The 114529-nt window shown below is 55.4% G+C and carries 105 protein-coding genes and 2 tRNA genes (1 of these 107 cut by a window edge); 48 read left to right on the top strand and 59 right to left on the bottom strand.

Translation table 11 applies throughout. The features are described from left to right. Positions 1 to 2327 carry the 5' portion of a DEAD/DEAH box helicase gene (locus ACETPC_RS06800; protein ID WP_380179901.1) on the bottom strand. The gene continues 241 nt to the left of window position 1, outside the view, so the window shows 2327 of its 2568 coding nt (coding positions 1–2327); its start codon is at positions 2325 to 2327; its stop codon lies off the left edge, out of view. A 321-nt stretch (positions 2328 to 2648) separates the two neighbouring features. On the opposite strand from ACETPC_RS06800, the gene nrdD reads away from it, so the two are divergent. Together nrdD and nrdG are read left to right on the top strand one after the other, a co-directional pair. After that, positions 2649 to 4784: an anaerobic ribonucleoside-triphosphate reductase gene (gene nrdD / locus ACETPC_RS06795; RefSeq protein WP_380179899.1), complete on the top strand. Its 2136-nt coding sequence runs from the start codon at positions 2649 to 2651 to the stop codon at positions 4782 to 4784. Then, entirely contained in the window at positions 4781 to 5245 is a 465-nt protein-coding gene (nrdG, locus tag ACETPC_RS06790; RefSeq protein ID WP_380179897.1) for an anaerobic ribonucleoside-triphosphate reductase-activating protein, read from the top strand. Before nrdD ends, nrdG begins: the two co-directional genes overlap by 4 nt. On the opposite strand, the gene ACETPC_RS06785 is transcribed toward nrdG, so the two are convergent. Beyond that, on the bottom strand, positions 5226 to 5876 hold the full coding sequence (locus ACETPC_RS06785) for an NAD(P)H-binding protein (RefSeq protein WP_380179895.1): 651 nt from the start codon (positions 5874 to 5876) through the stop codon (positions 5226 to 5228). The genes nrdG and ACETPC_RS06785 overlap by 20 nt on opposite strands. Positions 5877 to 6043: 167 nt before the next feature. Between ACETPC_RS06785 and ACETPC_RS06780 the strand changes: the two genes are divergently transcribed. After that, positions 6044 to 6565, top strand: a complete 522-nt coding sequence (locus ACETPC_RS06780; RefSeq protein WP_380179893.1) for a type 1 glutamine amidotransferase domain-containing protein — start codon at positions 6044 to 6046, stop codon at positions 6563 to 6565. A gap of 103 nt (positions 6566 to 6668) precedes the next feature. Here ACETPC_RS06780 and ACETPC_RS06775 read toward each other — a convergent pair whose 3' ends face one another. Next, on the bottom strand, positions 6669 to 7097 hold the full coding sequence (locus tag ACETPC_RS06775; RefSeq protein ID WP_380179891.1) for a YhbP family protein: 429 nt from the start codon (positions 7095 to 7097) through the stop codon (positions 6669 to 6671). A gap of 91 nt (positions 7098 to 7188) precedes the next feature. Between ACETPC_RS06775 and ACETPC_RS06770 the strand changes: the two genes are divergently transcribed. Then, entirely contained in the window at positions 7189 to 7485 is a 297-nt protein-coding gene (locus ACETPC_RS06770) for a GIY-YIG nuclease family protein (RefSeq protein WP_380179889.1), read from the top strand. On the opposite strand, the gene ACETPC_RS06765 is transcribed toward ACETPC_RS06770, so the two are convergent. Both ACETPC_RS06765 and ACETPC_RS06760 read right to left on the bottom strand, forming a co-directional pair. Next, a complete protein-coding gene (locus ACETPC_RS06765) occupies positions 7472 to 7975 on the bottom strand; it encodes a GNAT family N-acetyltransferase (protein ID WP_380179888.1) in 504 nt (167 codons plus the stop codon). The genes ACETPC_RS06770 and ACETPC_RS06765 overlap by 14 nt on opposite strands. Beyond that, on the bottom strand, positions 7969 to 8496 hold the full coding sequence (locus ACETPC_RS06760) for an SCP2 domain-containing protein (protein ID WP_380179886.1): 528 nt from the start codon (positions 8494 to 8496) through the stop codon (positions 7969 to 7971). Before ACETPC_RS06760 ends, ACETPC_RS06765 begins: the two co-directional genes overlap by 7 nt. Before the next feature lie 200 nt (positions 8497 to 8696). Here ACETPC_RS06760 and ACETPC_RS06755 point away from each other — a divergent pair, with 200 nt between their 5' ends. From ACETPC_RS06755 to ACETPC_RS06745, 3 genes are all read left to right on the top strand, one after another. Continuing rightward, positions 8697 to 9692, top strand: a complete 996-nt coding sequence (locus tag ACETPC_RS06755; protein WP_380179885.1) for a peptidase U32 family protein — start codon at positions 8697 to 8699, stop codon at positions 9690 to 9692. Further along, positions 9683 to 10579 (top strand): U32 family peptidase, encoded by an 897-nt coding sequence (locus ACETPC_RS06750; RefSeq protein WP_380179883.1) that lies wholly within the window; start codon positions 9683 to 9685, stop codon positions 10577 to 10579. The genes ACETPC_RS06755 and ACETPC_RS06750 overlap by 10 nt, the downstream gene beginning before the upstream one ends. Positions 10580 to 10761: 182 nt before the next feature. Further along, the gene (locus tag ACETPC_RS06745; protein ID WP_380179881.1) at positions 10762 to 11769 is read left to right on the top strand and encodes a luciferase-like monooxygenase; all 1008 of its coding nucleotides are present in this window, start codon (positions 10762 to 10764) and stop codon (positions 11767 to 11769) included. A gap of 253 nt (positions 11770 to 12022) precedes the next feature. On the opposite strand, the gene ACETPC_RS06740 is transcribed toward ACETPC_RS06745, so the two are convergent. From ACETPC_RS06740 to rlmE, 17 genes are all read right to left on the bottom strand, one after another. After that, positions 12023 to 13921, bottom strand: coding sequence for a DEAD/DEAH family ATP-dependent RNA helicase (locus ACETPC_RS06740; RefSeq protein ID WP_380179879.1), 1899 nt, complete (start codon positions 13919 to 13921; stop codon positions 12023 to 12025). Between the two features lie 16 nt (positions 13922 to 13937). Next, positions 13938 to 13994, bottom strand: a complete 57-nt coding sequence (yrbN, locus tag ACETPC_RS06735; RefSeq protein ID WP_106382000.1) for a protein YrbN — start codon at positions 13992 to 13994, stop codon at positions 13938 to 13940. A gap of 103 nt (positions 13995 to 14097) precedes the next feature. Beyond that, a complete protein-coding gene (gene nlpI / locus ACETPC_RS06730; protein WP_380179877.1) occupies positions 14098 to 14982 on the bottom strand; it encodes a lipoprotein NlpI in 885 nt (294 codons plus the stop codon). 123 nt (positions 14983 to 15105) lie between these two features. After that, positions 15106 to 17232, bottom strand: a complete 2127-nt coding sequence (gene pnp / locus ACETPC_RS06725; protein WP_380179875.1) for a polyribonucleotide nucleotidyltransferase — start codon at positions 17230 to 17232, stop codon at positions 15106 to 15108. Positions 17233 to 17534: 302 nt separating this feature from the next. Continuing rightward, on the bottom strand, positions 17535 to 17804 hold the full coding sequence (gene rpsO / locus ACETPC_RS06720; protein WP_024966694.1) for a 30S ribosomal protein S15: 270 nt from the start codon (positions 17802 to 17804) through the stop codon (positions 17535 to 17537). A 95-nt stretch (positions 17805 to 17899) separates the two neighbouring features. Further along, the gene (gene truB / locus ACETPC_RS06715) at positions 17900 to 18856 is read right to left on the bottom strand and encodes a tRNA pseudouridine(55) synthase TruB (RefSeq protein WP_380179872.1); all 957 of its coding nucleotides are present in this window, start codon (positions 18854 to 18856) and stop codon (positions 17900 to 17902) included. Beyond that, positions 18856 to 19257, bottom strand: a complete 402-nt coding sequence (gene rbfA, locus ACETPC_RS06710; RefSeq protein ID WP_380179870.1) for a 30S ribosome-binding factor RbfA — start codon at positions 19255 to 19257, stop codon at positions 18856 to 18858. Before rbfA ends, truB begins: the two co-directional genes overlap by 1 nt. A 66-nt stretch (positions 19258 to 19323) precedes the next feature. Then, complete coding sequence (gene infB / locus ACETPC_RS06705) at positions 19324 to 22011, bottom strand: translation initiation factor IF-2 (protein WP_380179868.1); 2688 nt, start codon at positions 22009 to 22011, stop codon at positions 19324 to 19326. 24 nt (positions 22012 to 22035) lie between these two features. Further along, on the bottom strand, positions 22036 to 23523 hold the full coding sequence (gene nusA / locus ACETPC_RS06700) for a transcription termination factor NusA (protein ID WP_380179866.1): 1488 nt from the start codon (positions 23521 to 23523) through the stop codon (positions 22036 to 22038). A gap of 24 nt (positions 23524 to 23547) precedes the next feature. Beyond that, a complete protein-coding gene (gene rimP / locus ACETPC_RS06695; protein WP_380179864.1) occupies positions 23548 to 24000 on the bottom strand; it encodes a ribosome maturation factor RimP in 453 nt (150 codons plus the stop codon). A 212-nt stretch (positions 24001 to 24212) separates the two neighbouring features. Further along, positions 24213 to 24289, bottom strand: a tRNA-Met gene (locus ACETPC_RS06690). Between the two features lie 59 nt (positions 24290 to 24348). Continuing rightward, positions 24349 to 24435 (bottom strand) — tRNA-Leu (locus tag ACETPC_RS06685). A gap of 40 nt (positions 24436 to 24475) precedes the next feature. Then, positions 24476 to 24805 (bottom strand): preprotein translocase subunit SecG, encoded by a 330-nt coding sequence (gene secG / locus ACETPC_RS06680; protein ID WP_246759838.1) that lies wholly within the window; start codon positions 24803 to 24805, stop codon positions 24476 to 24478. A gap of 228 nt (positions 24806 to 25033) precedes the next feature. Then, the gene (gene glmM, locus ACETPC_RS06675) at positions 25034 to 26368 is read right to left on the bottom strand and encodes a phosphoglucosamine mutase (protein WP_380179862.1); all 1335 of its coding nucleotides are present in this window, start codon (positions 26366 to 26368) and stop codon (positions 25034 to 25036) included. Position 26369: 1 nt separating this feature from the next. Next, entirely contained in the window at positions 26370 to 27206 is an 837-nt protein-coding gene (gene folP / locus ACETPC_RS06670; RefSeq protein ID WP_380179860.1) for a dihydropteroate synthase, read from the bottom strand. Positions 27207 to 27289: 83 nt separating this feature from the next. Then, positions 27290 to 29197, bottom strand: coding sequence for an ATP-dependent zinc metalloprotease FtsH (ftsH, locus tag ACETPC_RS06665; RefSeq protein ID WP_380179858.1), 1908 nt, complete (start codon positions 29195 to 29197; stop codon positions 27290 to 27292). A gap of 55 nt (positions 29198 to 29252) precedes the next feature. Beyond that, entirely contained in the window at positions 29253 to 29882 is a 630-nt protein-coding gene (gene rlmE / locus ACETPC_RS06660; protein WP_380179856.1) for a 23S rRNA (uridine(2552)-2'-O)-methyltransferase RlmE, read from the bottom strand. 127 nt (positions 29883 to 30009) lie between these two features. Between rlmE and yhbY the strand changes: the two genes are divergently transcribed. Next, positions 30010 to 30303, top strand: coding sequence for a ribosome assembly RNA-binding protein YhbY (gene yhbY, locus ACETPC_RS06655; RefSeq protein ID WP_125287107.1), 294 nt, complete (start codon positions 30010 to 30012; stop codon positions 30301 to 30303). Positions 30304 to 30423: 120 nt separating this feature from the next. On the opposite strand, the gene greA is transcribed toward yhbY, so the two are convergent. Further along, positions 30424 to 30900: a transcription elongation factor GreA gene (greA, locus tag ACETPC_RS06650; RefSeq protein WP_380179854.1), complete on the bottom strand. Its 477-nt coding sequence runs from the start codon at positions 30898 to 30900 to the stop codon at positions 30424 to 30426. 247 nt (positions 30901 to 31147) lie between these two features. Between greA and dacB the strand changes: the two genes are divergently transcribed. Next, a complete protein-coding gene (gene dacB / locus ACETPC_RS06645) occupies positions 31148 to 32581 on the top strand; it encodes a serine-type D-Ala-D-Ala carboxypeptidase (protein ID WP_380180394.1) in 1434 nt (477 codons plus the stop codon). 79 nt (positions 32582 to 32660) lie between these two features. On the opposite strand, the gene ACETPC_RS06640 is transcribed toward dacB, so the two are convergent. From ACETPC_RS06640 to rplU, 6 genes are all read right to left on the bottom strand, one after another. Next, on the bottom strand, positions 32661 to 33194 hold the full coding sequence (locus ACETPC_RS06640; RefSeq protein WP_380179852.1) for a DUF5625 family protein: 534 nt from the start codon (positions 33192 to 33194) through the stop codon (positions 32661 to 32663). Positions 33195 to 33673: 479 nt separating this feature from the next. Further along, positions 33674 to 35947 carry a TonB-dependent siderophore receptor gene (locus tag ACETPC_RS06635; RefSeq protein WP_380179850.1) on the bottom strand — a complete coding sequence of 758 codons (2274 nt, stop codon included), beginning with the start codon at positions 35945 to 35947 and terminating at the stop codon, positions 33674 to 33676. Between the two features lie 260 nt (positions 35948 to 36207). After that, a complete protein-coding gene (fepB, locus tag ACETPC_RS06630) occupies positions 36208 to 37176 on the bottom strand; it encodes a Fe2+-enterobactin ABC transporter substrate-binding protein (RefSeq protein WP_380179848.1) in 969 nt (322 codons plus the stop codon). A 147-nt stretch (positions 37177 to 37323) separates the two neighbouring features. After that, positions 37324 to 38502, bottom strand: coding sequence for an Obg family GTPase CgtA (gene cgtA, locus ACETPC_RS06625; RefSeq protein ID WP_380179846.1), 1179 nt, complete (start codon positions 38500 to 38502; stop codon positions 37324 to 37326). Positions 38503 to 38768: 266 nt separating this feature from the next. Then, entirely contained in the window at positions 38769 to 39026 is a 258-nt protein-coding gene (gene rpmA, locus ACETPC_RS06620; protein WP_013204035.1) for a 50S ribosomal protein L27, read from the bottom strand. A 15-nt stretch (positions 39027 to 39041) separates the two neighbouring features. Then, complete coding sequence (gene rplU / locus ACETPC_RS06615) at positions 39042 to 39353, bottom strand: 50S ribosomal protein L21 (RefSeq protein ID WP_125287102.1); 312 nt, start codon at positions 39351 to 39353, stop codon at positions 39042 to 39044. A gap of 247 nt (positions 39354 to 39600) precedes the next feature. Between rplU and ispB the strand changes: the two genes are divergently transcribed. After that, complete coding sequence (gene ispB, locus ACETPC_RS06610) at positions 39601 to 40572, top strand: octaprenyl diphosphate synthase (RefSeq protein ID WP_380179843.1); 972 nt, start codon at positions 39601 to 39603, stop codon at positions 40570 to 40572. A 386-nt stretch (positions 40573 to 40958) separates the two neighbouring features. Beyond that, the gene (locus ACETPC_RS06605; protein ID WP_380179841.1) at positions 40959 to 41219 is read left to right on the top strand and encodes a helix-turn-helix domain-containing protein; all 261 of its coding nucleotides are present in this window, start codon (positions 40959 to 40961) and stop codon (positions 41217 to 41219) included. A 226-nt stretch (positions 41220 to 41445) separates the two neighbouring features. Here ACETPC_RS06605 and murA read toward each other — a convergent pair whose 3' ends face one another. From murA to mlaF, 7 genes are all read right to left on the bottom strand, one after another. Further along, positions 41446 to 42708, bottom strand: a complete 1263-nt coding sequence (gene murA, locus ACETPC_RS06600; protein WP_380179839.1) for a UDP-N-acetylglucosamine 1-carboxyvinyltransferase — start codon at positions 42706 to 42708, stop codon at positions 41446 to 41448. A 70-nt stretch (positions 42709 to 42778) separates the two neighbouring features. Further along, positions 42779 to 43033, bottom strand: coding sequence for a BolA family iron metabolism protein IbaG (ibaG, locus tag ACETPC_RS06595; protein WP_380179837.1), 255 nt, complete (start codon positions 43031 to 43033; stop codon positions 42779 to 42781). Between the two features lie 125 nt (positions 43034 to 43158). After that, on the bottom strand, positions 43159 to 43452 hold the full coding sequence (mlaB, locus tag ACETPC_RS06590) for a lipid asymmetry maintenance protein MlaB (RefSeq protein WP_380179835.1): 294 nt from the start codon (positions 43450 to 43452) through the stop codon (positions 43159 to 43161). After that, positions 43452 to 44087: a phospholipid-binding protein MlaC gene (gene mlaC, locus ACETPC_RS06585; RefSeq protein ID WP_380179833.1), complete on the bottom strand. Its 636-nt coding sequence runs from the start codon at positions 44085 to 44087 to the stop codon at positions 43452 to 43454. Before mlaC ends, mlaB begins: the two co-directional genes overlap by 1 nt. Before the next feature lie 11 nt (positions 44088 to 44098). Beyond that, positions 44099 to 44638, bottom strand: a complete 540-nt coding sequence (mlaD, locus tag ACETPC_RS06580) for an outer membrane lipid asymmetry maintenance protein MlaD (protein ID WP_380179831.1) — start codon at positions 44636 to 44638, stop codon at positions 44099 to 44101. Between the two features lie 4 nt (positions 44639 to 44642). Then, positions 44643 to 45425, bottom strand: coding sequence for a lipid asymmetry maintenance ABC transporter permease subunit MlaE (mlaE, locus tag ACETPC_RS06575; protein WP_380179829.1), 783 nt, complete (start codon positions 45423 to 45425; stop codon positions 44643 to 44645). A 4-nt stretch (positions 45426 to 45429) separates the two neighbouring features. Continuing rightward, entirely contained in the window at positions 45430 to 46242 is an 813-nt protein-coding gene (mlaF, locus tag ACETPC_RS06570) for a phospholipid ABC transporter ATP-binding protein MlaF (RefSeq protein ID WP_380179827.1), read from the bottom strand. 230 nt (positions 46243 to 46472) lie between these two features. Here mlaF and ACETPC_RS06565 point away from each other — a divergent pair, with 230 nt between their 5' ends. The 11 genes from ACETPC_RS06565 (at position 46473) to npr (ending at position 54526) form a co-directional block, all read left to right on the top strand. Beyond that, complete coding sequence (locus tag ACETPC_RS06565; RefSeq protein ID WP_380179825.1) at positions 46473 to 47453, top strand: calcium/sodium antiporter; 981 nt, start codon at positions 46473 to 46475, stop codon at positions 47451 to 47453. Between the two features lie 14 nt (positions 47454 to 47467). Continuing rightward, entirely contained in the window at positions 47468 to 48454 is a 987-nt protein-coding gene (gene kdsD, locus ACETPC_RS06560) for an arabinose-5-phosphate isomerase KdsD (protein ID WP_380179823.1), read from the top strand. Positions 48455 to 48467: 13 nt separating this feature from the next. Further along, positions 48468 to 49034, top strand: coding sequence for a 3-deoxy-manno-octulosonate-8-phosphatase KdsC (gene kdsC / locus ACETPC_RS06555; RefSeq protein WP_380179821.1), 567 nt, complete (start codon positions 48468 to 48470; stop codon positions 49032 to 49034). Next, positions 49031 to 49603: an LPS export ABC transporter periplasmic protein LptC gene (gene lptC / locus ACETPC_RS06550; RefSeq protein ID WP_380179819.1), complete on the top strand. Its 573-nt coding sequence runs from the start codon at positions 49031 to 49033 to the stop codon at positions 49601 to 49603. The genes kdsC and lptC overlap by 4 nt, the downstream gene beginning before the upstream one ends. Beyond that, the gene (gene lptA, locus ACETPC_RS06545) at positions 49575 to 50117 is read left to right on the top strand and encodes a lipopolysaccharide ABC transporter substrate-binding protein LptA (protein ID WP_380179817.1); all 543 of its coding nucleotides are present in this window, start codon (positions 49575 to 49577) and stop codon (positions 50115 to 50117) included. Before lptC ends, lptA begins: the two co-directional genes overlap by 29 nt. Positions 50118 to 50120: 3 nt before the next feature. Beyond that, the gene (gene lptB, locus ACETPC_RS06540) at positions 50121 to 50846 is read left to right on the top strand and encodes an LPS export ABC transporter ATP-binding protein (protein WP_380179815.1); all 726 of its coding nucleotides are present in this window, start codon (positions 50121 to 50123) and stop codon (positions 50844 to 50846) included. Between the two features lie 48 nt (positions 50847 to 50894). Next, positions 50895 to 52328: an RNA polymerase factor sigma-54 gene (gene rpoN / locus ACETPC_RS06535; protein ID WP_380179813.1), complete on the top strand. Its 1434-nt coding sequence runs from the start codon at positions 50895 to 50897 to the stop codon at positions 52326 to 52328. Between the two features lie 22 nt (positions 52329 to 52350). Next, the gene (gene hpf / locus ACETPC_RS06530) at positions 52351 to 52638 is read left to right on the top strand and encodes a ribosome hibernation promoting factor (protein WP_336141435.1); all 288 of its coding nucleotides are present in this window, start codon (positions 52351 to 52353) and stop codon (positions 52636 to 52638) included. 193 nt (positions 52639 to 52831) lie between these two features. Continuing rightward, entirely contained in the window at positions 52832 to 53314 is a 483-nt protein-coding gene (gene ptsN / locus ACETPC_RS06525) for a PTS IIA-like nitrogen regulatory protein PtsN (RefSeq protein WP_380180393.1), read from the top strand. Between the two features lie 88 nt (positions 53315 to 53402). Further along, on the top strand, positions 53403 to 54257 hold the full coding sequence (rapZ, locus tag ACETPC_RS06520; protein WP_125287083.1) for an RNase adapter RapZ: 855 nt from the start codon (positions 53403 to 53405) through the stop codon (positions 54255 to 54257). Further along, entirely contained in the window at positions 54254 to 54526 is a 273-nt protein-coding gene (gene npr, locus ACETPC_RS06515; RefSeq protein WP_380179810.1) for a PTS phosphocarrier protein NPr, read from the top strand. Before rapZ ends, npr begins: the two co-directional genes overlap by 4 nt. A gap of 43 nt (positions 54527 to 54569) precedes the next feature. Here the strand turns inward: npr and mtgA are convergent, their stop codons facing one another. Then, the gene (mtgA, locus tag ACETPC_RS06510; protein WP_380179808.1) at positions 54570 to 55289 is read right to left on the bottom strand and encodes a monofunctional biosynthetic peptidoglycan transglycosylase; all 720 of its coding nucleotides are present in this window, start codon (positions 55287 to 55289) and stop codon (positions 54570 to 54572) included. A gap of 874 nt (positions 55290 to 56163) precedes the next feature. Then, on the bottom strand, positions 56164 to 58497 hold the full coding sequence (gene arcB, locus ACETPC_RS06505) for an aerobic respiration two-component sensor histidine kinase ArcB (protein WP_380179806.1): 2334 nt from the start codon (positions 58495 to 58497) through the stop codon (positions 56164 to 56166). 1079 nt (positions 58498 to 59576) lie between these two features. On the opposite strand from arcB, the gene ACETPC_RS06500 reads away from it, so the two are divergent. Together ACETPC_RS06500 and ACETPC_RS06495 are read left to right on the top strand one after the other, a co-directional pair. After that, complete coding sequence (locus ACETPC_RS06500; protein ID WP_380179804.1) at positions 59577 to 65102, top strand: glutamate synthase-related protein; 5526 nt, start codon at positions 59577 to 59579, stop codon at positions 65100 to 65102. 45 nt (positions 65103 to 65147) lie between these two features. Then, complete coding sequence (locus ACETPC_RS06495) at positions 65148 to 66905, top strand: sulfite reductase subunit alpha (protein WP_380179802.1); 1758 nt, start codon at positions 65148 to 65150, stop codon at positions 66903 to 66905. Between the two features lie 37 nt (positions 66906 to 66942). Here ACETPC_RS06495 and ACETPC_RS06490 read toward each other — a convergent pair whose 3' ends face one another. From ACETPC_RS06490 to zapE, 7 genes are all read right to left on the bottom strand, one after another. Continuing rightward, entirely contained in the window at positions 66943 to 67584 is a 642-nt protein-coding gene (locus ACETPC_RS06490; RefSeq protein ID WP_380179800.1) for an acyltransferase, read from the bottom strand. Next, positions 67550 to 68485, bottom strand: coding sequence for a glycosyltransferase (locus ACETPC_RS06485; RefSeq protein ID WP_380179798.1), 936 nt, complete (start codon positions 68483 to 68485; stop codon positions 67550 to 67552). The genes ACETPC_RS06490 and ACETPC_RS06485 overlap by 35 nt, the downstream gene beginning before the upstream one ends. Positions 68486 to 68864: 379 nt before the next feature. After that, on the bottom strand, positions 68865 to 69359 hold the full coding sequence (sspB, locus tag ACETPC_RS06480; RefSeq protein ID WP_380179795.1) for a ClpXP protease specificity-enhancing factor: 495 nt from the start codon (positions 69357 to 69359) through the stop codon (positions 68865 to 68867). A gap of 1 nt (position 69360) precedes the next feature. Then, positions 69361 to 70002 carry a stringent starvation protein SspA gene (gene sspA, locus ACETPC_RS06475; RefSeq protein WP_336141426.1) on the bottom strand — a complete coding sequence of 214 codons (642 nt, stop codon included), beginning with the start codon at positions 70000 to 70002 and terminating at the stop codon, positions 69361 to 69363. A gap of 297 nt (positions 70003 to 70299) precedes the next feature. Further along, positions 70300 to 70692, bottom strand: coding sequence for a 30S ribosomal protein S9 (gene rpsI, locus ACETPC_RS06470; protein ID WP_125287074.1), 393 nt, complete (start codon positions 70690 to 70692; stop codon positions 70300 to 70302). Positions 70693 to 70707: 15 nt separating this feature from the next. Further along, positions 70708 to 71136, bottom strand: a complete 429-nt coding sequence (gene rplM / locus ACETPC_RS06465) for a 50S ribosomal protein L13 (RefSeq protein ID WP_125287073.1) — start codon at positions 71134 to 71136, stop codon at positions 70708 to 70710. A gap of 244 nt (positions 71137 to 71380) precedes the next feature. After that, positions 71381 to 72508, bottom strand: coding sequence for a cell division protein ZapE (zapE, locus tag ACETPC_RS06460; RefSeq protein ID WP_380179792.1), 1128 nt, complete (start codon positions 72506 to 72508; stop codon positions 71381 to 71383). 184 nt (positions 72509 to 72692) lie between these two features. Between zapE and zapG the strand changes: the two genes are divergently transcribed. From zapG to degS, 3 genes are all read left to right on the top strand, one after another. After that, positions 72693 to 73097, top strand: a complete 405-nt coding sequence (gene zapG / locus ACETPC_RS06455; RefSeq protein ID WP_380179790.1) for a Z-ring associated protein ZapG — start codon at positions 72693 to 72695, stop codon at positions 73095 to 73097. Between the two features lie 292 nt (positions 73098 to 73389). Beyond that, positions 73390 to 74748 (top strand): serine endoprotease DegQ, encoded by a 1359-nt coding sequence (gene degQ / locus ACETPC_RS06450; RefSeq protein ID WP_380179788.1) that lies wholly within the window; start codon positions 73390 to 73392, stop codon positions 74746 to 74748. 77 nt (positions 74749 to 74825) lie between these two features. After that, positions 74826 to 75884, top strand: a complete 1059-nt coding sequence (gene degS, locus ACETPC_RS06445) for an outer membrane-stress sensor serine endopeptidase DegS (RefSeq protein WP_380179786.1) — start codon at positions 74826 to 74828, stop codon at positions 75882 to 75884. A gap of 61 nt (positions 75885 to 75945) precedes the next feature. Here degS and mdh read toward each other — a convergent pair whose 3' ends face one another. Continuing rightward, positions 75946 to 76881 (bottom strand): malate dehydrogenase, encoded by a 936-nt coding sequence (gene mdh, locus ACETPC_RS06440; protein ID WP_380179784.1) that lies wholly within the window; start codon positions 76879 to 76881, stop codon positions 75946 to 75948. 418 nt (positions 76882 to 77299) lie between these two features. Here mdh and argR point away from each other — a divergent pair, with 418 nt between their 5' ends. The 3 genes from argR (at position 77300) to yhcN (ACETPC_RS06425) (ending at position 78810) form a co-directional block, all read left to right on the top strand. Next, positions 77300 to 77770, top strand: a complete 471-nt coding sequence (gene argR / locus ACETPC_RS06435) for a transcriptional regulator ArgR (protein ID WP_380179782.1) — start codon at positions 77300 to 77302, stop codon at positions 77768 to 77770. Positions 77771 to 78178: 408 nt separating this feature from the next. Then, positions 78179 to 78442: a peroxide/acid stress response protein YhcN gene (yhcN, locus tag ACETPC_RS06430; protein WP_380179780.1), complete on the top strand. Its 264-nt coding sequence runs from the start codon at positions 78179 to 78181 to the stop codon at positions 78440 to 78442. A 98-nt stretch (positions 78443 to 78540) separates the two neighbouring features. Further along, positions 78541 to 78810, top strand: a complete 270-nt coding sequence (yhcN, locus tag ACETPC_RS06425) for a peroxide/acid stress response protein YhcN (protein ID WP_380179778.1) — start codon at positions 78541 to 78543, stop codon at positions 78808 to 78810. A gap of 71 nt (positions 78811 to 78881) precedes the next feature. Here the strand turns inward: yhcN (ACETPC_RS06425) and ACETPC_RS06420 are convergent, their stop codons facing one another. From ACETPC_RS06420 to aaeX, 5 genes are all read right to left on the bottom strand, one after another. Beyond that, a complete protein-coding gene (locus ACETPC_RS06420) occupies positions 78882 to 79151 on the bottom strand; it encodes a hypothetical protein (protein ID WP_380179776.1) in 270 nt (89 codons plus the stop codon). Between the two features lie 51 nt (positions 79152 to 79202). Next, positions 79203 to 80654: an NAD-dependent succinate-semialdehyde dehydrogenase gene (locus ACETPC_RS06415; RefSeq protein WP_380179774.1), complete on the bottom strand. Its 1452-nt coding sequence runs from the start codon at positions 80652 to 80654 to the stop codon at positions 79203 to 79205. Between the two features lie 75 nt (positions 80655 to 80729). After that, positions 80730 to 82685 (bottom strand): p-hydroxybenzoic acid efflux pump subunit AaeB, encoded by a 1956-nt coding sequence (aaeB, locus tag ACETPC_RS06410; protein ID WP_380179772.1) that lies wholly within the window; start codon positions 82683 to 82685, stop codon positions 80730 to 80732. A 5-nt stretch (positions 82686 to 82690) separates the two neighbouring features. Further along, entirely contained in the window at positions 82691 to 83623 is a 933-nt protein-coding gene (aaeA, locus tag ACETPC_RS06405) for a p-hydroxybenzoic acid efflux pump subunit AaeA (RefSeq protein WP_380179770.1), read from the bottom strand. Positions 83624 to 83630: 7 nt separating this feature from the next. Beyond that, a complete protein-coding gene (aaeX, locus tag ACETPC_RS06400; protein ID WP_034890367.1) occupies positions 83631 to 83834 on the bottom strand; it encodes a p-hydroxybenzoic acid efflux pump operon protein AaeX in 204 nt (67 codons plus the stop codon). 271 nt (positions 83835 to 84105) lie between these two features. On the opposite strand from aaeX, the gene aaeR reads away from it, so the two are divergent. Then, a complete protein-coding gene (gene aaeR, locus ACETPC_RS06395) occupies positions 84106 to 85023 on the top strand; it encodes an HTH-type transcriptional activator AaeR (RefSeq protein ID WP_380179769.1) in 918 nt (305 codons plus the stop codon). Between the two features lie 391 nt (positions 85024 to 85414). Here aaeR and tldD read toward each other — a convergent pair whose 3' ends face one another. The 8 genes from tldD to csrD all read right to left on the bottom strand — a co-directional run bounded on the left by tldD (position 85415) and on the right by csrD (position 97773). Next, on the bottom strand, positions 85415 to 86860 hold the full coding sequence (gene tldD / locus ACETPC_RS06390) for a metalloprotease TldD (RefSeq protein ID WP_380179767.1): 1446 nt from the start codon (positions 86858 to 86860) through the stop codon (positions 85415 to 85417). Positions 86861 to 86944: 84 nt separating this feature from the next. Beyond that, a complete protein-coding gene (gene yhdP, locus ACETPC_RS06385; protein ID WP_380179765.1) occupies positions 86945 to 90733 on the bottom strand; it encodes an AsmA2 domain-containing protein YhdP in 3789 nt (1262 codons plus the stop codon). 94 nt (positions 90734 to 90827) lie between these two features. After that, positions 90828 to 92297, bottom strand: a complete 1470-nt coding sequence (gene rng / locus ACETPC_RS06380; protein ID WP_380179763.1) for a ribonuclease G — start codon at positions 92295 to 92297, stop codon at positions 90828 to 90830. Further along, on the bottom strand, positions 92287 to 92880 hold the full coding sequence (locus ACETPC_RS06375; protein ID WP_380179762.1) for a Maf family protein: 594 nt from the start codon (positions 92878 to 92880) through the stop codon (positions 92287 to 92289). Before ACETPC_RS06375 ends, rng begins: the two co-directional genes overlap by 11 nt. A gap of 8 nt (positions 92881 to 92888) precedes the next feature. Continuing rightward, a complete protein-coding gene (gene mreD, locus ACETPC_RS06370) occupies positions 92889 to 93377 on the bottom strand; it encodes a rod shape-determining protein MreD (protein WP_380179760.1) in 489 nt (162 codons plus the stop codon). Further along, complete coding sequence (mreC, locus tag ACETPC_RS06365; protein ID WP_380179759.1) at positions 93374 to 94402, bottom strand: rod shape-determining protein MreC; 1029 nt, start codon at positions 94400 to 94402, stop codon at positions 93374 to 93376. The genes mreD and mreC overlap by 4 nt, the downstream gene beginning before the upstream one ends. Positions 94403 to 94466: 64 nt before the next feature. Further along, positions 94467 to 95510, bottom strand: a complete 1044-nt coding sequence (gene mreB / locus ACETPC_RS06360; RefSeq protein ID WP_003855260.1) for a rod shape-determining protein MreB — start codon at positions 95508 to 95510, stop codon at positions 94467 to 94469. Positions 95511 to 95823: 313 nt separating this feature from the next. Beyond that, complete coding sequence (csrD, locus tag ACETPC_RS06355; protein ID WP_380179756.1) at positions 95824 to 97773, bottom strand: RNase E specificity factor CsrD; 1950 nt, start codon at positions 97771 to 97773, stop codon at positions 95824 to 95826. 175 nt (positions 97774 to 97948) lie between these two features. Between csrD and ACETPC_RS06350 the strand changes: the two genes are divergently transcribed. From ACETPC_RS06350 to ACETPC_RS06270, 17 genes are all read left to right on the top strand, one after another. Further along, positions 97949 to 98926 (top strand): oxidoreductase, encoded by a 978-nt coding sequence (locus ACETPC_RS06350; protein WP_380179754.1) that lies wholly within the window; start codon positions 97949 to 97951, stop codon positions 98924 to 98926. A gap of 453 nt (positions 98927 to 99379) precedes the next feature. Further along, entirely contained in the window at positions 99380 to 100387 is a 1008-nt protein-coding gene (msrP, locus tag ACETPC_RS06345) for a protein-methionine-sulfoxide reductase catalytic subunit MsrP (protein WP_380179752.1), read from the top strand. After that, positions 100387 to 100986, top strand: a complete 600-nt coding sequence (gene msrQ, locus ACETPC_RS06340) for a protein-methionine-sulfoxide reductase heme-binding subunit MsrQ (protein WP_380179750.1) — start codon at positions 100387 to 100389, stop codon at positions 100984 to 100986. Before msrP ends, msrQ begins: the two co-directional genes overlap by 1 nt. Before the next feature lie 201 nt (positions 100987 to 101187). After that, positions 101188 to 101640 carry a type II 3-dehydroquinate dehydratase gene (gene aroQ / locus ACETPC_RS06335; RefSeq protein WP_380179748.1) on the top strand — a complete coding sequence of 151 codons (453 nt, stop codon included), beginning with the start codon at positions 101188 to 101190 and terminating at the stop codon, positions 101638 to 101640. Between the two features lie 21 nt (positions 101641 to 101661). Continuing rightward, complete coding sequence (gene accB / locus ACETPC_RS06330; protein ID WP_380179746.1) at positions 101662 to 102138, top strand: acetyl-CoA carboxylase biotin carboxyl carrier protein; 477 nt, start codon at positions 101662 to 101664, stop codon at positions 102136 to 102138. 11 nt (positions 102139 to 102149) lie between these two features. Next, positions 102150 to 103499 carry an acetyl-CoA carboxylase biotin carboxylase subunit gene (accC, locus tag ACETPC_RS06325; RefSeq protein ID WP_380179744.1) on the top strand — a complete coding sequence of 450 codons (1350 nt, stop codon included), beginning with the start codon at positions 102150 to 102152 and terminating at the stop codon, positions 103497 to 103499. 67 nt (positions 103500 to 103566) lie between these two features. Then, positions 103567 to 103803 (top strand): YhdT family protein, encoded by a 237-nt coding sequence (locus ACETPC_RS06320; protein WP_380179742.1) that lies wholly within the window; start codon positions 103567 to 103569, stop codon positions 103801 to 103803. Further along, a complete protein-coding gene (panF, locus tag ACETPC_RS06315) occupies positions 103800 to 105245 on the top strand; it encodes a sodium/pantothenate symporter (protein ID WP_380179740.1) in 1446 nt (481 codons plus the stop codon). The genes ACETPC_RS06320 and panF overlap by 4 nt, the downstream gene beginning before the upstream one ends. 11 nt (positions 105246 to 105256) lie before the next feature. Continuing rightward, positions 105257 to 106138: a 50S ribosomal protein L11 methyltransferase gene (gene prmA, locus ACETPC_RS06310; protein ID WP_380179738.1), complete on the top strand. Its 882-nt coding sequence runs from the start codon at positions 105257 to 105259 to the stop codon at positions 106136 to 106138. Between the two features lie 207 nt (positions 106139 to 106345). Beyond that, positions 106346 to 107083, top strand: a complete 738-nt coding sequence (locus tag ACETPC_RS06305) for a carbonic anhydrase (protein WP_380179736.1) — start codon at positions 106346 to 106348, stop codon at positions 107081 to 107083. Between the two features lie 296 nt (positions 107084 to 107379). Continuing rightward, complete coding sequence (dusB, locus tag ACETPC_RS06300) at positions 107380 to 108345, top strand: tRNA dihydrouridine synthase DusB (RefSeq protein ID WP_380179734.1); 966 nt, start codon at positions 107380 to 107382, stop codon at positions 108343 to 108345. A 24-nt stretch (positions 108346 to 108369) separates the two neighbouring features. After that, complete coding sequence (gene fis / locus ACETPC_RS06295) at positions 108370 to 108666, top strand: DNA-binding transcriptional regulator Fis (RefSeq protein ID WP_000462905.1); 297 nt, start codon at positions 108370 to 108372, stop codon at positions 108664 to 108666. 201 nt (positions 108667 to 108867) lie between these two features. Beyond that, entirely contained in the window at positions 108868 to 109788 is a 921-nt protein-coding gene (gene lpxP / locus ACETPC_RS06290) for a kdo(2)-lipid IV(A) palmitoleoyltransferase (RefSeq protein WP_380179710.1), read from the top strand. Between the two features lie 366 nt (positions 109789 to 110154). Further along, positions 110155 to 111174 (top strand): amino acid ABC transporter substrate-binding protein, encoded by a 1020-nt coding sequence (locus ACETPC_RS06285; protein WP_380179708.1) that lies wholly within the window; start codon positions 110155 to 110157, stop codon positions 111172 to 111174. A 63-nt stretch (positions 111175 to 111237) separates the two neighbouring features. Continuing rightward, positions 111238 to 112416: an amino acid ABC transporter permease gene (locus ACETPC_RS06280; protein ID WP_380179706.1), complete on the top strand. Its 1179-nt coding sequence runs from the start codon at positions 111238 to 111240 to the stop codon at positions 112414 to 112416. Between the two features lie 15 nt (positions 112417 to 112431). After that, on the top strand, positions 112432 to 113532 hold the full coding sequence (locus ACETPC_RS06275; RefSeq protein WP_380179704.1) for an amino acid ABC transporter permease: 1101 nt from the start codon (positions 112432 to 112434) through the stop codon (positions 113530 to 113532). A gap of 8 nt (positions 113533 to 113540) precedes the next feature. Then, the gene (locus ACETPC_RS06270; protein WP_380179701.1) at positions 113541 to 114302 is read left to right on the top strand and encodes an amino acid ABC transporter ATP-binding protein; all 762 of its coding nucleotides are present in this window, start codon (positions 113541 to 113543) and stop codon (positions 114300 to 114302) included. Positions 114303 to 114529: the final 227 nt, after the last annotated feature.

The following is a 114529-nucleotide window of genomic DNA, read 5'->3' as shown; positions in this document are numbered from 1 at the left end:
ATCACCGTGTCGGCCGCCGTAAGGTTCAGCCCCACGCCGCCCGCTTTCAGGCTGATTAAAAATACCGGCACTTCGCCATTCTGGAAGCGGCGTACTGGTTCGCTGCGATCGCGCGTGCTGCCGGTCAGGATCACGTAGGGAATGCGTGCTTTCTGTAGCTCTTCCGCGATCAGCGACAGCATGGTAGTAAATTGCGAGAAAATCAGGATGCGGCGATCTTCTGCCAGCAGGTCAGTAAGCATTTCGCGCAGCAGCGCCAGCTTAGCGGATTGCCTGGATCTGGCCGTTTTATCGTTATCGATCAGGCGTGGATCGCAACAGATCTGCCGCAGCTTCAGTAGCGCATCCAGTACCAGCAGATGGCTGCGCCCTGCGCCCTGCTGCTCGACTGCCAGCCGCACACGATCCTGCATGGCACTACGAACTTTTTCGTACAGCTCGCGCTGCGTTCCTTCCAGTTCTACCGAGCGGATAATAGTGTTTTTCGGCGGCAGCTCTTTCGCTACTTCCTGCTTGCGGCGGCGCAGCATAAAAGGCCTTATGCGGCGAGCCAGCAGCTCGCGGCGTACCCGATCGCCATCCCGTTCAATGGGAACGCGCCATTCCTGGGTAAACGCCTTGGCGCTGCCCAGAAAACCAGGCAGCAAAAAATCGAACTGTGACCAGAGTTCGCCAAGATGGTTTTCCAGCGGCGTGCCGGTCAAACAGAGCCGATAGCGCGATTTCAACGTGCGAATTACCGAAGCCGCCCGCGAGGCGCTATTTTTGACATACTGCGCCTCGTCCAGGATCAGCAGGTGGTAGCTGTGTCCAAGCAGCTGCGGCTGATCGCGCCAGAGCAGCGAATAGGTGGTCAGCACTACGTCATAGTCCGCAATCTGGTCATAGAAGCTTTTGCGCTGCGGCCCGGTCAGCGCCAGCACTTTAAGGTCTGGCGCAAAGCGGCTGGCCTCCTGCGTCCAGTTGTAGACCAGCGTGGTGGGCACCACGATCAGCGCCGGGCGATCCAGCCTGCCCGCCTCTTTTTCCAGCAGCAGGTGCGCCAGCGTCTGAATAGTTTTACCCAGGCCCATATCATCGGCCAGCACGCCGGAAAGCTGGTTTGCCCGCAAGAATTGCATCCAGCTCACGCCTTGTAGCTGGTAATCGCGCAAGCGGGCGTGCAGACCCACAGGCGGTTTGACCGGCGGCAGGCTGCCGCCCGTTTTCAGACTCTCCGCCAGCCGTAGCGCGCCGCTTTCGCCGCTAAACTCCCAGCGCCCCGCCTCGCTTAGCGCCGTCAGCCTGCCTGCCTCGTAAGGCGCGATACGCAGCGGCTTATCTTCGGCCAGCAGATCGGCGAGGCTGCCTACCAGAGTTTTCAGCTTGCCTGCGGCAATATGCAGGCGCTCGTTACGCTCGCCGCGCAGCTCTATCGTCTCATCGTCGGCTATCACCGAAAGGTCGCTGGCGAACCAGCGGTTGTCTTTACGCAGCAGACCTGCCAGCAACGGCTGCATTTTCACTTTTTTCTGGCCGAGATTAGCCTCCATCTCAAGCTCGTACCAGCCGTCCTGCTGCTGTTCGGCGCGGCCATCGATAGAGAGAATATCCGTCACGTTCCAGGTGAATTCGTCGTCCACGCTGGTTTGCCAGCCGCGCTTTTTCAGTTCGGGCAGCACGCGCTGGATGATATCGCGCCAGAGGTCGGGTGAGTCCGGTGCAAAAATTGAGGGCGGCAGCGGCGCAGAATGCGGCGTATAGATATGGCCGGAAGGAATAGTGTTCAGCCCGGCAGTATTAAGCTCGTTCAGCCAGCGCTGCTCCTGCTCTGGCCTGCGCCGGATTTGAAAAAGTTTACCGTGGCGATCGGGAAAGGTTTCGCCGCTGCTGCCTGCGGCTACCTGAATGCCCGCGTAGTCAAAATAGAGGGCGGCGAAATCGAGCCGTTTCTGCCGATGGCCATAGCGACCGAAGCCGCTGATAAATTTCGCGCGGGATTCCAGACGCAGTACGGGATACGGCTCGGCGGCTACAGGCGTGGCGGCAGGTGCAGGCGCGGTTACCGGCTGCCGTTGCAGCCAGGCCAGCATCACCGCAGCGGCATGGCGGCAGTTATTTTTAACCGGACAGGTGCACTCGCCGCTGGCGTGCAGCTTGCCCTGCGGCCGACTGAAATGCACCATTACCTGGAAAGGCTCGACTTTTCTGCCGGGCACCTCGCCGGTCAACAGGTTATTTTGCCACTGCAGGTGCTGCGCTTTCTCCACCAGCTCTTTTGCTCTGGCCACGGTGCGCGCGCCCAGCCAGCGGCTCACCTGTTTTTCATTGTACGTTACAGAAGACATCAGTCTGTATCCCGGGATGGCCTGAGCAGATAACCGCTTTGCATAACAGGCAATAATAAGAAGTACCGGCGGACGATTGCAACCGCGGAACCGCAGTTGCGGCACGAAAATTCCTTAGCCTCGTCAATTATTAGCGCGAAAGAGGGAAATTTGCGCAGTCGGTCGCGCGGTTATTTTCTTAAGTGACTGAGATCGCTTGGGCCTTTTTTTGATCTTTGTTTTAAATCAAAAATCAGGCAGTTAAATCACGGGAAAACACAACATATAGACATTATTATGCCAGGCTACATCTACATATAGACACGGACACGGGAATAAGCCATGGCTTCGCTAGTGATTAAACGGGACGGCTGCCGCGCGCCTTTCGAGGAGACGCGTATTCTGGATGCGATTAAAGGCGCGGCCAGGGCAGCGAATATCGCCGATGATGAGTATTGCACGCTGGTAACAAAACAGATTTGCCAGCGGCTGACGCAGCCAGAAGTGGATATTCATGAGATCCAGAACGCCGTTGAGAACGCCTTAATGGCAGGAAGCTATCCCGAGCTGGCCCGTACCTATATAGAGTATCGCCACGACCGCGATATCGCCCGCGAACTGCGTGGCAAGCTGAATAAAGAGATCCGTGGGCTAATTGATCAAAGCAATCCGGCGCTGCTGAACGAAAACGCTAATAAAGACAGCAAGGTCATCCCGACGCAGCGCGACTTGCTGGCTGGCATTGTAGCAAAGCATTACGCTACCCAACATATCCTGCCGCGCGATGTGGTGCTGGCGCACGAGCGCGGCGAGATCCACTATCACGATCTGGATTATTCGCCCTTCTTTCCGATGTTTAACTGCATGCTAATTGATCTGCAAGGCATGCTGACCAAAGGTTTCAAAATGGGCAATGCGGAGATCGAACCGCCCAAATCGATTTCGACCGCTACCGCCGTGACTGCGCAAATCATTGCCCAGGTTGCCAGCCATATCTACGGCGGCACTACTATCAACCGCATAGATGAGGTATTAGCACCCTTTGTGGAAGCAAGCCTGGAAAAGCATCGCCGCACCGCGCGCCAGTGGCAGATTGCCGATGAAGAAGCTTATGCCGTCAGCTGCACAGAGAAAGAGTGCTTCGATGCCTTCCAGTCGCTGGAATACGAGGTCAACACGCTGCATACCGCCAACGGCCAGACGCCTTTCGTCACCTTTGGTTTCGGCCTGGGCACCAGCTGGGCCGCGCGGCTGGTGCAGCAGTCGATCCTGCGCAATCGTATCGCCGGACTGGGGAAAAACAGCAAAACGGCGGTTTTTCCCAAGCTGGTTTTCGCCATTAAAGAGGGGCTGAATCGCTCGCCGGGCGACGCTAACTACGATATCAAGCAGCTGGCGCTGGAGTGCGCCAGCAAGCGCATGTATCCCGATATTTTAAATTATGAGCAGGTGGTCAAGGTAACCGGCTCGTTTAAAACGCCGATGGGCTGCCGCAGCTTCCTGGGCGTGTGGGAAGAGAACGGCAAGCAGGTGCATGAAGGGAGAAATAATATCGGCGTGATCAGCCTGAATCTGCCGCGCATCGCGCTGGAAGCGGCGGGCAACGAGGCGCGCTTCTGGGATCTGCTGGATCAGCGCCTGCGATTAGCGAAGAAAGCGCTGATGACCCGTATCGCGCGGCTGGAAAACGTCAAGGCGCGCGTGGCCCCTATTCTTTATATGGAAGGTGCCTGCGGCGTGCGGCTGAAAGCGGACGACAATGTAGCGGAGATTTTCCGGCACGGGCGAGCCTCCATTTCGCTGGGCTACATCGGCATTCACGAAACGATTAACGCTCTATGCGGTGCCGGAAAGCACCTTTACGATGATACCGGACTACAAGATAAGGCGCTGGCGATTGTTAACCGTCTGCGCGAGGCGGTAGAGGGCTGGAAAGCGGAAACCGGCTACGGCTTTAGCCTTTACAGCACGCCGAGCGAGAACCTGTGCGATCGCTTCTGCCGTCTGGATCGCGCTGAGTTTGGCGTGGTGAAAGGCGTGACCGATAAAGGCTACTACACCAACAGCTTCCATCTGGACGTAGAGAAAAAGGTCAATCCCTACGACAAGATAGACTTCGAAGCGGCCTATCCACCGCTGGCCAACGGCGGCTTTATCTGTTACGGCGAGTATCCCAATATCCAGCATAACCTGAAGGCGCTGGAGGATGTCTGGGACTATAGCTACAGCCGCGTCCCCTATTACGGCACCAATACGCCGATAGATGAGTGCTATGAGTGCGGCTTTACCGGCGAATTCGACTGTACCAGCAAAGGCTTCACCTGTCCGAAGTGCGGCAACCACGATCCCGAGCGCGTTTCCGTTACCCGGCGCGTTTGCGGCTATCTGGGCAGCCCGGACGCGCGTCCATTTAACGCAGGCAAACAGGAAGAAGTGAAGCGCCGAGTCAAACATCTGGGCGCCGGGCAGCTGGGGTGAATATTCATCAATATTATCCGGTCGATATCGTCAACGGGCCGGGTACGCGCTGCACGCTATTTGTGGCCGGTTGCGAGCATCAGTGCGCTGGCTGCTACAACAAAAGCACCTGGCGGCTGAATTCCGGCCAGCCTTTTACCGTGCAGATGGAGGAGCGGCTAATCGCCGATTTGCAGGATACGCGTATTTCGCGCCAGGGCCTGTCGCTGTCGGGCGGCGATCCGCTGCATCCGGCCAACGTGCCGGATATTCTGCGGCTGGTGAAGCGAGTGCGGCGCGATTGTCCGGGCAAAGATATCTGGCTGTGGACAGGCTACCGCCTGGCGGAGCTAAGCGCGCCGCAGCGCCAGGTGGCGGAGCAGATCGATGTGCTGATAGACGGCAAATTTGTGCAGGCGCTAAAGGATCCTGCGCTGCGCTGGCGCGGCAGCAGCAATCAGGTTATTCACTATCTGCGCTAAAGGCAGTCCGCGGAATAGCCGAAGATTCGATAATTGTCACTTCATGCCGCGCTGGCGCAAAAGCTTCGCGCAGCATCACGGCGGCGACATCCCGGGCGGCGACGGCGCGCCAGTTTCCCGGCAGTAACCGGAACAGCGGCGCCATTAGCGATTCGCCCGCGCGGCTGGTTTCCCTTTCTCCCAACAGCAGCGAAGGCCTGATTAGCGTCAATCGCGGCCAGCCCTGCTGCTTCAACGCGTTTTCCATTTCGCCTTTTACCCGGTTGTAAAAGAAAGGCGAGTGCGCGCCAGCGCCGTGAGCGCTGACCACCAGCAGATGTTTGGCACCAAGCCGCTGGCCTGCAATTGCCGTATCCACCACCAGCGTATAGTCAACGTGAATAAACGCCGCTTTACTGCCTGCTTCGCGCCGCGTGGTACCCAGACAGCAAAACACGATATCCAGCGGCGTTTTTAGCGGCCCCAGCACATCCGTCAAATCTGCTTCGACCAGATTAGTGACTTTATTCATGGCTGGCAGCCTGCGCCTGGTGGGCGCGATGATTTCACTCACGCGCGGGTCTTCGATTAGCAGCCGCAGCAGATGACGCCCTACCAGACCGGTCGCGCCGGTAAGCAATATTCGACTCACGTGTGCCTCCTTTTCTTCAGAGTGTAGCTTTCGCCGAACAAAGCGGTTAGCGGTAGCGCAACGCCCTGCATAATCAGTAACGTGCAGGGCAATCATTTAGCTCGCCTTGATTTTTTACTCTTTTCGACCAGGCTTAACTGACTTCACAATAATAACCGGAGGAAAAGATGAGCAAGAAGATTGCAGTCCTGATCACTGATGAATTCGAAGACTCCGAATTTACTTCACCAGCCGAAGCCTTTACCAAAGCTGGTCACCAGGTTGTCACTATTGATAAAGAAGCCGGCGTCACCGTTACCGGCAAGCAGGGCAAAGCGCAGGTGAAGATTGATAAAGATATCGATCATGCACAGCCGGAAGAGTTCGACGCGCTGTTGCTGCCTGGCGGCCATTCGCCCGACAGCCTGCGCGGCGACGATCGCTTTGTGAACTTTACTAAAAGGTTCGTTGAGCTGGGCAAACCGATTTTTGCTATCTGCCACGGCCCACAGCTGCTGATTAGCGCCAACGCCACGCGCGGTCGTAAGATGACCTCGGTCAAAGCTATCGCTATCGACCTGAAGAACGCGGGCGCTGACTTCTACGACAAAGAAGTGGTCGTGGATAACGATAAGCTGGTAACCAGCCGCACGCCGGACGATCTGCCAGCCTTTAACCGCGAATCGCTGCGTATTCTGGAAATTGCCTGACAGTCTTAGGTTGGGTTTGCCCGGCCTGAGGTTGATGACAAAACTCTGGTCGCGTTTGAATTTGTGACAGAGCAGCAGAGGCCGGGCAAGCCCGGCCTTTTCTTTATCCCCGCCGCCAGCTTAGCTTGTGGCCGAAACCTAATGCGTTATCCACCATTTTTAGCTCGCTGACGACTATCTCCCAAATGGGCGCTTTTGCCGCTGCCGCTACCGGGAAGCGTTTGATATAGGCTTTACGCGCTTGTTTCTCTTCTTCTTCCTCAAGCAGCCGTACGCTACCGGCATACTGCACGCCTTTAATTAACATTACCGACTTCGGCTGGCCGCTGATGGTACCCGCAACCTGCGGATCGCTGAGGAACTGGCTGCCGTGCCGCGTTTTTTCCTCCGTCATCAGCCAGAAAGCAACCTTTTCCGCATTGAAGACGTAAAAGCAGTTGGCGCACCAGACGGGGCTGCCGCCGCAAACGGCAAGCACGTGCTGTTTTTGTAGATAACGAGTGATAGCCTGAAGCGGCTCGGGTTCGGACATAGGATCTCCCTGAAAACGCCGCGCGGCAAAATTTTAACGGCGGACAAGAGCTGATAAACTTTCGGCCATTGTACAAGACTGGCGAAAACCAATGACTATAGCAACAGCCGCGACCTGGCATCTCTATATCGTGCAGACCGCCAGCGGCGCGCTTTATACCGGTATTACCAATAATGTAGCAAGACGCTTTCAGCAACATCAGGCCGGCACAGGCGCAAAAGCGCTGCGCGGCAAAGGGCCGCTGACGCTGCTGTTTCACTGCGAAGCGGGCGACCGCTCGAGCGCCTCCAGGCTGGAGTACCGGATAAAACAGCTAAAGCGGCAGGAAAAGATCAGGCTGGTGGCGCATCAGCCTGAGTCGCTGGAAGCCTGGCTCAGCTGCGGCTGAACGGCGCGGCGTAGTCTATTTCGCCTTCCACACCGTCAAAAGCGTCGTCCGCCAGTTTATAAACCTGGAACGCTGCCTCCGCGCCCTGCCAGCGGCAGCGCAGCTGATGACGGGCGGCCGGGGCAAAACCGTAGCGCCCGAAGTAAGCGGGATCGCCCATTACCACTACGGCGGCGTAGCCAAATTCATTTAGCGTATCCAGCCCTTCGTAGATTAGCTGCTTGCCCAGCTGCTGGCCGCGCACGCTTTCGTCCACCGCCAGCGGCGCCAGGCCGACCCATTGTTTGTCCTCGCCGTTTAGCGTGACCGGGCTAAAGGCCGCATAGCCCAGCACCTGGCCCTCATCATCGGTGGCTACGACGCCCAGCGTCAGCAGTCCATCCTCGCGCAGCTGCTGTACCAGTTCCGCTTCTGCGGAAGTGGTAAAGCTGCGGCGTAACAAGCTGTCGATGCTGGCCGCGTCGACGCCGATTTCCGTACGAATTAACATGATATACCTGCGCGATCTGCTGTCGCAGCCGCGTCCTCAGTCAGTCCTGCCTCGACAAAATCCGCCAGCTGCATCAGTCCGATACGCAGCGGTTTTGGCATGGTTTCCAGCTCGATAGCATCCATCAGATTTTTTACTTCCAGTCCCAGTTCGGTATCGCCTTCGATAAGTAAACGGCGCTGGAAAAACAGCGTGTCGGGGTCCCGACGCCGCGCCGCAATCAGCAAGAGATCGTTGGCGTCGCCGCGGAACCAGACGTCTGCCTCCTGCCGATCCGCTATCCTTAAAGCATTCTGCTCAACGGTAGTTGCCCAGCGCAGGCCTAAATCGCGAATGTCGATGCCTAACCAGCGCCCCTGCAAAAAGTCTAACTCACCTTCCGCCAGCGCGGTACGAAACTGCCAGCCTAGCAGCTGCTGTAGAATCTGCTTTTTGGCCGTGAACGGGGCGAATTGCAGCGGCATCCGCAACCATTGAGGGCCTTTGCGAACCAGCTGCGCGCGTAACGGGCTAAACACCATTATCACTCCTTCAGATAAAATTTCAGCTATTTTGCCAGATTGCAAAATTTCATCAGGCAGTTGGATCAACAAAGTGAGTGAACCCCGCGGGTTTCTCTGTGAAACAGACCGCTATCATTACGCTTTTCACTGTCCTGAATCAAAAATAGTTGTCGCGAGCGCGGCTAAAATTATTTGTTCTTCTGCTTACAGGATCCCTTATGGAACTGCTCTGTCCTGCCGGCAACCTGCCGGCGCTGAAGGCGGCTATCGCCAGCGGCGCGGACGCCGTCTATGTCGGGTTGAAAGACGATACCAACGCCCGCCATTTTGCCGGTCTCAATTTTACGGCAAAACGTCTGGAAGAAGCCGCTCGCTACGTTCATCAGCATAGACGCAAACTGCATGTTGCGATTAATACTTTCGCCCATCCTGCCGGTTACGAACGCTGGGAGCGCGCGATAGACAGCGCCGCCGATGCGGGCGTGGACGCGCTGATCCTGGCCGATATCGCTATGCTGGAGTATGCCGCCGCTCGCTATCCCCATATTGAAAGACACGTTTCGGTACAGGCCTCGGCGACTAACCTGGAGGCGATAAAATTTTATCAGCGTCATTTTGACGTTGCCCGCGTGGTGCTGCCGCGCGTGCTTTCCATTCATCAGGTAAGGCAGCTTGCCCGCTCTTCTCCCGTGCCGCTGGAGGTATTCGCCTTTGGCAGCCTCTGCATTATGGCTGAAGGCCGCTGCTATCTCTCTTCCTGGCTGACCGGCGAATCGCCAAATACCGTAGGCGCCTGTTCGCCCGCCCGCTTCGTGCGCTGGCAGCAGACGCCGCAAGGGCTGGAGTCACGGCTGAACGAGGTGCTGATAGATCGCTACGATGAGCACGAAAACGCTGGCTACCCTACTTTATGCAAAGGGCGCTATAAGGTCGAAGAGGCGCGCTACCACGCGCTGGAGGAGCCCACCAGCCTGAATACGCTGTCGCTGCTGCCGGAGCTGCTGGCGATGAATATCGCCTCGGTGAAGATCGAGGGCCGCCAGCGCAGCCCGGCCTATGTGGAGCAGGTGGCGCGTATCTGGCGGCAGGCTATCGATCGCTGTCAACAAGACCCGCAGGCTTTTACCGTTGAGCAGAGCTGGACTTCTGCGCTCAGCGAACTGAGCGAAGGCACGCAGACCACGCTGGGCGCTTATCATCGTCAATGGCAGTAGGAAAAACCATGAAGTACGCGTTAGGGCCGGTGCTGTGGTACTGGCCGAAAGAAGATCTGCAATCCTTTTATCAGGCCGCGGCCGCCAGCCAGGCCGATATCGTCTATCTGGGCGAGGCGGTATGCAGCAAACGCCGCGCCGTTAAGTTCGCTGACTGGATGGCGCTGGCGAAAGCCCTGGCCGATGCGGGCAAACAGGTCGTGCTGAGCACGCTGGCGCTGGTGGAATCCCCTTCCGAGCTAACCGAGCTAAAGCGCTATGTCGATAACGGCGAGTTTCTGATCGAAGCCAATGATATGGGTACGGTTAATATGGCTGCCGAAGCCGGCCTGCCTTTTGTCGCCGGTCATGCGCTGAATTGCTATAACGCAGTAACGCTGCGGCTGTTGCACAGGCTGGGCATGGTGCGCTGGTGTATGCCGGTAGAGCTTTCACGCGACTGGCTGAGCGCGCTTCTGCAACAGTGTGAACAATTGGGGATCCGCAACCGTTTCGAGGTCGAAGTGCTAAGCTACGGCCATCTGCCGCTGGCGCTTTCTGCCCGCTGCTTCACCGCCCGCGCGGAGAATCGCAGTAAGGATGAGTGCCAGACCTGCTGCATTAACTATCCTAACGGCAGAGCGGTACGCTCTCAGGAGGATCAGCAGGTGTTCGTGCTGAATGGCATTCAGACCATGAGCGGCTACTGCTATAACCTTGGCAACGATTTGCCGGCCATGCAGGGGCTGGTCGATATCGTGCGCTTTTCACCGCAGGGAACTGAAACCCTGGCCATGATTGATGCTTTCCGCGCCAATGAAACAGGCTGTGCGCCATTGCCGATGGTGGCTCAGCAGCACTGCAACGGCTACTGGCGCCAGGTTGCGGGCCTGTCGCTGGTGAAATAAAACGCAGCCGGGCAGGAAGCCCGCTGTTTCCGCCATTATCTTTTCATTTTGTGAAGTTATACTTATCATTCCTTCGCGTCCTGCCGCACGTAAAGTGCTGCAAATTGCCAATCCGTGGATCCGAAGATCGCTTAGGCTGTCTCTTTGCGCAGGCGCGTAGCCTGGAATTAAAGTGAGCGATTATGACTGATAAAAAAATAGCTTCCCTGTCCGTGCTGGATCTGGCCCCGATCCCTCAGGGCGCGACCGCGCGCGATGCCTTCCACACATCGCTGGCGATGGCGCAGCAGGCGGAAAAATTGGGTTTCACCCGTTACTGGCTGGCTGAGCATCATAATATGACCGGCATCGCCAGCGCGGCGACCTCGGTGCTGATCGGCTACCTTGCCGCTAATACCACTACCTTAAGGCTCGGCTCTGGTGGCGTGATGCTGCCGAATCATGCGCCGCTGGTGATCGCCGAACAGTTCGGTACCCTGGAGTCGCTCTATCCGGGCCGCATTGATTTAGGCCTGGGTCGCGCGCCCGGTTCCGATCAGCGCACCATGATGGCGCTGCGTCGGCATATGGGCGGTCACGTAGATAACTTCCCGTCGGACGTGGCGGAAATGATCGCCTGGTTTGACGCGGAAGAAGGTGCGCAGCCTGCCGTCCAACCGGTGCCCGGTCTGGGTCTGAAGATTCCGGTATGGCTGCTGGGTTCCAGCCTTTACAGCGCGCAGCTTGCGGCGAAGCTGGGCCTGCCGTTCGCCTTCGCCTCACATTTCGCGCCCGATATGCTGTTTCAGGCGCTGCATCTTTATCGCGAGAACTTCAAGCCTTCGGCACGCCTGGCGCAGCCGCATGCGATGGTGTGCGTGAACGTGGTGGCCGCAGAGAGCGAGCGCGAAGCCCGCTTCCTGTTTACCTCTATGCAGCAGCAGTTCGTTAATCTGCGCCGCGGTCAGCCAGGCCCGCTGCCTGCGCCAGTTGAGAATATGGATAACCTCTGGTCGCCTTCCGAGCAGTATGGCGTACAGCAGGCGCTGAGCATGTCGATTGTCGGCGATGTGGAAAAAGTGCGGCACGGCCTGGCGGCACTGATGCGGGAAACGCAGGCGGATGAAATCATGGTCAACGGCCAGATTTTTGATAAAGAGGCGCGGCTGCGCTCGTTTGCGCTGGCGATGGAAGCTTATCAATCGCTGTAGCCAGCCGTTGCTAAACAGCAGCTATAAAAAAACCAGCCCGAAGGCTGGTTTGAAGTTGATGATAACGTATGCCGGTGCCGGCTCAGAAGGGCCTGTGTCTTCCGCAAAGACGCAAAAAGCACCATCCGTGGTAGCTCAGTACGGGCCGTCCGTGGCCCGTAATGCTTTGCTCCAGCCACAGGCCCTCCATCGCTTCAGGTTCAGCTATAAAAAAACCAGCCCGAAGGCTGGTTTTTTATTTATGCATCAGTGATTAAGCATCACGACGACGGGTTGGCGCGCTGCCGTCTTCACGACGTGGGCCACGGTTGCCACCGTCACGGCTGAAGCCGCCGCCACGACGCTCGCCGCCACCGCTGCGCTCGCTGCTGAAGCGACGACCGCCTTCACGGCCGCCTTCACGACCACCGCCGAAACCGCCACGGCCTGGGCCGCCGCTACGACGTTCGCCGCCGCGATCGTTGCTGCGTGGTTGCGCATCGCCAATCAGCTGCATATTCATTGGTTTGTTCAGAATACGCGTACGGGTGAAGTGGGACAGAATGTCGCCCGGCATGCCTTTTGGCAGCTCAATGGTAGAGTGGGTGCCAAACAGCTTGATGTTACCGATGTAGCGGCTGCTGATGTCGCCTTCGTTAGCGATAGCGCCAACGATATGACGAACTTCAACGCCGTCATCACGGCCCACTTCAATGCGGTAAACTTCCATATCGCCAACGTCACGACGCTCACGACGCGGACGATCGCCATCACGGCTATCGCGCGGGCCACGATCCGGACGGTCGCCACGGCGGTCGTCACGATCTTTGAACTCACGACGTGGACGCGGAGCCGGATCGGCAGGCACGATCAGCGGACGTTCGCCCTGCGCCATTTTCAGCAGCGCGGCAGCCAGGGTTTCCATTTCCAGCTCTTCTTCCGGCTGCAGCTTGTTCAGCAGCGCACGGTAGAGATCCAGATCGCTGCTTTCCAGCTGCTGCTGAACTTTAGCGGCGAACTTAGCCAGACGACGCTCACCCAGCAGTTCTGCGTTCGGCAGTTCAACTTCCGGAATGGTCAGCTTCATGGTGCGTTCGATGTTGCGCAGCAGACGACGCTCGCGGTTTTCAACGAACAGCAGTGCGCGACCCGCACGACCTGCACGGCCAGTACGACCGATACGGTGAACGTAAGACTCGGCATCCATTGGGATGTCGTAGTTAACAACCAGGCTGATACGCTCAACGTCCAGACCACGTGCCGCTACGTCGGTAGCGATCAGGATATCCAGACGGCCATCTTTCAGGCGCTCCAGCGTCTGCTCGCGCAGCGCCTGGTTCATATCGCCGTTCAGCGCGGCGCTGTTATAACCGCTGCGCTCCAGCGCTTCGGCCACTTCCAGCGTAGCGTTTTTGGTACGTACGAAGATGATCGCCGCGTCAAAATCTTCTGATTCCAGGAAGCGAACCAGCGCGTCGGTCTTACGGCCATACGCAGTCCAGTAGCTCTGGCTGATGTCAGGACGCGTGGTCAGGCTTGACTGAATACGCACTTCCTGCGGATCTTTCATAAAGCGTTTGGTGATACGACGGATCGCTTCCGGCATTGTTGCAGAGAACAGAGCGGTCTGATGACCTTCCGGGATCTGCGCCATGATAGTTTCAACGTCTTCGATGAAGCCCATACGCAGCATTTCGTCGGCTTCGTCCAGCACCAGACCGCGCAGGTTAGAAAGGTCTAACGTGCCGCGTTTCAGGTGGTCCAGCAGACGGCCAGGCGTACCCACAACAACCTGTGGACCCTGGCGCAGTGCGCGCAGCTGTACGTCGTAACGCTGGCCGCCGTAAAGGGCCACTACGTTCAGACCGCGCATGTGTTTAGAGAATTCAGTTACGGCTTCTGCAACCTGAACCGCCAACTCGCGAGTCGGTGCCAGCACCAGGATCTGTGGCGCTTTCAGGTTGCTGTCAATGTTGTTTAGCAGCGGCAGCGAGAACGCTGCGGTTTTGCCGCTTCCGGTCTGCGCCATACCCAGCACGTCACGGCCCGCCAGCAGGTGAGGAATACACTCAGCCTGGATTGGGGATGGCTTAACATAGCCCATGCCGTTCAGTGATTCGAGGATGGATTCGTTCAGACCCAGGTCAGCAAAAGTGGTTTCAATTTCAGTCATGTAGTACACGTGCCTCTTAGATTGCGGCGGCCAGTCTACATAACTCGTCGTGAAAACATTCAGTCATTTTCATCAAAAAGTGTGAACCGGCTCAAATTAGTGGTTTCGACGAACAAAAAAGCCCTCACCCGTGAAGATGATGACATTTCAAAAATCAGGACGTAAAAGTTCGTCAGCTATTGCTGGTCAGATTCTGATAAATCGTCTTGTGTCTGGCCGAGTAGCGCCAGCTCCAACAATGCATATCGGTGCTCAACAAAGTTATGAACGTTGTTAGCGACCGTCAGCTTGAACAGCGCTTCCGCGTTGTCCTTCTCCCCCAGACTTAGGTAGTGCTTACCTAAATAGAAGTTGGTTTCACTGAGATGTTCAGCGAGCGAGGTGTTATCCGTTGTGTCCGCCTTGAGCCTCTCCATCAGCTTGCTTTCGCTGATATGGCCCAGGTAGAACTCGACAATATTCCATCCCCATTGGTCTCTGACCGCTTTATCGTAACGCTGTTGTAGCGCCACTTTTGCCTTATCGACGCCCATCTCGCGTTCATCGAGATAGAGCCACAGGCTGCGGAAAGGATCGTTAGGATCGTCTTGATAAAACGCCAGCAGATCATCTTGCGCTAGTTTAAATCTTCCACCGTAGTAGAGCGCGATACCGCGATTTAAACGCGCATAATTGTAAGTTGGATCAAGCTCAAGTACAGAATCAAACGCTTCGTAGGCAGCATCAAAGTTGCCCGCCTGCGTTAAATATATGCCTAAGTAGTTGAATACTTCCGGCATATCCGGTCTGACAGCCAGCGCCTGTGAAAAATCATTCCGCGCCAGTGCTCTCAAACCTAAACTATCATACAACACTCCGCGCTCATATAACAGCTGTGCGCGTTCATCATCGGTCAGGGCCCGACTGGCAAGTATTTGTTCCATGCGCGCCAGGATGACTTCCTGCTGCAACGTAGGCTGTAGCGGAACAGCCAAAACCTCGTTGTTACGCCAATCCGGGTTGCTGCATCCTGCCAGCGTTAAAGCTGTCGCAACGAAACACCAGCGCAAAAAAGGCTTCATTTCCCACTCCCAAATACAAACAATGGGATGACCATCCTTTCATCCGCCGCCATGCACAAGAGGTGCCGTCCTGCCCTCGCGATGAAACAGCTCTTCGCGTTGCCGCGAAGAGCAGTGCGTTTCTTATTCTGCTGAAGCTTCTGGCGCAGGCGCAGCTGCCGCTTCCGGCTCGGCCGCTTCCTTGATGCTCAGGCGCACGCGGCCCTGGCGATCAACTTCCAGTACCTTCACCGGTACTTCCTGGCCCATCTGCAGATAGTCGGTTACTTTCTCAACGCGCTTGTCAGCGATTTGAGAGATATGCACCAGACCTTCTTTACCGCCGCCGATAGCAACGAAGGCACCGAAGTCTACGATGCGGGTCACTTTACCGTTGTAGATACGGCCCACTTCGATTTCCGCAGTGATCTCTTCGATACGGCGGATAGCGAACTTAGCTTTGTCGCCGTCGGTCGCTGCGATTTTCACGGTGCCGTCATCTTCGATTTCGATGGTGGTGCCGGTTTCTTCGGTCAGCGCGCGGATCACAGAACCGCCTTTACCGATGACATCTTTGATCTTGTCCGGGCTGATCTTGATGGTGTGGATACGCGGAGCGAACTCGGAGATATCGCCGCGCGGCGTGCTGATAGCCTGTTCCATTACGCCCAGGATGTGCAGACGCGCGCCCTTGGCCTGGTTCAGTGCCACCTGCATGATTTCGCGGGTGATGCCTTCGATTTTGATATCCATCTGCAGCGCGGTAATACCTTCGCGGCTACCGGCTACTTTAAAGTCCATGTCGCCCAGGTGATCTTCATCGCCCAGGATATCGGACAGCACCACGAAGTTCTCTTCGTCTTTTACCAGGCCCATCGCGATACCGGCTACGGCCGCTTTGATCGGCACGCCTGCATCCATCAGCGCCAGAGACGCGCCGCAAACGGAAGCCATTGACGAGGAGCCGTTGGACTCGGTGATTTCTGATACCACACGTACGGTGTATGGGAAAGCATCGCCTTTTGGCATAACTGCCAGCACGCCGCGCTTCGCCAGACGACCGTGACCAATCTCACGACGTTTAGGCGAGCCAACCATACCGGTTTCGCCCACGGAGTACGGAGGGAAGTTGTAGTGGAACAGGAAGCTGTCGGTACGTTCGCCCATCAGCTCATCCAGGTTCTGCGCATCGCGCGCGGTGCCCAGAGTTGCCGTTACCAGCGCCTGAGTTTCGCCACGGGTAAACAGCGCGGAACCGTGGGTACGCGGCAGTACGCCGGTGCGCACGTCCAGGCCACGGATCATATCTTTTTCACGACCGTCGATACGCGGCTCGCCACGCAGGATGCGGCTACGCACTACGTTCTTTTCCAGACCGTGCAGGATGTCGCTGATTTCGCCTTCGTCCAGGCTTTCGTCTTCTGCCAGCAGCGCCGCTGTGGTTTCAGATTTGATCACGTCAACCTGAGCGTAACGCTCCTGTTTTTCGGTAATGCGGTAAGCATCGCTCAGGCGAGACTCGGCCAGCGCAGCGATACGACTGTGCAGGGCTTCGTTGACCGCTTCCGGCTGCCAGTCCCAACGCGGTTTGCCCGCTTCGGCAACCAGCGCCTTGATGTTTTGGATCACAACCTGCTGCTGCTCGTGGCCGAACACCACGGCGCCCAGCATCTGATCTTCGCTCAGCAGTTCCGCTTCGGACTCTACCATCAGCACTGCGCCTTCGGTACCGGCAACGACCAGATCCAGCTTGCTCTCTTTCAGCTCGTCGGTGGTTGGGTTCAGCACGTACTGGTCATTGATGTAACCAACGCGGGCAGAGCCGATTGGGCCGTTGAAAGGAATGCCTGACAGGCTCAGCGCAGCAGAGGCGCCGATCATCGCCACGATATCCGGGTTAACCTGTGGGTTAACGGAAACCACGGTAGCGATAACCTGAACTTCGTTAACGAAGCCTTCCGGGAACAGCGGACGAACCGGACGGTCAATCAGACGCGCGATCAGGGTTTCGCCTTCGCTTGGACGGCCTTCACGGCGGAAGAAGCTGCCTGGAATACGGCCAGCAGCGTAGGTACGCTCCTGGTAGTTAACGGTCAGCGGGAAGAAATCCTGGCCCGGCTTGGCTTTTTTCTGGCCGACAACGGTAACGAATACGGCGGTATCGTCCATGCTGACCATAACGGCAGCGGTGGCCTGGCGAGCCATCATGCCGGTTTCAAGCGTGACGGTATGCTGGCCATACTGGAATTTTTTAACAATCGGATTCAGCAAAATTATATCCTTAACTTTTCGGGCAAGAGCTTTCTCCTGCCGTGAATCTTAAATCTTCTTTGCATCCTCGCGACTAATGACAACCCTAATCCCTTATGGGACAAAGCCTCTCATTAGCCGCGCGAATCTCTGCAACGGAAGATCACACTCAGCAACAATACAATAGTTTGGCCTGGATTGCTGCCGCCTGACTGAAAAAAGGGGCCATAAAGGCCCCTTTTTAGCGAAACTCGCACAAATCTGCCTTTTTTCCGGTTTTCCCTGCCGTGGACGGCAAAAGAAAGGAATGCAGACTTTAAGATTTAGCGACGCAGACCCAGACGCTCGATCAGGCTGGTGTAACGCGCAACGTCTTTACGCTTCAGGTAATCCAGCAGCTTACGACGCTGGGAAACCATGCGCAGCAGACCGCGACGGCTGTGGTGGTCTTTTTTGTGCTCAGAGAAGTGACCCTGCAGATGGTTAATCTGTGCGGTCAGCAGAGCAACCTGAACTTCGGTAGAACCACTGTCGTTAGCATCACGGCCGTAATCAGCAACGATCTGCGCTTTAGTTTCAACACTTAGAGACATGTTACCACTCCAAATTTTAAGATAAATGTACAGGTGCCGATCTCTAATTCAGCAACCCAGTGTAAAGCCGCGCCATTCTACTCTCAGCCTTAAGCTTACGCAAATGGTGCTTCAGAATATTCTACAACCAGCCGGCGCGGTGCTACGCGACCATCTTCGGCCACTTCCGCCATGCCGATAAATTTTCGCGCTTCGCCTTCGGTAACGCGAACCAGCCCCGTTTCCGGCACGTTAGCTGCCTGCACGGGCATGCCCTGTTTGAAATAAGCTGCCGCGCTGGCGATCAGGTTCACTTCCGGGTAGGCAGCCGCCGGACTATCCATCGGCATCAGCAAAGGATCGAGCAAATCCGCCGCTGGCCGATCGCTGCTGGTCGCCTCTTCGCTAAGCGCGTGCAGTTGCTCCAGCGTGACCATAGCCGCAATGGGATAGGTCGCTACCTGCAAACGGCGCAGATAGATGACGTGCGCGCCGCAGCCCAACAGCTCGCCTAAATCGTCCGTAATGGTGCGAATATAGGTGCCTTTCGAGCAGTGGATTTCCAGCTCCAGTTCATTGCCTTCCAGACGGATGAATTTTAGCTCGTAAACGGTGATGCTTCTCGCTTCTCGCGGCACCTCGATGCCTTCGCGCGCATATTCATAGAGCTTGCGCCCCTGATACTTGAGCGCGGAGTACATTGACGGTATCTGCTGGGTTTCGCCACGGAAGCTTTCCAGCGCGGTTTCCAGCTGCTCTTGCGTAAAGTTTACCGGCCGCTCGCTGATGACCTGGCCGTCCGCATCCGAGGTATCGGTGCGCTGGCCCAGCCGCGCGATAACGCGATAGCGTTTATCAGAATCCAGCAGATAGCGGGAAAACTTGGTGGCTTCGCCCAGGCAAATGGGCAGCATGCCGGTCGCCAACGGATCCAGCGCGCCCGTATGGCCCGCGCGATTGGCGTTGAATAGCCGCTTCACTTTTTGCAGCGCGTCGTTAGACGACAGGCCGCCGGGCTTGTCCAGCAGCAGAACACCGTGAATATCGCGTCCGCGACGACGAGGACGGCTCATTACTCCTCCTTGTCGTCTTCCGCAGGGCCGCGACGCTCGGCGTCGTTGCGTACTACGTTAGTGACAAGGTTAGACATGCGCATCCCTTCAACCAGCGAGTTGTCGTAGAAGAAGGTCAGCTCGGGCACGATGCGCAGACGCATCGCTTTGCCCAGCAGCGTACGGATATAGCCGGAGGCGTCGCCCAACGCGCGCAGGCCAGCTTTGATAGCGTCTTCGTCTTTATCGTTCAGGAAGGTTACAAAGACTTTGGCATAGGCCAGGTCGCGGGAAACTTCAACGCCGGAAACCGTCACCATCATGCCCAGACGCGGGTCTTTGATCTCGCGCTGTAAAATAATCGCGATCTCTTTCTGCAGCTCCTGGGAGACGCGCTGCGGGCGACCGAATTCTTTCGCCATAATTATTCTCTCCAAATAAATACGGGAGGCGCAAAGGCCTCCCGAACAGGTTGTGTCAGGCAACCATTAAGCGATGGTACGCTGGATTTCAATGATCTCGAAGACTTCGATCATATCGCCAACGCGCACATCATTGTAGTTCTTGACGCCGATACCACATTCCATGCCGTTACGGACTTCGTTAACGTCATCTTTGAAGCGGCGCAGGGATTCCAGCTCGCCTTCATAGATAACCACGTTGTCGCGCAGTACGCGGATTGGGTTGTGACGCTTGATGTTGCCTTCCGTCACCATACAGCCGGCGACCGCGCCGAACTTAGGCGATTTGAACACGTCGCGCACTTCGGCCAGGCCGGTGATCTGGTGCTTGTATTCCGGCGCCAGCATACCGCTCATCGCCTGCTTCACTTCGTCGATCAGGTTATAGATCACGGAGTAGTAGCGCAGATCCAAGTTTTCTGAGTCGATCACGCGGCGCGCGGAGGCGTCGGCACGAACGTTAAAGCCAACCAGGATGGCGTTGGAAGCCGCAGCCAGCGTCGCGTCGGTTTCGGTGATGCCGCCCACGCCGGAGCCAACAATCTTCACTTTCACTTCGTCGGTAGAGAGCTTCATCAGCGAGTCGGCGATAGCTTCGACAGAACCCTGTACGTCCGCTTTCAGCACGATGTTCAGCTCGGAAACTTCGCCTTCGGTCATGTTGGCAAACATGTTTTCCAGCTTGGACTTCTGCTGACGCGCCAGTTTGACTTCGCGGAATTTGCCCTGACGGTAGAGCGCCACTTCACGGGCTTTCTTCTCGTCACGTACCACTGTCGCTTCGTCACCGGCTGCAGGCACGCCTGACAGACCCAGGATTTCCACAGGGATAGATGGGCCAGCGGTCAGAACTTCACGACCCAGCTCGTCACGCATCGCACGGACACGGCCATATTCGAAGCCGCACAGTACGATATCGCCTTTGTTCAGCGTACCTTCGCGCACCAGCACGGTAGCAACCGGGCCGCGACCTTTATCCAGGAAGGATTCGATCACTACGCCGCTCGCCATGCCCTGACGAACCGCAGTCAGCTCAAGGACTTCCGCCTGCAGCAGGATAGCGTTCAGCAGGTCGTCGATACCCGTACCCGCCTTAGCAGAAACGTTGACGAACATGTTTTCGCCGCCCCACTCTTCCGGAATGATACCGTACTGGGTCAGTTCGTTTTTAACGCGATCCGGATCCGCTTCTGGCTTATCGCACTTGTTCACCGCCACGACAACCGGCACTTTCGCCGCTTTGGCGTGCTGGATAGCTTCGATGGTCTGCGGCATCACGCCGTCATCGGCCGCGACAACCAGGATAACGATATCCGTCGCCTGGGCACCACGGGCACGCATCGCGGTAAACGCGGCGTGGCCAGGGGTATCCAGGAAGGTCACCATACCGTTGTCGGTTTCGACGTGGTAAGCACCGATATGCTGGGTAATACCGCCCGCTTCGCCAGAGGCGACTTTAGTGGAGCGAATGTAGTCCAGCAGCGAGGTTTTACCGTGGTCAACGTGGCCCATGATAGTCACTACCGGCGCGCGGGATTCCATTGCCGCATCGGTATCACGATCGCTCATTACCGCTTCTTCCAGCTCGTTTTCGCGGCGCAGCGTCACTTTGTGACCCATTTCTTCCGCGACCAGCTGGGCAGTTTCCTGATCGATAACCTGGTTGATGGTGGCCATCGCGCCCATTTTCATCATCACTTTGATGACCTGGGAGCCTTTCACCGCCATTTTGTTAGCCAGTTCCGCTACGGTGATGGTTTCACCGATAACAACGTCACGGTTAACAGCCTGAACCGGCTTGTTGAAGCCCTGCTGCAGCGTACTCTTACGCTTGCCGCCTTTACCGCCACGGAACTGCGCACGCGCTTCTTCACGGTCGGTTTTGGCTTCAGAGTGCTTGTTGCCTTTTTTACGCTGCGTGGCTTTCGCCGGACGCGCAGCGCGAGTGCGACGGTCGCCTTCAACCTGCGCATCGTTTTCATCTTCTGCCGCACGGGCATGGGTAGAGGTGGTCACGTGATAGTCAGAAGTGTCTTCCACTTCTTTCTCCGCTTCCGCCCATTCAGAACCTTTTTCTTCTGCCATTTTACGGGCCTCTTCCGCTACGCGCTTCGCTTCTTCTTCGATCTTGCGACGCGCTTCTTCTTCGGCTTTACGCTTCAGTTCTGCGGCTTCCGCTTCTCGCCGGGCTTTTTCTGACTGCTGGTTGCGGGTCATATCGTCGGTTTGTTGGTTGCTCACTTTGTCTTTTTCCGCTGCTTCACGCCTGGCTTTCTCGGCTGCCTCACGTTTAGCCTGCTCCTCGGCTTCACGCTGCGCTTTTTCTTGGGCTTCGCGCTGGGCTTTTTCTTCAGCCTCACGACGAGCCAGTTCTTCCGCTTCGCGCTGTGCCTGCTCTTCTGCTTCCGCCTGAGCGGCTTCTGCAGGATCGCCTTTTACATAGGTGCGTTTTTTGCGGACTTCGATTTGCACCGATTTACTTTTACCGCCGGTGCCCGGAATATTCAAGGTGCTGCGCGTTTTGCGCTGTAAGGTCAGTTTACCAGAACCGCCGTTATTCGAGCGGTTCAGGTGGGTCAGGAGCGTCTCTTTTTCCTGCTGGGTCACAGAGTCGGTTTCAGACTTGCGGATCCCTGCATCAGCAAATTGCTGTACCAGGCGTTCTACCGGTGTCTGGATCTCTGCGGCCAGCGATTTTACAGTTACATCTGTCATGCTGTTCCTTCCTGCTACAGTTTATTACGCGTCGTCGCCGAACCAGCAGATATTTCGTGCAGCCATAATCAGCTCGCCAGCCTGCTCGTCGCTCAGGCCTTCAATATCTGACAGATCGTCAACACCCTGCTCGGCAAGATCTTCCAGCGTGCAAACGCCAATCGCTGCCAGCTTAAATGCCAGTTCACGGTCAAGACCTTCCAGGTTCAGCAGATCTTCTGCCGGCTGGCTGCCGCCCTGACTCTCGGCTTTTTCCAGAGCGAGGGTGGTTAACGCATTTTTCGCACGATCGCGCAGCGCTTCTACTGTCTCTTCATCCAGACCGTCGATTTCCAACAGCTCGTTGATCGGCACGTATGCCAGCTCTTCCAGCGAAGAGAAGCCTTCTTCAACCAGCACGGTTGCGAAATCTTCATCAATATCAAGATGTTTGGTAAAGACGTCGATGGCAGCATGGGCTTCAGCCTGGTGCTTGGCCTGCAGATCGTCGACTGTCATCACGTTCAGCTCCCAGCCGCTCAGCTGGGAAGCCAGACGCACGTTTTGGCCGTTACGGCCGATCGCCTGAGCCAGATTTCCGGCTTCTACAGCGATATCCATGGTGTGATTGTCTTCATCCACCACGATAGAGGCGACATCCGCCGGGGCCATCGCATTGATGACGAACTGCGCAGGATTATCATCCCACAGCACGATATCAATACGTTCGCCGCCCAGCTCGCTGGATACCGCCTGAACGCGCGCGCCGCGCATACCTACGCAGGCGCCGACCGGATCGATACGCTTGTCGTTGGTTTTCACCGCAATCTTGGCGCGAGAGCCTGGATCGCGTGCGGCCGCTTTAATTTCAATCACTTCTTCGCCGATTTCCGGCACTTCGATACGGAACAGCTCAATCAGCATTTCCGGTTTGGAACGGCTGACGAAAAGCTGCGCGCCGCGCGCTTCCGGACGTACTGCGTAGAGTACGCCGCGAATACGGTCGCCCGGACGGAAGTTTTCACGTGGCAGCATGTCTTCGCGGATAATAACCGCTTCGGCATTGTTGCCCAGATCCAGGGAGATGTTGTCGCGGTTAACTTTTTTAACCACGCCGGTGATGATCTCGCCTTCCTGCTCGCGGAACTGATCGACGACCATAGCGCGCTCGGCTTCGCGCACTTTCTGCACGATAACCTGTTTAGCCGTTTGCGTAGTAATGCGGTCGAAGGTGACAGATTCAATCTGGTCTTCAACATAATCGCCCAGATTCAGCGATTCGTCTTCGAATCGTGCGGCATCCAGGGTGATTTCACGCGTTGGCATGGTCACTTCGTCAACGATGACCCAGCGGCGAAAAGTGTCAAAATCGCCGCTTTTACGGTCGATGCTGACGCGGACGTCGATTTCCTGCTCGTATTTTTTCTTGGTAGCCGTGGACAGCGCGCTCTCCAGCGCTTCGAAAATCTTCTCGCGCGGGAGGGATTTCTCGTTAGATACTGCCTCAACTACAGCTAAGATTTCTTTGTTCATCCTGGTATGCCTCAATCCGGACTTTTAAAAGTGGGGAACCAGGTTCGCCTTCTGGATGTTGCTCAGCGCGAACACTTCGTCGTTACCCTCAACGGCAACGGTTACCATTTCACCCGCTACAGATTTAATGATTCCCTGCCATTTGCGGCGGTTCTGTACGGCCATACGCAGCACCAGGCTTACTTCTTCGCCGATGAATCGCGCGTAGTGCTCTGCGGTAAAGAGTGGGCGCTCAAGGCCTGGCGAGGAGACTTCAAGGTTGTAAGCAACGGTGATAGGGTCTTCAACATCAAACACCGCGCTGACCTGGTGGCTGACATCAGCGCAATCGTCAACATTGATGCCATCTTCACTATCAATATAGATGCGCAGCGTAGAAGTGCGACCGCGAACGAACTCAATGCCAACCAGCTCGTAGCCCAGCGCTTCTACCGGTGCTGTGATCAGCTCTGTTAATTTTTGCTCTAATGTGGACAAGCCCACCCCCAAGACATAAAAAAAGGGCTTAATAGCCCAGTATGCTGTTTCCTGATAACAAAAAACCCCGATAAATCGGGGCTTTATGCGACTGGACCCTGTACGCCATAAATGGCGGTTCGGCACCATCCAGATAGAATTTTTTTCAAAACTCGCTGTTGATGCGTCGTGCGATGCATACAGTATATTTGAAAAAGAACTCTAAGGGAAAGTGGTTGCGGGGGCCGGATTTGAACCGACGACCTTCGGGTTATGAGCCCGACGAGCTACCAGGCTGCTCCACCCCGCGTCCGAAAACGTGGCAAATACTACGCCGATCTTGCATAAAATGCAAGCAAAACTGAGATTTGGTACCGAGGACGGGACTTGAACCCGTAAGCCCATGCGGGCACTACCACCTCAAGGTAGCGTGTCTACCAATTCCACCACCACGGCACTAAAGATTGCGACTTTTTCATTTCTGTCGCGTCGAAATTTACTGCGGGATATCGCTGCCCGGCGTAGCCGGTTTAGCTGGCTGACTCTGCTGCTGCGCAGGCTGAGACAGATTTTCCCACTCGCTTCCTTTCTGCGTTTTGTTGCTGTTCAGGTTACCCAGAATCAGGCTGATAATAAAGAACAATGTCGCCAGCACTGCGGTCATACGGGTCATAAAGTTGCCTGAACCGTTAGAACCAAACAGCGTTGCTGAAGAACCTGCTCCGAACGATGCGCCCATATCAGCGCCTTTACCTTGCTGCAGCATGATCAGACCGACAAGGCCGATTGCCACAATAAGGAAAACTACCAAAAGAGCTTCGTACATAATCAACCTGTTTCCTTGCACGTTATCGTGCATTTAAGCTTCAAAACCAGTGAGCAGATAGCCTTAACGCTACCCATCAGAAGCGGGTGTGAATACTAACCAAAGCCGCACCATAGCGCAAGGGCAATTTTGCGCGCCGCCGCCGATTGCGGAAAAAAGCGGCAGCAGGCGCAGTAGCGGTGAAAAAAGCGACGAAAATCACCTGACTACGCTGCGCCCCTGTTGGCTTTATACGGCTTTCACTGCATCCGCAATGCGGTGCGCCAGTGCCGTCACCTGAGCTTCGTTTTCGCCTTCAACCATGACGCGGATTAGCGGTTCGGTGCCAGATTTACGCAGTAAAACACGTCCACGGCCATTTAGCTCTTTTTCCGCTTCCGCCGTAACGGCTTTCACCTTTTCATCTTCCAGCGGGTTGGTAGCGCCGCTAAAGCGCACGTTTACCAGGATTTGCGGCAGCAGCTTCATCCCACTGCACAGGTCATGCAGGCTCATATGATTGCGTACCATCGCAGTGAGTACCTGCAAACCTGCCACAATGCCGTCACCGGTGGTGGTTTTGTCCAGCAGGATAACGTGACCGGAGTTCTCCGCGCCCAGCCGCCAGCCTTTTTCCTGTAGCTTCTCCAGCACGTAGCGGTCGCCCACTTTAGCGCGGGCGAAAGGAATGCCCAGCTGCTTCAGCGCCAGCTCAAGGCCCATATTGCTCATCAGCGTGCCAACCACACCGCCGCGCAGCTGTCCCTGACGTAATCCCTCGCGGGCGATGATATAGAGGATCTGGTCGCCATCGACTTTTTCACCCAGATGATCGACCATCATGATGCGGTCACCGTCGCCGTCGTAGGCCAGGCCGATATCCGCTTTTTCTGCCAGTACACGAGCCTGCAGCTGACGCACATCCGTTGCACCACACTCTTTGTTGATATTCATGCCGTCAGGATTGACGCCCAGCGTAATGACTTCCGCGCCCAGTTCACGCAGCACGTTCGGCGCTATGTGGTAAGTTGCGCCGTTAGCGCAGTCCACCACGATTTTCAAACCGTTCAGGCTCAGCTCGCTGGGGAAAGTGCCTTTGCAGAATTCGATATAACGCCCTGCGGCATCCACAATGCGGCTGGCGCGTCCCAGCTCTGCGGATTCAACGCAGGTGATGGGCTTTTCCATTTCTGCTTCAATTGCTTCTTCCACATCGTCCGGCAGCTTGGTGCCCTCAATGGAAAAGAATTTGATACCGTTATCATCAAAAGGATTGTGTGAAGCAGAAATAACAATCCCCGCTTCCGCGCGAAAGGTTCGGGTCAGATAGGCGATAGCTGGCGTAGGCATAGGACCGGTAAAAGCAGCCGTCAGGCCCGCAGCGGCAAGGCCAGCTTCCAGCGCCGATTCCAGCATATAGCCAGAAATGCGCGTGTCTTTACCGATAATAATTTTTCTGGAGCCGTTGCGTGCCAGCACCTTGCCGGCTGCCCAGCCCAGTTTCAGGACGAAATCTGGCGTAATTGGCGTTTCGCCCACTTTGCCGCGAATGCCATCTGTACCAAAATATTTACGGTTGCTCATGCTACTTTCCCTTCGCTGACAGTGTTGCTTCGACGACGCGCATCGCCTCAACGGTTTCTTTTACATCATGTACGCGCAGAATATGCGCGCCCTGCATAGCGGCGATGACGGCACAGGCCAGGCTGCCCGTCAGGCGCTGCGACGGCCCAACGTTCAGTAGCTGCCCAATCATGCTTTTCCGCGACATGCCGACCAGCAGCGGCAGCCCAAAGCGATGGAAATCGGCCAGGTGCGCCAGCAGCTGATAATTGTGGGAGAGATTCTTACCGAATCCGAACCCCGGGTCGAGCAGCAGCTGCGTTTTTTTGATGCCGGCGGCTTCACAGCGGACAATTTGTTCACTAAAAAAGGTTTCTACGTCCCGCAGGAAATCACCATACTGCGGTGCCTGCTGCATGGTTTTCGGCTCGCCCTGCATATGCATCAGGCAAACCGGCAGGCCCGTTGCCGCCGCTGCTTCCAACGCGCCCGGCTCCTGCAGCGAGCGAATATCATTGATCAGATGCGCGCCGGCTTTTGCTGCTTCCCGGATAACCTCAGGTTTAGAGGTGTCAACGGAGATCCAGACTTCGAAGCGCTGCGAGATAGCTTCCACTACCGGGATCACGCGTTCCAGCTCCTGTTCGACGCTGACCTCGTCCGCGCCCGGGCGCGTTGACTCGCCGCCGATATCAATAATGGTCGCGCCTGCGTTAATCATGGCGTTGGCATGCGTCAGCGCCTGTACCAGGTCGTTATGCCTGCCACCGTCCGAAAACGAGTCCGGCGTTACGTTCAGGATGCCCATAACGTGAGGATGTGTCAGATCGAGCACGGCGTCTCTGGCGTAAAGCTTCATGGCGACGATTCTCCTTAAAATGCTGGCCAGTACAGATAAAAAAAACCCCGGTCATCGCCGGGGTTTGTGTTGCGCGGTCACGCTTACATAGTGTTGCCGGGGTTCGGCGTGCGCGGTTCATCGACCGGACGCGGCGCCTTCGGCGTGCCGTTGCTGTCAGAGCTGCTGCCCGGATCTTCCCAGCCCGCTGGCGGACGCACGTCGCGGCGCGCCATCAGGTCGTCGATCTGCGGAGCATCAATGGTTTCATACTTCATCAGCGCGTCTTTCATCGCGTGAAGAATATCCATGTTCTCGTTCAGAATACGGCGCGCGCGCTGGTAGTTGCTTTCGATCAGCGCTTTTACTTCCTGGTCAATGATGCGTGCGGTTTCATCGGACATATGCTTCGCTTTCGCGACGGAACGTCCCAGGAACACCTCACCCTCTTCCTCTGCATACAGCAGTGGACCCAGCTTCTCGGAGAAGCCCCACTGCGTAACCATGTTACGCGCAATGGAGGTTGCCACTTTAATATCGTTGGAAGCACCGGTAGAAACGTGTTCTACGCCGTAGATGATCTCTTCCGCCAGGCGGCCGCCGTACAGCGTGGAGATCTGGCTTTCCAGTTTCTGACGGCTGGCGCTGATTGCATCGCCTTCCGGCAGGAAGAAAGTGACGCCCAAAGCGCGGCCGCGTGGAATAATGGTTACCTTGTGTACCGGATCGTGTTCCGGCACCAGGCGGCCAATAATAGCGTGGCCCGCTTCGTGATAGGCGGTAGATTCTTTCTGCGCTTCCGTCATCACCATAGAGCGGCGTTCCGCACCCATCATGATTTTGTCTTTGGCTTTCTCGAACTCTACCATGGAGACTACGCGCTTGTTGCCGCGTGCGGCAAACAGCGCCGCTTCGTTCACCAGGTTTGCCAGATCGGCGCCCGAGAAACCAGGCGTACCGCGAGCAATCACCAGCGCATCGATATCGGTAGCCAGCGGCACACGACGCATGTGCACTTTCAGGATCTGTTCACGGCCGCGAACATCCGGCAGACCGACCACAACCTGACGGTCGAAACGGCCCGGACGCAGCAGCGCAGGGTCAAGCACGTCCGGACGGTTGGTCGCGGCAATCACGATAATGCCTTCGTTGCCTTCAAAACCGTCCATTTCAACCAGCATCTGGTTCAGGGTTTGCTCACGTTCATCGTGACCGCCGCCCAGTCCAGCGCCGCGCTGACGCCCTACCGCATCGATTTCATCGATGAAGATGATGCACGGCGCCGCTTTTTTGGCCTGTTCGAACATGTCGCGTACGCGGGAGGCGCCCACACCGACGAACATTTCAACAAAATCAGAACCGGAGATAGTGAAGAAAGGCACTTTTGCTTCGCCAGCAATCGCTTTCGCCAGCAGGGTTTTACCGGTACCCGGAGGCCCGACCATCAGCACGCCTTTTGGAATTTTACCGCCCAACTTCTGGAAACGGCTCGGCTCACGCAGGTATTCCACCAGCTCACCGACTTCCTCTTTTGCTTCGTCACAGCCTGCCACATCGGCAAAAGTGGTTTTGATCTGATCTTCGGTCAGCATGCGGGCTTTGCTTTTGCCAAAGGACATCGCGCCTTTGCCGCCGCCGCCCTGCATCTGGCGCATAAAGAAGATCCAGACGCCAATCAGCAACAGCATTGGGAACCAGGAAATGAAGATCGAAGCCAGCAGGCTAGGTTCTTCAGGCGGTTCGCCAACCACTTTTACATTTTTAGTCAACAGGTTATCGAGCAACTTAGGATCGTTGACGGGGATGTAGGTTGTATATTTGTTGCTGTCTTTTTTGACAACGTTGATTTCACGCCCGTTAATACGTGCCTCGCGGACCTGATCCTGGTTCACTTCCGACAGGAAGGTTGAGTAATCAACCCTACGGCCATTTGACTCGCTGGGCCCAAAGCTCTGGAAGACCGACATCAGCACGACTGCGATGACTAACCAGAGAATCAGGTTTTTCGCCATGTCACTCAAGGGATTAACCTCTTATTACAACTGTGTTAACAGACAGCGTAGGGTACTATAGTTTGCGCCCTGTCGCTACAATGTACACTTCACGCGAACGAGAACGTGAAGCGTCCGGCTTACGAATTTTCACTTTCGTAAACAGGGAGCGAATTTCCCGGAGGTAATCTTCAAAGCCATCTCCCTGAAACACTTTCACCAAAAAACTGCCGCCTGGCGCCAGTACATCCCGACACATATCCAGCGCGAGTTCAACCAGATACATCGATCTTGGGATATCCACTGCGGGCGTACCCGTCATGTTAGGCGCCATATCGGACATCACTACCTGTACTTTAGCCTCGCCGACGCGTTCCATCAGCGCCTTCAGCACCAGTTCATCACGAAAATCGCCCTGAAGGAAATCGACGCCGACGATAGGATCCATCGGCAGGATATCACAGGCAATGACGCGGCCTTTCGAGCCGATTTGCGTTACCACGTACTGAGACCAGCCGCCCGGTGCCGCGCCGAGATCGACTACCGTCATTCCCGGCTTAAACAGCTTGTCGCTCTGCTGTATTTCATCAAGTTTAAACCAGGCGCGCGAGCGCAGCCCTTTTTTCTGTGCCTGCAGCACATATTTATCGCTAAAGTGTTCCTGTAGCCAGCGGCTGGAACTGGCCGAACGCTTTTTACCAGTCATACATTTTCCAACTATGATTCACCGTATGCGATAAATAAACCGCGCAAATCAGCATGCCGATTTGGTGATATACCCGAGATGGCGGTAGAATGACCCGTTTTCAATCCCAATGTAAGTAAAAAATACGATGAATCTGAGTACCAAACAAAAACAGCACCTGAAAGGACTGGCCCATCCGCTGAAGCCTGTCGTGATGTTAGGCAACAACGGTCTGACCGAAGGGGTGCTGGCCGAAATCGAACAGGCACTGGAGCACCATGAGCTCATCAAGGTAAAAATCGCCACGGAAGACCGTGAGACGAAGACCCTGGTTGTTGAGGCCATCGTGCGCGAAACCAAAGCCGCAAATGTGCAGGTTATCGGCAAGACGCTGGTGCTGTACCGTCCAACGAAGGAGCGTAAGATCGCTCTTCCTCGCTAAACTAGCCGCAGAAGAAAGTGACACGCTCGCTATGTCAGGAAAAGGCCGCACGGCGGCCTTTTTCTTTTCTTTACACTTGCAGTGTAAAACACTTTGCCTAAAAAAAGGCTTTAGAGTAAATCAGATATACTCTATTTTCAGAATTTCATACTCAACATCGCCGCCCGGCGTTTTAATAATGGCGACATCGTCCACTTCTTTGCCGATAAGTCCACGCGCCATTGGCGAGTTAACAGAAATCAGATTTTGCTTAAAATCCGCTTCGTCATCGCCCACGATGCGGTAGGTCGACTCTTCATCCGTATCCAGATTCAATACGGTAACGGTAGCGCCGAAGATCACGCGACCATTGGCGTTCATTTTAGTGACGTCGATCACCTGCGCGTTGGAAAGCTTGGCTTCAATTTCCTGAATACGGCCTTCGCAGAAGCCCTGTTCTTCACGGGCAGCGTGGTACTCTGCGTTTTCCTTCAGGTCGCCGTGCTCGCGCGCTTCCGCTATCGAAGCGATAATCCTGGGGCGTTTTACGGTTTTCAGTTCTTCAAGCTCTTCGCGCAGTCTCTCGGCGCCCCTTAGCGTCATCGGAATCTGGTTCATCTCAATACCTCGTCAACTGATCCTGTGCAAAATTGTCGTCATCCTGACAGGCTAGTGCAGAAAAAGCGTTCTGCGGCGCTTGCCACTGATTTACAAACGAAAGAAACCTGGCCCGGGGGAAACCCAGGGCCTGGCGGTTTTGCATTTTGATACGTATTTTACCGCAGAGTTCCTTATGGGTCATCGTTTACTTTCCACCATGATGCACCGTAGTATGGCAACATCACCTGCCAGTAAACGCGAGATTATGCGATTTTCACGAATTGTTACCGGCTTAGCCTGCGCATTTATGCTGAATGCCCACGCGGCCACGGTCGAAGACTACACGCAGTATCTGCCCGACGGCGCGAATCTGGCGCTGATTGTGCAAAAAGTCGGCGCAGAGACGCCCTCTATTGATTACCACAGCAAGCAGATGGCGCTGCCAGCCAGCACCATGAAGGTGATTACCGCACTGGCCGCGCTGCTTCAGCTTGGGCCGGATTACCGTTTTCATACGCAGCTGGAAAGCAAAGGCTCCGTTAGCGGCGGCACGCTGAAAGGCGACTTAGTGGCGCGTTTTGGCGGCGATCCTACCCTGACACGTCAGGATCTGCGCAATATGGTCGCCGCGCTAAAAAAACAGGGTGTGGAACATATTCAGGGCAATCTGGTCATCGATACCTCGGTGTTTGCCAGCCATGATAAAGCGCCCGGCTGGCCGTGGAACGATATGACGCAGTGCTTCAGCGCGCCACCCGCTGCCGCCATCGTGGATCGCAACTGCTTTTCCGTTTCGCTCTATAGCGCTCAGACGCCGGGCGAGAAAGCTTTTATTCGCGTAGCTTCTTTCTACCCGGTCAATATGTTCAGCCAGGTGCGCACGCTGGCGCGCGGCTCTTCAGAAGCGCAATATTGCGAACTGGATGTGGTGCCGGGCGAGCTGAACCGCTTTACGCTGACCGGCTGTATGACCCAGCGCGCCGAGCCTTTGCCTTTAGCTTTCGCTATTCAGGACGGCGCGAGCTACGCCGGTGCCATTCTGAAAGGAGAGCTTCAGCAGGCTGGTATCGACTATTCCGGGCATCTGGTGCGCCAGACGCTGGCTACGCCTCCGGCCACGGTACTGGCAGAAAAGCAGTCGGCGCCGCTGCACGATCTGCTGAAGATCATGCTGAAGAAGTCGGACAATATGATCGCGGATACAGTTTTCCGCACTATCGGTCATGAGCGCTTTGGCGTGCCTGGCACCTGGCGTGCAGGCTCTGATGCGGTCAGGCAGATTTTGCGGCAGAAAGCCAATATCGATTTGGGCAACAGCATTCAGGTAGATGGCTCCGGCCTGTCGCGGCACGATTTGATCGCGCCCGATACCATGATGCAGGTGCTGCAATATATTGCGCAGAACGATGAGCAGCTGAACTATATCTCTATGCTGCCGCTGGCCGGCTATGACGGCACGCTGCGCTATCGTGGCGGCCTGCACGAAGCGGGCGTAGACGGAAAAGTATCGGCGAAGACGGGATCGCTACAGGGCGTTTATAACCTGGCGGGCTTTATCACTACCGCCAGCGGCAAGCGGGTGGCTTTTGTGCAGTATCTTTCCGGCTATGCGGTGCCGCCGCAGAACTACAATCAGCGCCGCATCCCGCTGGTGCGTTTTGAGAGCCGCCTGTATAAAGATATTTATCAGAATTATTAAAAAAATTATATGAAATTGCCATGGCAAAATGTCATGGCAATTTTCACCGTTGCACCGTGCAAGTAAGATGGATCATCTCTTATCCAATTTCCCGTATTTTCTTTAAGCTGACAAAAGTTTTTAAACCGTTAAACTCTGGTGCCTCCCTGAGGGTGATAATGATGGCAGAATAATGCCCCGCTTTCAGCGCTACGGGCTTACCGTCACGGGAATAAATATTTACTGCTCTTTCGTTATAGACAATACGCCAGCTATCATGCTCTTTGCCGACGCCCACTCTTTTTTTTGCTATGAGTTGCCCGTCTTTAAGCAAACAGACTATAAGCGGGATAGTTTCTTCTTTTCCCTTATAATATTCATATAATTCCTCCATACGCTTTTCTACAGCATCATGGTTATGCCAGGTATAGCCCTCAGTTAGCAGCAAAGCCAGCTGATAGCGTCCTGCGCTCGTTATCTCAAAATCCAGGCGTGATGACCAGCCCGCAGAAGCGACGTCCACAGGCTGGTACATATTGATCGGATCGTTGCATGCCGTTAGCCCGACGCAGCATAAAAATATAAATATGCTGCGCCAGCCCTGAAATATTCCGGGCATAAACACCCTTTTCATTTCATTACCCCACGCAAAATCACCTTATTTACTGGCCGGTTCAGAATGGGTTGCCGTGTGTAATCCTGAATAAATTGGCCAGCTTTAAATCTTATTTATTTACTGACTTAGACAGAAAGCCTTATTTACCGCCACGTAAGAATAATAGCAGGGAATTTAAAGTCAACAAAATATATCAGAGCAAGGCTAACTATTTAACATTCGTAAAGCAGGATAAGTTCACACTTAAATAAAAAATTATATTTATGGAATTTCTTCTCTCCGTATCAATATTGATAGTTTTTATTTCCGTGCCTTCTCCTTTGCCGGATCAACTTTTGTAAAAAAAAGCATTCTTTCTTTTTTTGTTTTATTTCTGTTGCGTCATTATTTTCACTTCTTTATAGCGCCGGCCAGGAGACGTTAATGACTTAAGCCGGCAAAAGGTATGAGAGCGCCGTGAAGAAGCGGCCCCGAAAGGGCCGCTTTGTCAGAAAGACTCAGAAGTGCGTATTCAGGCTCATGTAATAAGTCCGGCCTGATTCGTTGTAGGTATTAGCGCCTGCGCCATACATATAGGCACCGGTTGCAGAGTTACCCGTAGTTTGCGCATTGCCCTCGCGGAAATGCCGCTTGTCAAACAGGTTATCCACGCCCAGCGTCACGCTGGCATACTTGTTGATATCGTAAGTACCGCTCAGACCGAGGATTGAGTACGGGCTGACTGTAGACTTCTCGCTGCCGCTAACGGCTTCGCCCTTGTAGTTGTACTTCTTCGGCGTCTGGCGGCCATACCAGGTAAAGGTCGTTTGCAGCGACAGATCCTGCGTAGCCTGCCATGCCAGCGTCGAGTTCAGCGTATACTCCGGGATTACCGACAGGCGGTCGCCCGTGGTTTTGTTTTTGCTTTGCAGCATATAGGTCAGGTTATTGTTCCAGGTGATAGCTTCCGTTACCGGGAAGTTCACCGTGCCCTCCAGCCCTTCTACCACTGCTTTCGGCACGTTTTCCCATTTATAGATATCGGTACTGCCGGTCGCGCCGCTCGGCTCGTAGCCTGATTCGATTTTGTTGCGATAGTCATTGCGGAACCAGGTCAGGCCTGCCTGATAACCTTCATGTTTGTATTCCAGCCCTACTTCTTTATTGATGCTGGTTTCGGCTTTGAGATCTTCGTTACCCATCAAATAGCAGGCACCCGCGCTGTCCGCACAGCCCTGGCCGCGGCTGTAAAGCACGTAGTTCGGGTTAGTCTGGTAAAGGCTTGGAGCTTTATAAGCTCTGGCGATGCCTAGCTTCAGCGTAAAGTCGTCGGCCAGCGCCTGCGACAGGTTCAGCGACGGGCTCCAGTTATTACCAACGATGCTGTGATGGTCGAAACGCAGGCCGGGTACCAGCATGGTGCTGTCGGTCAGCTCCATATTGTCTTCCGCGAACAGCGAGAAGATTTCCGCCGAAGAGTAAGGGCTGCGGTTGGTGCTGCTGATACCGTCGATAGCGCCACCGGAGAGCGCCTGGGTATTGGATGCGCCATCCTTCATGCGCTGCTGGTTCCATTCGGTGCCGATAGTCGCGGTCTGGTTAACCAGGAAATCAAAGGGCACGCTGACTTCGCTGTGCAGCAGCACGTCATTGAGCTCGATAGTCGAGAAACCGCTGTCGGAGAAAATACCTTCCGTACCGCCCGCCAGGCCTTCATTCATGCGCGAGTTGCGCGTGTTTTCATACTGGGCATAGCTGCGGGTACTGACGCCGTTGTCCCAGACGCCGGTCCAGGTCACCGCATAATCCTGACGGTAGAGGCGGTTGGTTTCGTCGCCGTACTTGCTTTTTACCAGCGTGCTGGTGTTGGTGTTCTGCGTGTCGCCCGCATAGAGGTTGCCCTGACGGCTATAGCCCGCGCTGAACTCCAGGTTTTGGTTTGGCGCAAATTCCCAGCGCAGCTTGCCGTGAATATCTTTGTTGACCACGCCTTCGCGCCCTGCCGGAACAGTATCGGCATAGGAGCCGGTTCGCAGCGACTGATGGCCTTCGTTAATGTACTGCGCGTCCGCCTGGGTTTTGCTGAGGTTACCCCATAGCGAGAAGCTCACATCATCGCCCATCGGGCCGCTCAGAGAGAAGTTAGAGCGTTTAGTGGAGCCTTCAGATTTATGCTCCGGCATATTCAAATAGGTGTTCCAGGAGCCGTGCCACTCGTTGCCGGTTTGTTTGGTGATGATATTCACTACGCCGCCAGCCGCGCCGTTGCCATAGCGCGCCGCAGCCGGGCCACGGATCACTTCGATATGGTCAACCATTTCCGGCGGTACCCAGTTGGTATCGCCGCGCGTATCGCGTTCGCCGCGCCAGCCCAGACGCACCGAGTTACGGCTGGCAACCGGCATACCGTCGATAAGGATCAACGTATTTTCCGGGCCCATGCCGCGAATATCGATCTGGCGGTTGTTGCCACGTTGGCCGCTGGTGGAGTTGCCTGTCAGGTTGACGCCCGGCATGGTGCGGATAATTTCAGAAAGGTCGCGTGAAGGAGGACGTTTTTTGATTTCGTCAGAGGTAATAGTAGAAACGCCCGGCGCCTGCAAATTTTGCTGTTCCGCCGTCACCATCAGCGTGCCGCCGTCGGTATCGACGCGATCGCCGGAGGCAGCGGCGGCCGTGGTGCTGGACGCGTCTGTAGCCGTCTCATGCTGCGCGGTATCAGCAGCCGCCGCCCCGGCTACCATGCCCAATTCAATCAGGATTGCGAGTGAGAGTTTTGATAATTTGTTCAACGCTTTTATTCCCTGCCAGTCCGCCCCGCTACTTTCCTCAGGGGGAAATAGATGAATAGAAGGCGGAAATACGTTGTGTCCGCCCCGCCAGCCTTAGCGGCATGCACAGGCATCCCATACCAGGCGGCAATACAGTATTTCAAATGTAAACAATTATCAATTCGATTATTCGTCGTGTTCTTATTAAGGTGACGATCTTAGCCAGAAGTTAAGCGTGGCAGGTGGCAGAGTGCCTCTGCGGACGCAGAGGCACGAATAGATTATTTTCCAGCAAAGAGCTGTTCCAGGCGCGTCAGCACGTTATTGGCACTGTAGTAGTCAAGGCGGAAGCTGTCCTCGCCCAGCGCATAAACCTGCTTGTTTTTTACTGCCGGAGCCGTTACCAGCAGCGGCTCGGCCATTAGCGCTTTTTTCACTTTCTCACCGCCGGCAAAGATTAGCGCAGTGTTGCCCGTGAGGCCGGTAACCAGATTTTCTCCGCTAACCGGAATGATATCACGGCGCTTCAAACGATGGCTGGCCTGCATGATCGTGGCTGGCGGTTCCGCCAGGGTGAAGCCGAGCGACGCCAGCAATTTTCCCTGGGCGGATTCGGGCGTCCAGAGGTTAACCAGATGGTTGTTAGGGTTGTAGACCAGCGCAGAGACAGGCTGTGGCGGCAGCTTGATTTTCGCTTTGACTTCTTTTTCGCGCTGCGCATAGCTTTGGATCGATTTTTCCGCTGTGGCCTCTTTGCCCGTCGCCTTCGCCAGCACGCGTTCAACTTCCTGCCAGCTTTTATCGTCGTAGTTGACTACCAGCGTTGGTGCCAGTGAAGCGAGGCGATCGTAGAAAGGTAGCGCGGAGTCGTTTCCTGTCGCGCTGACAATAATCAGGTCGGGTTTTTCTGCTGCGATTAGCTCAAGGTTTGGCTCGCCGCTGTAGAGTCTTTTTACACCTCTGGCCGCAGCCACCTTGCCCCACTGGCTAAAGAAGCCCTGGCCATCGGCAATGCGGTAACCCGGCATGGTCGCGCCGCTGGCGATAACCGGCGCTTCTATCGCCAGCAACGAGCCGGTCAGCGTAACGCTGGTGGAGATAATACGTTTGGGCTGCTGTTTGAGCACAACCTCGCCCTTCACGCTGGCTATACGGCGCGGCCAGCCTTCTTCAGCGCGAGCCGGATTAACCGACAGTAGTGATAACGCAACAAGTAGCAGAGGAATTAGACGCAGAACGGAAGTACGCATGCCTGATCAGCTCTTTCAGCGAGGGCGAAGCGCCGGGCTTCGCAAAAATTCGGATAGAGCAGATGATAATGATTATCTTTACTGGCGGGAAGCCCTAATTGCGGGGCGCTTAAAAAACAAAGGACGCCTTGCGGCGCCCTTCAAAGATTAACGCTGGTAGATGATTTCGACGCCTTCGTCGTCCTCGTCATCCCAGTCTTCGTCCCAGTCGTCATCTTCTTCCACCGCCGCATCCGCTTCTTCCAGCTGCTGGCGATGGTAGTCGTCCCACATAAACTCTACTTTCTCTGGCTGTTTCTCTTCCGCTTCCGCCTCTTTCGGGTTGGCGTTGAGGAAGGACATAACATCCCAGCACAGCGGCGTAACGCCGACGCGGTTGGCGGCAGAGATCAGATAATATTTATCCTCCCAGCCCAGCGCTTCGGCAATTGCCTTCGCACGGGATTCCGCCTCTTCCTGATCCAGCAGATCGACTTTGTTGAATACCAGCCAGCGCGGCTTGTTAAAGAGCTTCTCGCTGTATTTTTCCAGCTCGCCCAGAATGATGCGGGCGTTTTCTACCGGATCGGATTCGTCGATCGGCGCCAGATCAATGGTGTGCAACAGCACGCGGCAGCGCTCAAGGTGCTTAAGGAAGCGGATGCCCAGGCCAGCGCCGTCGGAGGCACCTTCGATCAGGCCAGGGATATCGGCCACCACAAAGCTCTGCTCGCTGTCCATACGCACCACGCCCAGGCTAGGCACCAGAGTGGTAAACGGATAGTCGGCCACTTTAGGTTTGGCTGCGGATACGGCGCGAATAAAGGTAGATTTCCCGGCATTCGGCAGGCCCAGCATGCCGACATCCGCCAGCAGCATCAGCTCCAGCTGCAAATCGCGCTTCTCGCCCGGCGTGCCCATGGTTTTCTGGCGCGGCGTACGGTTAACGGAAGATTTAAAGCGGGTATTGCCCAGGCCGTGCCAGCCGCCTTTAGCGACCATCTGCAGCTGGCCGTGCTTCATCATATCGCCCAGCGTTTCGCCGGTGCCCTGATCGATAATGCGGGTGCCGACCGGTACTTTAATAATGATGTCTTTACCGCGTTTGCCGGTGCAGTCGCGGCTCTGGCCGTTCTGCCCACGCTCGGCACGGAAAGATTTCTCAAAGCGGTAGTCGATCAGGGTATTCAGGTTTTCGTCGGCCTGCATATAAACGTCGCCGCCGTCACCGCCGTCACCGCCGTCCGGACCGCCTTTAGGAATATATTTTTCACGACGGAAGCTGACGCAGCCGTTGCCGCCATCACCCGCAGCAACGAGGATCGTCGCTTCATCAACAAACTTCATGTTACTTCTCCGTAAATCATTTGCCCGCTGCTGGCAGGATGATCCGTCGTGGCTCGCTGGCCCTGGCCCGGTGCCGCAGACCGCGCGTCGTTTCCGGGTGGAGCCGCTTAAGACATCATGCAGCTGAATATAAAGTGTACAGCAATGGGACTAACTGGCAACCCGCGTCGCACGGGCGCAGAATGTAAAAAGCCCCGCAATCATAGCGGGGCTTTGTGATTCGCTGCTGAAAGCGGTCTCAGGTACCGCCTTCAGGCACGAAAACCTTACTCAGCAACGATGCTGATGTACTTACGGTTGTTCGGGCCTTTTACTTCGAACTGGACCTTGCCGTTTGCAGTTGCAAACAGGGTGTGGTCACGGCCGCAGCCTACGTTGGTGCCCGCGTGGAATTTGGTGCCACGCTGACGAACGATGATGCTGCCTGCCAGAACGCTTTCGCCACCGAAACGCTTAACGCCCAGGCGTTTTGCGTTGGAATCGCGGCCATTTCGAGTGGAACCGCCAGCCTTTTTATGTGCCATTTGTCAGATCTCCTCTTAGGCGCTGATGCCAGTGATCTTCACATCAGTGAACCACTGACGGTGACCCTGCTGCTTACGATAGTGTTTACGACGACGAAACTTAACGATCTTGATTTTGTCGCCACGACCGTGAGCAATGATTTCTGCTTTGATCACGCCGCCTGAAACTAATGGCGCGCCGATGGTGACTTCTTCGCCGTTGGCAATCATCAGAACCTGGTCGAACTCAATAGTTTCGCCGGTTGCGATGTCCAGCTTTTCCAGGCGAACGGTCTGACCTTCGCTCACTCGGTGTTGTTTACCACCACTTTGGAAAACCGCGTACATATAAACTCCGCTCTCGCGCATGGCCTTCAGGCCGCGCTATAAATATTCACAATAGGGCGCGAATTCTACGCAACTTCGCAAGCGATGACAAGTGCCTGGAAGCGGGTATTGCAGAAAAAAAACGCAAAGCACAGGCAAATGTTTCACAGCCGCCATTTTCAAGTACAATCTGTTATACATTACTTGCCGCAGGCACGGGTAAAGACGCTTATCATAGCCGCATAGTGGGCCATAGCTGAACAGACTGATGAACTTAGAACAGATAAACGAACTCACCGCGCAGGACATGGCGGACGTCAATGCAACCATACTCGAGCAGTTGAATTCTGAGGTTTCCCTCATCAATCAGCTGGGTTACTACATCATCAGCGGTGGCGGCAAACGCATCCGCCCGACGATCGCCGTTCTGGCTGCGCGCGCGCTGAATTACACGGGAAAACATCATATTACCGTCGCTGCGCTGATCGAATTCATTCACACCGCCACGCTATTGCATGACGATGTGGTGGATGAATCGGATATGCGCCGCGGCAAAGCTACCGCCAATGCCGCCTTCGGCAATGCGGCCAGCGTGCTGGTCGGCGATTTTATCTATACGCGTGCTTTTCAGATGATGACCAGCATCGGCTCGCTGCGCGTGCTGGAGCTGATGTCGGAAGCGGTTAACGTGATAGCAGAAGGCGAAGTGTTACAGCTGATGAACTGCAACGATCCTGATATCACCGAAGAGAGCTACATGCGGGTAATTTACAGTAAAACCGCCCGTTTGTTCGAAGCGGCCGCGCAATCTTCCGCAATTCTTGCCGAGGCTACGCCAGAGCAGGAAAAAGCGTTGCAGGATTATGGCCGCTATATCGGTACAGCTTTCCAGCTTATCGACGATCTTCTCGATTACAGTGCCGACGGAAAAACCTTAGGGAAGAACGTTGGCGACGACCTGAGCGAAGGCAAACCCACGCTGCCGCTACTGCACGCTATGCGTAACGGCACGCCTGAACAGACCGCCATGATTCGCGGCGCTATTGAGCAAGGCAATGGTCGTCACTTGCTGGAGCCGGTACTGGAGACTATGCAGCAGTGCGGCTCGCTGGCGTGGACTCGCGAGTCGGCGGAGCGCGAAGCAGATAAGGCGATAGCCTGCCTGAGCGTGCTGCCAGAGTCGCCATGGCGCAGCGCGCTGGAAGCACTGGCCCATATGTCGGTACAACGCGAGTTTTAATCGGCTTACTGCTGCCTTTGCTGGCCTGTAACACGCTTCGCTGTGTTTCAGGTTGGTCACAAAATTCAGGCTGCCATTGCTAACAGTTTGTCATTAATTTGCAGCGCGGTTCGCCGCGCTTTTTTCTTCATAATGCCACCCCATTCTCTTTCCTGATGTAACGCGTCACTCTGTTGCGTAACTTTTGCGCATTAGCCCTCAAAAACAAAACCTTGCTTAAAAATTATTGGAAATAACTTAGCGATTATTGCTATAAACTCCGCTATGAAATTTAATGCATGATGCCTTAAATTATCATTACTTGTGCGGATTCATGGCAATAAAAGCGGCAGGGATTCGCACGCAGGTTTCCAAAAAAAAGCGATGCATACATGGAGGAAAAGCAGATGCAAAACAAGAAAACGGACTGGCATAACGCGGATATTATTGCTGGTCTGAAAAAGAGAGGCACTACGCTGGCCAGGGTCTCACGCGAGGCCGGATTAAGCTCATCTACGCTGGCTAACGCTATGTTCCGTCCCTGGCCGAAGGGAGAGTGGATTATTGCTAACGCCCTGAAGATGCATCCCGCAGAGATTTGGCCCAGCCGCTATTACGATCCCGTCACTCACACCCTACTCGATCGCAAAAAGCTTATTCGCTCATAAAAGAAAAGGCGGTAGATCGCTACCGCCTGAGATTGATGACAAAGTAGGCCAGTGCCGGCTCAGGAGGGCCTGTGTCTTCCGCAAAGACGCAAAAAGCACCTTCCATGGTGGCTCAGTACGGGCCGTCCATGGCCCGTAATGCTTTGCTCCAGCCACAGGCCCTCCATCGCTTCAGGTTCAGCAGTCTGAGACGGTAGATCGCTACCGCCCTCTGTTATTTCGCACTTTACTCGCTGCCGCTAACGCGCTCGATATTGGCGCCCAGCGCTTTCAGCTTGTCTTCAATATGCTCGTAGCCGCGATCGATATGATAGATGCGATCTACAATGGTGGTGCCTTCTGCGATACAGCCAGCCAGCACCAGGCTTGCGGAAGCACGTAGATCGGTCGCCATCACCTGAGCGCCGGAGAGCTTCTCTACGCCGTGACAGATCGCCGTGTTGCTTTCGATTTCCGCGTGCGCACCCATGCGGATTAGCTCCGGCACGTGCATAAAGCGGTTTTCAAAAATGGTCTCGGTGATCACGCCAGTGCCTTCTGCCACCAGGTTCAACAGGCTGAACTGTGCCTGCATATCGGTCGGGAAACCCGGATGCGGCGCGGTGCGGAAGTTCACCGCTTTTGGCCGCTTGCCGTGCATATCCAGGCTGATCCAGTCATCGCCCAACTCGATATCGGCACCCGCTTCGCGCAGCTTGGCCAGTACCGCATCCAGCGTGTCCGGCTGCGTATCGCGGCAGATCACTTTCCCGCCAGAAATCGCCGCTGCAATCAGGAAAGTACCGGTTTCGATACGATCCGGCAGCACGCGGTAGACGCCGCCACCAAGGCGCTCTACGCCTTCAATAGTGATGCGGTCGCTGCCTGCGCCGGTGATTTTCGCGCCCAGGGTGTTAAGGAAGTTTGCCGTATCGACAATTTCCGGCTCGCGAGCGGCGTTCTCGATGGTGGTGGTGCCGGTTGCCAGCGTGGCGGCGCTCATGATGGTTACGGTAGCGCCTACGCTGACCTTATCCATCACAATGTGCGCGCCCTTCAGGCGGCCGTCTACGGAAGCTTTAACATAGCCTTCTTCCAGCTTAATCTCGGCGCCCAGCTGCTCCAGGCCCGTAATATGCAGATCGACCGGACGAGCGCCGATAGCGCAGCCGCCCGGCAGGGAAACCTGCCCCTGGCCAAAACGCGCCACCAGCGGGCCAAGCGCCCAAATTGAGGCACGCATGGTTTTCACCAGATCGTAAGGCGCGCAGTAAATATTGACGTTGCTGGCGTCCAGGTGCACCGATCCGTTGCGCTCTGCCTTTACGCCCAGCTGGCTCAGCAGCTTCATGGTAGTGTCGATGTCCTTGAGTTTCGGGACATTCTGAATTTCTACGGGATCGGACGCCAGCAGAGCAGCGAAAAGAATCGGCAGCGCGGCGTTTTTAGCGCCGGAAATGGTCACTTCCCCGCTTAAACGGGTCGGGCCCTGCACACGAAATTTATCCATTAAACCTGCTCTCAATTAATCAGCTATAGAATGCGGCCCCTTCACCGCCAACAGCGGCGAAGACGGCGACTTAAAAACCGTTCAGCTTACGGTCGCGCGCCCATTCTTCCGGAGTATAGGTTTTGATGGACAGCGCATGAATACGGTTGTCGGCAAGATAGGCCGCCAGCGGCGCATAAATTGCCTGCTGTTTTTTTACGCGGCTCAGCTCGCCGAACATTTCGCCGACGGCGATAACCTGAAAATGGCTGCCGTCGCCGGTTACAATCGCTTCCTGCAGCGGCAGCGCGGCCATCAGTACGGCCTGGATTTCACTAGTTTCCATGAGATCTTCTAAATTCAGTTGAGGATAAACAGGCACACATAGTAGTGGAAAGCGGAGCTATCTTAAACAGGCAAAAAAGCCTCCGCAGAAGCAGAGGCTTTTTCACAGGGATGCAGCCCGATCGATCAGCGGCTGGCGGTAATAAACTGCTGCAGGTTATAAAGCGCTATCAGGGAGCGCAGTTTATCCGTAACGCCCGTAAAAGACGGGTTTTTTCCCTGCTGGAGCACGATCTGCCGCAGATGCACCAGCAGCGCCAGCCCGGCTGAGTCGACTCTTTCCAGCGCGGAGACGTCAATGGTATCAATCTGTGTCATGACCTTTTCGCGCTGCTGCCACAGCGGCAGCAGCGTTTCCCGCTCCAGCTCGCCAGCCAGATGTAGCTGGTTCGCCTCAATCCGCCAGTTGAGCTGCTCCATTACTGCTGCTTATCCAGGGTAATAGGCTGGCTGGCCGCGCTCTTCAGCACGTCGGTCAGGCCGTCGACGCCTTTCTGGCGTAAGATACCTGCCCATTCGTTCTGTTTGGTAGAGATCATGCTGACCCCTTCCGCGATCATGTCGTAAGCCTGCCAGTCGCCGGTGCGGCTATTTTTACGCCACTGGAAATCCAGGCGAACCGGCGGACGACCATTTGGATCGATGATCGAAACACGAATAGCGATGATGTTTTTATCGACATAAGGCTGCTCGGGCGCAATCTGGTAGGTTTGGCCGTGATAGAGCGCCAGTGCCTGCCCGTATGCCTGAGCCAGATAGTCGCTAAAGGCGCTGAAATAAGCGTCGCGCTGGGCTGGCGTTGCCTCTTTGTAGTAGCGCCCTAATACCAGCGCGCCTGCGTATTTGATCTGTACGTAAGGCAGCAGCTCTTCGCGTACGATCTGGCGCAGGTAATTAGGATCCTGCTTGATTTTCGGCTGCTCATTTTTAAGACGGGTAAAGGTTTTTGCCGCCGCCTCGTTCATCAGCTTATAGGGGTTAGTTTGATCGACGGTGGCATTGGCCGCGATCGGGGCAATAATCAGCATTGCCACCATCAGGAAACGTTTAAACATTACTGCTCCTCTTAAGGGTTAGTCGCTGCGGCTGGCGCAGACGCGCCGTTGTTTTCCGGCGCAGCGTTTTTACTCTCATTGTCGTTACCGCTCTTGTACAGGAACTGACCTATCAGGTCTTCCAGCACCATCGCCGACTTGGTGTCCTGAATAGTGCTGCCATCCTTAAGCATAGCCGTTCCCATCTCGGGATCGTCAAAGCCTACGTTGAGCGCCAGGTACTGCTCACCCAGCAGGCCGGAGGTTCTGACCGCCAGCGAACTGGTATCCGGCAGCTGGTTATATTTATCTTCGATATCCATAGAGACGCGCGGCAGATAGGTTTTCTCATCCAGGCCGATTTCCGTCACGCGCCCAATCACTACGCCGCCAATTTTCACCGGCGAACCGCTTTTCAGCCCGCCGATATTGTCGAAGGTGGCGTAAAGCCGCCAGGTTGGCTCACTGCCCAAAGATTTCAGATCTGCTACCCGCAGGCAGAGGAACAGCGCCGCACAGAGCGCCAGCAATAAAAAGACCCCTACCCAAATTTCGCTTTTTTTCGTTTGCATCGAATTAATTCCCAAACATCAGTGCTGTCAGCACAAAATCTAAACCGAGCACAGCCAGAGAAGCATGCACCACAGTACGCGTCGTCGCCCGGCTGATCCCTTCCGAAGTCGGCACGGCGTCGTAGCCGTTAAATAAGGCGATCCAGGTGACGGTAAAGGCGAAAACGGCGCTTTTTATCACGCAGTTGACGATATCGGTACGAATGTCCACGGCGTTTTGCATCGCCGACCAGAAGAAGCCGCTGTCGATGCCCTTCCAGCTAACGCCTACAATCGCCCCGCCCAGGATCCCTACCGCAACGAAAATCAGCGCCAGCAGCGGCATGCTGATAAAACCAGCCCAGAAGCGAGGAGAGATAATTCTGCGCAGCGGGTCAACCGCCATCATCTCCATGCTGGAGAGCTGTTCGGTGGCTTTCATCAAACCGATTTCAGCGGTCAGCGCTGACCCTGCCCGGCCAGCGAACAGCAGCGCCGTCACTACCGGCCCCAGCTCGCGCAGCAGCGACAGCGCTACCAGCATGCCGAGGCTGCTGTCGGCACCGTAGGTGTTGAGCACCAGATAGCCCTGCAAACCCAGCACCATACCGATAAACAGGCCGGAGACAACGATAATCAGCAGCGACAGCACGCCAATGCTGTAGAGCTGCTTGATCACCAGCGGCGCGTGTTTACGAAAGCGCGGCACGCCGATCAGGGCGTGAAACAGCATTAGCCCGGCACGGCCGAAAGAGGCGCAGATATTGATTCCCTGACGCCCAACGGACGCCAGTGCACGTAGTAACATCAGATTAACTCCCTGAGCCGGTTAGATCCTGCAGATAGTCGCCTGCGGGAAAACGAAAAGGAACCGGGCCGTCGGCGATGCCATCAATAAACTGGCGAACCCGGGCGTCCTCGTTTTCGTGCAGCGCGCTGGCCGTTCCCTGCGCGATAACTTTCTGGCCGGCAATGATATAGGCGTAGTCGGCAATGCTCAGCACTTCCGGCACGTCATGCGAAACCACGATACAGGTCATGCCCAGCGAATGGTTTAGTTCGTCGATCAGCTTGACCAGTACGCCCATAGTGATGGGATCCTGCCCCACAAAAGGCTCATCAAACATAATCAGATCGGGTTCCAGCGCGATCGCTCTGGCCAGCGCCGCGCGCCGCGCCATGCCGCCCGATAGTTCAGATGGCTTGAGCTGCGCCGCGCCGCGCAGGCCCACCGCCTCCAGCTTCATCATTACCGTACTGTGCAGCAGCGCTGGCGGTAGCTGAGTATGCTCGCGTAGCGGCCAGGCAACGTTATCGAACACCGTTAAGTCGGTGAACAGCGCACCAGACTGAAACAGCATGCTCATTTTTTTACGCGCTTCGTAAAGACGCGAGCGCGACAGTTCGGGAATATTTTCCCCGTTAAACCAAATTTCGCCAGCGTCGGGGCGTAGCTGGCCGCCGATCAAACGCAGCAGCGTGGTTTTACCGATGCCTGAAGGGCCCATAATGGCTGTGACTTTCCCTTTTGGCACCGTAAGCGAGATGTTATCGAAAACCGGGCGATCGCCACGGGCGAAGCTGACGCCCCGGACATCCACCAAATTCGTCTCCGTCTGGCTCATTGTGACCTCTTATCCTCTTTTCCAGGCATTTCATCCTCTACCGATGGTAACTTATAACCAGCGAGACTGGACACTTTTACAGAAACTTACCCGTCAGACGTGGCGAAAGCTGGCATAAGTTTTACTTTTTGCTTTCAGACCGTCAAAATCAGCGCATTATCCAGGCCTGTGGCCCATTTTACGCGTCGTGCAAGGCAAGCCGACGATTATACCCGATCAAAGGACAATTCATGCTTGTAGCTACCGCACTATTGATTATCGGCCTGGTCCTGCTGGTATATGGCGCCGATCGTCTGGTGTTCAGCGCAGCGATCCTTTGCCGTTCTGTCGGCGTGCCGCCGCTGATTATAGGCATGACAGTGGTAGGTATCGGCACTTCGCTGCCGGAGCTGATCGTTTCTTTTTCTGCCTCAATGCATGGACAAATGGATCTGGCCGTTGGCACTGCTATCGGCTCCAATATCACTAATATCCTGCTGATCCTCGGCGGCGCGGCGTTGCTTCATCCTTTAAAACTGCACTCCAGGCTGCTGGCGCGCGAGCTGCCGCTGATGCTGCTGATTACGCTAATCTGCGGCCTGCTGCTTTTTGATAACATGCTTAGCCGCAACGATGGCCTGATCCTGATGGCCTTTGCGGCGGCTTACCTGCTGTTTATTATTACTATCGCCCGCAAAGCGGCCCGCGGTAATGCTGATTCGCTCACGCGCGAGCAGCTTGCCGAACTGCCGCGCGAGGATACAGGTAACACTGTAGCTTTTTTATGGCTGGGCGTGGCGCTGATTATCCTGCCGATGTCCACCCGTATGGTGATCGACAACGCCACGGTTATCGCCAACTTTTTCGGCGTCAGCCAGCTGGTGATTGGCCTGACGATTATTTCCGTCGGCACCAGCTTGCCGGAGTTGGCTACGGTAATCGCCGGCGCGCTAAAAGGCGAAGATGACATCGCTATCGGTAATCTGATCGGCTCCAACATCTACAATATTGCCATTGTGCTGGGCATTCCGGCGCTGCTGCATCCTGATTCGATAGATGTTCAGGCTTTCGCCCGTGATTACTGGGTTATGCTGGGCGTCAGCGCGCTGTTTACGCTGATCTGCCTTCGTCGCGGCCGCCGTATTGGCAGAAAGGCTGGCGCGCTGTTACTGAGCGGTTTTGTCGCCTGGGTAACGCTGCTTTACTGGCTGCCTTCGGCCACCTTCTGGTAAAAGGATTACAATTTATGGCACCTGCTACCCTACAGCCCGGCTTTGATTTTCAACAGGCGGGAAAAGAAGTTCTGACGATTGAACGTCAGGGGCTGGAACAGCTCGATCAGTATATCAATGAAGACTTTGCGCTGGCGTGCGAGCGCATTTACGCCTGTCAGGGCAAAGTTGTGGTGATGGGCATGGGCAAGTCGGGCCACATAGGTAAGAAAATGGCGGCCACTTTCGCCAGTACAGGCACGCCAGCTTTTTTCGTGCATCCGGCAGAAGCCAGCCACGGCGACCTCGGTATGGTGAGTGCGGGCGATATTGTTATCGCTATTTCCAATTCTGGCGAATCTTCTGAGATCCTGGCGCTGATCCCGGTGCTGAAACGCCTGCACGTACAGCTTATCTGCATGACCAGCCGTCCCGACAGCGCAATGGGGCGCGCGGCGGATATCCATCTCTGTGTTAAAGTACCGCAGGAAGCCTGTCCGCTGGGCCTGGCGCCAACCAGCAGCACCACGGCGACGCTGGTAATGGGCGATGCGCTGGCAGTAGCGCTACTGAAGGCGCGCGGTTTTACGGCGGAAGATTTCGCCCTTTCCCATCCTGGCGGCGCGCTGGGCCGCAAGCTGCTGTTGACCGTTGATGATATTATGCATGGCGGCGATGAGATCCCTCATGTGAGCCGTGATGCTTCACTGCGTGACGCTTTGCTGGAGATCACACGTAAGAATTTAGGTATGACGGTAATCTGTGACGATTTAATGAAGATCGAGGGGATTTTTACCGATGGCGATTTACGCCGGGTCTTCGATATGGGCATCGATATTCAGCATGCCAGCATCGCCAGCGTTATGACCGCAGGCGGTATCCGGGTGCGGCCCCATACGCTGGCGGTGGACGCCCTGAATCTGATGCAGAGCCGCAATATTACCGTTTTAATGGTCGCCGACGGCGAACGCCTGGTCGGCGTTGTGCATATGCATGACATGCTGCGCGCCGGCGTAGTTTAACAAGGAATAAAAAATGAGCGCTGGCGCAAGCTGGGTAACTACCTGTTATGGCGAAGTAAGCGAGGCCGTTATGGCCCGCGCACGTGAAGTTAAGCTGTTGATCTGCGATGTGGATGGCGTGATGTCCGACGGCATCATCTATCAGGGCAACAGCGGCGAAGAGCTAAAGGCGTTTAACGTACGGGACGGCTACGGCATTCGCTGCCTGCTGACCTCGGGCGTGGAAGTCGCTATTATCACCGGCCGCAAAGCGAAGCTGCTGGAAGATCGCTGCGCCACGCTGGGCATTACGCATCTTTACCAGGGCCAGTCCGATAAGCTTTTGGCCTTCCGCGAACTTCTGGATACACTGTCTGTTTCGCCAGAGCAGGTTGCCTATATCGGCGACGATCTGATCGACTGGCCGGTCATGGCGGAAGTGGGCCTGAGCGTAACCGTAGCCGATGCGCATCCGGTACTGCTTCCCAGGGCGGATTATGTCACCCGTATCGCGGGCGGGCGCGGCGCCGTTCGCGAGATTTGCGATCTGATTCTCATCGCGCAGGATAAGTTTGATAAGGCCAAAGGGCAGTCTGTATGAGTAAAACAAGGCGTTGGATTACGCTACTGCTGGCGCTGGTAGCCATAGTGCTGATTGGCTGGAACCTGGCCGATACGGATGAACCCGCGCCGGTTGCCAACAACGGCCTGGAGCCGACCTATACCAGCCAGTCCTCCAGCACAGTGGTCTACAACCCGGAAGGCGCACTGAGCTATAAGCTGGTGTCCGACAAAGTCACCTATTTCTCTGCCGAGGCGGTGAGCTGGTTCGATAACCCGGTCATGACTACCTATGACGAAAACAAAATTCCCACCTGGTCGGTACGGGCGGATAAGGCCAAACTGACTAACGATCGTATGCTCTATCTGTACGGTCACGTTGAGGTCAACAGCCTGGCGCAGGATGCGCAGCTGCAAAGAATTAAAACCGATAACGCCGTAGTAAACCTTGTCACGCAGGATGTTACCTCGGAAGATCAGGTAACGTTATACGGCACCAGCTTCAGCTCTACCGGCATGAAGATGCGTGGCAATTTACGGAAGAAAACCGCCGAGTTGATTGAAAAGGTCAAAACCTCCTATGAAATTCAGAATGCGAACCAACCTTAAGTTTTTGACGCTCGGCCTGCTGCTGGCGGCCAGCCTGCCCGCTTTCGCCCTGACGGGCGACTCGGATAAGCCGGTTAACGTCGACTCCGAAAACCAGGCGCTGGATATGCAGGGCAACGTGGCGACCTTTACCGGCAACGTCATCGTCACCCAGGGCTCGATTAAAATCACCGCAGACAAAGTGGTAGTGACTCGTCCGGGCGGCGACAGCAATAAAACCATTGTCGATGCCTGGGGCAATCCGGCGACCTTTTACCAGATGCAGGATAACGGCAAACCCGTGAAGGGCCACGCGCAGAAAATGCATTACGAGCTGGCGAAAGATTTCGTTGAGCTGACGGGCAGCGCTTATCTGGAACAGCTGGACAGCAACGTCAAAGGCGACCGCATCACTTATCTGGTGAAAGAGCAGAAAATGCAGGCCTACGGCAACACCGGCAAGCGCGTCACTACCGTGCTGGTGCCTTCTCAGCTGCAGGATAAGGGCACCCAGTCAAACAAGAAGAGTAACTAAGCCATGGCGACTTTAATTGCGCAAAACCTGGCCAAGGCCTACAAAGGCCGCCGCGTGGTGGAAGATGTCAGCCTGGAAGTGAAGTCCGGCGAGATTGTCGGTCTGCTTGGCCCGAACGGCGCGGGCAAGACCACCACTTTTTACATGGTAGTCGGCATCGTGCCACGCGATGCAGGCCGTATCGTGATCGACGATGAAGATATCAGTATTCTGCCGCTGCATGCCCGCGCGCGCCGCGGCATCGGTTATCTGCCGCAGGAAGCCTCGATCTTCCGGCGCCTGAGCGTGTTTGATAACCTGATGGCGGTACTACAGATTCGTGATGATTTAACCACCGAGCAGCGTACCGATCGCGCTAATGAGCTGATGGAGGAGTTCCATATCTCCCATCTGCGCGACAGCATGGGCCAGGCGCTTTCCGGCGGCGAGCGCCGTCGTGTGGAGATCGCCCGCGCGCTGGCGGCTAATCCTAAGTTTATCCTGCTGGATGAGCCTTTTGCCGGCGTTGACCCTATTTCGGTTATTGATATCAAAAGAATTATCGAACACCTGCGCGACAGCGGCCTGGGCGTGCTGATTACCGACCACAACGTCCGCGAAACTCTGGCCGTATGCGAACGTGCTTATATCGTCAGCCAGGGTCATTTGATCGCCCACGGTTCGCCCGAGCAAATCCTCGAGGATGAACAAGTTAAGCGCGTCTACTTGGGTGAAGAGTTCAGACTCTGATAAGGTGTGCAGACCGGTTAAGATTTTTGAGGAATAAGTATCCTGAATATGAAGCAAGGTTTGCAGCTCAGGCTTAGCCAACAGCTTGCCATGACGCCACAACTGCAGCAGGCGATCCGTCTGCTGCAACTCTCTACGCTTGAACTCCAGCAGGAAATTCAGCTGGCGCTGGAAAGCAATCCGCTGCTTGAACAAACCGATCTTCATGAAGAAGTCGACAGCCGCGAATATCAGGAAAAAGAGGCGCTGGATACCCGCGAGGCGCTTGAGCAGAAGGATATGCCGGAAGAGCTGCCGCTGGACGCCACCTGGGATGAAATCTATACCGCCGGTACGCCTTCGGGCACCGGCACCGACTATCACGACGACGAGCTGCCGGTTTATCAGGGCGAAACCACCCAGTCGCTGCAGGATTATCTGATGTGGCAGGTGGAGCTGACGCCCTTTACCGATACCGATCGCGCTATCGCTACCGCCATTGTCGACGCCGTGGATCCCACCGGCTATCTGACCGTTTCCCTTCAGGAAATCCAGGAGAGCATGGGTGACGAAGAGCTGTCCGCCGAAGAGGTGGAAGCGGTGCTGAAGCGGGTGCAACGCTTCGATCCCATCGGCGTCTGCGCCCGGGATCTGCGCGACTGCCTGCTGGTGCAGCTGTCGCAGTTCGTTGAGGATACGCCCTGGCTGAAAGAGGCCAGGCTGATCGTCAGCGAGCATCTGGATCTGCTGGCCAACCACGACTTCCGCAGCCTGATGCGCGTTACGCGGCTGAAAGAAGAAGTATTGAAAAATGCCATGCAGCTGATCCAGTCGCTCGATCCGCGCCCCGGCCAGTCAATCAACACGAGCGAACCGGAATACGTCATCCCGGATGTACTGGTGCGTAAAATCGGCGCCCGCTGGATGGTCGAGCTTAATGCCGACAGCGTGCCGCGATTAAAGATCAATCAGCACTATGCTTCGCTGGGCGGTTCGGCCCGCAGCGACAGCGACAGCCAGTTTATCCGCAGCAATCTGCAGGAGGCGCGCTGGCTGATCAAAAGCCTGGAGAGCCGCAACGACACGCTGCTGAAGGTGACGCGCTGTATCGTCGATCAGCAGCAGGCGTTTTTCGAACAGGGCGAAGAGTTTATGCGCCCCATGGTGCTGGCGGATATCGCCGCCGCCGTGGAGATGCACGAGTCAACCATTTCGCGTGTTACCACGCAAAAATACCTGCACAGCCCACGCGGTATTTTTGAACTGAAATATTTCTTCTCCAGCCATGTGAATACCGAAGGCGGTGGCGAAGCCTCCTCTACGGCGATACGCGCGCTGGTGAAGAAATTAATCTCGGCGGAGAATCCCGCCAAGCCTCTTAGCGACAGCAAGCTGACCACCCTGCTCTCCGATCAGGGGATTATGGTGGCGCGCCGTACCGTCGCGAAGTATCGAGAGTCTTTATCCATCCCGCCCTCAAACCAGCGCAAACAGCTGGTCTGAACGAACAGATAAGGAAGAGCTTATGCAACTCAATATTACCGGGCAGAATGTTGAAATTACCGAACCTTTACGTGAATTCGTTACGGCGAAATTCGCTAAGCTGGAGCAGTACTTTGACCGAATCAGCCAGGTTTATATCGTGCTGAAGGTAGAGAAAGTGACGCAAATAGCCGATGCGACGCTGCACGTGAGCGGTGGTGAGTTGCACGCCACCTCGGAAGAGAAAGATATGTACGCGGCGATAGATGGCCTGATCGACAAGCTGACTCGTCAGCTGAATAAACATAAAGACAAGCTGAAGCAGCATTAACTGCCCTGCAGAACGTGATTCTTTTTCCGCCACCCTTACCTGATGGCGTAAACTGTCCCGGCTCGTCCTCTGGTTGCGGAGGCCGGGCCGTGAATCAACGGGCATAGTGCATTCGACCGATGGCCTGCCGACAGCCAAGCTGCCAGGCAGCGCCGTTTTGCCAGGCGGAAGTGAATACCTAAGTGAACCTATGATGAACAATGACCTTACACTGGAACTGAGCTCGGTATTGAGCCTTTCCTGCACCCGCAACGGCGTCCACTGCCAAAGCAAAAAACGGGCGCTGGAAATTATCAGCGAGCTGGCGGCTAAACAGCTTAATCTGCCGCATCAGACGATCTTCGAGGCGATCCTGACACGCGAGCGTATGGGCAGCACCGGTATAGGTAACGGCATCGCCATCCCGCACGGCAAGCTGGTGGAAGATACGCTGCGCGCGGTAGGCGTGTTTATCCGTCTCGATCAGCCGGTAGCCTTTGACGCCATCGACAATCAGCCGGTAGATTTGCTGTTCGCCCTGCTGGTGCCTGCCGATCAGTGTAAAACGCATCTGCATACGCTGTCGCTGGTAGCGAAACGCCTGGCCGATAAAACGGTCTGTCGGCGGCTGCGCGCGGCGCAAAGTGACGAAGAGCTTTTTGAGATTATGGCGGAGACACCGGAAGCCACCTCTTAAGCCTTACCGGGCTGGCGCGCCAGCCCCGCGTATTCTGACAGGGATTTTCCCGTCCCTTTGAAAAGGCTCTCAATCAGGAGAATAAGTCATGGTGCTGATGATCGTCAGCGGGCGCTCTGGTTCCGGCAAGTCCGTCGCGTTAAGGGCGCTGGAGGATATGGGCTTCTACTGCGTGGACAATCTGCCCGTAGTGCTGCTGCCAGAGCTGGCCAGGTCGCTGGCGGATCGCAATATTTCGGCCGCGGTCAGCATTGACGTGCGTAATATGCCGGAGTCGCCGGAAATTTTTGAGAAAGCGTTGACCGGGCTGCCCGACAGCTTCTCTCCCCAGCTGCTGTTTCTCGACGCCGATCGCAATACCCTGATCCGCCGCTACAGCGATACCCGGCGTCTGCATCCCCTTTCCAGCAAAAATCTTTCGCTGGAGAGCGCGATCGACGAAGAGAGCGATCTGCTGGAGCCGCTGCGCTCGCGGGCGGATCTGATCGTCGATACTTCAGAAATGTCGGTGCACGAGCTGGCGGAAATGCTGCGTACGCGCCTGCTGGGCAAGCGGGAACGCGAGCTGACAATGGTGTTCGAGTCTTTTGGCTTCAAGCACGGCATCCCTATCGATGCCGACTACGTTTTTGACGTTCGCTTTTTGCCAAACCCACACTGGGATCCCAAGCTGCGCCCGATGACGGGGCTGGATCGTCCGGTGGCCGCCTTTCTGGATCGCCATACCGAAGTCCATAATTTTATCTATCAGACGCGCAGCTATCTTGAACTTTGGCTGCCGATGCTGGAAACCAATAACCGCAGCTATCTTACCGTCGCCATCGGCTGCACCGGTGGCAAACACCGTTCGGTTTATATCGCCGAGCAGCTGGCGGACTACTTCCGCTCGCGAGGCAAAAACGTTCAGTCGCGCCACCGCACTCTGGAAAAGCGTAAATCATGACCGTAAAACAAGTGGTTGAGATTAAGAATAAGCTGGGCATGCACGCCAGGCCCGCAATGAAGCTGTTTGAGCTGGTACAAAGCTTTGATGCCGAAGTCCTGCTGCGCAACGAGAGCGGAACGGAAGCGGAGGCCAGCAGCGTGATTGCGCTGCTGATGCTGGATTCGGCGAAAGGCGGACAGATTGAAATCGAAGCCAGCGGGCCGGAAGAAGCACAGGCGCTGGCAGCGGTAATCGAGCTGTTTAATGCCGGTTTTGACGAAGACTGACTCTCTCTACGGCCTCAGGAAGCGTTTGGGCGTCTCGCTCCTTTTAATACAGCCTGTGCGCTCTCAGGAAGCTTTCTCCGCCCAACTGGCGCATCTGCCGTAAAATCCACTGTTGTCGTTGACGCACATAAGGCGATGGCGCATCGGCGCGAAAGCGGATCGGATTCGGCAGCACCGCAGCTAACAAAGCCGCTTCCGCCATCGTCAGGCGACTGGCTGGTTTATGAAAATAGCGCTGCGAGGCTTCTTCCACGCCAAATACACCTTCGCCGAATTCCGCGACGTTCAGATATACTGTCAGGATACGACGCTTGCTCCAGACGGTTTCAATAGCCACCGTCAGGCCCGCTTCCAGCCCTTTACGTATCCAGCTGCGGCCATCCCATAAGAAAACGTTTTTTGCGGTCTGCTGCGAAAGCGTGGAGGCGCCACGCATGCGTCCGCCTTCGCTGTCCAGCACCGACTGAATAGCCTGTACGTCGAATCCCCAGTGGGTTGGAAATTTTTGGTCTTCCGAAGCGATGACCGCCAGCGGCATCCAGGGCGCGATCTCTTTCATCTCTACCCAGTCTGAATGGGCGACGTAACGAAAATCGCCGCTTAGCCAGGCGCCGATCTGTTTTTCCACCATAACGGCAGAAAAAGGCAGCGGTAAAAAGGCAAAAAGCAGGATGCCCGCCACCCAAAGGCCGACAACGCCGATCGCTGCCCGTGCCAGCCAGGACTTCAGACGCTGCCAGACTGTTTTCCTACGCTGACTCATAAATATATTCCATGGTGATCTTATGAATTCTCGTCATTTTATCCTTTATACCCGGCCTGCAAAGTCGATAAAACCCGCTCCAGGCCCCTCTGAGTGTAAGCGTTTGCATACGCTTACATCCTGTATCATTTTGTAAATGCCCCAGCACCTTCAATCACTTCCGCGCATAAGGAATCGGTTCCATCACTGAAACGAACCTGTAACGGTGAATTATTAATCATGATGGCTCACGGATAAAACCTCAGGTTATACATTCATACTCCTTATAAATTCCATAAGTTAGCTTTTGTGATTTTAATTTCTCAGCCCTTTTCAGGTGAAGAATGCAGCCGATTGCGCTTTTTCGCCCAGGTCAGGAAATGGGCGCGTTTAACAGGCTAAATGTTAATAGAATTGGTAGATTAATTGTTAAATCCTTTCAAAGCGCGTTTTATTACTCCGGTTCTGGCCTGTTGCAATATAGAGATGGCAATCTCACAAAAAAAACATGTTTTACATGGAGTTAAATATTTGCCAATCGGGGCCAAATTCTTTTAGCATTAGCGCTAGCGATCGGTGGAACCGGTTACTACGAGACGTTAATCTAAACCGGACAAAAACTGGTACAATTGTGCAAAAAACGCGCAATATCGCGAATAAATTCATTCCGTGCTTGACTGTATCATCAAATTAATGTTTTCTGTTCGGGAACGCTGTTCAACATCACAGATTTTAATGAATCTTGTAACATGTGATGCGAGTTTTGCTAAGGTAGTTGCTGAGCGTTTTATCCAATACCGCGCCTTCGCGTTGAGACTCTTACTTTAAGAATCGCGTGGGCGACCAGTTTCCCTGGTGTTGGCGCAGTATTCGCGCACCCCGGCCTCGGTCGGGGTCATTTTTTTTGGGCCTTAGCTACCCATTCCCGCAGTACGGCCACGTCTTTACGCCATTCCTGCTTCAACTCGTCGATCCACTCCTGCACGTTATCCCACCATGCCGGCAGCTCAGGGCTCTGTATCTGTTTCGCCAGCTGCTGCAAATGCACCAGTCCGACCGAACCCGCCGCGCCTTTAATCTTGTGCCCTTCTTCCGCAATTCCTTTTTGATCGCGGGCGGTCATGTTTAAATCCAGCACTTCCAGATAGCCTGGCATCATCTGCTCAAACATTTCCAGGCTCTGCTCGATCAGCTGTGGGCCGACCAGCTCGATATACTGTTCAAGCATAGCGACATCCAGCAGCACAGGCGCTTCGGCATTGGCTTCCTGCTCCTGCTCGCTGTCCGTCTCCTGATAGTCCCAGTATTTCTGAATAACCGCGGTCAAGGCCGGCACCGCCAGCGGTTTGCTCAGCACATCGTCCATACCGGCGTCCAGATACTCTTTTTTGTCTTTCAGCACGTTGGCGGTCAGCGCCACCAGCGGCGGCAGATGCTGTTTACCGTAGCGCTGATGGATCTCTCGCGCCACGTCCAGGCCGGTCATATCCGGTAGCTGAATATCCAGCAGCACCAGATCGAACTCTTCAGGCTCGAACATCGCCAGGGCCTCTGCGCCCGTCATCGCCACTTCCACGCTGTTGCCCAGCTTTTCGAGCACCGAGCGGGCGACCACCACGTTCAGTTCAATATCCTCCACCAGCAGCACGTGCAGCGCTGGCAGCGGCATATCGTCCGCAGGCTGCTCGTCCTCATGCTGGATATCGATACGAGGGGCACTGACGGTCAGCGTGAAGCAGGAGCCTTTGCCTGGCGCGCTGCGAACGCTGATATCGCCGCCCATGCTCTGTGCCAGGCGACGGGAAACCGCCAGACCTATGCCCGTGCCGGTCGCAGGCTTACCGCCATGCTGATCTTTGACCTGATAATACATGGCGAAGATTTTATCCTGCTCGTCCTGAGGGATGCCCATGCCGGAATCTTCAACCTCAAAGCGCAGGCAATCTTCTCCCTGATACGCCACCCGCACGATGATGCTGCCTCGCTGGGTAAATTTCACTGCGTTGCCGATTAGATTCCACAGAATCTGCCGCAGGCGCGTGCCGTCGGCGATAATTTTGTGAGGAAGCGGCGGCTGGCACTCCAGTACGAATTTCAGCCCTTTTGGCTCCGCCAGCAGGCCGGAGAGGTTTTCCAGATCGGCCAGGAAGCCGGTGAAATCGACCGGCTGGTTATCCAGCTGCACTTTGCGACGCTCGATTTTGTCCATTTCGATGACGTCGTTAAAGATATTGCCCAGAGTGATGGCCGAGACGTGAATCGTTTTCAGGTATTTCAGCTGTTCCGCGTTGAGTTCGGTGTCGAGCAAAATGCGGCTCAGGCCAACAATGCCATTAAGCGGCGTACGAAGCTCGTGGCTGATAGTAGAGATAAATGTGGTCTTTTCCCTGCTGGCGTTCTCTAAAGCGTCCTGATAGCGCTTACGCTCCGTTATATCGCGTCCAAAGCCCATCAGTCCGCTGCGTTTGCCAACGCGGTCATAATAGGGCACCTTGCGGATTTCAAAACAGGCCTTGCGGCCATCCGGGTATTGCAGCCACTGCTCGTAGGTCAGCGAGACATTATGGCGGAAAACTTTTTCGTCTGTTTCCAGTACCTTGGTCGCGGCATCGCGATCGTAGACGTCGTGCGGCGTCAGGCCGATCAGCTGTTTTTCGCTTTTGCCTGTCAGTAGCTCCATCGCCCGGTTGCAGCCGGAGAACTGCTGGTCGATATTGCGGTAGAAGACCAAATCGGGCGAAGCATCCAGAAACGAGCGCAGGAAAGAAGATTGCTGCTCCAGCTCGATTTGCGCCTGCTCGCGCCTGGCCATCTCTTCCGTCAGCTTTTCCATCGCCTGGAGACGCGCTTTCTCTGCTTTGATGCGGTCGGCGATTTCCTGGTTGAGCTGGGTAATGTTCTCTTTCATCTGCTGATTTAGCTCAAGATCGCGATGACGCATCTCTTCCAGCTTGTCTACCAGACGCGAGAGGCGCTGTCGGGACTCCTCAAGCTGTTCTACCACCACCGAAAGAAAATAGACCGCCCAGGGCGTAATCAGCAGGCCAAAAAAAACCGAGCGAACCATATCAATGCTTTCCACATGGCCACGCAGCACCATAGTGACCGCCATCTGCACGATCATCGCCAGCACCACCAGCGCTGAAGCCAGCAGCAGAGAAAAACGCACCAGCCCCAGTTTCACCATTAAATCGACGTAATACTGGGCTAACAGACGAATTTGTTTCATAAAAGATCCCTTGCAGAGCGGTAAAGTCAATCATACCGTAAAAGCGTAAAAGACCAAGATGGCGACTTGCAGACGGCTCTGCACCGGTTCGGTGCAGTATATAAAGAAAGTGATTACTTACGCATGTCAGCAGCTTACGCAAGGCTGGATGTTAAAACTCTTTTTACCTTACGCGATAAACGAGAGGTTTTTCGGCGAAATAGCAGATAGCGCGGCTTAAAGGCTTTGGCCACTCCCTGATTTAAAATAAGATCCACGAAAGCCGCGTGGGATAAGGTTTGTGCGCTGTATGAAAAAGGCGGTCGCCAACGGAAAATGCCGCCATGCGGTACAAGTTATTACAGGGAAAGCGTCTTTTCAGCGGATGCATAATCTTATCTGCCCGTTTTCGCTGCAACTGCGTGGCACAGTTGAAAATTCATGGCGATATGGGCTTTCGGCCGGGATCCCGCTCTACTCCAGCAGAATAAACATTCATATTAAATGATTCTTTAATCAATACAAGGCTGATTAATTTTACTAATGACAACGGCCGGTTTAATTCAAATAAGCATCATGCTGAAAAACAGTCGCATTCAATAATTAACGCCGTTTTCCCAGCATAATCCGCTAATAATCTTTCCGGCACCAGCATGGTGCAGAGATTTGCAGCCTGCACTACAGTGAGACAGCTCACACTTCATGGGGTTTACCGGGTGAAAGTTCAGGCAGAAAAAATCGTCACAAAAGCTTAATAATCAGAAGGTTAATTCATAAAGAACCCCATAAAGCTCCGTTAAGCGCGCTATTTGACCTGAGTTCGCTTTCCCGATAAGTTGGATTTTCGCTGGAAGCGTTCCTGACGGGCCAGTGTCTCGGCATATCTATGCAGCAAGAAGACTCCCCAGGCTATCTCCTCAGAGACCCGGAAAACAACGAGCAGCCTCCTTCAGTACGATCTGAAGAAAAGAGCCCGGCGCACAGTCGCCCGCTTATTTAAGCAGTCAGGAAAAAAATGATACAGAGCCAGGGGAGTCCTCTCCATCGCATTCTGTGCCTGAAACAATGTAGGTAATGTCAAAGAAGTCAGGAGGTCTGCCATGTCCAATCCAAAAGCGTTTCCCTATGGTCTGTATGACCCATCGAAAGAAAACGACAGCTGCGGCGTCGGTTTCATTACCCGTAAGGACGGCGAGCAGACCCATGAAATTCTTCAGATGGCGCATAGCGCGCTCTGCACCGTGCCCCATCGCGGCGGCATGTCGGCCGAAGGCGTGGGCGACGGCGCTGGCGTAAACGTCGATATCTCACTGCACTTTTTCCGTAAGATCACCGGCGCGCCGCTGAATTTGGGCCGTTTCGGCGTCGGCAACTTTTTTGTGCCGAAAGACGCAGCGCTACGCGCCAATGCCGAAGGTTTGGTAGAAGAGACGCTGGCCGCGCACGGGCTCGAGGTTATCCTTAAGCGCGATATGCCGCTGGATACCAGCGTGCTGCGTCCTGCGGCGATTCAGTTCCAGCTGCCTATCGTGCAGTGGATCTTCAACGCGCCAGCCGATGTCGCCGATCAGAATGCTTTTGAGAAGCGCATTTACCGCGCTCTGCTGGATATCGAAGCGCGCGCCTTTACCGAAAGCGAATTCGGCGGGCTTTATCCGCTCTCTCTTTCGTCGCGCACTCAGGTTTTTAAAGCTCGCCTGAACTCCAACGAGGTGATCCCTTACTTTAAAGATCTGACCGATGCGGATCATCAGGTTCGCGGGCTGTTTTTCCATACTCGCTTCTCCACCAATACCGATCCGCATACCACAATGGCTCAGCCTTTCCGCCTGATGGCGCACAACGGCGAGCTGAACACCGATCGTAAAAACCGTATCGCCGAGGCCGCGTTAGCACAGGCACGCGGTAAAAAGATCGTGCGGCCTAAAGGGCAGTCAGACAGCTCGCGTCTCGATCAAAGTATCCACAGCCGCCTGATGGAGGATAACCTCGATCTGATCAACGCCGTGGTATCTATGATGCCACCAGCCTGGGAAAACGACGACACGCTGTCGCCGGAAGTCCGCGCCATGCTGGAGTATTTTTCGCTGTATGAAGAGAAAAACGATGGCCCGGCTGCGCTGATCTTTGGCAACGGCGAAGTGATCGGCGCGCGTCTCGATCGCCTGGGCCTGCGTCCGCTACGTTCCGTGGAAACCGCCGAGTATATCGGCGCGATGTCGGAAGCCGGGCAAATCGCCTTCCCGCCGGAAAGCGTGCTGCGCCGTGGCCGTATCGAAGCTGGCGGCATGCTCTATTACGATCACAGCGAAAAGCGCAGCTACACCACGCTTGAGGCGCTGGAGAAACTGGCGGCAGAGAAAGATTATCCAACGCTGCTGGCGCAGGCGCGCGTAACGCTGAGCGAATTGCCCGTAGTGCCTGCGGAGAAGCAAGGTTCGCCTCTGCGCTACAGCGGCGATCTGAAAATCTGGCAGCGCTTTGTGGCTTACTACTACAACCAGGAAAGCTTTAAATTCATGATGGATCCAATGCTGGCCACCGGCGCGGAAAAAATTTCCGCCATGGGCTACGGCAACGCCATCAATGGGCTTTCCGATCATGAAGGCGGCATGGCGCACTACTTCTCACAGCGCTTTGCCCAGGTAACCAACCCGCCGCTGGACTCCATTCGTGAAGCGGACGGCATGACGCTGCGTGTCGCGCTGGGCGCCCGACCGCATCTGGGCCGCAGCAAAGGCCGACAGATTATCGTGCCGACGCCGATCCTGACGCATCTGGATATGTTGCAGCTGCGCGAGCAGGATGTGGCGCCTTACGCGCGTTTCGACATGCTCTATCGTCCGGTGGTAGGCAGCGATGCGCAGAGCCGCGCAGATAATGCCGATGCGCTGGAAAAGGCCATTGATGCTCTGGCGCAGCAGGTAGTGGATTTCGCCCGCGAACAGGGCGGCATCGCGGTGCTGACCGACCGCCATATCTCCAGCGAGCGCGCCGCTATCCCAATGCTGCTGGTGGTTTCCGCTATTAACCAGCGTCTGGTGCAGGAAGGCCTGCGTCTGGACGTGTCGCTGGTAGTAGAGAGCGGACAGAGCATCTCTTCGCACCACATCGCCGCCGCGCTGGGCTTTGGCGCTTCCGCTATCTATCCGCTGGGCGTGCAGATGCGTGCCGAAGATAAATATGGCGAAGGCGAAGAAGGCAATAAGGCCTTTAAGCGCTACGCCAAAGCGGCAGAAAAGGCCCTGATGAAAACCATGGGCAAAGTGGGTCTCTGCACCGTAGAGAGCTACAGCTGCGGCGAATTCTTCGAGCCGAACTTCCTGGATACGGAAGACCGCGTGCTGAAGAAATATTTCCCGAACATTAAAACGCCGGTGGGCGGCGCAGGCTTTGCCACTATCGCCCAGATGGCGGTGGACTGGCACCAGAGCGCGCTGAGAATTCAGGGCGAAGCGGAAGTGCCGCTGCTGGGTCTGTTTAAAGAGCGTGCGGAAGGCGCGGGCCACTCATACGGCACCATTGCGGTACGTACCTTTATCGATATGACGGAGCAGCCTTTACGTTTCGCCAACAAGCCGCGCGAAGAGGATGAGTTTATTCGCCTGCTGACGCTGGCTAAACTGGATAACGCTTTCAGCATTAAAGCGGACTCCTTTGCCGACAGCAGCTTCGAGCGTATTCCCAACGAGGTTATCGACAGCTTTACCATTACGCCGGACTACCGTGAGTTTTCCAGCCAGATGCAGGAAGAACGTAAGCGCCGTCCGGCCGCGCTGCGCGATATCCTGACTTTCCCGGCAGATTTAACCCACGTGGACAGCCAGGCAGAGTTTGCCCGCAAGCTGGGCCGTTACTCATTAATCAACAATGGTTTCGCCGTGCGCGGGCTGCTGTGTGAAGCCACTGACGGCAGCGAAGGCCGCTTTACGCTGCGCCTTTCCGATACCATTCAGGGACTGAAAAGCGAGATCGAACGCCTTTCCGCTCTGCTGGGCGCGCTGAAGGGTCGCTTCGGCGACGAGATCCTTAGCGGCGAAGTGATGGCGGGCAGCCTGCAAATCATGGCTACCGGCAAGGCGGCGGATTATCTGTCGCGCATGTTCACCACTTCCCCTTCGCTGCCGTTAAGCGAAGTACAGCCAGCCAGTGAGATCACCCGCACCTTCGCTTCCGGCGCGATGAGCCACGGCGCTCTGGTCGCGCCCGCTCACGAAGCGGTGGCGCACGGCACTAATATGGTTGGCGGCATGAGCAACTGCGGCGAAGGCGGCGAGCACTATTCGCGTCACGGCACTATTCGCGCCTCGCGTATCAAACAGCTTGCTTCCGGCCGTTTCGGCGTTTGGGCCGCCTATCTGGCGGATCCGATGCTGGAAGAGCTGGAGATTAAAATCGGTCAGGGCGCCAAGCCTGGCGAAGGCGGCCAGCTGCCTGCGGCAAAAGTTACCGTGGAGATTGCGGCGGCTCGCGGCGGCACGCCTGGCGTAGAGCTGGTCTCTCCGCCACCGCACCATGACACCTACTCTATCGAGGATCTGGCGCAGCTTATCCACGACTGTAAAGCCGCTCGCGTGCGGGTTATCGTCAAGCTGGTTTCGTCAGAAGGCATCGGTACTATCGCCGTTGGCGTAGCGAAAGCGGGCGCGGACGTAATTAACGTCGCTGGCAACACCGGCGGCACCGGCGCGGCTTCGGTTACCAGCCTGAAATATACCGGCCGCGTGGCGGAAATCGGTATTGCGGAAGTGCACCAGGCGCTGTGTGCCAATGGCCTGCGTGAAAAAGTCCTGCTGCGTAGCTCGGGTGCGCAGCAAACCGGCAGCGACGTGGTGAAATCGGCGCTGCTGGGCAGCGATAGCTTTGAGTTCGGCACTACCGCGCTGATGATGTTGAAGTGCGTGATGGCGAAAAACTGTAACGTAAAATGCCCGGCGGGCCTGACTACCAATGCCGAAGCCTTTGACGGCGATCCACGCCAGCTGGCGCAGTATTTTATGAACGTCGCTCACGAAGTGCGCGAAATCCTGGCGCGTCTGGGTCTGCGCTCGCTGCGCGAAGCGCGTGGCCGTTCCGATCTGCTGCACCTGATGGATCATCCGCTGGAAGTCGGCAAGCTGGATCTGCGCGCTATGCTGACCGTAGTGCCGGAAATCAAAATCGCTCAGCCGGTTTACCTGGAGAAAGATTACGAGCTGGACGAAGGCTGGATCAAACAGGCAGAAAGCGTGCTGGCAACGAAAAGCGCCATCGAGCTGGGCAATGGCGTAACGCTGAACAACCGCAACAAGAGCGTTGGCGGTCAGCTGGCTATCGATATCGAACGTCTGCTGAACCATAAGCTGAGTAAAGACGAGCTGGCTGCAATGCCTGCCGTACTGGCGGACGATCGTGGTCGTCACTATCTGGCGCCGGAAACGGTAAAAGTCGCTACTTTCGGTTCCGCTGGCCAGTCTTTTGGCGTGTTCTGCAATGACGGCATGCAGCTGAAGCATCGCGGCACCTGTAACGACGGCGTGGGCAAAGGCCAGTGCGGCGGCGAAATCATCGTGATGTCGCCAGGCGGCGGTTCGCAGGATGCGGAAGGCAACGTGCTGATCGGCAACTTCGCGCTGTTTGGCGCTACCGGCGGCCGCCTGTTTGTACAGGGCCAGGCCGGTGACCGCTTCGCCGTGCGTAACTCCGGCGCTACTGCTGTAGTAGAAGGCGTCGGCGATTTCTGCTGCGAATATATGACCAATGGCGCCGTGCTGAACCTCGGCACCTTCGGTACCGGTTTCGGCAACGGCATGAGCGGTGGCTTCGCTTACCAGTATGACCCTTACGGCAAACTGGCCAGTCATGCTGCGGGCGATTCCGTGCTGTTCGGCGCTATCACCGATAACGACGAGATGGCGAGAACGCATAAAGATGCGGTGCTGCGCATGCTGCAATGGCATCTGGAAGCCACTGCTTCACCACGCGCCGCCTGGCTGCTGGAGCACTGGGAAAGCGAATGCCAGCACTTTGTCTACGTAATGCCGCGCTCGCTGCTGCTTTACCAGGATGGCAAAGAGATCCTGAAAGCGAAAGCGCGCAAGGATCTGCTGGAGGAGCTTTCCACCGCTATGGCGGCTCATCAGGTAGCGAAGTTTAAAGCGGCCTGGCGCAACAAATCGACCATCGCTAACGGCGCGGTGCCCGCTTATGGCGCGACCGACACGCCAGAGATGTTTGTGCTGCTGAACAACTATACCGTGCTTAGTTTTGCCCAGCAGCTGGCGCTCTCTCGCCTGCCAAAAGGCACTTCGGTGGATAATGCCGCCGTAGAAAAAGCGGTGCGCAATCTGCTGATGACGGAAGATTTTGCGCTGGTCAGCAAGCTACAGCGCCACGCGCGCTCGGCAATTGAGAACTATAGCGACGATGAGCTGGCCTGTCTGATCGCCGCGAAACGCATGGCGGATTACAAAGCGGCGCTGACGCAGCGCAACATCCGCGCAATGGACAGCCTGGCGACTTATGGCTGGATTATTTATCAGGACGCGCGCAACCGCGAAGTGCTGGGAGGACTGCCGGATTTCGAAGAGCTGTTCGCCCGCGCCGCGCTGCCGGAGATCGCTGCTGCCGTCGGGAAACTTTCCTGACGCCCGGCTCATGTTTAGAGATGACGGATCGAGTACAGAAAACTGATGAAAATTCCTTACATTCCTGAAGACGCGCCGTTTAACGGCGAGCAGAAATACTGGCTGGCGGGCTTTCTTGCCGGGTTACATTCACGTCTGCTGGTGCTGGAAGAACGCCCGCAGAGCGAAAGCGGCACCGGTGCGGCAGCCACTACGCAACTGCATATTCTGTTCGGCTCGCAGACCGGCAATGCAGAAGCACTGGCGCAGAGCGCAGCGAAAGCCGCGCGCGACAGCGGGCTGGTGCCGGTAGTACAGGCGCTGGGTGAAGTAGATATCAATGTTTTTGCCTCTATGCGCCATGTTCTGGTCATTACCTCCACCTATGGCGAAGGTGAAATGCCGGACAACGCCCAGCTATTCTGGCAGGCGATCTCTGCCAGCACCGCGCCGCGCCTTGAGCAGATGAACTTTGCCGTACTGGCCATCGGCGATACCGGCTACGACGGTTTCTGCCAGGCGGGTAAATTTATCGATATGCGTCTGGAGCAGCTGGGTGCAAAACGCCTGGCGGATCGCATCGACTGCGATATCGATTATGAAGAACCTTCGCAGCAGTGGCTGAATGCCTCTATGCCGCAGTTCGCCGCCAGCGCGGGCAGTAGCGGCAAGGCGCTGGAAAACCGGCCGGAAGCGCCAGTTATTCCAGGTAGCAATAAACAGAATCCTTACGCGGCGGCGCTGGTCACCAATAAACGCCTCTCCGGCCCGGATTCTGAAAAAGATATTCGTCACTATGAGTTCGATCTCACCGACAGCGGCCTGAAGTATGAAGCGGGCGATGCGCTGGGCGTCATCCCGGTTAACGATCCGACGCTGGTTAATCTGCTGCTGACACAGCTGAAAGCGGACTATGATACGCCGGTTTCCGGCTACGACCGCAGCCTGGGCGATCTGCTGACTTACCAGTTCGAGATCTCTGAGCCTTCACGCAAGCTGATTGAGTGGGTAGGCCAGAACACCACCAACCAGGAGCTGCGCCATGTGCTGCAGCATGACGATAAAGACGCGATGGGCGTCTGGCTGTGGGGCAAAGATTCGCTGGATCTGCTGCAGCTTGAGCTGGCGCGTACGCTGAGCATTTCCGAGTTCGTGGCGCTGCTGCGTCCTCTGCAACACCGCGCCTACTCTATCTCCTCCAGCTCGAAGGCGCATCCGAATCAGGTGCATCTGACTATCGCTTCCGTGCGCTATCACAGCGCTGGTCGCGCACGTAACGGCGTCTGCTCAACTTACCTGGCGGAGCGCGTAGGCCGTGGCGAAAAGCCAGCAATTTTTATTTCGCCTAACAAGGCTTTCCGCGTGCCTGCCGATAATAACGCGCCGCTGATCATGATCGGGCCAGGTACCGGCATCGCGCCCTTCCGCGCCTTTTTGCAGGAGCGTGAGGCCACCGGCGCCAAAGGCAAAAACTGGCTGTTCTTCGGCGACCAGCGCCTTGAGCATGACTTTATCTACCGCGACGAGCTGCTGGGCTGGCAGGAAAGCGGCCTGCTGAACCGTCTGGACCTGGCTTTCTCTCGCGATCAGGCGAAAAAGATTTACGTGCAAAACCGCATGATGGAACAAGGCGCCGAGCTGTATGCCTGGCTGCAGGAAGGGGCTTACTTCTACGTCTGCGGCGATGCATCGCGTATGGCGAAAGATGTGGATAAAGCCTTGTACGAGGTGATTGCCCAGTTTGGCGGCCTTTCGGCAGAGCGTGCGGCAGACTATGTCGATCAGCTGAAGAAAGAGAAACGCTACCTGCGCGACGTTTACTAATGCTAACGCCGTCGGCTTTCGCCGACGGCGCTTTTCGCTATTCTTTATGGTCCCCTGGCGCATCACAGTATTTAACCACCATGGCAGGGTTTCCTGCAGCTATCGCAAAATCGGGAATATCTGTTCTGACCACGCTGCCTGCGCCGACCACGGCGTGCCGGCCGATAGTGACGCCGGGAAGAACGATCGCGTTCATGCCTATCCAGCTCTGTTCTTTAATCAACACCGGCCTGGCGGTGATTCGTGATGCCTCGTCATCGGCGCCTCTGTTGGTCAGGGGATGACCGCTGCTGTCCATCACGGTAACGTTCGGGCCGAATACTACGCTATCCTCAATGACCACGCTTTCATAGGCCACGATAGCCGTGCCCTGCAGTACGCATCGGCTGCCTATAGCAATTTTCCCTGCCTGCATAGCGTTACGCTTTACTATGGTCAGCTTGAGGCGGCCACAGTGAAAGGCCAGCCGGTCCAGCGATTCCAGGTAAGCGCCCTGGCCGATGGTAATGCAGCGGGGAAAATCCATCAGGTCGATATAGTCCTGCTGATAGCCCGGATCTTTTACCCAGGTCAGCGTGATATCCGGCTCACCGGAAAAATTGACATTTTTAGCCAGCGTAACGCAGTGTCGGAAAACGGCTTGCTCAGGGCTGATAGAGATATTTTCGTATAAAGGCATGGTTCTCGTCCCTGTTTTGATCGGCGCAGCAGCGAATAACTTTGTTCAACGAAAATTTACTTTCGCCGAGATCGCAGCCGTAAAAAGCTGTTTGCCATAGTTGATATTTATGGTGAATTTTTTTACCGGCATTTTCTGACTCGTGTTTATGGTCAGCTATGTGTTTTTGATGCGGACAATGAATAGAACAGATGATTTTATTTACGACAAAACGATTATGCTGCAAAAAAAGCCGCACGCCGAGATCGACATCCTCGCCGCCCCAGCCGTTAAAGGCTTCATCAAAAAGGCCTGCCTGTAGCAGCGCATTTTTTTCCGCCGAAACGTGGCATGTCCAGAAAATATCGAAAGGCGCAGGCCAGGCAGAAATATTATAACCGAATTCATCATACTGGCTTTGCCGTATATCCTGGGCGTTCATTTCCTGAAAATAGCGTACCGAGGCGGCGACATCATTGGGATTGATAAAAACGTTCAGGTTATCCAGCATGGCATCGGGCATTTCAAAGCCGTAAACGTAGCCGATGCAGACGACCGGAAACTGGCTGTCCCGATGAGTATGCAGATGCCTGGCCAGCGCGTGCTGGTGCAACAAAACGCCGGCATCCACCAGCACTATATAGCTGCCTTCCGCCGCGGTAATGCCGATATTGCGCGCCTTGCCTGCCCTGAATCCCCGGTCGGGCTGCCAGTAATAGCGAATATTCAGCTCGTTCAGGTAGTCACGGCACAGCGCCTCTGAGTCATCTTCGCCGCCGTCATCCACCACAATAACCTCGAATTCGCTTTTCGCCAGCGTTTGCTGCGCCAGCGCCCGTAGCGTTTTCTCCAGCAGCGCTTTGCGATTATAGGTAGGAATGACCACGCTTATTGCTATTTCCTTCAGCCCGTTCTCTGTCATTTTTCATCTTCCGGCAGGGTTTGCATTCATGTTAAAAACAGAGACATTAATTATTTTTATTTAGCTGTTCAATGAAATTAACGTTTCCAGGGTTGGCTTTATTGTTATTGTTTGATTAATGTCAATTAATAGCGAACGCAGTGAAAATAACTTTCCAGAATGGATTAAAAAAATAAATATTTATTCTTTTAATTTAAAACCATAGGAAAAAGCATTAATAAATATCAGATAAAATAAAATGCAATTGGCATCATTAAGAATATTCAAAAATAGCCTAAACTTCACCCGGGCTATTTTTTAGCGTCAGGGCTGGTTAAGTAAAGTCGCAGGCAAAAAAAACGGCGCCCGGAAGGGAGCCGTTTAGAGATTTAAGCGAGCGCTATTTTACCACGCGCAGCGCCGGGCGACCGCCACGAGGCGGTGGCTCATCGTTGCCGTCGTCGTCCTGGCCGCTGTCGTCCGGACGATCGCCATCAATCACCGACATCATGGTTTCCGGCGCTTCCGGTGTTGCCGTAGCCGGGTTATATTCACCCGCCTCTTCGTAAACCGGCTCCGGCTCGAACATGGTGCCCGCACCGTTTTCACGGGCGTAGATCGCCATAACGGCCGCCAGCGGCACCGTTACCTGACGAGGCACGCCGCCAAAACGGGCGTTGAAAGTGACTTCATCGTTGCCCAGCTCCAGGTTGCCCACGGCGCGCGGCGCGATGTTCAGCACGATCTGGCCGTCCCGGGCATACTCCAGCGGCACCAGCACGCCGGGCAGGTTGATATCCACCACCAGGTGCGGCGTCAGCTGGTTGTCCAGCAGCCAGTCGTAGAAAGCCCTGAGCAGATAGGGACGACGTGCGGTAAGTTGCGACATTTCCATATCAGCCCCGCGTATGCAGGCGCATTTCCCGTTCCGCTTCCGTCAGGGAAGCCAGGAAAGAGTCACGTTCAAATACGCGCGTCATATAGCCTTTCAGCTCTTTTGAACCAGCACCGATCAGCTCAATGCCCAGCTGCGGCAGACGCCACAGCAGCGGCGCCAGGTAGCAGTCGACCAGGCTGAACTCTTCGCTCATAAAGAAAGGCGTGCGGGAGAAAAGCGGTGCAATCGCCAGCAGCTCTTCGCGCAGCTGTTTGCGCGCGGCTTCCGCTTCCTGCGCCGTGCCGTTTTCTACTTTACGCATCAGGCTATACCAGTCCTGCTCGACGCGATGCATCATCAGGCGGCTTTCGCCGCGCGCAACCGGATAAACCGGCATCAGCGGCGGATGCGGGAAACGCTCGTCAAGGTATTCCATAATGATGCGTGATTCATACAGCGTCAGTTCACGATCCACTAACGTTGGCACGGTACGGTACGGATTGAGGTCAATCAGATCCTGGGGCAGGCTATCCATTTCTACCTGCTCGATCTCTACGCTGACACCTTTTTCCGCCAGCACGATACGCACCTGATGGCTAAAAATGTCAGTCGGACCAGAAAACAGCGTCATTACCGAACGTTTGTTGGCAGCGACAGCCATGTAAACCTCCAAGTTTATCCAGAAAATTACTGCGCAAGCCCGCCACGCGGCGACCAGGCTGCTAAATACGCCAGCGGCCAGACCCGAACGACCCCTGGTCAGTATAGCCGCCCGGCTAATGGGCACAAAGTGTCACTCAGTTTACCAGATTTTAGCCAGCTTGTGGGGCGGGAATAGAGATTTGACGGGAAAATGACAGAACCCGTGGCGTTTTTCGGAGCCAGGCCGAAAAACAGACAAGAAAAAACCCGCCAGCGGCGGGTTTTTCGATAATCGATTCTGCCGAAGCAGAACAAATTAACGCTTGGAGAACTGTGGACGACGACGTGCTTTACGCAGGCCGACTTTCTTACGTTCAACCTGACGCGCGTCACGGGTAACGAAGCCTGCTTTACGCAGTTCGCCACGCAGGGACTCGTCGTATTCCATCAGAGCGCGGGTGATACCGTGACGGATCGCACCAGCCTGACCAGAAATACCACCACCTTTAACGGTGACGTACAGATCGAATTTACCAACCAGATCCAGCAGCTCCAGCGGCTGACGAACTACCATGCGGGCAGTTTCGCGACCGAAGTACTGTTCCAGAGAACGCTGGTTGATAACGATGTTACCACTGCCCGGCTTGATAAATACGCGAGCGGTAGAGCTTTTGCGGCGACCAGTGCCGTAGTTTTGATTCTCAGCCATTGCCTGTAATCCCGATTAAATGTCAAGAACTTGCGGTTGCTGTGCCGCATGGTTGTGCTCGTTGCCCGCGTAAACTTTCAGTTTACGGTACATAGCACGGCCCAGCGGGCCCTTTGGCAGCATGCCTTTAACCGCGATTTCAATCACACGCTCAGGACGGCGAGCAATCATCTCTTCGAAGGTCGCTTGCTTGATACCACCGATGTGGCCAGTGTGATGATAGTAAATCTTATCGGTACGCTTGTTGCCGGTTACAGCAACTTTGTCAGCGTTCAGAACGATAATGTAATCACCGGTATCTACGTGCGGAGTGTATTCCGCTTTATGCTTACCGCGCAGACGACGAGCCAGTTCAGTCGCTAAACGACCTAAAGTTTTGCCCGTTGCGTCAACAACATACCAGTCACGTTGGACGGATTCTGGTTTAGCTGTAAAAGTTTTCATCTAAAAGCTTACCCAAATTAAGTTACACGTTGGTGAAATCCCAAACGCTTAGATAAACGGTTGAGGCTCACACGACCATCTCGACCAGCAAGCCACCCCCTCGGATAGCGTTACTGGTACACAAAGAGTTTTGGGAAAAAAACCTTTGCTGTAACGTGGGGTCGCAAGATTATAGAGAAGTCGCCTGCAAAGCGCGACCCCTTTTTACAATAAAATGCTTCCCGACGTCCGGAAATTTAACGCCTCAGGGTAAATGCGGCAGGCGAAGGTACTCTTCGCTTTGCATCTCCTGCAGGCGTGAGACGCAGCGCTGATATTCAAACTTCAGCCGCGCGCCCTGGTAAATCTCGTGCAGAGTGGCCTCTGCCGAGACTACCAGCTTAACATGCCGTTCGTAAAACTCATCTACCAGCGCCAGAAAACGTCTTGCCTGGTCTTCTGTTTTGTAAATCATCACCGGCACGTTAAACAGCAGCACGCTGTGAAAGCGGCGTGACAACTCTATATAGTCGTGCTGGCTACGCCCCTCGCCGCATAGCGTCAGGAAATCCATCGCTACTACGCCTTCCGCCACGCCTAAGGTGGGCAGCTGACGGTGGTTAATCTCGAGCACGGGCTTATCGCTGCGATCTTTCCCGGCCAGCGCGACGAACATGCGATCCATCTCTTTGCTGGTGGTGTCGTTGAGCGGCATCATCCACAAGTGGGCAGAGGTTAACGTGCGCAAGCGATAGTCGATACCGGCGTCCACATTCATGATGTCGCAATGCTGCTTGATCATTTCGATAGCGGGCAGAAAGCGCGCGCGCTGTAGGCCATTGCGGTAGAGTTCATCCGGCGGAATATTGGAAGTGGCAACCAGCGTGATGCCTCTGGCGAACAGCGCCTCCATCAGCGTACCCAACAGCATGGCGTCAGTGATATCGGAGACAAAAAATTCATCGAAGCAGAGCAGATCGGTTTCGCTTTTGAAGCGATCGGCCACTATTTGCAGAGGATCGCTCTGTCCCTGCAATCCGGTCAGCTCTTCATGTACGCGCAGCATAAAGCGGTGAAAGTGCAGCCGCTGCTTGCGTTCGCCAGGAATTGCCTGAAAAAACATATCCATCAGCCAGGTTTTGCCCCGCCCTACGCCGCCCCACATGTAGAGGCCGCGTGCAGGCGTCTGCGCTTCGTTTTTGCCTTTTCCCGTGAGCTTTTTCAGCTTGCCGAACAGCCCTTTGCCTGGCGATTCGGCGACGGGTTCGCGCTGGCTCAGCGCTTGATAAATCCCATCCAGGCGGGTGATAGCTTCTCGCTGGATATCGTCAGGCCGATACTCGCCGTTTTCCAGCGCCTGGTGATAAAGCGCAAGAGGAGACTTCGTTTGCATAGATTCCCATTCCCTGAAATATTCGGTGCGTCAGGTGATTGATTGTCGAAAAAAAGGCCGTTCTACACTAAGCGATGCGGCCGCAGGATTCCACTTCCATGAGATTAGCGGTTATAGTGGCTGTTAACGGTCTGGCGTCAGGCCAGAAGTTTTACGGAACGATGTAGACAACACGGGAGTTAATATGACCTGGGAATACGCGCTTATTGGTTTGGTGGTTGGCATCATTATTGGTGCGCTGGCGATGCGTTTTGGCAACAAAAAGCTGCGGGAGCAGCGTAGCCAGCAGTATGAACTGGAAAAAACCAAAGCCGAACTGGCCGATTATCGGGAAGAGCTGACCAGCCACTTCGCCCAGAGCGCCGAGCTGCTGGATAACATGGCACGCGACTACCGCCAGCTCTATCAGCATATGGCTAAAGGCTCTAACGATTTGCTGCCGAACCTGCCCGGCGAGAAAAATCCGTTTGCTTATCAGCTGACCGAATCGGAAGCAGATAACGATCAGGTGCCGGTACAGATGCCGCGCGACTATCCTGATAGCGCAACCGGCCTGCTGCGCGGCGAACAAGCCACGCACAAGAAATAAGTTTCTTCATTGTTGATAAGGGGCGTTGACCGCCCCTTGAGGTTGATGACGAGTATGCCGGTGGAGGCTCACGAGGGCCTGTGTCTTCCGCAAAGACGCAAAAATCGCCCTCCGTGGCAGCTCAGTACGGGTCGTCCATGGCCCGTAATGCTTTGCTCCAGCCACTGGCCCTCCATCGCTTCACGTTTGTTAGCAGTCTGAAGGGGCGTTGACCGCCCCTTTTTACTATTCTGAATGCTGTGTCCCGGCCTCGTCCCGGATCTCTTATCCCTTTTTTGCGAGCCTTATAGCGATGAAAAAATCATTACTGTTGAGCGCGTTAGCCCTGAGTATCGGCATGAGCCTGGCGCCAGCGGCGCAGGCCACGCTGCCGGTACAGGTTCAGGGGCAGCCGGTACCCAGCCTGGCGCCTATGCTGGAAAAGGTGCTGCCTGCGGTGGTCAGCGTCCACGTAACGGGCACGCAGCCGACGCAAACGCAGGAAATTCCCGAGCAGCTGAAGCGCTTTTTCGGCCAGGAAGACCAGGGCGAAGATAGCACCCAGCCTTTTGAGGGCCTGGCTTCCGGCGTGGTGATTAACGCCGAAAAAGGCTATGTGCTGACCAATAACCATGTCGTAAACGGCGCGGATAAAATCAGCGTGCAGCTCAGCGACGGGCGTGAATTTGACGCTAAATTAATTGGCCATGACGAACAGACCGATATTGCATTGATTCAGGTCAGCGGCGCCAAGGGCCTGACGCAAATCAAGGTTGCGGATTCTGACCAGTTGAAGGTAGGCGACTTCGCCGTGGCGATTGGCAACCCGTTCGGGCTGGGGCAAACGGCGACGTCCGGTATAGTGTCGGCTTTGGGCCGCAGCGGCCTGAATCTGGAAGGGCTGGAGAACTTTATCCAGACCGATGCAGCCATCAACCGCGGCAACTCCGGCGGCGCGCTGGTCAATCTTAACGGCGAGCTGATCGGCATTAACACCGCTATTCTCTCGTCCGCAGGCGGCAATATCGGCATTGGTTTTGCTATCCCCGGCAATATGGCGATGAATCTGGCGCAGCAGCTGATCGAGTTCGGCGAGGTCAAGCGCGGCCAGCTCGGCATTAAAGGCACGGAGATGACGGCGGAGATGGCGAAAGCCTTTAACGTCGAGGTGCAGCACGGCGCCTTCGTCAATGAAGTGCTGCCGGGTTCCGCAGCGGCAAAAGCCGGCATTAAAGCGGGCGATATTATTACCTCTCTGGATGGTAAGCCGGTCGAGAGTTTTGCCGCGCTGCGTGTGAAAATCGGTACTACCGCGCCGGGCAAAGAGGTGAAAGTAGGCCTGCTGCGCGACGGCAAGCCGCAGACGCTCACCGTGAAGCTGGATAACAGCACCCAAACTGCCAGCACCGAGCTGCTGAATCCTGCCCTACAGGGCGCGACGTTAAGCGATGGCGCGGCGAAAGACGGCAGCAAAGGCGTCAGCGTAGACAACGTCGATAAAGGCACGCCTGCCGCACAGTTCGGCCTGCAAAAAGGCGACGTGATCGTTGGGCTTAACCGTGCACGCGTGGAAAACCTGGCGGAGTTGCGCAAGCAGCTGGCAGCTAAACCTGCGCTGCTGGCACTGAATATTATCCGCAACGACGAAAGTATCTACCTGCTTTTACGTTAAAAATTCGGGCGGACACCTGCGCGTCCGCCCGACTCATGTTATCCTGCCCCACGTCCATTTATTCATCAGTTAAAGCCATGTTTCCTAAACTTTTGCGTTCAGTGCTTCTTGGCCTGGTTGTAGCGGGCCTGCTGCTGGTCGCGCTGCCCGCGCTGCGCATCGGCAATGATTTTTTCAGCCTGCAAAATGAGGGTGCCAGCGAGGCACCGGTCAGCTATAACGCTGCCGTCCGCCGGGCAGCGCCTGCGGTGGTGAATGTCTACAATCGCAGCGCCAACGCGTCGGCCCATAATCTGGAGATCCGTACCCTGGGCTCGGGCGTGATCATGGATGGCCGTGGCTATATTCTGACTAATAAGCATGTCATTAACGATGCCGACCAGATTATCGTGGCCTTACAGGACGGACGTATTTTCGAGGCCATGCTGGTTGGCTCAGACAGCCTGACCGATCTCGCCGTGCTGAAAATTACCGCTTCCGGTCTGCCGGTTATTCCGATTAATACCAAACGGGTGGCCCATATTGGCGATCTGGTGATGGCGATAGGCAACCCTTACAACATTGGCCAGACGGTGACGCAGGGCATTATCAGCGCTACCGGGCGCGTCGGTCTCAGCCCTTCGCGCTATCAAAACTTCCTGCAAACCGATGCCTCTATCAACAAAGGCAACTCCGGCGGCGCGCTGATTAACTCGCTGGGCGAGCTGATGGGCATTAATACGCTGTCGTTTGATAAAAGCAACGACGGTGAGACGCCAGAAGGAATCGGCTTTGCTATCCCTACCGCGCTGGCAGCCAAAATCATGGATAAGCTGATCCGCGACGGCCGGGTTATTCGCGGGTTTATCGGCATTAGCGGGCGTGAGATTCCGCAGATGCACGGCCAGAACGGCAGTATCGATCATATTCAGGGCATAGTTGTCACCAACGTGGCGCAGGGCGGCCCGGCGGCGAAAGCAGGCTTGCAGGTGAACGATGTGATTACCCGCGTCAACCATAAGCCCGCGGTTTCAGCGCTGGAGACAATGGACCAGGTTGCGGAAATACGGCCAGGTACCGTGATTGATGTGGATATTTTGCGTAACGATCGCAAAATGACGCTGCCGATTACCGTGCTGGAATACCCTGGCAGCTAAAACACAAGGGCCAGCGATAGCTGGCCCTTAAGGCGCATAAAAACCTGCGGTCTGTTGCGAATTACTTCACAAACTCTTCGCCCTGAGCAATATCTTTTTTTAGCGTTTCCAGCATGCTTTGCAGCGCCTGCTCTTCAAATGCGCTCAGAGTGCCGATCGGTTTGCGCTCTTCAACGCCGTTTTTCCCCAGCAGCAGCGGCTGTGCGAAGAAGCGGGCATGAGCGCCATCGCCTTCCACATAGGCGCATTCCACTACGTTGCTTTCGCCCTGCAACGCGCGCACCAGCGACAGACCAAATTTCGCGGCGGCCTGGCCCATCGACAGCGTAGCGGATCCGCCACCTGCTTTCGCCTCGACTACTTCCGTACCCGCATTCTGGATACGTTTAGTCAGGTCAGCGACCTCCTGCTCCGTGAAGCTTACGCCCGGTACCTGCGACAACAGCGGCAGGATAGTGACGCCGGAATGGCCGCCGATAACCGGCACGTTAAGCGCGGCCGGATCTTTGCCTTTCAGTTCGGCGACAAAAGTATTGGAGCGGATGATATCCAGCGTGGTCACGCCAAAGAGTTTGTTCTTGTCGTAGACGCCTGCTTTTTTCAGTACCTGCGCGGCAATAGCTACGGTTGTGTTTACCGGATTAGTAATGATGCCGATCAGGGCTTTCGGACAGGTAGCGGCTACCTGCTCAATCAGATTACGCACGATGCCTGCATTAACATTGAAAAGGTCGGCGCGATCCATACCGGGCTTGCGCGCCACGCCCGCGGAAATCAGGACAACGTCAGCCCCCTGTAACGCAGGCGTCGCGTCTTCGCCGCTGAAGCCTTTGATTTTTACCGCCGTAGGAATATGGCTGAGATCGACCGCCACGCCGGGCGTAACGGGAGCGATGTCATAAAGTGAGAGTTCTGATCCTGCCGGAAGCTGGGTTTTAAGCAGAAGAGCGAGGGCCTGGCCGATGCCGCCTGCTGCGCCGAGAACTGCGACTTTCATCCTAAACTCCTTATTATTTTGAGGGGGGAATTGCCGGGAATTCATTTAGCTATAAACATAGATAACCTGCGATGCCTGAGCGATAGCATTTACCCTCCTTTGCACGACGGCGCATAATACAGGATAACACGATGAAAACTCACCGCATTATGCCAGAATAGCCCTTCGTCGCCGCAGACAGCGCGATCGGCGTACGCTACGCCAGTAATCCTTATCTAAACACTATCAATTTTATAACAACTTGTTCACTTATTGTGCGCGACGGCAGGCAATATGGCGAATTTTTCATGGAAATTTTCCCCTAACCGGCAATGAACCGACGCCCTCAAAGCCACTCTGTTTGCATAAAAATGCAATAAATTGCATAATAGCGGCTTCCCCCGATTGGGCACTCCCTGGCGACTTTTAGCGATCACTTATGCGTAATCCATCAAAACAAGAAGATTTAATTAAGGCGTTTAAGGCCTTATTAAAAGAAGAAAAATTCAGCTCACAGGGCGAGATTGTCGCTGCGCTTCAGGAACAGGGCTTTGATAACATCAACCAGTCCAAGGTATCGCGCATGTTGACTCGCTTTGGCGCCGTGCGCACGCGTAACGCCAAAATGGAGATGGTTTACTGCCTGCCCGCCGAGCTTGGCGTGCCGACCACCAGCAGCCCGCTAAAAAACCTGGTGCTGGATATCGACCATAATGATGCGTTGATTGTTATTCATACCAGCCCCGGCGCGGCGCAGCTGATCGCCAGGATGCTGGATTCACTGGGTAAACCAGAAGGTATTTTGGGCACAATTGCGGGCGACGATACGATTTTTATTACGCCGGCGCGCCATGTCACTATCAGAGATCTTCGCGATTCCGTGCTGAAATTATTTGAGCAGGAACTGTAAGCTTCCGGTTTTACGCCAGTAACTCCCTGTTTTTTAGCGCCGATATTCCTCGGCGCTTTATTTTGTCCGTTACGCCCGCCATAAAATTAGCATAATATCCTGCTTATTCGAATTTCTGTTGGCCTTCTGTTTTTTAGGACAGCGGTCTCATAGCGTGATCTGTCGCAAATAAGCGCACAGATAGTTAAATTCGCCTATCCTGCTGTTTTTACGAACCTTTAACCAGCACTGCACAACGAATCGCCTCTTTTTATAACTTAACGTTATTAAAAGGTGGTTAAATGCTTAAGTGTCCCAACAAAAAATTATTAGCATGCTATTAATTTTTTACGTTAGCAGATCTATACTTGTTTTCGTGATGTGAATCACACTAATAAGCCGATAAAAATAATGACGAGGAAAAATATTATGAACGTAAAAACGTCCATCGCTGCCCTTAGCCTGCTTTCTATGCTCTCTTTCGGCGCTTTTGCCGCAGATGCTGTTAACGCAGAGCAGGCGCAAAATATGCAGTCTGTGGGTACCGTAAGCGTTAGCGGCGTCAGCGCATCGCCAATGGATATTAACGCCCAGCTGGCACAGAAAGCGGACGCACAGGGCGCTAAAGCCTATCGCGTGGTAGAGGCCTATATGAATGGCAACTATCATGCAACGGCCGAGCTGTATAAGTAATCGCAAGCAACAACGAACCTTAACTCTGACGATAACCCCAAGAATAAAAAAAGCTTTTTAGCCCTTTCGGTTATCGCCCTACATTCGGAGCATCTGTTATGAAAACGACCTTCACTCTCGCTGCACTAAGCCTCGCTTCCGTTCTCTCTTTCGGCGCGAACGCCGCTAACCTGGTAACCGATCAGCAGGTCGCCAACGAAAATCTGCAGTCTATGGGCACCATTAGCGTTAGCGGTATTGATGGCGCGCCAACTACCATCCGTCAGCAGCTTTCACAGAAAGCCGACGAGCAGGGCGCGAAGTCTTATCGGGTAATTGAGGCCTATAACAACGGCAACTATCACGCTACCGCCGAACTCTATAAATAATTCCTCGTCGCCGTATTCTGACGGCTTTATGACGAACCCTTTGGCCCCGTTCCCCGGGGCCTTTTTTGTCTTCAGCGCAGGTTAAAGCGCAGCGCTCCTTCCAGCTCTTCTTCCGCTTCGTCAAACAGCAAAATCAACGCGCCATAGCGCCGCCTCTGACCGGTTCCAAGGTTAATAAAGGCGATTTCCAGCGGCAGCGGCAGCGACTTTTCGTTGATAACGTCCCACAGGCTGTCCAGATCCGTAATGAGCCTGTCGCCCAGCGCAAAGCGATCGCTGAATTGCCGAAAGAAATGTGCCTGGTCTACGATTTCATTAAAATCAAAAATTTCTGTTCTCATACTGGCCGCTCCACTGGAAAACGGTCGGGCGACGCGCGGCCGCCCGAAGCGTTACAGTCCCCCGATATGCAGGGCTTTGACCTCTAAAAATTCTTCCAGGCCCAACACCGAACCTTCGCGGCCCAGGCCCGACTCTTTCACGCCGCCGAAAGGCGCCAGCTCGGTGGAAACCGCGCATTCGTTGATGCCAATCATGCCGCTCTCCAGCGCCGCTGAAACGCGGAAGATACGCTGCACATCGCGCGTGTAAAAGTAGGCGGCCAAACCGAATTCGGTGTCATTAGCGCGGCGGATAACTTCTTCTTCGCTGTCAAAACGGAAACAGGCGGCGACCGGGCCAAAGGTCTCCTCCTTCGCCAGCTTCATGCTCTCGTTGGCTTCCGCTATGACCGTCGGCTGCCAGAAATTGCCGCCCAGCGCATGACGGTCGCCGCCCGCCACGATTTTGCCGCCTTTAGCTTTAGCATCCTTAACGTGCTCTTCTACTTTATCCACGGCGGAAGCTTCGATCAGCGGCCCGACCACGACACCCTCTTCTATGCCGTTACCTACCTTCAGCTTGCTGACTTCTTCTGCCAGCTGATTGACGAAGCGATCGTAGACGCTGTTGTGAATGTAGAAGCGGTTAACGCTGACGCAAACCTGGCCTGCATTACGAAATTTATTAGCGATAGCGCCTTTTACTGCGGCATCAATATCTGCATCTTCAAAAACGATATAGGGCGCGTTGCCGCCCAGTTCCATGGAGACTTTTTTCATCGTCTCCGCCGCGTTGCGCATCAGCAGCTTGCCGACTTGAGTGGAGCCGGTGAACGAAATCTTTCTCACCGCAGAACTGGCCATAATGGCTTCGCTAATTGCTTTGGTATCGCCCGCAACTGCGTTGAGCACGCCATCAGGTACGCCCGCTTTTTTCGCCAGCGCCACCAGCGCAAAAGCCGACAGCGGCGTATTGTTGGCCGGTTTGATAATGCCGGTGCAGCCTGCGGCCAGCGCCGGGCCAAGCTTGCGCGTCAGCATCGCCATCGGGAAGTTCCAGGGCGTGATAGCGGCAACCACGCCAACAGGTTCACGGGTGGCAAGAATGCGCGAGCCTGGCTTAGCCGGAGGAATGATTTCGCCATTGGCGCGTTTTGCCTGTTCGGCAAACCACTGAATAAAGCTGGCGGCGTACTCAACTTCGCCTTCCGCTTCTTTCACAGGTTTGCCCTGCTCTGCCGTCATCAGCTTGCCCAGCCAGGCTTTGTTTTCAATGATTAGCTGATACCAGCGATAAAGGATTTCGCTGCGCTCTTTGGCGGTTTTGGCACGCCAGGCGGGAAAGGCTTTTTCTGCGGCGGCAATGGCCCGTTGTGTTTCAGTCTTACCGGCACGCGCTACCTGAGTAATGACTTCCCCGGTAGCCGGGTTTAGTACCTCGAAGGTTGCATCGCTCTGTTGCCACTGGCCGTCGATAAAAAAGCCGTTCTGAAATAAGTCGTTGTCCTGAAGCGGATTGCTCATACTTTTCTCCCATGGGTTTGCCGTTGGGATAAGTATAGATGGCGGCCCGCATAGCAGGCCGTAAGAAAGGCAGGATTAAATTTGCAGCAGCGTGGTCTGGTATTTTTTTAGCATGCTGGCCAGGCGATGTACCGGTTCCGTCACGCTTAGCGGCGCTTCATAATGAACAAGTTTTTCCTGGTAAATAGCCAGCTCGGCCAGCAGACGTTCAAAATAGTGTCGGCGTTTGGCGTCGCTGCCTGCGGAGATAACCCGATCGGCCGTATGGCGCAGCTGTTTGTGGTAAGCAGAGAGGTCGCTGTTAACCGGAATATCAGCGTCGCGCAGGCGCTGATGGCCGATAATCAGCGTTAGCGCGATACGGAATTTATTGATATCTCCCGGAAAAATATTTAACAGCATAAAGAGCTGCTGATAGAGCGCGGGCAAATGGTTTTCACGACGCCGGGCCTGGTTGGTAGTCATGGCTGCGACAGCGGAATACATAAAACGGTTTAGCAGCGTGCGGCCGATACGCGCTTTGGAGGTATCGCGGATCAGCAGGATTACCAGCAGCGCCAGGAAACAGCCAATCGCCTGGCCCAGCGCGTTGTCTAAAAAGGCGCTGACGTTAAAGGTCATCGGGTTATCAAGGGTCAGGATGTTGATGGTGCCCACCAGCGCGCCCAGTGTTCCGATCTGACGGCGCTGGATAAGAATACCGCCGATAAACGCCATCACGCCCAGGCAGATAGAGAGCAGCAGCATGCTTTGCTGAGTGGCGGGCATAACCACCATGTAATAGAGCGCGCCCAGCGGGATCGCTACTATCATGCCGTACAAAAAGTCTTTTGCCATCATCAGCGGATTTGGCATACGCATCGCCAGCGCGGTGATAACCGCAAGCATGACCATAGCGCCGCTGCCGGAAGTCCAGCCGCTCCAGAGCCAGAATAGCGAGCCAACCGCCGTCGCCACAAAGGTGCGAATGCCGTTTATCAGCGCATGCCGGGTTTCCGCCGAACGCATTTTCACTACCGGCTCGCCGTCCAGCACTTCTTCTTCCATGCCGCTGATGCTGCTGTTGGTTTTGATGCCTTTCAGTAACAGCAGATAGCGCGACGCCGCGCCAACCCAGTTGCTGACAGTAACCGGCGTGTTTTTGCTGCCGCTGGCGGTAATAACGCGGCGCATAATTTTCATCCGCTTATGGATGTCGGCGACGTTTTCTACCGGCTTTTCGAAAAAGAGGTGAAACTGCGGCGGCACATATTCCGGGCGGCTGTTCTGGATCAGGAAGGTTTCACAGGCCTGGGTAATCAGCGTTAGCGAAAGCGTATTCAGAGCGCGCAGCCGCCGGTCGGCTTTTTGCCAGCGGCCCGCCTCCATCATCAGATGGGTGCGCATACCGTTTAGCGCGGTGGTACGGCGCACCAGATCGGTCCAGGCTTTATCGACTTCTTCCTTGTCGCCGTGCGCTACGCAAAGCTGCATCAGTTTATATTGATCGACCAGCAGCCCGTCGATGACCCGATCGATATCCTGTTTAATCGAACGTGGCGAAAAGAGCATATCGGCCAGAATAGCGCAGACAATACCAATGATGATCTCGCTACAGCGTTCAACGGCAAACTGCGGCGCCAGCAGCACCGAGCCGTTGGCGTCCACGCTGACTACGATAATCAGCGCCGTGTAGCCAGCCAGGCCCAGCGCGTAGGAATTCTCTACTTTAATTAACGAAGAAAGCCAGACGCAGAAACCGGCCCACAGGCAGCACAGCAACAACATGACTACCGGCGCACGAATAGTGGCGATCATAATAGTCAGCGCGGCGAGGCAGCCAATAAAGGTGCCGATAATGCGCAGCATGCCGCGGTGGCGCAGCGCGCCAGAAAAAGGATCGCCACCCGCCGCAAAGGCCGTGCCGCCTGCGACGATACAGGCGGTCATCACCGCCCAGCGCGGCGTTTCCAGATTAAAGTGAAAGCCGATTAGCAGCGCCAGCAGAATGGCGAAAGTCAGCTTGATCGGAAAGCGCAGTTGATACCACATGGCGCTTAGCCGAACTCGCGCAGGCGATGCATCAGTTTCATTATTGGCGACCTTTCATGCGGCTGGCGATCCTGGGCGCCGGTCACGATAACGGTTGCCGTGGTGCCGGAAGGATAAAGATTGCCCTGCTGCTGATCCAGGTGAATACGTACCGGTACACGCTGCGCCAGGCGAACCCATTCCAGGTTAGAGTCGATAGTCGCCATGCCTTTGCTGTCTATGGTGCTGCTGCTGTTAGTTACGCCTGCGGCAACGCTGTCTACGGTGCCAAGCAGCACGCGGTTACTGCCCAGCGGCGTGATTTCCACACGGTAGCCGGGACGCACGCCTTCCAGCTTGGTTTCTTCCATGTAGGCCAGCACGTAGAAAGTATGCTGCTGCACCAGCGCCACGGCAGTAGATCCGCGTGTGATAAACTCGCCACGATAAACGTTAAGGTTGGTGATCCAGCCGTCCGCAGGCGCTTTAACCACTGTGCGCTCCAGATCCAGTTTCGCGGTGTCGCGGGTCGCTACGGCTTTCGCCAGCTGATGTTCCGAAGTCTGGTAATCGTTGTTGGACTGCTCAATAGCTTCGCGAGACATGGCGGAGACGCCAAGCTGGTTGCGGCGGCTTGCTTCGCGGCGCTTTTCGCTGACCAGCGCCTGGTAGTAGGCAACATCCGCTTCCGCTTCGTTCAGCGCCTGCTGATAGCGTGGCTGGTCGACCACAAACAGCACCTGATCTTTTTTCACCAGCTGGTTATCGCGCACGCGCACATCGGTGATCAGGCCACTGACGTCCGGCGCGATAGCGACTACGTCCGCCGTAAATTTCGCATCGCGCGTCCAGGGCGACTCGGTGTAATAGACCCAAATGTGGAAAATGCCGACGACGGCAACGGCTACCAGGATAAGGGTAATGGCGAACCGGGATATTTTTCTTGTTAACGCTTTCACTGTGACCTCAGACAAACAATCGGGAAACCAGATAGAACAGGCAGCAGTAGAGTGCTGTATTAAATAAAGCCGGATGCCAGACCAGGTCATAGATCCCGGTGGGCGTCAGCAGGCGACGCACCAGCCAGAACAGCATCAGTGACACAATAATTTCAAAAAATATGGGCGGGAAGGAGAGCCCAAATATCACAATAACCGGAAGCACACTCATCTCTTATCCTTGTCAGGTTCGCCGGGCGTTCTTTCCGCCGCGCGAAAAAACCGCCCTCGGCAAGGGAGGCTGCTGCTCAACGGGTGATGATGTCAGACTGACCGCGTGCGGTCTTATCAAAACCGGCGCTCTATGAATAATAGCGTATTCAGGAGCCAGCATTTCGGCGAGTTGAGCTACGGAATCGTAACCCGGCGATGCTATAGTAACGCGGCTGACTATCTGTTATCTACCAAATGTGATCTAAATCACTTTTAAGCCAGAGTTAATAATGGAAAGAATGAAGGGGATGTCCGTGTTTGCGCGGGTGGTGGAGCTCGGCTCTTTTACAGCGGCGGCCAGCCACCTGCAGATGAGCGTTTCCGCCGTTAGCCAAATCGTCTCCCGGCTGGAAGACGAGCTGCAGGTGAAGCTGTTGAACCGCAGCACGCGCAGCATCGGCCTGACCGAGGCCGGAAAAATTTATTTTCAGGGCTGCCGCCGCATGATGCACGAGGCGCAGCAGGTGCACGAGCAGCTTTACGCCTTCAACAATACGCCGGTAGGCACGCTGCGTATCGGCAGCTCTTCTACCATGGCGCAAAACGTGCTGGCGCATATGACCGCAGAGATGCTGAAAGAGTATCCTGGTTTAACGGTCAATCTGGTTACGGGCATTCCCGCGCCGGATTTGATTGCTGACGGTCTGGATCTGGTGATCCGCGTAGGCGCGCTGCGTGACTCCAGCCTTTTTTCGCGGCGGCTGGGTTCGATGCCAATGGTGGTCTGCGCGGCTAAAAGCTATCTGGCGCAGCACGGCACGCCGGAGAAACCCTCCGATATCGGCAATTTTTCCTGGCTGGAGTACAGCGTGCGGCCCGACAACGATTTTGAGCTGACCTCGCCGGAAGGCATCAATATCCGCCTGTCGCCGCAGGGACGTTTCGCCACTAACGATTCGCAAACGCTGATCCGCTGGCTGGTGGCCGGCACCGGCATCGCCTATGTGCCGCTGATGTGGATTATCGATGAGATCAACGCCGGTAAAATCGAAATCCTTTTTGCGCACTATCAGTCCGATCCGCGCCCGGTTTATGCGGTTTATACGCAAAAGGACAAGCTGCCGCTGAAGGTGCAGGTCTGCATCAACTATCTGACGGATTATTTCCATAAGGTCGCGGATGTCTATCAGGAGTATCGGCAGGAATAAAAAAGGGCGTGCCCTCAGACTGCGACAAACTTGAAGCGATGGATGGCCTGTGGAGCACTACGGGCCATGGACGGCAGCCGCCACGAAAGGCGCTTTTTGCGTCTTTGCGGAAGACACAGGCCCCCCTAAGCCGGCACCAGCATACTTTGTCATCAACCTCAGGTTGCGTTTAAACCAGTGAAAGAGCAGCAGAGGCAGAGCGGAACACGGACACGCCGTGAACACGGTCCCTGTGGGCTCGGTTGGCGCGTCCATGCGCCAAACGGTCCGCTTATCCGCTCAGCCTCTGCCGCTATCAAGCTGCGGTGTTGCTGTAAAAAAGGCAGCCCCAATGAAGGGTTCAGTTTTGTCAGCAGTCTGAGGGCGCGCCCTTAATGTAGCTATGGCTGGATCAGGCAGTGCCGCCAACGGTAAGTTTATCCAGCTTCAGCGTTGGCTGACCTACGCCGACCGGCAGGCTTTGCCCTTCTTTACCGCAAACGCCGACACCTTTATCCAGCGCCAGATCGTTGCCGACCATCGAGATTTGCTGCATCGCCTCAATGCCGGAGCCGATTAGCGTGGCGCCTTTAACCGGTTTAGTGACTTTGCCGTTCTCAATCAGATAGGCCTCTGAAGTAGAGAACACAAATTTACCGGAAGTGATATCTACCTGGCCGCCGCCGAAGTTCGGCGCATAGAGGCCGTACTCCACGCTGGCAATAATTTCTTCCGGCGTGGATTTGCCCGCCAACATATAGGTATTGGTCATGCGCGGCATTGGCAAATGCGCATAGGACTCGCGGCGGCCATTACCGGTAGGCGCAACGCCCATCAGGCGCGCGTTAAGCTTGTCCTGCATATAGCCTTTCAGGATGCCGTTTTCGATCAGCACATTGTACTGGCCCGGTACGCCCTCATCATCTACTGCCAGCGAGCCGCGCAGGCCTTCGATGGTGCCGTCATCTACTACGGTACAGATATCGGAAGCAACCTTCTGGCCGACCTGGCCACTGAATACCGAAGTACCGCGACGGTTAAAGTCGCCTTCCAGGCCGTGGCCGACCGCTTCGTGCAGCAGCACGCCTGGCCAGCCCGCGCCCAGCACTACCGGAATGCTGCCGGCCGGTGCCGCCACGGCGCTCAGGTTGACCAGCGCCATGCGCACCGCTTCGCGCGCCCAGGCTTCCGCGCGAATTTCGCCGGATTCATCTGCCAGGAAGAATTCATAACCGAAGCGTCCGCCGCCGCCGCTGGAGCCGCGTTCACGCTTGCCGTCTTCCTCTACCTGCACGCTGACAGAGAGACGAACCAGCGGACGCACGTCCGAGGCCAGCGTGCCATCGGTAGCCGCGACCAGCACCATTTCATAAACGCCGCTGAGGCTGGCGCTGACTTCCTGAACGCGTTTGTCTGCCGCACGCGCGGCGCTGTCGACGCGATGCAGCAGCGCAATCTTTTCTTCACGGGTCAGGCTTTGCAGCGGATCGGCCGTAGGATAAAGCTGGCGATTGATCACCGCGCCCAGCGTATGCGCTTTGCCGTTGCCCTGTTCGCGCACTATGCTGCGCGCCGCCGTGGCGCTCTGCGTCAGGGCATTAAGCGTGAGCTGATCGGCATAGGCGAAGCCCGTTTTCTCGCCGCTGACGGCGCGTACGCCGACGCCCTGATCGATGTTCCAGGAGCCGTCTTTAATAATCCGATCTTCCAGCACCCAGGATTCGTGGTAGCTGGACTGAAAATAGAGGTCGGCGTAATCCAGTTTGCGTTCAGAAAGCTGGCCGAGAACGGAAAAGAGATCCTGTTGATTGATATTATTAGCAGTTAGTAACTGTTCACTTACCAGATTCAGACTCATGTATTCTCGCTCTGTTTAGATGAGCCAGTCGCCGCTGGCATCGTAATCTCTATAGCCTGAGGCAATTCCCCGGTCACGTCAAATTCACTTCGCGCTCTTTTCTCGCGGCTTGCGCAGCACTTCATCAATTTGCGGTTTATCGAGCGGCCCGGAAATGTGGTAGCGCAGCACCGAGATTTTATGCCAGAGTGGTGCCAGCGCTTTGCTGGCGGCGAATACCGCCGCGCCCACCACTGGATTGACGGCGAAAGCGACGCCAACGCCCACGGTTGCAGAGATCTCCGGCGCGACCACCGCTTCCATATCAATTTGCCGCTTCAGCAGATTAATTTTCCCCTGCATAGCGATGTCCGCTTCCAGGCCATCCACCAGCAGGTTATCGGTGCGCAGCACGCCTTTTTCGATCCAGGCGGTGCCGTTGATAGAGTCAAAATAGAAGCCCTGGCTGAAGGTGTCGGTAAAGTCGAGGCGCAGCTTGCGCAGCAGCGCATCAAAGCTTACCAGCCTCAGCAGCTGCCCGGCGCGGCCGGTATTAACATCCGCAATCTGTCCGGCACCAAAATGCGATTTCAGCACGCCGCTCAGCGTCGCTACAGAGGGCTGCCACGGCGCCGCCTGCCAGTGCAGGTCATAATCGATGTTGAAAGGCGCGTCCCGCAGCGGCGAATTCATGCCGAACCAGTTAACCGCATCATCGATTTTTTTACCGCTGAGCGTGCCTTTCAGCGCCGTACGCTGCGCGTTTGGCTGGTTAACCCATTCACCCTCCACTTTCAGGCGAGCGCTACCGGTATCGATCAGCCCATTTTGCAGTTTCAGCGTATCGCTGGTGTGGCTGAGACCGGCCTGAATGCGGCCAACGCGCTGCCCGCGTAGCCAGCACTCATCACAGTTCAGGTTCAGCGCTGGCCAGCTACTGAAGTTCACGCCTGCGGACTTCCCGGAAAATGGCGTAGCGTCGCCAGAAGCTGGCCACTGCGGATTGTAATAAAGGTAATCGAGCTGCGCCTGCCAGGGCGTGCGCTGTTTCATGACCAGCTTGCCGTTGATTTCACGGCCTTTAGCCTGAACGGTGTTTTCGCCTGATACGGTCTGGCTGAGGGTCGCTTCCAGATCGTGCCAGCGCTGGCCGCCCAGGGTTAAAGCCGGTGTGCGCAGCGTGATATTGCCTGGCAGATAAGCCTGCGCGCTGCCGTTGGTACCCGCGCCGCCCGCCAGCAGCCCCAGCCACGCCTCACCATCCAGCGGCGGCAGGTTCAGAACCATGCCTGAGGTATCTGGCAGCGCTGGCGTCTGTGCCGCATCGTTTTCCCAGACGCCGCGATCGACGCGCAATTGTTTGCCCAACAGCCAGCGGCTGTTGAAACGCTGATTGTCGCCCACCGCGCCCTGGAGCGTAAAGGCCGAGAGATCGCCCTGCGCCTGTACACGAACCGGCATCGCCTCGTCCCTTGTTTTATCAAGCGGCGCAGGTAAGTTACTGCTTACATTTTTCAGGTTGCCGCTCAGGGATATTTTATAGTTTGCGCCGCCACCATGCGGCAGCGTAATCGCTACCACGCTTTGCCAGCTGGCGCTGCCGCCTAGTTTCTGTCGCAGCGCCGCCGGGAGCACATCCACGCCGCCCGGCTGCCAGTTGCCGTTGAGATCGACGCCAATATCATAATGTTTATCGCCTTCCTGAGTGTTGAAGGTGACGTTAAGCGGCTGGCCGAACCAGCTTGCGGTCAGCGGCTCACTTTGCAGGTTGCCGTTATCGTAGGTAAAACGGCCGCTCAGGTTTTTAATGGTGCTGTTCAGCGGCTTGATAAACAGCGAATTATTGCGCAGGTTAACGTCACCGCTGGCTTTAACCTGCTGCCCGTCCAGTGGGATATTTAAATGTAAGTGACCGTTTACATCGCCGCCAATCTGCAGCTCATCAAGCGCTGCACCCAGTTCCGGCTTCAGCGGCGTCTGGTTGAAATAGCGGCCTACTTCCACGCCCGTCCCGCTGATATCGCTGTCGATAATCAGTTTTTCTTTCATGTAGTCGGGGATCGCGGCGGCAATGTTTCGGCCCTGCACCTTGCCGAGCTTTGTCTCTTCCGCCTTCATAAACAGCCCGTCGTTGATGAAGTTCAGATTGATATCCAGCTTTTCCAGATCTGGCCAGCCGGGCTGAAAGCGATAGGTCGCCTGGCGCAGCGGTACCCAAACCTGGAACATGCCGTCATTGTGCTTGAAAGGGAAAAGCTGCGGGTTACCGGCAAACAGCAGCGTGGCGTTTTTCACCTGGCCGCCTTTGATGGCACCGCTGAGGTAGTCGGTCAGCGCCGTGCCCATTAGCGGCTCCGGGAAATAGCGCCAGGCATCGCCCGCATTGGTCAGGTTAATGCCAGCCAGAATATCCAGCCGCGGCGCCCGATCTTTAGCCTGTGCATAAGTAAAATCGCCCTTTGCCCATAGCGAGCGAGCCTGCACATCCAGATCTCTGCCAGCCAGCGTCAAACCATCGCTGCCTTTCTGCCAACTTAACGCGCCGCGTGCCTGGGCTATCTCCAGCGGCGCGCGGAACATGGTGCCATAAGGCAGCACGGCGTTTTTGAGATTAAAGTCCAGCCTGCCGTCCGTGACGCCGCCCGTCAGCGAGCCGTTAAAATGCTGCATGCCCGGCAGCAGCTCCCAGTGCTGCCAGCTGAGATCCTGCCAGCTGGCCTGAAAGCGAGTTTTTTCCGGCTGCTGCAAAGGAATATCGGCGGCCAGCGTCTGTACTTCGCCGCGCGGCTGCAGCGTTCGCCAGTTCGCCAGCAGCGTCGGCGTGATTTTGGAAAACAGCGGCAGCAACGCGTCAATACGTTCCAGCGCCAGATGGGTTGCGCGTACGCGCAGTTCTGCTGATTGTTCCGGGCCGCTGGCGTCAGACGGCAGCCAGAGCAGCGATACCTTGCCTTTTGGCCAGGCTATATCGTCGGTGTTCAGGTTGGTTTGCGGCACTTCGATACGCCAACCCTGTTGAAAGCGGCTGATATGGGCGGCTATGTTATTCACCGTCAGCCGATGCGCCTGGCGATCGCCCTGCCAATCCGCGCCGCCCTTCTTTAACAGAATATCGCCGCTGTGGATTTCCCCTTCTTTAAGGCTCATCCAGGCCGCCAGCGAGAAGCGCGCGCTTTTCAGGCTGGTATTGTCCTGCATCCACTGGCCCAGCCAGGGTTTGACGTCTATGCCGTCCGCCTGCATCCAGGCACGACCGGTATCGAGATAGCCATTGGTATCGCTGAGATCCAGACGCACCTGCACTACTCCGTGCTGGCCGGTAAAGCTGGAGAGGCTGACCAGCCCTTCCGCCCGATGACGGTTATCTTCATTGAGCCAGGTCAGTTGCGGAATAGCTAATTTTGCGCGCTGTCCGGAAAGAGTCAGGAAACTGATTTGGCTCTGCCGCAGATCGAAATGGTCAAACTGCCGTAAAAAAAGGTCGCTGAACTGGCCCGGCTTTAGCTGCACCTTGCCGCTGCCGTCGGCGGTCAATGGCGTATTGGTAACGAGATCAAGCTGCCAGAAAGTCAGGTTGCGGAACTGCGGCCGCAGATGCAGCAGGGATTGCCAGACGTCGAAAGCCAGCGAAACGCGATCGACTTTCAGCGTGCCGCCGTCTTTTAAACCTATATCGAGGGCTTTGATCTCCAGCACCGGGCCGAAGTTTTCCCAGCGGCCGTTTAGAGAGGCTGCCGTTACCGGCACGCCAATGGCGGAAGAGAGATGCTGTAATATGGGCTGGCGCCAGCTGTTCATATGCGGCATCGCCAGACGCAGACCGCTGACTATCAGCGCAACAATAACGACGATTATTGCGCCGGTCAGTAGCAGGATCCTCGGCAATTGCCTCACACACACCTCTCCTTGAGTCCCGCCAGGCGGGCTATAAATATGTTAATGCCCGGCGGGGCGCGCTGGCTTTTTTAAAGCGGGATAGCAGCCGAGGCTACATCATGACGACATCGAACTGCTCCTGAGTATAGAGCGGTTCAATCTGTACTTTCACCTGCTTGCCGACGAATATTTCCACTTCCGCCAGCGAATGCGATTCGTCGGATTTCAGCGCTTCGCCAACTGCCGGGGAAACGTAAACCAAAAACCGGTCCGAATCGTAAGCATGATGGACGCGAACGATTTCACGCATGATTTCATAGCAGACGGTTTCCACCGTTTTCAGCGTGCCGCGCCCTTTGCAGACCGGACAGTCCTGGCACAGCACGTGCTCAATGCTCTCGCGCGTGCGTTTGCGTGTCATCTCCACCAGCCCCAACTGCGAAAAGCCATTGATGCCGGTTTTGACCCGATCTTTGCTTAACGCCTGTTCCAGCGAATGCAGCACGCGGCGGCGATGCTCTTCATTATTCATATCGATAAAGTCGATAATGATAATGCCGCCAAGGTTGCGCAGGCGCAGCTGGCGCGCGATCGCCTGGGTGGCTTCGATATTAGTGTTAAAGATGGTTTCGTCGAGGTTGCGATGGCCGACAAAAGCGCCGGTATTGATATCGATAGTGGTCATCGCCTCGGTCTGATCGATGATCAGATAGCCGCCGGACTTCAGCTCCACTTTGCGATCCAGCGAGCGCTGGATTTCGTTTTCCACGTCAAACAGATCGAAGATTGGCTGTTTGCCAGTGTAGAGCTCCAGCTTTGCCGTCATTTCCGGGATATATTCGCTGGTGAATTCCACCAGATGTTCCCAGGTTTGGCGCGAGTCAATGCGAATGCGATCCAGCGCTGCACCAGCAAAATCCCGCAGGATACGCTGCGACAGCGCCACTTCGCCATACAGGCGGCAGCGGGTTTTGTTGCGTTTTTTGCGCTCAATGACTTTGGTCCACAGGCGCTTGAGAAAGGCGGCGTCGGAAGCCAGCTCCTGTTCGCCTACGCCTTCGGCGGCGGTGCGGATAATGTAGCCGCCCAGCTCGTCGCAGTAGGCCGCCACTACCGACTTAAGCCGATCGCGTTCTTTCTCGCTTTCAATTCGCTGCGATACGCCGACGTGGGAAGCGCCCGGCATAAAAACAAGGTAGCGCGAAGGCAGCGTGATATCGGTGGTCAGGCGCGCGCCTTTGGTACCCAGCGGATCTTTCACCACCTGCACCATTAAATCCTGTCCCTGGCGAACCAGTTCGGAGATGTCGCGTACGGCGAAGTTTTTGCGCTCGTCACCCGCCACGCATTCAGTATGCGGCATGATATCGGAAGCGTGCAGGAACGCCGCTTTTTCCAGGCCGATATCGACAAAAGCCGCCTGCATACCGGGCAATACACGGCTGACGCGGCCTTTATAGATATTGCCGACAATGCCCCGGCGCGCTTCGCGCTCGATATGAATTTCCTGTAGGATGCCGCCGTCGATATAAGCGACCCGGGTTTCCGCAGGCGTGATATTTACCAGAAGTTCAGCCGTCATCTTGTTCCCTCACCTCGCGCAGTGCCTGGAACTGGCTTAGCAGTTCAGCCGTTTCCACCAGGGGCAACCCCACCACCGCGTGATAGCTTCCGTTGATTTTTCTGACAAAATTGCCGCCCAGCCCCTGAATGCCGTAGGAACCCGCTTTATCCATCGGCTCACCGCTGGCGATATAGGCCAGGATATCTTCTTCACTGAGCAGGCGAAAAGTGACTTCTGTTACCACCAGGCAAGCCAGCTGCCGCTGGCGATCCGCCAGCGCGACCGCTGTCATTACCTGATGCGTGCGGCCGGATAGCTTCGCCAGCATCGCCGCTGCGGCCTGCTCATCGGCGGGTTTTTCCAGCACTTCGCTATTTAGCACCACTATAGTATCTGCGCCAAGCACAGGTAGATCCTGTTGCGCTACCGCCACACCAGCCAGCGCTTTTTCCATCGCCAACCGCCTGACATAGGCCTCAGCCGCTTCGTCGGGCCGCTGTTTTTCTTCGACTTGCGTACTCAGGCGCTCAAAGCGCAGGCCAAGCTGCGTCAGCAGTTCGCGACGGCGGGGAGAACCAGAAGCCAGGTAAAGGGATTGCATACTCTTCCTTATTGTACGGCGAACTGGCGGCGAATTTTTCTCATCAGCAAGAACAGCCAGGGCCACAGAATACCGTCGATCACGCTGCTCCAGAAGATTTCCGGACGAAACGAGACGTTAATCACTAAAAATTCCGCCCAGAAGACGATAACGTCCATCGCCAGCGAGAGCACCATCACCATCAGCGCCTGCTGCCAAAGGGCGAGATTGCGGAATAGCTGGAATTTGAACGCGACCAGGTAGGCGACAATGCTGAAGGCCAGCGCGCGGACGCCCAGCGTCGAGCCTGAAATCAGATCCATTATAGATCCCATTACAAAGCCCGTGCCGACATTGACGCGATGCGGCAGCGCCAGCACCCAGTAGATCAGGATCAGCAGCAGCCACGAGGGCCTGAACATATAGATTTGTTCAGGCCAGGGCATAATTTGCAGCACCAGCGCCATCAGGAAAGAGCACCAGATGACCCAGCGTCCGTGGCTGCGATAGCTGCTCAAGGCTGGCTCCGGCGCGGCGCAGCGGCTGGCGTGGCCTGAGCGGCGGCTGGCGTGGCCTGAGCGGCGGCTGGCGCGGAGAGATTATCCGGCGCTGGCGGCCCCATCAGCTCGCTGGCGGCAGGCAGTACCTGCGGCATCATCTGCATTAGCCGCTCGTTGGCGACGCGGTGCACTTCGTCCGGCGCCATTGGCATATCGCCGTTGCGATCAGCGCCCCACAGCAGCAGTAAATAGCGCAGGCGTTGCAGACCTGCCGTTGGGCGCGCCTGAATAACGGTGTAGGCACGCTGCGTATCCAGTTTAACGGAAGAGACCACGCCGACCGGATAGCCTTCCGGGAAACGACCGCCCAGACCGGAAGTGACCAGGACATCGCCCGGACGAATATCGGTGTTGCCCGGCAAATGTTCGAGCTGGAGGTCTTCCGTGCAGCCGTTGCCCGCCGCTATTACGCGAATATCGTTGCGCAGCACCTGAATAGGCAGCGCGTGCGAGGAATCGCAGATCAGCATTACGCGGCTGGTGATTTTCCCTACGGCAACAACCTGACCAACCACACCTTTATCGCTGATTATCGGCTGCCCTTCATAGACGCCGTTCACACTGCCTTTGTCGATCACCACCTGGTCGGTATAGGGATCGGTGCCGGTCGAGATCACCTGGGTGACCATTTTGTGCTCGTCCTGACGCAGCGGCGATCCCAGCAGCTCGCGCAGGCGCGCGTTCTCCTGCTTAAACTGGCCGAGCATCAGCAGCTCGCTGTTTTTTAGCATCAGCTCGCGCTGCAGGGCTTTGTTTTCCAGCTCAAGCTGCTGGCGGGAGGCCAGCGTTTCGGAAACGCTGTCCAGAATTTGTCGTGGCCCGTTGGCCAGGAAATAGAATGGGCTGACCGCCGTATCCATGTAGGTGCGTATCTGGCTGAAAGCGCCCATACGGCTGTCGGCGATAATCACGCCTATCGCTACCACAACGGCCAGAAACAAGCGTAACTGCAGGGATGGTCCCCTGCTGAAGATTGGCTTCATAAACTCGGCGTAGTCCTCGACATCATTAACAAGACGCGCGGAGCCCGCGCGCCTTTAGGGCAAATTATTCTTCGCTGAACAAATCGCCGCCGTGCATGTCGATCATTTCCAACGCTTTGCCGCCGCCGCGCGCGACGCAGGTCAGCGGATCTTCAGCCACTACTACCGGAATGCCGGTCTCTTCCATCAGCAGGCGATCGAGGTTGCGCAGCAGCGCGCCGCCGCCGGTCAGCACCATGCCGCGTTCAGAAATATCGGAAGCCAGCTCCGGCGGACACTGCTCCAGCGCCACCATTACCGCGCTAACGATGCCGGTTAACGGCTCCTGCAGGGCTTCCAGAATTTCGTTGGAGTTCAGCGTAAAGCCGCGCGGCACGCCTTCTGCCAGGTTACGGCCGCGTACTTCGATTTCGCGCACTTCGTCGCCCGGATAGGCAGAGCCGATCTCATGCTTGATGCGCTCCGCCGTGGCTTCACCAATCAGCGAGCCGTAGTTGCGGCGCACGTAGTTGATAATGGCTTCGTCGAAGCGATCGCCGCCGATGCGCACGGAAGAGGAGTAAACCACGCCGTTCAGCGAGATTACCGCTACTTCGGTGGTGCCGCCGCCGATATCAACAACCATGGAGCCGGTCGCTTCGGAAACCGGCAGGCCAGCGCCGATAGCGGCCGCCATTGGTTCTTCAATCAGGAAAACTTCGCGTGCGCCTGCGCCCTGGGCGGACTCACGAATGGCGCGGCGCTCAACCTGGGTTGCGCCTACCGGCACGCACACCAGCACGCGCGGGCTTGGACGCATAAAGCTGTTGCTGTGAACCTGCTTGATAAAGTGCTGCAGCATTTTCTCGGTCACGAAGAAGTCGGCGATCACGCCGTCTTTCATGGGACGAATAGCGGCAATATTACCTGGAGTACGGCCCAGCATCTGTTTGGCGTCATGACCGACCGCCGCGACGCTCTTTGGCGAACCGGCACGATCCTGACGAATGGCGACAACGGAAGGCTCATTCAGAACGATGCCCTGTCCTTTCACATAAATCAGGGTATTGGCGGTACCCAGGTCGATGGACAAGTCGTTGGAAAACATGCCACGAAATTTTTTAAACATACTGAAGGATAATCCTGCTAGCTGGGGGCGGAAAATAAAATCCGCTTACTTTACCAACCACACGAAGCAGCGACAAGGCGCAAAAACGCTCTACTTCGGTGAAAAATCACGCTATCTCTCGCCTGAGTCACAACCCCAAAAGCTAAGCGAACAGAATGCCTGAGTTCAGGCGCATCGCCCCTGTTTTAAGGCTGTATTACGGACATAACGCACATGAAATTTTACATATTTGGGCACTGCTTCACTGCCCGTCAACCGTAGCCGGCACCACAGCCGCGCGGCTATTCTACGTGAAAACCGGCTTAACGGCAGACTAAACTCGATATCTTTGCAAATATTTTTTCACATCGCCTGTTAACAGCTGCGAAGCGGCAAAAAAATCGCCCTGGCCGCCGTTAACGCCCGCCGCTGCCAGGGTTTGCCATTCGCTGCGGTTCTTGACGCCTGCGGCAAAAACCTGGGTTGCGGTGCCTTTGCAGCTTTCGAGCAGGCTCTGCACAAAAAGCTGGTTTTCCTTGCGGCGATCGATATCCCGCACCAGTCCCGGATGCAGTTTGATCAGTTCCGGCGCTACCGCTTTGATATAGGCGGTGCTGACCAGGGTCAAACCCGCCTGGGTAATGGCGATACGGCAGCCAAAACCCCGTAGCAAATGAAAAGCGCCCTGCAAACGGCAGAGGTGTTGACCAACATCCGCTTCCGCAAGTTCAAATAAAATACGGTTTCTTTGTAATTTAGTGTATTGCAGCAGCGTGTCGCGCAGCCAAATCTGGAAAGGACGCTGTAGCAGCGCGTCGATAGTGAGCGGAACGGCCAGCGTTTCTTCCGGCCAGATGCGGGTAAAGGCAAGGATACGGCCAATCAGTAGCCGGTCGTAGCCTTCGGCCATGCCCAGCTGCTGCACCAGCGGCAGATATTCGGCGGCGGCCAGCTCGGTTTTGCCGTCGAATATTCTCGGCATGATTTCGCGGTGGTGTACTTTACCTTCACGCGTCACCGCCGGTTTCTGGTACAGGCGCGGGCCGCCACGGCTCAGCGTGTTTTCCAGCAGCGTTCGCCATTTGACGCTGCCCCGGCTGAACTCCGGCTGCGGCTTATCGCTGACCGACCAGTTATTGCCACCCAGCAGCGCCGCATGCCGCGTCGCCAGCTCTACGCTCTCCATCACCTGCTGCGTGGTCTGTCCGCTTTGCCAGGCACTGATGCCAATATGGATCATATCCTCACGATCCAGCATGCGTGTGGGCGGCAACGCATCCACCGCTTTAATTAGCTGCGAAGCGATACTGTCGGCATCTTTCAGGCTGCGATGCGGCAGCAAGACCGCATAATCGCTGTGAAAATAGCGCGCCAGCAGCGCGCCGGGATAACGCAGCACAAAAGTAGAAAGCAGGTTTACCAGGCTGAACAAATAATCCTGCACCGGCGCATGTCCCCAGTTGTCGCGCAAGGTATCCAGATCCGGCAAGCGGATCATCATTACCATGCCGTGTGCGCCTGGCGTTTCCACATCTTCCAGCAGCGTAGCCAGCTGGTTATCAAAAAATAGCCGATTGTGCAGGCCGGTCATGGGATCCTGGGCGGCAAAAGCGCGGATCAGCGTATCCACACGATTGCGCTGCTCGCCCGCCTCCTGCAAATCGGCCAGCAGACGATCTAACGCGCTGCTGGCTACCGGCGGCCACTCCAGCACTGAGCCATGTCTGACGCTTTCTCTTTCACCGCGCAGCACTTTTTTGGCGCGGATTTCCAGCTGCTCCATGCCTTCAAGCTGCCGGTAAAGCCAGCGGTGCGAGAAAAACAGGATTAGCAGCAGCATACCTACCGTCAGGACGATCAGGATTAATATTGAGGCGCCGATAAAAGAAGTTAGCCAGGTTTTCGCCGTATCGACCCAAACGATATGCAGTTTGATGCCGGGATGCTTTTTTAACGGGATCAGGCTTTCGCGGTAGCGATTGGGCTGATCTTCCAGTACCGCGTTCTGGTGGCGAGCGACCGTTTGCACGTTTTGCCTATCTTTGCTCAGGCTCAGGCGGATGATCTGCAACGGCCCCATAATCTGCGGCAGCCACTGCGCAATTTGTTCTGGCGGCTGGCTGTCTAGCGCTACATCGATCTCTTCGGCCATTGTCTGTAGCCGGTGTTCAGCACGCAGATCGCTAAGATAATAAAAGCTCATTACGCCGCCCACCAGCATGACAAGCATGACCAGTGCGCTGACAAAGGTAATCATGGCGGAAAGTTTGGTGGTTAATCGCATCCCTGTGCTCGTTGACTGCCGTTAAAGAGGCGTCGCGGCGTGATAGCCGCAACAGATAGCCTGCAAGAGTTTCTTTACGTTTTTATGAATCTTAAACAGGGTATTGCCGTTTGCCGCGAGTATAGTGAGGTCAGGCTTTAATTATAACCTCAGGTTCCATTTTCAGGAGATTCTCATGCAGGCACTTGTTCTTGAGCAGTCGGAAGGTAAAACCCAGGCAACCGTTAAGCAGCTTGACGCCGGGGCGCTGCCGCCGGGCGAAGTCACCGTGGATATCGCCTGGTCGGGCCTGAATTATAAAGATGCGCTGGCGATTACCGGCAAAGGCAAAATTATTCGCCAGTTTCCGATGGTGCCCGGCATTGATTTTGCCGGAGAGGTGCGCTACAGCGAAGATCCGCGATTTCACGCCGGGCAACAGGTGCTGCTGACCGGCTGGGGCGTGGGTGAAAATCACTGGGGCGGCCTGGCCGAGCAGGCCAGGGTTAAAGGCGACTGGCTGACCCCGATGCCAGAAGGATTGGATGGCCGTCGGGCGATGATTATCGGCACCGCCGGACTTACCGCCATGCTGTGCGTAATGGCGCTGGAAGAAGGCGGCGTGCGGCCTGAGAGCGGCGAGGTTGTCGTAACCGGCGCCAGCGGCGGCGTGGGCAGCACGGCGGTTTCCCTGCTTAGTTCGCTGGGCTATCGGGTCGCGGCGGTCAGCGGACGTGAATCCACCCACGACTATCTTCGCCAGCTGGGCGCCAGCGAAATTCTGCCGCGCGAGGCCTTCAGCGCGGATAGTCGTCCGCTGGAAAAGCAACGCTGGGCTGGCGCGGTGGATACCGCTGGCGATAAAGTGCTGGCGAGCCTGCTGGCACAGATGAGTTACGGCGGTACGGTAGCGGCGTGCGGTCTGGCGGCAGGCTTTGCGCTGCCGACTACCGTGATGCCTTTTATCCTGCGTAATGTACGGCTTCAGGGCGTGGATTCCGTGACCACGCCAGCAGAACGCCGCGCGCAGGCCTGGAAGCGGCTGCTGAAAATCCTGCCCGACGCTTTTTATCAGCAGGCCACCACTGAAATCTCCCTGACGGAAGCGGCGGCCAGCGCGCAAAAGTTGCTGAATAATGAGCTGACCGGAAGAACGCTGGTAAAAATTCGTTAGCTTGTCTGCTGCGCCTGGCGGGCCAGACCCTCAGGCACTTTTGCCTTAACTGGCTGTATAAGACCATTTATCTCAGACTGCTGACAAAGTTAAAAAAGCTCAGGTGAGCCTCTGTTTTTTGCAGCAACGCAGCGGTTTTTTAGCGGCAGAGGCAGAGCGGATAAGCGGACCGTTTGGCGCATGGACGCGCCAACCGAGCCTACATGGAAGTATTCACGGCGTGTCCGTGTTCCGATCTGCCTCTGCCGCTCTGCCACCGATTTAAAAGCGACCTGGGGTTTGTCATCAATCTCATTTATCTTTACCTTTCTTCAACATCCACATAACTCATTACACTTGATCGCCTCTCAACTTTTTTCCGGGCCTGATATTCTGTTAGCCAGGCCGTTTTTTATTCGCTCAATTCGCTTTCTTTGGTCATGCTAAAAGATGACTGCCTCCGGAGATCCAGCCATGAAGCCCATTGATAAACTCACTGAAAATGATGTAACGCCCGAAAGCATTTTCAACGCCCAGCGTCGTCAGGTTATGAAGGCGTTGGGCATCAGCGTTGCTGCTTTATCAGTGCCGCCAGCGCGGGCCGATGTGCTTTCCTGGCTGCAAGGGAAAGGAAAAGAGAGTCCGAAAGCTCCGGTCGGCAAGCCGCTCGACTTTAGCAAACCCGCGCAGTATCAGGCGGATTTAGCGCTGACGCCGGAAGATAAGGTAACGGGCTACAACAACTTTTATGAATTCGGTCTGGATAAGGCCGATCCGGCGGCCAATGCCGGTTCGCTGAAAACCGCCGACTGGAAGATAGCGATCGGTGGCGAAGTCGCGAAGCCGATGACGCTGGATATGGACGATATTTTTAAGCGTTTCCCGCTGGAGCAGCGTATTTATCGCATGCGCTGCGTTGAGGCCTGGTCGATGGTGGTGCCGTGGATCGGCTTTGAGCTGGGTAAGCTGCTGAAAGCCGCGGAGCCCACCAGCAACGCGCGCTATGTTGCTTTTCAGACTATTTACGCGCCGGAAGAGATGCCGGGCCAGCGCGACCGCTTTGTTGGCGGCGGTATTGATTATCCTTATGTGGAAGGGCTACGGCTGGACGAGGCGATGCATCCGCTGACTATGTTGACCACCGGCGTCTATGGCAAAGCGCTGCCGCCGCAGAATGGCGCGCCGATCCGCCTGACCGTGCCGTGGAAGTACGGTTTTAAAGGCATTAAATCCATCGTAAAAATTACGCTGGTCAAAGAGCAGCCGCCTACTACCTGGAATCTGCTGGCCGCCAACGAGTATGGTTTTTACGGCAACGTTAATCCGCATGTCGATCATCCACGCTGGTCACAGGCTACGGAGCGTTTTATCGGCTCCGGCGGCATTCTGGACGTAAAGCGCCAGCCTACGCTGCTGTTTAACGGCTACGGCAGCCAGGTCGCTTCGCTCTATAAAGGTTTAGATCTGCGGGAGAATTTTTAGTGCGTCTGACCAGCAAGCAGATTACCGGCCTGAAAGTTTTGCTGCATCTGGCCGGTTTTTTACCCTTTCTCTGGTTGATTTTAGCCATCAACCAGGGCTGGCTTAGCGCCGACCCGGCCAAGGATATCCAGCATTTTACCGGCCGCACGGCGCTGAAGTTTTTGCTGGGCACGCTGCTGGTGACCCCGCTGGCGCGCTATGGTAAACAGCCTTTGCTAATCCGCGTGCGCCGCCTGCTGGGTCTATGGTGTTTCGCCTGGGCCACGCTGCATCTGGTCAGCTACTCGCTGCTGGAGCTGGGCCTGGCTAATCTAAACCTGTTGGGCTCCGAGCTGATTTCCCGACCTTATCTCACGCTGGGCATTATCAGTTGGTTTATCCTGCTGCTGCTGTCGTTGACTTCATTCCAGAAGGCGCAGCGCAAGCTGGGAAGAAACTGGCAGAGGCTGCATAACACCATCTATCTTGTGCTGATCCTGGCGCCCATTCACTATTTATGGTCGGTAAAGACCTTTTCGCCCCAGCCGTGGATTTATGCGCTGATCGCGCTGGCTTTGCTGCTGTGGCGCTATAAAAAATTCCTGCCGCGGCGGCGATAAGGGCGAATTACGCGGCCAGATTGCGGCTGGCAGAATATCTTCGCTGATACGACCAGTATTTAGCTGCTAATTGCAGTGAAATCGTTATAATGCCCGGTTTTAACCCTGCGAACAGGCCAATTTTCACCATGAAAGGTGACAAATGGCTTTTCCCGTTGTATTTTGTGCGATGCCTCAATTATCGCAGGAGATAGCAGCAAGATGGCTGATAAGTTTCACATACTGCTTTTGAACGGTCCCAACCTGAACCTCCTTGGCACTCGCGAGCCGGAGAAATACGGCAGCACAACGCTGGCAGAAATCGTCAGTGGACTGACCGCGCAGGCTGGCGAACTTGGTGTGAAATTGAGCCATCTGCAGTCCAACGCGGAATACGCGTTAATTGACCGCATTCATGAGGCGAGAGGCAATGTCGATTATATTGTCATTAACCCGGCGGCTTATACACATACCAGCGTAGCGCTTCGCGATGCCCTGCTTGCAGTGAGCATTCCATTTATCGAAGTGCACCTGTCTAACGTGCATGCCCGCGAGCCTTTCCGCCATCATTCTTATCTTTCTGATATTGCTGCCGGCGTAATCTGTGGACTTGGCGTCGACGGTTATACCTGGGCTTTACAGACGGCGGTTAAACGCCTGTCACAATCTAATTAAACAGAGTACGGAACCACACTAATGGATATTCGTAAGATTAAAAAACTGATCGAACTGGTTGAAGAGTCAGGCATTGCTGAACTGGAAATTTCCGAAGGTGAAGAGTCCGTTCGCATCAGTCGTTCCCCGGCCAATTCAGGCTATCCTATGATGCAGCAGGCCTGGGCCGCGCCAATGATGCAGCAGCAGCAGCCAGCTCTGGCGACTGCCGTTGCGCCGGCCACCACGCCAGCAATGGAAGCGCCTGCGGCTGCCGAGATCAGTGGCCACATCGTACGTTCACCAATGGTCGGTACTTTCTACCGTACGCCAAGCCCGGACGCGAAAGCCTTTGTCGAAGTCGGCCAGAAAGTTAATGCTGGCGACACCCTGTGCATCGTTGAAGCGATGAAAATGATGAACCAGATCGAAGCCGATAAATCCGGCGTGGTAAAAGCGATTCTGGTCGAAAGCGGTCAGCCAGTAGAATTTGACGAGCCGCTGGTAGTCATCGAATAACGAGGCGAACCATGCTTGATAAAATTGTAATAGCTAACCGTGGCGAAATCGCGCTGCGTATTCTGCGTGCCTGTAAAGAGCTGGGCATCAAGACCGTGGCCGTGCACTCCAGCGCCGACCGCGATCTGAAACACGTGCTGCTGGCCGATGAGACCGTTTGTATCGGGCCTGCGCCTTCCGTTAAAAGCTACCTGAATATCCCTGCCCTGATTTCCGCTGCGGAGATCACCGGCGCGGTGGCAATTCACCCTGGCTACGGCTTCCTTTCTGAGAACGCCGATTTTGCCGAGCAGGTCGAGCGCTCCGGCTTTATCTTTATCGGGCCAAAAGCAGATACCATCCGCCTGATGGGCGATAAGGTTTCCGCTATCACCGCGATGAAGAAAACCGGTGTCCCAACCGTTCCGGGTTCTGACGGTTCGCTGGGCGAAGATATGGAGAAAAACCGCGCTATCGCTCAACGTATCGGCTACCCGATTATCGTTAAAGCGTCAGGCGGCGGCGGCGGTCGCGGTATGCGCGTTGTGCGCAGCGACAAGGATCTCGAGCAATCCATCAACATGACGAAAGCGGAAGCCAAAGCGGCTTTCAACAACGACATGGTGTATATGGAGAAATTCCTCGAGAATCCTCGCCATATCGAAATCCAGGTACTGGCCGACGGCCAGGGCAACGCCATCTATCTGGCCGAGCGCGACTGCTCCATGCAGCGCCGCCACCAGAAAGTTGTGGAAGAAGCGCCAGCGCCAGGCATCACCGAAGAACAGCGCCGCTTTATCGGTGACCGCTGCGCTAAAGCCTGTATCGATATCGGCTACCGCGGCGCAGGCACCTTTGAGTTCCTGTTCGAAAACGGCGAGTTCTACTTTATTGAGATGAACACCCGTATTCAGGTAGAGCATCCGGTTACCGAGATGATCACCGGCGTCGATCTGATCAAAGAGCAGCTGCGCATCGCTGCCGGTCAGCCGCTGTCGATCAAACAGGAAGACGTGGTAGTGCGCGGCCATGCGGTCGAGTGCCGTATCAACGCGGAAGACCCGAACACCTTCCTGCCGAGCCCGGGTAAAATCACCCGCTTCCACGCGCCGGGCGGCTTCGGCGTACGCTGGGAATCGCATATCTACGCTGGCTATACCGTGCCACCGTACTACGATTCCATGATTGGCAAGCTGATCACCTACGGCGAAACGCGCGAAGTGGCTATTGCCCGCATGAAGAACGCGCTGGCAGAGCTGATCATCGACGGCATCAAGACTAATGTCGAGCTGCAGATGAAGATCATGAGCGACGAACATTTCCAGCAGGGTGGCACCAACATCCACTACCTGGAGAAAAAACTCGGCCTTCAGGAAACCTGATCCGCTTGAGTGAACAAGGAAGGCCGGTTTAACCGGCCTTTTTCTTTGCCTGTAAAGGGAGGAAAAAATGGAAAAACGCTTTGTGCAGGCGCACCGCGAGGCGCGCTGGTCTTTCTGGCTGGCGGTCGCCTATCTTGCTGCCTGGTCGTTAACCGCCGCTTTTGGCGGCAGCGGGCCGGGTTTGACCGGCCTGCCCCGCTGGTTTGAGCTGGCCTGCCTGCTGGTGCCGCTACTGTTTATCCTGCTGTGCTGGCTGATGATCAAACGGGTCTTTCAGGATATTTCGCTGGAGGATAAGGAATGAAAGCCGGCATCATTTTACCGCTGATCGCCTATCTGCTGCTGGTGGCGGCGCTTTCCCTCTACGCCATGCGCAAACGGCGTACAGGCAATTTCCTGAGCGAATATTTTCTCGGTAGCCGCTCGATGGGCGGCTTCGTACTGGCGATGACGCTGACCACGACCTATATCAGCGCCAGTTCGTTTATCGGCGGGCCGGGCGCTGCCTATAAATATGGCCTGGGCTGGGTGCTGCTTTCGATGGTACAGGTTCCCGCAGTCTGGCTGTCGCTGGGCGTATTGGGTAAAAAGTTTGCTATCCTGGCCCGGCGCTATAACGCGCTAACCCTGAACGATATGCTTTATGCCCGTTATGGCAGCACGCTGCTGGTATGGGTCGCCAGCCTGAGCCTGTTGATCGCTTTTATCGGTGCCATGACCGTGCAGTTTATCGGCGGCGCGCGGCTGCTGGAAACGGCAGCAGGCATCCCTTATAGTACCGGCCTGTTGATTTTTGGCGGCGCTATTGCTCTCTACACCGCCTTCGGCGGCTTCCGCGCCAGCGTGCTGAACGATGCCTTACAGGGCGTAGTGATGCTGCTGGGCACCTTTATCCTGCTGTTTGCTGTCATCCACGCTGCTGGCGGCATGCATAGCGCGGTGCAAAAGCTTGAGCAGATCGATCCGCAGCTCGTTGCGCCAGGCGGCGTCGGCCATATTCTCACTCCAACCTTCCTGGCCTCTTTCTCCGTGCTGGTTTGCTTCGGCGTCATTGGCCTGCCGCATACTGCCGTGCGCTGTATCTCTTATAAAGACAGCAAAGCGGTGCATCGGGGAATTTTACTGGGCACCGTCGTGGTTACCGTACTGATGTTCGGTATGCATCTGGCGGGCGCGCTGGGTCGCGCCGTCATGCCAGGCCTGACGATCCCCGACCTGGTGATCCCAACGTTAATGATCCACGTTTTGCCGCCGTTGGCGGCCGGGATCTTTCTTGCGGCGCCAATGGCTGCGATCATGTCGACGATCAATGCGCAACTACTACAATCTTCCGCCACGATCGTGAAAGATCTCTATTTGCGCGCTCGTCCTCAGCAAATGGAAAATGAGCCGCTGCTGAGAAAGATCTCTTCTGCCGTGACGCTGGCGCTGGGTTTACTTTTACTGCTGGCGGCGTGGAATCCGCCTGATATGCTGATCTGGCTTAATTTGCTGGCCTTCGGCGGGCTGGAGGCGGTATTTCTGTGGCCGCTGGTGCTGGGGTTATACTGGGAAAAAGCCAACGCCGCCGGCGCGCTTGCCAGTATGTTTAGCGGCGCAGGCTGCTACACGCTGCTGGCCAGTTTTTCCCTTCAGCCGTGGGGCTTTCACCCGATAGTGCCCGCGCTGCTGTTGAGCCTGATCGCTTTTGCGATCGGCAACCGTTTTGGCCGTGCTGACCGGCCATCGACCTGTTTGACTGACTAAAGAGAATCGCCATGCCCTGGATACAAATGAAAATCAACACCACCGGCGCTCAGGCTGAAGAGCTGGGCGACGCGCTGATCGAGAACGGGGCTGTCTCGGTCACGTTTCAGGATACGCACGACAACCCGGTATTTGAGCCGCTGCCTGGTGAAACGCGCCTGTGGGGCGATACCGATGCAATCGGCCTGTTCGATGCTGAAACCGATATGCAGGATGTGATTGCGGGCCTGGAGCAGCATCCGCTGCTTGGCGCGGGTTTTGCGCATAAAATCGAACAGATTGAAGATAAAGACTGGGAGCGGGAGTGGATGGAAAACTTTCATCCAATGCGTTTCGGCCAGCGCCTGTGGATTTGCCCAAGCTGGCGCGATGTGCCCGATCCGGATGCGGTTAACGTGATGCTGGATCCCGGCCTCGCTTTTGGTACCGGCACGCATCCCACTACCGCAATGTGTCTGAGCTGGCTGGACGGTCTGGATCTGACAGGCAAAACCGTGATCGATTTTGGCTGCGGCTCTGGTATCCTGGCTATCGCTGCTCTTAAGCTAGGCGCGGCGCAGGCTATTGGTATTGATATCGATCCGCAGGCGATCCAGGCCAGCCGCGATAACGCCCAACGCAACGGCGTATCGGAGCGTCTGTCGCTCTATCTGCCGCATGAGCAGCCGGAAAACCTCAGCGCCGATGTTGTGGTCGCCAATATCCTTGCCGGCCCGCTGCGTGAGCTGGCGCCGCTTATCAGCGTGCTGCCCGTAGCTGGCGGCCATCTTGGCCTTTCCGGCGTGCTGGCCAGCCAGGCAGAAGGCGTGTGCGAAGCCTACGCGGATAAGTTCGCGCTGGATCCGGTGGCAGAAAAAGAAGAATGGTGCCGTATCACTGGCGTACGCCGCTAAGCCGCAAGCTGTTCCAGGGAAGGAACAGCCGCTTTTGGCGTTAAGAAAGGCCTTAAGTCCTCCGCTTCGCATCCTGACGCTCTATCACTTCAGTTTTCCCGGTAGATTATCACTTCCTTAACGATATCCCAGTAGCATTTGATGGCGATAACCTTACTATAAGCAGGCCTTTTTATTCACGCGCCGGTTGTCGGCGACTTCAAGGAAATGAAGATGAAAAGATCTGTTCTGCTGCTGGCCTGTCTCGCTTTCTCGCCTGTTCAGGCTGCTTCTGCTATCCACTGGTCTTATGAAGGACAGGGTTCGCCTGAGCACTGGGCCGATTTAGGGAATGAGTTCCAAACCTGTAAAAAGGGCCAGTATCAGTCGCCGATCGATGTTAAGCAGGTGATCGACGGCAAGCTTCCTCCGCTTGGCATGAACTTTCATACCGCTACCCAGACTATCGTTAATAATGGCCATACTATTCAGGTCACGGTTAAAGATAGCGATGATTTTATGCTTGATGGCGAGGCGTTCGTCCTGAAGCAGTTTCACTTTCATACCCCAAGCGAAAATCATCTCTTTGGCCAATCCTTCCCGCTGGAGGCGCATTTCGTGCATGCTAACGCCCAGGGCGAGCTGGCAGTAGTGGCGGTGATGTTCAAAACAGGCGCGGAGAACAAAACGCTGGCGCCGCTGATTGCGGCTTTCCCGGCTGAGGAGGATCGCATAGAGGTGATGAAACAAAATCTCGATTTGGCTTCATTCTTCCCTTCAGACAGGCATTACTATCGTTTCAGCGGTTCGCTGACTACGCCACCCTGTACAGAAGGTGTACGCTGGTTAATTATGAAGCAACCTGTTACGCTCTCTGCTGGGCAGCTGGCCGTGTTTGAGCAAGCGCTGAAACATGCCAATAATCGCCCATTACAACCCTTACATGGGCGTGTAATTGTCGAATAACCGGGTCAATAAAACACCGATTGGCGAAAGCCAATGGCGGCGCTTGTGACGCTTAATGCCCGCGGCGCCGCAATTTATAGTGTTAACTGACTCACAAAAAAAGAAAAATATTTGCACATAATTTAACCTGCATTGCACAACGCATTGTTAAATAACATTATTTATCTGATTCATCGTCTGTACCGGCGACCAATGCACATTTTTAGGGTGAATTGTTCAAAGTTTGGCCTTTCATCTTCTGAAAAAAATGCGTAATATACGCCGCCTTGCGAACACACTATGGTCACTTTTTTTTCATGCGCATAGGAAACCACCAGCTTCGTAATCGCCTGATTGCAGCACCCATGGCCGGAATTACCGACAGGCCTTTCCGGACGCTTTGTTACGCAATGGGCGCTGGTATGACCGTTTCGGAGATGCTGTCGTCAAACCCGGAAGTCTGGGCCAGCGATAAATCCCGACTGCGTATGGTACACAGTGACGAGCCCGGTATCCGTACCGTGCAGATTGCAGGTTGTGACCCTGAAGAGATGGCCGAGGCCGCGCGCGTAAACGCTTTGTCGGGCGCGCAGGTTATTGACATCAACATGGGCTGTCCGGCTAAAAAAGTGAATCGGAAACTGGCGGGCTCTGCCCTGCTGCAGCATCCCGCACTGGTGAAGTCTATCCTGTCGGCGGTGGTCAATGCGGTGGAAGTGCCTGTTACGCTAAAGATTCGCACCGGCTGGGACACGGACAACCGCAATTGTGTTGAAATTGCCCAATTGGCTGAACGTTGTGGCATTCAGGCCCTGACCATCCACGGACGCACACGCGCGTGTTTGTTCAATGGCGAAGCTGAATATGACAGCATTCGGACAGTTAAGCAGAATGTCTCTATCCCGGTTATCGCGAACGGAGACATTACTGACCCGCATAAAGCCAGAGCCGTGCTTGACTATACGGGGGCGGATGCCCTGATGATAGGACGTGCGGCTCAGGGAAGACCGTGGATCTTCCGGGAAATCCAGCATTATCTGGACACTGGGGAGCTGCTGGCACCAATGCCACTGGCTGAAGTAAAGCGCTTGCTTATCGGGCACCTACGGGAACTGCACGACTTTTATGGTCATCGCAAGGGATACCGTATTGCCCGGAAGCACGTCTCCTGGTATCTCCAGGAGCATGCCCCAAACGACCAGTTTCGGCGCACATTCAACGCCATTGAGGATGCCAGCGAACAGCTGGAGGCGTTGGAGGCATACTTCGAAAAACTTGCATAATAGAAATAAAGAGCTGACAGAACTATGTTCGAACAACGCGTAAATTCTGACGTACTGACCGTTTCAACCGTTAACTCCCAGGATCAGGTGACCCAAAAGCCCCTGCGTGACTCGGTCAAACAGGCACTGAAGAACTATTTTGCTCAACTGAATGGTCAGGATGTGAATGACCTGTATGAGCTGGTTTTGGCTGAAGTGGAACAGCCTCTGTTAGACATGGTTATGCAATATACCCGTGGCAATCAGACCCGTGCAGCCCTGATGATGGGCATCAACCGCGGTACGCTGCGTAAGAAACTGAAAAAATACGGCATGAACTAAGTTTCGGTTCATTGTGACAGAGGCGCTACCTGGTGTTAGCGCCTTTTTTAATGTCCGCGATTTGGGCAGAATTGTCTTGATTGTGTAAATAACAGACGGTTAGCTCAACTTCCTGCCGTTTGCGCTGTCTTATTGCCTGTATCGCTATGGAATCACTTCTTTATGCGCTACATCTTTCCATGCATGCATAAAGAGAGAAATATGAAGGAATCTCCTCGCTTTACCCGCAGTTTGCTGCATCCTCGCTACTGGATTACCTGGGCCGGGCTGGCGCTGCTGTTTTTACTGGTGCAGCTGCCGTTTCCGCTGCTGCAGAAGCTGGGCACCTGGATGGGCCGCACCTCGATGCGTTTCCTGAAGCGCCGTATCTCAATTACCCGCCGTAACCTTGAGCTGTGCTTCCCCGAGATGTCTGAAAAGCAGATCGAGCAAAGCATAGTACGCAATTTTGAATCGCTGGGCATGGGGCTGCTGGAAACCGGCATGGCCTGGTTCTGGTCCGATCGCCGCGTCAAGCGCTGGTTTACCGTGAACGGTCTGCACAATCTGCAAGCGGCGCAAAAAGAGGGACGCGGCGCGCTGATTATCGGCGTTCATTTTATGTCGCTGGAGCTGGGCGGCCGGGCGATGGGTCTCTGCCAGCCAATGATGGCGATGTACCGCCCGCACAATAATAAATTAATGGAGTGGGTGCAGACCAAAGGGCGCATGCGTTCCAACAAAGCGATGATCAATCGTCGCGACCTGCGCGGCATGGTACAGGCGCTAAAACAAGGCGAAGCGGTCTGGTTTGCCCCGGATCAGGATTACGGCCCAAAAGGCAGCGTGTTCGCTCCGCTGTTCGCTGTGCCACAGGCGGCAACCACCAGCGGTACCTGGATGCTGGCGCGCATGGCTAAGCCTGCCATGATTACCGTGGTTCTGATCCGCAACGAAGACGGCAGCGGTTACGAGCTGGTGATCCAGCCTGAACTGCAAGATTATCCTGTTGCAGATGAGCAACAGGCGGCTGCTTATATGAATAAGGTTATCGAAACCGAAATCATGCGCGCGCCCGATCAATATATGTGGCTGCATCGTCGCTTCAAAACCCGCCCGGACGGCTCACAACCGCTCTACTGACAGGCAGCAATCCGGAACAGCTGCCAGTGGCTGTTCCGGCGGTTCGTCTTTTCGCTTTCGGGCACCCTGTTTCCTGCTTTCCTTTCTTCGCACGACCAGCGCTTTTGCGCTTTCGCTCACATCACCCGCTTATTTCAGGAAACCTTCTGCACTATTTGTGACCAACAGCGCGGCTTTTGCCTCACGCTGGTGCGCATTATTAGCCAAACTTTCAATCGGCTTCCAATTATTAGCAAACCTTTCCGGGCAATTCAGGGCGCGATAAAACTGGCATTTCCTTTGCAGTGTTGTGATGGCTTTTCAGGATAAGCGCGCCGCAGCGTGCGCTAAAACATAACCAAACGCTTACGCCACACAGGATGCTTTATGAAAAAAATGATGCTCTCCACACTGGTGGCCGCTGCGGCCTTATTCGCAACGGCAGCTCATGCCGGCGCCACGCTGGATGGGATTAAAAAGAAAGGTTTTGTACAGTGTGGGATCAGCGACGGCCTCCCCGGCTTTTCGTTCGCCGACGCCAGCGGCAAATTCAGCGGTATTGATGTGGATGTATGCCGTGCCGCGGCCGCCGCAGTGTTCGGCGATGCAACAAAGGTAAAATATACGCCGCTAACCGCTAAAGAGCGCTTTACCGCGTTACAGTCTGGCGAAGTAGATATTCTTTCGCGCAACACCACCTGGACCTCTTCCCGCGATGGCGGCATGGGCTTCCTGTTTGCCGGCGTGAACTATTACGACGGCATTGGGTTTTTAACGCATCAGAAAGCGGGCCTGAAAAGCGCTAAGGAGTTGGATGGCGCGACGGTTTGTATTCAGGCGGGCACCGATACCGAGCTAAACGTCGCCGATTATTTTAAAGCTAACAAGATGCAGTATACGCCTGTGACTTTCGATCGCTCTGACGAATCCGCCAAAGCGTTGGATACCGGCCGCTGCGATACGCTGGCTTCCGATCAGTCACAGCTTTACGCGCTGCGCATTAAATTAGGCAAACCGGACGATTTTATCGTGCTGCCAGAGGTGATTTCGAAAGAACCCCTGGGGCCGGTGGTACGCCGTGGCGACGATGACTGGTTCACTATCGTGAAGTGGTCGCTGTTCGCAATGTTGAATGCGGAAGAGATGGGCGTTACCTCTAAAAACGTCGAACAGATGGCAGCAAAACCTTCCACGCCGGATATGGCGCATCTGCTGGGCACTGAAGGCGACTTCGGCAAAGATCTGAAGCTGGATAACAAGTGGGCCTTCAACATCATTAAGCAGGTCGGCAACTATCAGGAAGTCTTTGACCGCAACGTGGGTAAAGACAGCCAGCTGAAAATCGCTCGCGGACAGAACGCGCTCTGGAATAAAGGCGGCATTCAGTACGCCCCGCCGGTACGTTAATTTCCCCGCTGCAACAGGGCGCCGTCCGGCGCCCTTGTCAGAATTCGTGACCGAGGATTCACTATGTCTCAACGCCCGTCCGTGAAAAGGGATATTTCCTTTAGCAATCCTGCGGTGCGCGCCTGGCTGTACCAGATTATCGCCGTAGCGCTGGTGCTGATCGTAGCAGGCTATCTGATCCACAATACGCTAATCAACCTGGCCAGCCGCGGCATCACCTCCGGCTTCGGCTTTCTGGAACGCAGCGCGGGTTTCGGCATCGTTCAGCATCTTATCGACTACAGCGAGGGCGATAGCTATGCCCGCGTCTTTCTGGTCGGCTTAACTAATACGCTGCTGGTTTCCGCGCTTTGCATTGTTTTCGCTTCCCTGCTGGGCTTTTTTATCGGGCTTGCCCGCCTGTCGGATAACTGGCTGCTGCGGAAGATTTCAACGATCTACATTGAGATTTTCCGCAATATTCCGCCGCTGCTGCAAATCTTTTTCTGGTATTTTGCCGTGCTGCGTAACCTGCCGGGGCCGCGCCAGGCGGTAAATGCATTTGAACTGGCTTTTCTCAGTAACCGCGGCCTCTATATTCCCTCGCCGGAATATGCGCCGGGCACATGGCCTTTTGTCTTATCTCTGCTGCTGGCTGTGGCAGGCAGTATTGCTCTGTTCCGCTACAACCGCAGCTATCAGCTTAAAACGGGCCGGTTAAGGCGTAGCTGGCCTGTCATAGTGATAATGCTGCTTCTTTTCCCTCTGCTCGCCCATCTGGCATTTGGCGCGGCAATGCACTGGGATGTACCGGCGTTACGTGGCTTCAATTTCCGCGGCGGCTTCGTACTTATTCCTGAACTGGCGGCGCTAACGCTGGCGCTTTCTATTTATACTTCTTCTTTTATCGCCGAAGTGATCCGCGCCGGGATCCAGTCAGTCCCCCATGGACAGAGTGAAGCAGCCCGCTCGCTGGGCCTGCCTAATCCGGTGACGCTGCGCCAGGTCATTATTCCACAGGCGATGCGGGTCATTATTCCACCGCTGACCAGCCAGTATTTGAATATCGTCAAAAATTCCTCGCTGGCGGCGGCAATCGGCTATCCCGATATGGTATCGCTGTTTGCCGGGACGGTATTGAATCAGACTGGCCAGGCAATAGAAACCATCGCCATTACTATGAGCGTCTATCTGATTATCAGCCTGCTGATCTCACTGTTGATGAATATCTATAACCGTAAAATCCGGCTGATCGAGCGTTAAGAGAACGGGATAACTATGACTATAGCCACGCATGATACGCAGCCTGTTGCGGCCAGTTCTTTAATGCGAGCCGTAAAATGGGCAAGAAAAAATCTGTTTTCGAGCTGGGGTAATTCGCTGCTGACGCTGTTTTGCCTGTGGGTTATCTGGAGCCTGATCCCGCCAGCGCTAAACTGGCTTATTTTTCAAGCCAACTGGACTGGCACGACCCGAGCGGACTGCACTAAAGAAGGCGCATGCTGGGTCTTTATTCACGCCCGCTTCGGGCAATTTATGTATGGGCTTTACCCGCACGAACTGCGCTGGCGCATTAACCTGGCATTAGTTATTGGCCTTCTGTCTGTTGCGCCAATGTTCCTGAAATCCCTGCCGCGCCGGGGGAGTTATATCGCCGTCTGGGCTGTGGTCTATCCGGTAGTGGTTTGGGTTCTGCTCTATGGCGGTTTTCTGGGCCTTGAACGTGTGGAAACCCGCCAGTGGGGCGGCCTGACGCTAACGCTGATTATCGCTTCGGTCGGCATTGCAGGCGCTCTACCCTTAGGCATTCTACTGGCGCTTGGACGACGTTCAACCTTGCCGGTGGTGCGCTCATTATCGATTATCTTTATCGAATTCTGGCGCGGTGTGCCGCTAATTACGGTGTTATTTATGTCCTCAGTAATGCTGCCGCTGTTTATGGCGGAAGGCAGCAGTATCGATAAGCTGATTCGGGCGCTGGTTGGGGTAATCCTTTTTCAGTCTGCTTACGTGGCGGAAGTAGTACGCGGAGGGTTGCAGGCTTTGCCTAAAGGGCAGTACGAGGCTGCAGAATCGCTGGCGCTGGGCTACTGGAAAACTCAGGGACTGGTTATTCTGCCGCAGGCGCTGAAGTTGGTGATCCCAGGGCTGGTCAATACCATCATCGCTCTTTTTAAAGACACCAGTCTGGTCATTATTATCGGACTTTTCGATCTCTTCAGCAGCGTGCAGCAGGCTACGGTGGATCCCGCCTGGCTTGGTATGTCGACTGAAGGCTATGTTTTTGCCGCTCTGGTTTACTGGATTTTCTGTTTCAGCATGTCGCGTTACAGCCAGTATCTGGAAAGGCGTTTTCACACCGGGCGCACGCCGCACTGAGGCTTATTATGACCAAACCTTTAATTCACTCCGATGAGGCGATGATGATTACGCTGGAAAACGTTAATAAATGGTACGGGCAATTTCATGTGCTGAAGGATATTAATCTACAGGTAAAGGCGCGGGAACGTATTGTGCTCTGCGGCCCTTCCGGCTCCGGAAAATCTACCACTATTCGCTGCATCAATCATCTTGAAGAACATCAGCAGGGACGGATTGTGGTTGACGGCATTCATCTTAACGATGATTTACGCAATATCGAGCGTGTTCGCACGGAAGTGGGTATGGTGTTTCAGCACTTTAACCTTTTCCCTCATCTGAGCGTGCTGCAAAACTGCACGCTGGCGCCAATTTGGGTGCGGAAAACCGCTAAAAAGGAAGCTGAGGCGCTGGCGATGCATTATCTGGAACGCGTGCGGATAGCCGAGCATGCACATAAGTTTCCAGGACAGCTTTCCGGCGGGCAGCAGCAGCGCGTGGCTATCGCCCGGTCGCTCTGCATGAAGCCCAAGATTATGCTGTTTGACGAACCTACTTCTGCGCTGGATCCTGAAATGGTTAAAGAAGTGCTGGATACGATGATTGGTTTGGCTGAAGATGGAATGACGATGCTTTGCGTTACGCATGAGATGGGTTTCGCCCGGACTGTGGCCGATCGGGTAATCTTTATGGACAGAGGCGAGATCGTTGAGCAGGCGCCGCCGCAGGAATTTTTCTCTGCACCGAAATCAGAACGAACGCGCGCTTTCCTTTCTCAGGTAATACATTAACGAAGAATGCCGCTAAAGGCTCAGCTGTAAGCTGGGCTTTTTATAAGCTCAGGCCGCGTTTTTGTACAATACCGTCCTTTATTTCCCTGAACCTAAACGCAAAAAACCCCGGCCTTTCGGTCGGGGCTATCGCAATTTGATGCCCGGCAGTTCCCTGGTCCCGCATCGGGATATTTTACCGTCGCGCAGACGCAAAAAACCCCGGCCTTTCGGTCGGGGTTATCGCA

Source organism: Pantoea sp. sgz302252, assembly GCF_042610525.1.
Classification (GTDB): domain Bacteria; phylum Pseudomonadota; class Gammaproteobacteria; order Enterobacterales; family Enterobacteriaceae; genus Erwinia.
This window is presented reverse-complemented; position numbering and strand designations above follow the sequence as displayed.

What these genes read in the sequence shown, in the direction of transcription:
- cgtA (WP_380179846.1), bottom strand. Translation starts at nt 38,502, where the DNA reads ATGAAGTTTGTTGATGAAGCGACGATCCTCGTTGCTGCGGGTGATGGC.
- aroQ (WP_380179748.1), top strand. Translation starts at nt 101,188, where the DNA reads ATGGCTGATAAGTTTCACATACTGCTTTTGAACGGTCCCAACCTGAAC.
- dusB (WP_380179734.1), top strand. Translation starts at nt 107,380, where the DNA reads ATGCGCATAGGAAACCACCAGCTTCGTAATCGCCTGATTGCAGCACCC.
- greA (WP_380179854.1), bottom strand. Translation starts at nt 30,900, where the DNA reads ATGAACCAGATTCCGATGACGCTAAGGGGCGCCGAGAGACTGCGCGAA.
- ACETPC_RS06770 (WP_380179889.1), top strand. Translation starts at nt 7,189, where the DNA reads ATGACTATAGCAACAGCCGCGACCTGGCATCTCTATATCGTGCAGACC.
- murA (WP_380179839.1), bottom strand. Translation starts at nt 42,708, where the DNA reads ATGGATAAATTTCGTGTGCAGGGCCCGACCCGTTTAAGCGGGGAAGTG.
- aaeR (WP_380179769.1), top strand. Translation starts at nt 84,106, where the DNA reads ATGGAAAGAATGAAGGGGATGTCCGTGTTTGCGCGGGTGGTGGAGCTC.
- mdh (WP_380179784.1), bottom strand. Translation starts at nt 76,881, where the DNA reads ATGAAAGTCGCAGTTCTCGGCGCAGCAGGCGGCATCGGCCAGGCCCTC.
- ACETPC_RS06565 (WP_380179825.1), top strand. Translation starts at nt 46,473, where the DNA reads ATGCTTGTAGCTACCGCACTATTGATTATCGGCCTGGTCCTGCTGGTA.
- arcB (WP_380179806.1), bottom strand. Translation starts at nt 58,497, where the DNA reads ATGAAACAAATTCGTCTGTTAGCCCAGTATTACGTCGATTTAATGGTG.
- sspA (WP_336141426.1), bottom strand. Translation starts at nt 70,002, where the DNA reads ATGGCTGTCGCTGCCAACAAACGTTCGGTAATGACGCTGTTTTCTGGT.
- npr (WP_380179810.1), top strand. Translation starts at nt 54,254, where the DNA reads ATGACCGTAAAACAAGTGGTTGAGATTAAGAATAAGCTGGGCATGCAC.
- glmM (WP_380179862.1), bottom strand. Translation starts at nt 26,368, where the DNA reads ATGAGCAACCGTAAATATTTTGGTACAGATGGCATTCGCGGCAAAGTG.
- ispB (WP_380179843.1), top strand. Translation starts at nt 39,601, where the DNA reads ATGAACTTAGAACAGATAAACGAACTCACCGCGCAGGACATGGCGGAC.
- rbfA (WP_380179870.1), bottom strand. Translation starts at nt 19,257, where the DNA reads ATGGCGAAAGAATTCGGTCGCCCGCAGCGCGTCTCCCAGGAGCTGCAG.
- nrdD (WP_380179899.1), top strand. Translation starts at nt 2,649, where the DNA reads ATGGCTTCGCTAGTGATTAAACGGGACGGCTGCCGCGCGCCTTTCGAG.
- ACETPC_RS06375 (WP_380179762.1), bottom strand. Translation starts at nt 92,880, where the DNA reads ATGCAATCCCTTTACCTGGCTTCTGGTTCTCCCCGCCGTCGCGAACTG.
- dacB (WP_380180394.1), top strand. Translation starts at nt 31,148, where the DNA reads ATGCGATTTTCACGAATTGTTACCGGCTTAGCCTGCGCATTTATGCTG.
- aaeX (WP_034890367.1), bottom strand. Translation starts at nt 83,834, where the DNA reads ATGAGTGTGCTTCCGGTTATTGTGATATTTGGGCTCTCCTTCCCGCCC.
- sspB (WP_380179795.1), bottom strand. Translation starts at nt 69,359, where the DNA reads ATGGAAATGTCGCAACTTACCGCACGTCGTCCCTATCTGCTCAGGGCT.
- lptA (WP_380179817.1), top strand. Translation starts at nt 49,575, where the DNA reads ATGAAATTCAGAATGCGAACCAACCTTAAGTTTTTGACGCTCGGCCTG.
- truB (WP_380179872.1), bottom strand. Translation starts at nt 18,856, where the DNA reads ATGAGCCGTCCTCGTCGTCGCGGACGCGATATTCACGGTGTTCTGCTG.
- kdsC (WP_380179821.1), top strand. Translation starts at nt 48,468, where the DNA reads ATGAGCGCTGGCGCAAGCTGGGTAACTACCTGTTATGGCGAAGTAAGC.
- ACETPC_RS06640 (WP_380179852.1), bottom strand. Translation starts at nt 33,194, where the DNA reads ATGAAAAGGGTGTTTATGCCCGGAATATTTCAGGGCTGGCGCAGCATA.
- msrP (WP_380179752.1), top strand. Translation starts at nt 99,380, where the DNA reads ATGAAGCCCATTGATAAACTCACTGAAAATGATGTAACGCCCGAAAGC.
- yhcN (WP_380179778.1), top strand. Translation starts at nt 78,541, where the DNA reads ATGAAAACGACCTTCACTCTCGCTGCACTAAGCCTCGCTTCCGTTCTC.
- ACETPC_RS06415 (WP_380179774.1), bottom strand. Translation starts at nt 80,654, where the DNA reads ATGAGCAATCCGCTTCAGGACAACGACTTATTTCAGAACGGCTTTTTT.
- csrD (WP_380179756.1), bottom strand. Translation starts at nt 97,773, where the DNA reads ATGCGATTAACCACCAAACTTTCCGCCATGATTACCTTTGTCAGCGCA.
- rng (WP_380179763.1), bottom strand. Translation starts at nt 92,297, where the DNA reads ATGACGGCTGAACTTCTGGTAAATATCACGCCTGCGGAAACCCGGGTC.
- hpf (WP_336141435.1), top strand. Translation starts at nt 52,351, where the DNA reads ATGCAACTCAATATTACCGGGCAGAATGTTGAAATTACCGAACCTTTA.
- rpsO (WP_024966694.1), bottom strand. Translation starts at nt 17,804, where the DNA reads ATGTCTCTAAGTGTTGAAACTAAAGCGCAGATCGTTGCTGATTACGGC.
- ACETPC_RS06280 (WP_380179706.1), top strand. Translation starts at nt 111,238, where the DNA reads ATGTCTCAACGCCCGTCCGTGAAAAGGGATATTTCCTTTAGCAATCCT.
- degQ (WP_380179788.1), top strand. Translation starts at nt 73,390, where the DNA reads ATGAAAAAATCATTACTGTTGAGCGCGTTAGCCCTGAGTATCGGCATG.
- rpmA (WP_013204035.1), bottom strand. Translation starts at nt 39,026, where the DNA reads ATGGCACATAAAAAGGCTGGCGGTTCCACTCGAAATGGCCGCGATTCC.
- prmA (WP_380179738.1), top strand. Translation starts at nt 105,257, where the DNA reads ATGCCCTGGATACAAATGAAAATCAACACCACCGGCGCTCAGGCTGAA.
- kdsD (WP_380179823.1), top strand. Translation starts at nt 47,468, where the DNA reads ATGGCACCTGCTACCCTACAGCCCGGCTTTGATTTTCAACAGGCGGGA.
- mlaB (WP_380179835.1), bottom strand. Translation starts at nt 43,452, where the DNA reads ATGGAGCAGCTCAACTGGCGGATTGAGGCGAACCAGCTACATCTGGCT.
- accB (WP_380179746.1), top strand. Translation starts at nt 101,662, where the DNA reads ATGGATATTCGTAAGATTAAAAAACTGATCGAACTGGTTGAAGAGTCA.
- ACETPC_RS06780 (WP_380179893.1), top strand. Translation starts at nt 6,044, where the DNA reads ATGAGCAAGAAGATTGCAGTCCTGATCACTGATGAATTCGAAGACTCC.
- ACETPC_RS06270 (WP_380179701.1), top strand. Translation starts at nt 113,541, where the DNA reads ATGACCAAACCTTTAATTCACTCCGATGAGGCGATGATGATTACGCTG.
- mlaC (WP_380179833.1), bottom strand. Translation starts at nt 44,087, where the DNA reads ATGTTTAAACGTTTCCTGATGGTGGCAATGCTGATTATTGCCCCGATC.
- ACETPC_RS06760 (WP_380179886.1), bottom strand. Translation starts at nt 8,496, where the DNA reads ATGGTGTTTAGCCCGTTACGCGCGCAGCTGGTTCGCAAAGGCCCTCAA.
- ACETPC_RS06605 (WP_380179841.1), top strand. Translation starts at nt 40,959, where the DNA reads ATGCAAAACAAGAAAACGGACTGGCATAACGCGGATATTATTGCTGGT.
- fis (WP_000462905.1), top strand. Translation starts at nt 108,370, where the DNA reads ATGTTCGAACAACGCGTAAATTCTGACGTACTGACCGTTTCAACCGTT.
- lptC (WP_380179819.1), top strand. Translation starts at nt 49,031, where the DNA reads ATGAGTAAAACAAGGCGTTGGATTACGCTACTGCTGGCGCTGGTAGCC.
- ACETPC_RS06765 (WP_380179888.1), bottom strand. Translation starts at nt 7,975, where the DNA reads ATGTTAATTCGTACGGAAATCGGCGTCGACGCGGCCAGCATCGACAGC.
- rlmE (WP_380179856.1), bottom strand. Translation starts at nt 29,882, where the DNA reads ATGACTGGTAAAAAGCGTTCGGCCAGTTCCAGCCGCTGGCTACAGGAA.
- ACETPC_RS06320 (WP_380179742.1), top strand. Translation starts at nt 103,567, where the DNA reads ATGGAAAAACGCTTTGTGCAGGCGCACCGCGAGGCGCGCTGGTCTTTC.
- yhcN (WP_380179780.1), top strand. Translation starts at nt 78,179, where the DNA reads ATGAACGTAAAAACGTCCATCGCTGCCCTTAGCCTGCTTTCTATGCTC.
- ACETPC_RS06305 (WP_380179736.1), top strand. Translation starts at nt 106,346, where the DNA reads ATGAAGATGAAAAGATCTGTTCTGCTGCTGGCCTGTCTCGCTTTCTCG.
- ACETPC_RS06285 (WP_380179708.1), top strand. Translation starts at nt 110,155, where the DNA reads ATGAAAAAAATGATGCTCTCCACACTGGTGGCCGCTGCGGCCTTATTC.
- mlaD (WP_380179831.1), bottom strand. Translation starts at nt 44,638, where the DNA reads ATGCAAACGAAAAAAAGCGAAATTTGGGTAGGGGTCTTTTTATTGCTG.
- lptB (WP_380179815.1), top strand. Translation starts at nt 50,121, where the DNA reads ATGGCGACTTTAATTGCGCAAAACCTGGCCAAGGCCTACAAAGGCCGC.
- ftsH (WP_380179858.1), bottom strand. Translation starts at nt 29,197, where the DNA reads ATGGCGAAAAACCTGATTCTCTGGTTAGTCATCGCAGTCGTGCTGATG.
- ACETPC_RS06755 (WP_380179885.1), top strand. Translation starts at nt 8,697, where the DNA reads ATGGAACTGCTCTGTCCTGCCGGCAACCTGCCGGCGCTGAAGGCGGCT.
- ACETPC_RS06490 (WP_380179800.1), bottom strand. Translation starts at nt 67,584, where the DNA reads ATGCCTTTATACGAAAATATCTCTATCAGCCCTGAGCAAGCCGTTTTC.
- secG (WP_246759838.1), bottom strand. Translation starts at nt 24,805, where the DNA reads ATGTACGAAGCTCTTTTGGTAGTTTTCCTTATTGTGGCAATCGGCCTT.
- fepB (WP_380179848.1), bottom strand. Translation starts at nt 37,176, where the DNA reads ATGCGTACTTCCGTTCTGCGTCTAATTCCTCTGCTACTTGTTGCGTTA.
- mreC (WP_380179759.1), bottom strand. Translation starts at nt 94,402, where the DNA reads ATGAAGCCAATCTTCAGCAGGGGACCATCCCTGCAGTTACGCTTGTTT.
- ACETPC_RS06350 (WP_380179754.1), top strand. Translation starts at nt 97,949, where the DNA reads ATGCAGGCACTTGTTCTTGAGCAGTCGGAAGGTAAAACCCAGGCAACC.
- rpoN (WP_380179813.1), top strand. Translation starts at nt 50,895, where the DNA reads ATGAAGCAAGGTTTGCAGCTCAGGCTTAGCCAACAGCTTGCCATGACG.
- rapZ (WP_125287083.1), top strand. Translation starts at nt 53,403, where the DNA reads ATGGTGCTGATGATCGTCAGCGGGCGCTCTGGTTCCGGCAAGTCCGTC.
- aaeB (WP_380179772.1), bottom strand. Translation starts at nt 82,685, where the DNA reads ATGTGGTATCAACTGCGCTTTCCGATCAAGCTGACTTTCGCCATTCTG.
- degS (WP_380179786.1), top strand. Translation starts at nt 74,826, where the DNA reads ATGTTTCCTAAACTTTTGCGTTCAGTGCTTCTTGGCCTGGTTGTAGCG.
- rpsI (WP_125287074.1), bottom strand. Translation starts at nt 70,692, where the DNA reads ATGGCTGAGAATCAAAACTACGGCACTGGTCGCCGCAAAAGCTCTACC.
- rplU (WP_125287102.1), bottom strand. Translation starts at nt 39,353, where the DNA reads ATGTACGCGGTTTTCCAAAGTGGTGGTAAACAACACCGAGTGAGCGAA.
- infB (WP_380179868.1), bottom strand. Translation starts at nt 22,011, where the DNA reads ATGACAGATGTAACTGTAAAATCGCTGGCCGCAGAGATCCAGACACCG.
- mtgA (WP_380179808.1), bottom strand. Translation starts at nt 55,289, where the DNA reads ATGAGTCAGCGTAGGAAAACAGTCTGGCAGCGTCTGAAGTCCTGGCTG.
- mlaF (WP_380179827.1), bottom strand. Translation starts at nt 46,242, where the DNA reads ATGAGCCAGACGGAGACGAATTTGGTGGATGTCCGGGGCGTCAGCTTC.
- zapG (WP_380179790.1), top strand. Translation starts at nt 72,693, where the DNA reads ATGACCTGGGAATACGCGCTTATTGGTTTGGTGGTTGGCATCATTATT.
- ACETPC_RS06485 (WP_380179798.1), bottom strand. Translation starts at nt 68,485, where the DNA reads ATGACAGAGAACGGGCTGAAGGAAATAGCAATAAGCGTGGTCATTCCT.
- ACETPC_RS06275 (WP_380179704.1), top strand. Translation starts at nt 112,432, where the DNA reads ATGACTATAGCCACGCATGATACGCAGCCTGTTGCGGCCAGTTCTTTA.
- folP (WP_380179860.1), bottom strand. Translation starts at nt 27,206, where the DNA reads ATGAAGCTTTACGCCAGAGACGCCGTGCTCGATCTGACACATCCTCAC.
- panF (WP_380179740.1), top strand. Translation starts at nt 103,800, where the DNA reads ATGAAAGCCGGCATCATTTTACCGCTGATCGCCTATCTGCTGCTGGTG.
- accC (WP_380179744.1), top strand. Translation starts at nt 102,150, where the DNA reads ATGCTTGATAAAATTGTAATAGCTAACCGTGGCGAAATCGCGCTGCGT.
- ACETPC_RS06420 (WP_380179776.1), bottom strand. Translation starts at nt 79,151, where the DNA reads ATGAGAACAGAAATTTTTGATTTTAATGAAATCGTAGACCAGGCACAT.
- ACETPC_RS06750 (WP_380179883.1), top strand. Translation starts at nt 9,683, where the DNA reads ATGGCAGTAGGAAAAACCATGAAGTACGCGTTAGGGCCGGTGCTGTGG.
- argR (WP_380179782.1), top strand. Translation starts at nt 77,300, where the DNA reads ATGCGTAATCCATCAAAACAAGAAGATTTAATTAAGGCGTTTAAGGCC.
- tldD (WP_380179767.1), bottom strand. Translation starts at nt 86,860, where the DNA reads ATGAGTCTGAATCTGGTAAGTGAACAGTTACTAACTGCTAATAATATC.
- ACETPC_RS06745 (WP_380179881.1), top strand. Translation starts at nt 10,762, where the DNA reads ATGACTGATAAAAAAATAGCTTCCCTGTCCGTGCTGGATCTGGCCCCG.
- nusA (WP_380179866.1), bottom strand. Translation starts at nt 23,523, where the DNA reads ATGAACAAAGAAATCTTAGCTGTAGTTGAGGCAGTATCTAACGAGAAA.
- yhbY (WP_125287107.1), top strand. Translation starts at nt 30,010, where the DNA reads ATGAATCTGAGTACCAAACAAAAACAGCACCTGAAAGGACTGGCCCAT.
- ibaG (WP_380179837.1), bottom strand. Translation starts at nt 43,033, where the DNA reads ATGGAAACTAGTGAAATCCAGGCCGTACTGATGGCCGCGCTGCCGCTG.
- zapE (WP_380179792.1), bottom strand. Translation starts at nt 72,508, where the DNA reads ATGCAAACGAAGTCTCCTCTTGCGCTTTATCACCAGGCGCTGGAAAAC.
- ptsN (WP_380180393.1), top strand. Translation starts at nt 52,832, where the DNA reads ATGAACAATGACCTTACACTGGAACTGAGCTCGGTATTGAGCCTTTCC.
- ACETPC_RS06500 (WP_380179804.1), top strand. Translation starts at nt 59,577, where the DNA reads ATGTCCAATCCAAAAGCGTTTCCCTATGGTCTGTATGACCCATCGAAA.
- lpxP (WP_380179710.1), top strand. Translation starts at nt 108,868, where the DNA reads ATGAAGGAATCTCCTCGCTTTACCCGCAGTTTGCTGCATCCTCGCTAC.
- nlpI (WP_380179877.1), bottom strand. Translation starts at nt 14,982, where the DNA reads ATGAAGCCTTTTTTGCGCTGGTGTTTCGTTGCGACAGCTTTAACGCTG.
- rplM (WP_125287073.1), bottom strand. Translation starts at nt 71,136, where the DNA reads ATGAAAACTTTTACAGCTAAACCAGAATCCGTCCAACGTGACTGGTAT.
- mreB (WP_003855260.1), bottom strand. Translation starts at nt 95,510, where the DNA reads ATGTTTAAAAAATTTCGTGGCATGTTTTCCAACGACTTGTCCATCGAC.
- mlaE (WP_380179829.1), bottom strand. Translation starts at nt 45,425, where the DNA reads ATGTTACTACGTGCACTGGCGTCCGTTGGGCGTCAGGGAATCAATATC.
- ACETPC_RS06775 (WP_380179891.1), bottom strand. Translation starts at nt 7,097, where the DNA reads ATGTCCGAACCCGAGCCGCTTCAGGCTATCACTCGTTATCTACAAAAA.
- ACETPC_RS06495 (WP_380179802.1), top strand. Translation starts at nt 65,148, where the DNA reads ATGAAAATTCCTTACATTCCTGAAGACGCGCCGTTTAACGGCGAGCAG.
- ACETPC_RS06740 (WP_380179879.1), bottom strand. Translation starts at nt 13,921, where the DNA reads ATGACTGAAATTGAAACCACTTTTGCTGACCTGGGTCTGAACGAATCC.